This is a genomic window from Erwinia papayae (assembly GCF_058241465.1).
Window position 1 is genome coordinate 230,687 of sequence record NZ_JBZCHT010000002.1, and the last position, 115,343, is coordinate 346,029.

General features: G+C 53.4%; 98 protein-coding genes, 1 tRNA gene, 1 other RNA gene and 8 pseudogenes (2 of these 108 running past the window's edge). 40 read left to right on the forward strand and 68 right to left on the reverse strand.

The window, feature by feature from the left end; all coding sequences use genetic code 11:
- The 6 genes from recC to AC3RPL_RS01090 all read right to left on the reverse strand — a co-directional run.
- Positions 1–3,044: the 5' portion of an exodeoxyribonuclease V subunit gamma gene (gene recC / locus AC3RPL_RS01065; RefSeq protein ID WP_490738658.1), read on the reverse strand. Its footprint begins 334 nt before the window's first position; the window shows 3,044 of its 3,378 coding nt (coding positions 1–3,044); the start codon lies at positions 3,042–3,044; the stop codon falls past the left edge of the window.
- 108 nt (positions 3,045–3,152) lie between these two features.
- Positions 3,153–3,902 (reverse strand): oligogalacturonate-specific porin KdgM family protein, encoded by a 750-nt coding sequence (locus AC3RPL_RS01070; RefSeq protein ID WP_490738659.1) that lies wholly within the window; start codon positions 3,900–3,902, stop codon positions 3,153–3,155.
- Between the two features lie 310 nt (positions 3,903–4,212).
- Positions 4,213–4,518: a prepilin-type N-terminal cleavage/methylation domain-containing protein gene (locus AC3RPL_RS01075; RefSeq protein WP_034938566.1), complete on the reverse strand. Its 306-nt coding sequence runs from the start codon at positions 4,516–4,518 to the stop codon at positions 4,213–4,215.
- Positions 4,511–4,963, reverse strand: a complete 453-nt coding sequence (locus AC3RPL_RS01080; RefSeq protein WP_490738660.1) for a DUF2509 family protein — start codon at positions 4,961–4,963, stop codon at positions 4,511–4,513. The genes AC3RPL_RS01075 and AC3RPL_RS01080 overlap by 8 nt, the downstream gene beginning before the upstream one ends.
- Positions 4,960–5,562 carry a prepilin peptidase-dependent protein gene (locus tag AC3RPL_RS01085; RefSeq protein ID WP_490738661.1) on the reverse strand — a complete coding sequence of 201 codons (603 nt, stop codon included), beginning with the start codon at positions 5,560–5,562 and terminating at the stop codon, positions 4,960–4,962. Before AC3RPL_RS01085 ends, AC3RPL_RS01080 begins: the two co-directional genes overlap by 4 nt.
- A complete protein-coding gene (locus tag AC3RPL_RS01090) occupies positions 5,498–5,947 on the reverse strand; it encodes a prepilin-type N-terminal cleavage/methylation domain-containing protein (protein ID WP_490738662.1) in 450 nt (149 codons plus the stop codon). The genes AC3RPL_RS01085 and AC3RPL_RS01090 overlap by 65 nt, the downstream gene beginning before the upstream one ends.
- Positions 5,948–6,211: 264 nt before the next feature.
- Between AC3RPL_RS01090 and ddpX the strand changes: the two genes are divergently transcribed.
- Positions 6,212–6,775, forward strand: coding sequence for a D-alanyl-D-alanine dipeptidase (ddpX, locus tag AC3RPL_RS01095; RefSeq protein ID WP_034938572.1), 564 nt, complete (start codon positions 6,212–6,214; stop codon positions 6,773–6,775).
- A gap of 47 nt (positions 6,776–6,822) precedes the next feature.
- Here the strand turns inward: ddpX and thyA are convergent, their stop codons facing one another.
- From thyA to rppH, 4 genes are all read right to left on the reverse strand, one after another.
- Entirely contained in the window at positions 6,823–7,617 is a 795-nt protein-coding gene (gene thyA / locus AC3RPL_RS01100) for a thymidylate synthase (RefSeq protein WP_261640910.1), read from the reverse strand.
- Positions 7,614–8,495, reverse strand: coding sequence for a prolipoprotein diacylglyceryl transferase (gene lgt / locus AC3RPL_RS01105; RefSeq protein WP_490738663.1), 882 nt, complete (start codon positions 8,493–8,495; stop codon positions 7,614–7,616). The genes thyA and lgt overlap by 4 nt, the downstream gene beginning before the upstream one ends.
- 173 nt (positions 8,496–8,668) lie before the next feature.
- Positions 8,669–10,915 (reverse strand): phosphoenolpyruvate--protein phosphotransferase, encoded by a 2,247-nt coding sequence (ptsP, locus tag AC3RPL_RS01110; protein WP_490738664.1) that lies wholly within the window; start codon positions 10,913–10,915, stop codon positions 8,669–8,671.
- A 12-nt stretch (positions 10,916–10,927) separates the two neighbouring features.
- Entirely contained in the window at positions 10,928–11,452 is a 525-nt protein-coding gene (gene rppH / locus AC3RPL_RS01115; RefSeq protein WP_034938580.1) for an RNA pyrophosphohydrolase, read from the reverse strand.
- A gap of 686 nt (positions 11,453–12,138) precedes the next feature.
- On the opposite strand from rppH, the gene mutH reads away from it, so the two are divergent.
- The 4 genes and pseudogenes from mutH (at position 12,139) to AC3RPL_RS01135 (ending at position 15,344) form a co-directional block, all read left to right on the forward strand.
- Positions 12,139–12,825, forward strand: coding sequence for a DNA mismatch repair endonuclease MutH (mutH, locus tag AC3RPL_RS01120; RefSeq protein WP_261640913.1), 687 nt, complete (start codon positions 12,139–12,141; stop codon positions 12,823–12,825).
- A 202-nt stretch (positions 12,826–13,027) separates the two neighbouring features.
- Positions 13,028–13,738, forward strand: a pseudogene (locus AC3RPL_RS01125) (TerC family protein).
- Between the two features lie 165 nt (positions 13,739–13,903).
- Complete coding sequence (locus AC3RPL_RS01130) at positions 13,904–14,119, forward strand: YgdI/YgdR family lipoprotein (RefSeq protein WP_034938589.1); 216 nt, start codon at positions 13,904–13,906, stop codon at positions 14,117–14,119.
- Positions 14,120–14,301: 182 nt separating this feature from the next.
- Positions 14,302–15,344 (forward strand): annotated as a pseudogene (locus AC3RPL_RS01135) (NADP(H)-dependent aldo-keto reductase).
- A gap of 70 nt (positions 15,345–15,414) precedes the next feature.
- Here the strand turns inward: AC3RPL_RS01135 and lplT are convergent.
- The 9 genes and pseudogenes from lplT to AC3RPL_RS01180 form a co-directional block, all read right to left on the reverse strand.
- On the reverse strand, positions 15,415–16,614 hold the full coding sequence (gene lplT, locus AC3RPL_RS01140) for a lysophospholipid transporter LplT (protein WP_490738665.1): 1,200 nt from the start codon (positions 16,612–16,614) through the stop codon (positions 15,415–15,417).
- Positions 16,607–18,769, reverse strand: coding sequence for a bifunctional acyl-ACP--phospholipid O-acyltransferase/long-chain-fatty-acid--ACP ligase (gene aas, locus AC3RPL_RS01145; protein WP_490738666.1), 2,163 nt, complete (start codon positions 18,767–18,769; stop codon positions 16,607–16,609). Before aas ends, lplT begins: the two co-directional genes overlap by 8 nt.
- A 93-nt stretch (positions 18,770–18,862) precedes the next feature.
- Positions 18,863–19,012, reverse strand: coding sequence for a hypothetical protein (locus tag AC3RPL_RS01150; RefSeq protein WP_490738667.1), 150 nt, complete (start codon positions 19,010–19,012; stop codon positions 18,863–18,865).
- 5 nt (positions 19,013–19,017) lie between these two features.
- Positions 19,018–20,430, reverse strand: coding sequence for an efflux transporter outer membrane subunit (locus tag AC3RPL_RS01155; protein ID WP_490738668.1), 1,413 nt, complete (start codon positions 20,428–20,430; stop codon positions 19,018–19,020).
- Between the two features lie 6 nt (positions 20,431–20,436).
- Positions 20,437–23,532 carry a multidrug efflux RND transporter permease subunit gene (locus tag AC3RPL_RS01160; RefSeq protein WP_490738669.1) on the reverse strand — a complete coding sequence of 1,032 codons (3,096 nt, stop codon included), beginning with the start codon at positions 23,530–23,532 and terminating at the stop codon, positions 20,437–20,439.
- Positions 23,529–26,729: pseudogene (locus AC3RPL_RS01165) on the reverse strand (efflux RND transporter permease subunit). The gene AC3RPL_RS01160 and the pseudogene AC3RPL_RS01165 overlap by 4 nt, the downstream one beginning before the upstream one ends.
- A complete protein-coding gene (locus AC3RPL_RS01170) occupies positions 26,726–27,967 on the reverse strand; it encodes an MdtA/MuxA family multidrug efflux RND transporter periplasmic adaptor subunit (RefSeq protein ID WP_490738670.1) in 1,242 nt (413 codons plus the stop codon). Before AC3RPL_RS01170 ends, AC3RPL_RS01165 begins: the two are co-directional and overlap by 4 nt.
- 563 nt (positions 27,968–28,530) lie before the next feature.
- A complete protein-coding gene (locus tag AC3RPL_RS01175; RefSeq protein WP_490738671.1) occupies positions 28,531–30,255 on the reverse strand; it encodes a penicillin-binding transpeptidase domain-containing protein in 1,725 nt (574 codons plus the stop codon).
- A gap of 345 nt (positions 30,256–30,600) precedes the next feature.
- Complete coding sequence (locus AC3RPL_RS01180) at positions 30,601–32,874, reverse strand: molybdopterin guanine dinucleotide-containing S/N-oxide reductase (protein ID WP_490738672.1); 2,274 nt, start codon at positions 32,872–32,874, stop codon at positions 30,601–30,603.
- Positions 32,875–33,079: 205 nt separating this feature from the next.
- Between AC3RPL_RS01180 and galR the strand changes: the two genes are divergently transcribed.
- Positions 33,080–34,087: an HTH-type transcriptional regulator GalR gene (gene galR / locus AC3RPL_RS01185; protein ID WP_490738673.1), complete on the forward strand. Its 1,008-nt coding sequence runs from the start codon at positions 33,080–33,082 to the stop codon at positions 34,085–34,087.
- A 1-nt stretch (position 34,088) separates the two neighbouring features.
- Here galR and lysA read toward each other — a convergent pair whose 3' ends face one another.
- Positions 34,089–35,351: a diaminopimelate decarboxylase gene (gene lysA / locus AC3RPL_RS01190; RefSeq protein WP_490738674.1), complete on the reverse strand. Its 1,263-nt coding sequence runs from the start codon at positions 35,349–35,351 to the stop codon at positions 34,089–34,091.
- Positions 35,352–35,466: 115 nt separating this feature from the next.
- Here lysA and AC3RPL_RS01195 point away from each other — a divergent pair, with 115 nt between their 5' ends.
- On the forward strand, positions 35,467–36,387 hold the full coding sequence (locus tag AC3RPL_RS01195) for a LysR family transcriptional regulator (protein WP_490738675.1): 921 nt from the start codon (positions 35,467–35,469) through the stop codon (positions 36,385–36,387).
- Here AC3RPL_RS01195 and AC3RPL_RS01200 read toward each other — a convergent pair.
- Positions 36,384–37,547, reverse strand: coding sequence for an MFS transporter (locus tag AC3RPL_RS01200; protein WP_490738676.1), 1,164 nt, complete (start codon positions 37,545–37,547; stop codon positions 36,384–36,386). The genes AC3RPL_RS01195 and AC3RPL_RS01200 overlap by 4 nt on opposite strands.
- Positions 37,548–38,011: 464 nt before the next feature.
- On the opposite strand from AC3RPL_RS01200, the gene AC3RPL_RS01205 reads away from it, so the two are divergent.
- A complete protein-coding gene (locus tag AC3RPL_RS01205) occupies positions 38,012–38,635 on the forward strand; it encodes a serine protease (protein WP_490738677.1) in 624 nt (207 codons plus the stop codon).
- A 106-nt stretch (positions 38,636–38,741) separates the two neighbouring features.
- Positions 38,742–39,401, forward strand: a complete 660-nt coding sequence (locus AC3RPL_RS01210) for a DUF1345 domain-containing protein (protein ID WP_490738678.1) — start codon at positions 38,742–38,744, stop codon at positions 39,399–39,401.
- 94 nt (positions 39,402–39,495) lie between these two features.
- Here AC3RPL_RS01210 and AC3RPL_RS01215 read toward each other — a convergent pair whose 3' ends face one another.
- Positions 39,496–39,714 (reverse strand): hypothetical protein, encoded by a 219-nt coding sequence (locus AC3RPL_RS01215; RefSeq protein ID WP_379891772.1) that lies wholly within the window; start codon positions 39,712–39,714, stop codon positions 39,496–39,498.
- A gap of 175 nt (positions 39,715–39,889) precedes the next feature.
- On the opposite strand from AC3RPL_RS01215, the pseudogene AC3RPL_RS01220 reads away from it, so the two are divergent.
- Positions 39,890–40,102, forward strand: a pseudogene (locus AC3RPL_RS01220) (tlde1 domain-containing protein); the annotation flags it as partial.
- 470 nt (positions 40,103–40,572) lie between these two features.
- Here AC3RPL_RS01220 and lysS read toward each other — a convergent pair.
- The 5 genes from lysS to xerD form a co-directional block, all read right to left on the reverse strand.
- Positions 40,573–42,093, reverse strand: coding sequence for a lysine--tRNA ligase (gene lysS / locus AC3RPL_RS01225; RefSeq protein WP_490738679.1), 1,521 nt, complete (start codon positions 42,091–42,093; stop codon positions 40,573–40,575).
- 9 nt (positions 42,094–42,102) lie between these two features.
- Positions 42,103–43,201, reverse strand: a protein-coding gene (gene prfB, locus AC3RPL_RS01230) for a peptide chain release factor 2 (protein WP_152542783.1) whose coding sequence is annotated in 2 segments (ribosomal slippage) — positions 42,103–43,125 and positions 43,127–43,201 — 1,098 coding nt in all. Because the reading frame shifts where the segments join, the coding sequence is not laid out codon by codon here.
- A 136-nt stretch (positions 43,202–43,337) separates the two neighbouring features.
- Positions 43,338–45,056 (reverse strand): single-stranded-DNA-specific exonuclease RecJ, encoded by a 1,719-nt coding sequence (gene recJ / locus AC3RPL_RS01235; RefSeq protein WP_490738680.1) that lies wholly within the window; start codon positions 45,054–45,056, stop codon positions 43,338–43,340.
- Positions 45,057–45,061: 5 nt separating this feature from the next.
- Positions 45,062–45,763 (reverse strand): bifunctional protein-disulfide isomerase/oxidoreductase DsbC, encoded by a 702-nt coding sequence (gene dsbC / locus AC3RPL_RS01240; RefSeq protein WP_034938625.1) that lies wholly within the window; start codon positions 45,761–45,763, stop codon positions 45,062–45,064.
- Positions 45,764–45,806: 43 nt separating this feature from the next.
- A complete protein-coding gene (xerD, locus tag AC3RPL_RS01245) occupies positions 45,807–46,700 on the reverse strand; it encodes a site-specific tyrosine recombinase XerD (RefSeq protein ID WP_261640934.1) in 894 nt (297 codons plus the stop codon).
- 99 nt (positions 46,701–46,799) lie between these two features.
- On the opposite strand from xerD, the gene fldB reads away from it, so the two are divergent.
- Complete coding sequence (gene fldB, locus AC3RPL_RS01250; protein ID WP_490738681.1) at positions 46,800–47,288, forward strand: flavodoxin FldB; 489 nt, start codon at positions 46,800–46,802, stop codon at positions 47,286–47,288.
- A 225-nt stretch (positions 47,289–47,513) separates the two neighbouring features.
- Here the strand turns inward: fldB and AC3RPL_RS01255 are convergent, their stop codons facing one another.
- The gene (locus AC3RPL_RS01255; protein WP_490738682.1) at positions 47,514–47,924 is read right to left on the reverse strand and encodes a protein YgfX; all 411 of its coding nucleotides are present in this window, start codon (positions 47,922–47,924) and stop codon (positions 47,514–47,516) included.
- A complete protein-coding gene (gene sdhE, locus AC3RPL_RS01260; protein ID WP_034938641.1) occupies positions 47,905–48,171 on the reverse strand; it encodes an FAD assembly factor SdhE in 267 nt (88 codons plus the stop codon). The genes AC3RPL_RS01255 and sdhE overlap by 20 nt, the downstream gene beginning before the upstream one ends.
- 218 nt (positions 48,172–48,389) lie before the next feature.
- Between sdhE and ygfZ the strand changes: the two genes are divergently transcribed.
- Positions 48,390–49,370 carry a tRNA-modifying protein YgfZ gene (gene ygfZ, locus AC3RPL_RS01265; RefSeq protein ID WP_490738683.1) on the forward strand — a complete coding sequence of 327 codons (981 nt, stop codon included), beginning with the start codon at positions 48,390–48,392 and terminating at the stop codon, positions 49,368–49,370.
- Positions 49,371–49,404: 34 nt separating this feature from the next.
- Here ygfZ and trhA read toward each other — a convergent pair whose 3' ends face one another.
- Both trhA and AC3RPL_RS01275 read right to left on the reverse strand, forming a co-directional pair.
- Positions 49,405–50,058, reverse strand: a complete 654-nt coding sequence (gene trhA / locus AC3RPL_RS01270) for a PAQR family membrane homeostasis protein TrhA (protein ID WP_490738684.1) — start codon at positions 50,056–50,058, stop codon at positions 49,405–49,407.
- 331 nt (positions 50,059–50,389) lie between these two features.
- Positions 50,390–50,632: pseudogene (locus tag AC3RPL_RS01275) on the reverse strand (SDR family oxidoreductase); the annotation flags it as partial.
- Here AC3RPL_RS01275 and AC3RPL_RS01280 point away from each other — a divergent pair.
- Positions 50,579–50,743: pseudogene (locus AC3RPL_RS01280) on the forward strand (type II toxin-antitoxin system HicA family toxin); the annotation flags it as partial. The pseudogenes AC3RPL_RS01275 and AC3RPL_RS01280 overlap by 54 nt on opposite strands.
- Positions 50,740–51,099: a type II toxin-antitoxin system HicB family antitoxin gene (locus AC3RPL_RS01285; RefSeq protein ID WP_490738685.1), complete on the forward strand. Its 360-nt coding sequence runs from the start codon at positions 50,740–50,742 to the stop codon at positions 51,097–51,099. The pseudogene AC3RPL_RS01280 and the gene AC3RPL_RS01285, both read left to right, overlap by 4 nt.
- Before the next feature lie 124 nt (positions 51,100–51,223).
- Here AC3RPL_RS01285 and AC3RPL_RS01290 read toward each other — a convergent pair whose 3' ends face one another.
- From AC3RPL_RS01290 to AC3RPL_RS01300, 3 genes and pseudogenes are all read right to left on the reverse strand, one after another.
- Positions 51,224–51,448 (reverse strand): hypothetical protein, encoded by a 225-nt coding sequence (locus tag AC3RPL_RS01290; protein ID WP_490738686.1) that lies wholly within the window; start codon positions 51,446–51,448, stop codon positions 51,224–51,226.
- Complete coding sequence (locus tag AC3RPL_RS01295) at positions 51,445–51,960, reverse strand: T6SS effector amidase Tae4 family protein (protein WP_490738687.1); 516 nt, start codon at positions 51,958–51,960, stop codon at positions 51,445–51,447. The genes AC3RPL_RS01290 and AC3RPL_RS01295 overlap by 4 nt, the downstream gene beginning before the upstream one ends.
- Before the next feature lie 456 nt (positions 51,961–52,416).
- A pseudogene (locus tag AC3RPL_RS01300) lies at positions 52,417–53,121 on the reverse strand (phage portal protein); the annotation flags it as partial.
- Positions 53,122–53,214: 93 nt separating this feature from the next.
- On the opposite strand from AC3RPL_RS01300, the pseudogene AC3RPL_RS01305 reads away from it, so the two are divergent.
- Positions 53,215–53,462 (forward strand): annotated as a pseudogene (locus AC3RPL_RS01305) (ogr/Delta-like zinc finger family protein).
- A gap of 147 nt (positions 53,463–53,609) precedes the next feature.
- On the opposite strand, the gene gcvP reads toward AC3RPL_RS01305, so the two are convergent.
- The 7 genes from gcvP to AC3RPL_RS01340 all read right to left on the reverse strand — a co-directional run bounded on the left by gcvP (position 53,610) and on the right by AC3RPL_RS01340 (position 63,020).
- The gene (gene gcvP / locus AC3RPL_RS01310) at positions 53,610–56,483 is read right to left on the reverse strand and encodes an aminomethyl-transferring glycine dehydrogenase (protein ID WP_490738688.1); all 2,874 of its coding nucleotides are present in this window, start codon (positions 56,481–56,483) and stop codon (positions 53,610–53,612) included.
- Positions 56,484–56,506: 23 nt separating this feature from the next.
- Positions 56,507–56,893: a glycine cleavage system protein GcvH gene (gcvH, locus tag AC3RPL_RS01315; protein WP_490738689.1), complete on the reverse strand. Its 387-nt coding sequence runs from the start codon at positions 56,891–56,893 to the stop codon at positions 56,507–56,509.
- A gap of 71 nt (positions 56,894–56,964) precedes the next feature.
- Positions 56,965–58,059 carry a glycine cleavage system aminomethyltransferase GcvT gene (gene gcvT / locus AC3RPL_RS01320; RefSeq protein ID WP_490738690.1) on the reverse strand — a complete coding sequence of 365 codons (1,095 nt, stop codon included), beginning with the start codon at positions 58,057–58,059 and terminating at the stop codon, positions 56,965–56,967.
- 632 nt (positions 58,060–58,691) lie between these two features.
- A complete protein-coding gene (gene ubiI / locus AC3RPL_RS01325; RefSeq protein ID WP_490738691.1) occupies positions 58,692–59,894 on the reverse strand; it encodes an FAD-dependent 2-octaprenylphenol hydroxylase in 1,203 nt (400 codons plus the stop codon).
- Positions 59,895–59,907: 13 nt separating this feature from the next.
- Positions 59,908–61,086: a 2-octaprenyl-6-methoxyphenyl hydroxylase gene (ubiH, locus tag AC3RPL_RS01330; protein ID WP_490738692.1), complete on the reverse strand. Its 1,179-nt coding sequence runs from the start codon at positions 61,084–61,086 to the stop codon at positions 59,908–59,910.
- Positions 61,083–62,399, reverse strand: coding sequence for a Xaa-Pro aminopeptidase (pepP, locus tag AC3RPL_RS01335; protein WP_490738693.1), 1,317 nt, complete (start codon positions 62,397–62,399; stop codon positions 61,083–61,085). Before pepP ends, ubiH begins: the two co-directional genes overlap by 4 nt.
- Before the next feature lie 42 nt (positions 62,400–62,441).
- A complete protein-coding gene (locus tag AC3RPL_RS01340) occupies positions 62,442–63,020 on the reverse strand; it encodes a YecA/YgfB family protein (protein ID WP_034938764.1) in 579 nt (192 codons plus the stop codon).
- A 170-nt stretch (positions 63,021–63,190) separates the two neighbouring features.
- Here AC3RPL_RS01340 and zapA point away from each other — a divergent pair, with 170 nt between their 5' ends.
- The 3 genes from zapA to AC3RPL_RS01355 all read left to right on the forward strand — a co-directional run bounded on the left by zapA (position 63,191) and on the right by AC3RPL_RS01355 (position 64,442).
- Entirely contained in the window at positions 63,191–63,520 is a 330-nt protein-coding gene (zapA, locus tag AC3RPL_RS01345) for a cell division protein ZapA (RefSeq protein WP_261640948.1), read from the forward strand.
- A gap of 40 nt (positions 63,521–63,560) precedes the next feature.
- Positions 63,561–63,744, forward strand: a non-coding RNA gene (gene ssrS / locus AC3RPL_RS01350) — 6S RNA.
- A 110-nt stretch (positions 63,745–63,854) separates the two neighbouring features.
- Entirely contained in the window at positions 63,855–64,442 is a 588-nt protein-coding gene (locus tag AC3RPL_RS01355; protein WP_490738694.1) for a 5-formyltetrahydrofolate cyclo-ligase, read from the forward strand.
- Positions 64,443–64,496: 54 nt separating this feature from the next.
- Here the strand turns inward: AC3RPL_RS01355 and serA are convergent, their stop codons facing one another.
- Both serA and rpiA read right to left on the reverse strand, forming a co-directional pair.
- Positions 64,497–65,732, reverse strand: coding sequence for a phosphoglycerate dehydrogenase (gene serA, locus AC3RPL_RS01360; protein WP_034940073.1), 1,236 nt, complete (start codon positions 65,730–65,732; stop codon positions 64,497–64,499).
- A gap of 275 nt (positions 65,733–66,007) precedes the next feature.
- A complete protein-coding gene (rpiA, locus tag AC3RPL_RS01365) occupies positions 66,008–66,667 on the reverse strand; it encodes a ribose-5-phosphate isomerase RpiA (RefSeq protein ID WP_034940075.1) in 660 nt (219 codons plus the stop codon).
- Positions 66,668–66,861: 194 nt separating this feature from the next.
- Here rpiA and AC3RPL_RS01370 point away from each other — a divergent pair, with 194 nt between their 5' ends.
- Positions 66,862–67,758, forward strand: coding sequence for a LysR family transcriptional regulator ArgP (locus AC3RPL_RS01370; RefSeq protein ID WP_034940077.1), 897 nt, complete (start codon positions 66,862–66,864; stop codon positions 67,756–67,758).
- A 27-nt stretch (positions 67,759–67,785) separates the two neighbouring features.
- Here AC3RPL_RS01370 and AC3RPL_RS01375 read toward each other — a convergent pair whose 3' ends face one another.
- The 6 genes from AC3RPL_RS01375 to epd form a co-directional block, all read right to left on the reverse strand.
- Positions 67,786–68,511 (reverse strand): oxidative stress defense protein, encoded by a 726-nt coding sequence (locus AC3RPL_RS01375; protein WP_490738695.1) that lies wholly within the window; start codon positions 68,509–68,511, stop codon positions 67,786–67,788.
- A 154-nt stretch (positions 68,512–68,665) separates the two neighbouring features.
- Positions 68,666–69,280 carry an arginine exporter ArgO gene (argO, locus tag AC3RPL_RS01380; protein ID WP_490738696.1) on the reverse strand — a complete coding sequence of 205 codons (615 nt, stop codon included), beginning with the start codon at positions 69,278–69,280 and terminating at the stop codon, positions 68,666–68,668.
- A 175-nt stretch (positions 69,281–69,455) separates the two neighbouring features.
- Positions 69,456–70,328 carry a small-conductance mechanosensitive channel MscS gene (gene mscS / locus AC3RPL_RS01385; protein WP_490738697.1) on the reverse strand — a complete coding sequence of 291 codons (873 nt, stop codon included), beginning with the start codon at positions 70,326–70,328 and terminating at the stop codon, positions 69,456–69,458.
- A 339-nt stretch (positions 70,329–70,667) separates the two neighbouring features.
- The gene (fbaA, locus tag AC3RPL_RS01390; protein ID WP_034940086.1) at positions 70,668–71,747 is read right to left on the reverse strand and encodes a class II fructose-bisphosphate aldolase; all 1,080 of its coding nucleotides are present in this window, start codon (positions 71,745–71,747) and stop codon (positions 70,668–70,670) included.
- Between the two features lie 93 nt (positions 71,748–71,840).
- On the reverse strand, positions 71,841–73,001 hold the full coding sequence (gene pgk, locus AC3RPL_RS01395; protein ID WP_490738698.1) for a phosphoglycerate kinase: 1,161 nt from the start codon (positions 72,999–73,001) through the stop codon (positions 71,841–71,843).
- Between the two features lie 22 nt (positions 73,002–73,023).
- A complete protein-coding gene (epd, locus tag AC3RPL_RS01400) occupies positions 73,024–74,070 on the reverse strand; it encodes an erythrose-4-phosphate dehydrogenase (RefSeq protein ID WP_490738699.1) in 1,047 nt (348 codons plus the stop codon).
- Between the two features lie 469 nt (positions 74,071–74,539).
- On the opposite strand from epd, the gene AC3RPL_RS01405 reads away from it, so the two are divergent.
- The gene (locus tag AC3RPL_RS01405) at positions 74,540–75,268 is read left to right on the forward strand and encodes a bactofilin family protein (RefSeq protein ID WP_490738700.1); all 729 of its coding nucleotides are present in this window, start codon (positions 74,540–74,542) and stop codon (positions 75,266–75,268) included.
- A gap of 38 nt (positions 75,269–75,306) precedes the next feature.
- Here the strand turns inward: AC3RPL_RS01405 and tkt are convergent, their stop codons facing one another.
- Positions 75,307–77,298, reverse strand: a complete 1,992-nt coding sequence (tkt, locus tag AC3RPL_RS01410) for a transketolase (RefSeq protein ID WP_490738701.1) — start codon at positions 77,296–77,298, stop codon at positions 75,307–75,309.
- 269 nt (positions 77,299–77,567) lie between these two features.
- Between tkt and loiP the strand changes: the two genes are divergently transcribed.
- Positions 77,568–78,317 carry a metalloprotease LoiP gene (loiP, locus tag AC3RPL_RS01415; RefSeq protein ID WP_490738702.1) on the forward strand — a complete coding sequence of 250 codons (750 nt, stop codon included), beginning with the start codon at positions 77,568–77,570 and terminating at the stop codon, positions 78,315–78,317.
- 6 nt (positions 78,318–78,323) lie between these two features.
- Here loiP and speB read toward each other — a convergent pair whose 3' ends face one another.
- Together speB and speA are read right to left on the reverse strand one after the other, a co-directional pair.
- Positions 78,324–79,259 carry an agmatinase gene (gene speB / locus AC3RPL_RS01420; RefSeq protein ID WP_490738703.1) on the reverse strand — a complete coding sequence of 312 codons (936 nt, stop codon included), beginning with the start codon at positions 79,257–79,259 and terminating at the stop codon, positions 78,324–78,326.
- Positions 79,260–79,442: 183 nt separating this feature from the next.
- Positions 79,443–81,419 (reverse strand): biosynthetic arginine decarboxylase, encoded by a 1,977-nt coding sequence (gene speA, locus AC3RPL_RS01425; protein ID WP_490738704.1) that lies wholly within the window; start codon positions 81,417–81,419, stop codon positions 79,443–79,445.
- A 646-nt stretch (positions 81,420–82,065) separates the two neighbouring features.
- Here speA and metK point away from each other — a divergent pair.
- The 8 genes from metK to ruvX all read left to right on the forward strand — a co-directional run bounded on the left by metK (position 82,066) and on the right by ruvX (position 89,368).
- Positions 82,066–83,217, forward strand: coding sequence for a methionine adenosyltransferase (gene metK, locus AC3RPL_RS01430; RefSeq protein WP_490738705.1), 1,152 nt, complete (start codon positions 82,066–82,068; stop codon positions 83,215–83,217).
- Between the two features lie 414 nt (positions 83,218–83,631).
- Complete coding sequence (locus AC3RPL_RS01435) at positions 83,632–85,029, forward strand: sugar porter family MFS transporter (RefSeq protein ID WP_261640962.1); 1,398 nt, start codon at positions 83,632–83,634, stop codon at positions 85,027–85,029.
- Between the two features lie 69 nt (positions 85,030–85,098).
- Positions 85,099–85,614, forward strand: a complete 516-nt coding sequence (locus AC3RPL_RS01440) for a SprT family zinc-dependent metalloprotease (RefSeq protein ID WP_490738824.1) — start codon at positions 85,099–85,101, stop codon at positions 85,612–85,614.
- A 114-nt stretch (positions 85,615–85,728) separates the two neighbouring features.
- On the forward strand, positions 85,729–86,442 hold the full coding sequence (gene endA / locus AC3RPL_RS01445) for a deoxyribonuclease I (RefSeq protein ID WP_490738706.1): 714 nt from the start codon (positions 85,729–85,731) through the stop codon (positions 86,440–86,442).
- Between the two features lie 75 nt (positions 86,443–86,517).
- On the forward strand, positions 86,518–87,249 hold the full coding sequence (gene rsmE / locus AC3RPL_RS01450; RefSeq protein ID WP_490738707.1) for a 16S rRNA (uracil(1498)-N(3))-methyltransferase: 732 nt from the start codon (positions 86,518–86,520) through the stop codon (positions 87,247–87,249).
- A 102-nt stretch (positions 87,250–87,351) separates the two neighbouring features.
- Positions 87,352–88,296: a glutathione synthase gene (gene gshB, locus AC3RPL_RS01455; protein ID WP_490738708.1), complete on the forward strand. Its 945-nt coding sequence runs from the start codon at positions 87,352–87,354 to the stop codon at positions 88,294–88,296.
- 92 nt (positions 88,297–88,388) lie between these two features.
- Positions 88,389–88,952: a YqgE/AlgH family protein gene (locus tag AC3RPL_RS01460; RefSeq protein WP_490738709.1), complete on the forward strand. Its 564-nt coding sequence runs from the start codon at positions 88,389–88,391 to the stop codon at positions 88,950–88,952.
- Positions 88,952–89,368, forward strand: a complete 417-nt coding sequence (gene ruvX / locus AC3RPL_RS01465; protein WP_200871643.1) for a Holliday junction resolvase RuvX — start codon at positions 88,952–88,954, stop codon at positions 89,366–89,368. Before AC3RPL_RS01460 ends, ruvX begins: the two co-directional genes overlap by 1 nt.
- Before the next feature lie 17 nt (positions 89,369–89,385).
- Here ruvX and AC3RPL_RS01470 read toward each other — a convergent pair whose 3' ends face one another.
- On the reverse strand, positions 89,386–90,381 hold the full coding sequence (locus AC3RPL_RS01470) for a type IV pilus twitching motility protein PilT (protein ID WP_490738710.1): 996 nt from the start codon (positions 90,379–90,381) through the stop codon (positions 89,386–89,388).
- A gap of 15 nt (positions 90,382–90,396) precedes the next feature.
- Here AC3RPL_RS01470 and AC3RPL_RS01475 point away from each other — a divergent pair, with 15 nt between their 5' ends.
- From AC3RPL_RS01475 to hemW, 4 genes are read left to right on the forward strand one after another with little or no spacing between them, the layout of a single operon-like run.
- Positions 90,397–91,104, forward strand: coding sequence for a YggS family pyridoxal phosphate-dependent enzyme (locus AC3RPL_RS01475; protein WP_490738825.1), 708 nt, complete (start codon positions 90,397–90,399; stop codon positions 91,102–91,104).
- 8 nt (positions 91,105–91,112) lie between these two features.
- A complete protein-coding gene (locus tag AC3RPL_RS01480; protein ID WP_261640969.1) occupies positions 91,113–91,664 on the forward strand; it encodes a YggT family protein in 552 nt (183 codons plus the stop codon).
- Positions 91,665–91,694: 30 nt separating this feature from the next.
- A complete protein-coding gene (locus AC3RPL_RS01485; RefSeq protein ID WP_367166821.1) occupies positions 91,695–92,288 on the forward strand; it encodes an XTP/dITP diphosphatase in 594 nt (197 codons plus the stop codon).
- Entirely contained in the window at positions 92,281–93,420 is a 1,140-nt protein-coding gene (hemW, locus tag AC3RPL_RS01490) for a radical SAM family heme chaperone HemW (RefSeq protein ID WP_034940138.1), read from the forward strand. Before AC3RPL_RS01485 ends, hemW begins: the two co-directional genes overlap by 8 nt.
- A gap of 483 nt (positions 93,421–93,903) precedes the next feature.
- Here hemW and AC3RPL_RS01495 read toward each other — a convergent pair whose 3' ends face one another.
- The 3 genes from AC3RPL_RS01495 to trmB all read right to left on the reverse strand — a co-directional run bounded on the left by AC3RPL_RS01495 (position 93,904) and on the right by trmB (position 96,030).
- Positions 93,904–94,632: a YggN family protein gene (locus AC3RPL_RS01495; RefSeq protein ID WP_490738711.1), complete on the reverse strand. Its 729-nt coding sequence runs from the start codon at positions 94,630–94,632 to the stop codon at positions 93,904–93,906.
- Positions 94,633–94,984: 352 nt separating this feature from the next.
- Positions 94,985–95,311, reverse strand: a complete 327-nt coding sequence (locus AC3RPL_RS01500; protein WP_034940143.1) for a YggL family protein — start codon at positions 95,309–95,311, stop codon at positions 94,985–94,987.
- Positions 95,311–96,030 carry a tRNA (guanosine(46)-N7)-methyltransferase TrmB gene (trmB, locus tag AC3RPL_RS01505; protein WP_490738712.1) on the reverse strand — a complete coding sequence of 240 codons (720 nt, stop codon included), beginning with the start codon at positions 96,028–96,030 and terminating at the stop codon, positions 95,311–95,313. Before trmB ends, AC3RPL_RS01500 begins: the two co-directional genes overlap by 1 nt.
- Before the next feature lie 150 nt (positions 96,031–96,180).
- On the opposite strand from trmB, the gene mutY reads away from it, so the two are divergent.
- Genes mutY through mltC form a run of 3 tightly spaced genes read left to right on the forward strand, consistent with a single transcriptional unit; the run spans position 96,181 to position 98,675 of the window.
- A complete protein-coding gene (gene mutY, locus AC3RPL_RS01510) occupies positions 96,181–97,272 on the forward strand; it encodes an A/G-specific adenine glycosylase (protein ID WP_490738713.1) in 1,092 nt (363 codons plus the stop codon).
- Entirely contained in the window at positions 97,272–97,544 is a 273-nt protein-coding gene (locus AC3RPL_RS01515; protein ID WP_490738714.1) for an oxidative damage protection protein, read from the forward strand. Before mutY ends, AC3RPL_RS01515 begins: the two co-directional genes overlap by 1 nt.
- Before the next feature lie 51 nt (positions 97,545–97,595).
- Positions 97,596–98,675 (forward strand): membrane-bound lytic murein transglycosylase MltC, encoded by a 1,080-nt coding sequence (mltC, locus tag AC3RPL_RS01520; protein ID WP_034940152.1) that lies wholly within the window; start codon positions 97,596–97,598, stop codon positions 98,673–98,675.
- Between the two features lie 68 nt (positions 98,676–98,743).
- On the opposite strand, the gene AC3RPL_RS01525 is transcribed toward mltC, so the two are convergent.
- Together AC3RPL_RS01525 and AC3RPL_RS01530 are read right to left on the reverse strand one after the other, a co-directional pair.
- Positions 98,744–99,571, reverse strand: coding sequence for a phosphoenolpyruvate hydrolase family protein (locus AC3RPL_RS01525; RefSeq protein ID WP_490738715.1), 828 nt, complete (start codon positions 99,569–99,571; stop codon positions 98,744–98,746).
- Positions 99,572–99,573: 2 nt separating this feature from the next.
- Positions 99,574–100,794, reverse strand: coding sequence for a Tm-1-like ATP-binding domain-containing protein (locus tag AC3RPL_RS01530; protein WP_490738716.1), 1,221 nt, complete (start codon positions 100,792–100,794; stop codon positions 99,574–99,576).
- A 305-nt stretch (positions 100,795–101,099) separates the two neighbouring features.
- Between AC3RPL_RS01530 and AC3RPL_RS01535 the strand changes: the two genes are divergently transcribed.
- Complete coding sequence (locus tag AC3RPL_RS01535; protein ID WP_490738826.1) at positions 101,100–101,711, forward strand: TetR/AcrR family transcriptional regulator; 612 nt, start codon at positions 101,100–101,102, stop codon at positions 101,709–101,711.
- Between the two features lie 38 nt (positions 101,712–101,749).
- On the opposite strand, the gene AC3RPL_RS01540 is transcribed toward AC3RPL_RS01535, so the two are convergent.
- Complete coding sequence (locus AC3RPL_RS01540; RefSeq protein ID WP_490738717.1) at positions 101,750–103,891, reverse strand: ornithine decarboxylase; 2,142 nt, start codon at positions 103,889–103,891, stop codon at positions 101,750–101,752.
- 691 nt (positions 103,892–104,582) lie between these two features.
- On the opposite strand from AC3RPL_RS01540, the gene AC3RPL_RS01545 reads away from it, so the two are divergent.
- Positions 104,583–104,658 (forward strand) — tRNA-Phe (locus tag AC3RPL_RS01545).
- A 219-nt stretch (positions 104,659–104,877) separates the two neighbouring features.
- Here AC3RPL_RS01545 and AC3RPL_RS01550 read toward each other — a convergent pair.
- From AC3RPL_RS01550 to AC3RPL_RS01575, 6 genes are all read right to left on the reverse strand, one after another.
- Positions 104,878–105,420: a site-specific integrase gene (locus AC3RPL_RS01550; protein ID WP_490738718.1), complete on the reverse strand. Its 543-nt coding sequence runs from the start codon at positions 105,418–105,420 to the stop codon at positions 104,878–104,880.
- The gene (locus AC3RPL_RS01555) at positions 105,380–105,739 is read right to left on the reverse strand and encodes a TraI domain-containing protein (protein ID WP_490738719.1); all 360 of its coding nucleotides are present in this window, start codon (positions 105,737–105,739) and stop codon (positions 105,380–105,382) included. The genes AC3RPL_RS01550 and AC3RPL_RS01555 overlap by 41 nt, the downstream gene beginning before the upstream one ends.
- Before the next feature lie 95 nt (positions 105,740–105,834).
- Positions 105,835–106,704: a hypothetical protein gene (locus AC3RPL_RS01560; protein WP_490738720.1), complete on the reverse strand. Its 870-nt coding sequence runs from the start codon at positions 106,702–106,704 to the stop codon at positions 105,835–105,837.
- Positions 106,705–106,754: 50 nt separating this feature from the next.
- Positions 106,755–107,890, reverse strand: a protein-coding gene (locus AC3RPL_RS01565) for an IS3 family transposase (protein ID WP_490738721.1) whose coding sequence is annotated in 2 segments (ribosomal slippage) — positions 106,755–107,644 and positions 107,644–107,890 — 1,137 coding nt in all. Because the reading frame shifts where the segments join, the coding sequence is not laid out codon by codon here.
- Positions 107,891–108,068: 178 nt separating this feature from the next.
- Entirely contained in the window at positions 108,069–108,563 is a 495-nt protein-coding gene (locus AC3RPL_RS01570) for a GNAT family N-acetyltransferase (protein WP_490738722.1), read from the reverse strand.
- A complete protein-coding gene (locus AC3RPL_RS01575; protein WP_490738723.1) occupies positions 108,560–108,853 on the reverse strand; it encodes a type II toxin-antitoxin system TacA family antitoxin in 294 nt (97 codons plus the stop codon). Before AC3RPL_RS01575 ends, AC3RPL_RS01570 begins: the two co-directional genes overlap by 4 nt.
- Positions 108,854–110,144: 1,291 nt before the next feature.
- Here AC3RPL_RS01575 and AC3RPL_RS01580 point away from each other — a divergent pair.
- Positions 110,145–110,543 (forward strand): rhodanese-like domain-containing protein, encoded by a 399-nt coding sequence (locus AC3RPL_RS01580; protein WP_490738724.1) that lies wholly within the window; start codon positions 110,145–110,147, stop codon positions 110,541–110,543.
- A gap of 227 nt (positions 110,544–110,770) precedes the next feature.
- On the opposite strand, the gene AC3RPL_RS01585 is transcribed toward AC3RPL_RS01580, so the two are convergent.
- The 3 genes from AC3RPL_RS01585 to AC3RPL_RS01595 all read right to left on the reverse strand — a co-directional run bounded on the left by AC3RPL_RS01585 (position 110,771) and on the right by AC3RPL_RS01595 (position 113,836).
- Entirely contained in the window at positions 110,771–111,793 is a 1,023-nt protein-coding gene (locus AC3RPL_RS01585; protein WP_490738725.1) for a LysR family transcriptional regulator, read from the reverse strand.
- Between the two features lie 39 nt (positions 111,794–111,832).
- Positions 111,833–112,618 carry an SDR family NAD(P)-dependent oxidoreductase gene (locus tag AC3RPL_RS01590; RefSeq protein WP_490738726.1) on the reverse strand — a complete coding sequence of 262 codons (786 nt, stop codon included), beginning with the start codon at positions 112,616–112,618 and terminating at the stop codon, positions 111,833–111,835.
- Between the two features lie 435 nt (positions 112,619–113,053).
- Positions 113,054–113,836: a DeoR/GlpR family DNA-binding transcription regulator gene (locus tag AC3RPL_RS01595; RefSeq protein WP_034934392.1), complete on the reverse strand. Its 783-nt coding sequence runs from the start codon at positions 113,834–113,836 to the stop codon at positions 113,054–113,056.
- Between the two features lie 307 nt (positions 113,837–114,143).
- Between AC3RPL_RS01595 and gatZ the strand changes: the two genes are divergently transcribed.
- On the forward strand, positions 114,144–115,343 hold the 5' portion of the coding sequence (gene gatZ / locus AC3RPL_RS01600) for a tagatose-bisphosphate aldolase subunit GatZ (protein ID WP_490738727.1). The gene runs 96 nt beyond the window's last position; only the first 1,200 of its 1,296 coding nucleotides appear in the window; it begins with the start codon at positions 114,144–114,146; the stop codon falls past the right edge of the window.

Consider the following 115,343-nt stretch of genomic DNA (forward strand, 5'->3'; position numbering starts at 1 on the left):
GCGGCCTGCTGTTCTGAGAGTGGCGGAAAACGCCACTGGCTCTCTTTACGCCCCAGCATCCTGCTCTCACCCGCTCCGCCACACAGGCAGTAAACCAGATGCTCCAGCCACAGCGTCAGCCCGTCGGTAAAATTCAGGTGTGCTGGCCGCCAGCGTAACAGGCCATCTTCCTGCACGGCCGGTAGCCAGCCATTCAGTTGCAGCCCATCTACCTGAAGATTGATTTCGAGGCTGGCGGCCGCTTTTCGCTGATGACGAATCTTTCCGGCCAGCTCTTCCATCTCGGCCTGTTGCGCCTGCCAGAACAATTCGCCATAGACACCGTAAGGCAGGGCCCCTGAGGCACGTTGCCGGTCGTATAACCATTGTGCAGGTTGCTCATCGAGCAACGCATTCAGCAGCTGATGATTCAACTGATAGCGGCTGAGATTATCCAGCACGAAGGGTTCGGCATCAGGCAGTTCGGGAGGTGACATAGTAAAACTGACGCCCAGACGCTGGCTGAAAAAGGCACGTACCGGATGACGCCAGAATCGCACCAGCTGTTCGAAATTCAGCTCGCTGATTTCCAGTGGCGGGAGAGTCTGCATAAAGGGCGGCTGCGCCACACCGCTGCCGTTTGCCGCAGGCAGCCATTCGGCGGCAAAGCTTTGACAAACGGCCGCTGGCGTGAAATTTTCGGCGGCAAAGGGCATCCGACTGTGCAGATGCTGAAGATGCTGCTCTACCGCCGCCGCGCTGCTGTCCACATCGCGATCCCGGTCATCCGGCAGACAGAAACTCTGGCTGATGTATCCCACCAGCTCACTTACCAGCACCGAAGGGAACCGCTCTGAATTATCCTGGATGCTGCGACCTATATAGCTGATATACAGCTGAAGCTGTGCTGAATTAAGCGCCTCCAGAAACAGATAACGGTCATCATCGCGACGGCTGCGATCGCCTTTTTCCGGCTGTTGGCTCATCAGGTCAAAACCCAGCGGCGGCAGTGTCCGCGGATAAACACCGTCGTTCATTCCCAGCAGGCAAACGATCTTAAAAGGAACAGAGCGCATCGGCATCAGTGTGCAGAAGTTTATCTGACCGGCAAGAAAACGCTGGCTTATCCGTTGCTGGTCAAGTCGCGATGCCAGCTCATCACGCAACAGCGACAGCGGGATCGCCTGAAGATACTGCGCCCCGATACCGTAGCTGATGGCCTGTTGCCACTGCTCTTCGATCAGTGCCAGCGCAGCTTCGGTATCGGCATCGCCAGCGAAAAAGTCATCAAGCAGCTCACGGCAGAGTGGCAACCACTGCTCCAGCGTTCGGGGTTCAGTCAGTCGCTCGCGCCAGCGGCGCAGACGCATCAGCAGCTCTGCCAGGTTCCCGGCCAGCACGGCAATCAGCCCGCTTGACTCGTCATAAGGCAAAATCCCCTGCCACAATCCTGCCTGGCTGTTCATGGCGTACCCCAGCAACATCCGCGACAAGCCAAACTGCCAGGTGTGTTGCCCGTCAGAGGGGAGATCCAGCCCCGACAGCGTGTCATCATCCAGCCCCCAGCGGATGCCGGATTCGCCCACCCATTGCCGGAGCAGCCGCAACCCCTCTTCATCAACAGAGAAACGGCTGGCCAGCGCGGGCACCTCCAGCAGAGCCAGTACTTCTTCTGAAGTAAAGCGACTGTCCGGCAGATTCAGCAGCGAGATAAAGGCCTGTAAGGCTGGATGAGCCTGGCTGGCGCGCCGATCGGAAATGGCAAAAGGCAGCCAGCGGTCCGTCGGGGCGTTGCCAAACACCGCCTGAATAAATGGCGTGTAAGCGTCGATATCGGCCACCATGACGATGATATCGCGTGGGGAGAGTGACGGATTGTTCAGCATCATCTCCAGCAGGCGATCCTGGAGCACTTCCACTTCACGCTGCGGGCTGTGACAGAGATGAATAGTGACAGACTGGTCTTCAGGATCCAGCAGCCGTTTGTTTCTGCTGGTTGCCCACTCTTGCGGATTCAGGCCAATAACCGAGTGATCCGCCAGCTCCAGCAGGTCATGTTGCAAACTTTTCAACAGGTTGGATGGCTCGATATCCACGAATGCATCGATCTCCTGGCTGGTCATTTGCGACAGCAGGTAGAGGTTATCGCGTCCGAGTTTGCCCCAGGACGCCAACAGCGGATTACTCAGTTGCTGCTCACCAGCGTCATTAAACAGCGCTGATGCGTCCGCCTGACGAAACAGTGCACTTTCACCCTGCTGTTGGTAGTGCTTCCTGCGACGGCTTTGCAGCTTCGCCAGAAAAGCATAATCCTGGATGTCTCCCCAGTAATGACGACAGGGGTTAGTGAACAGCAGATGGATATCAATATGTTTGCCCAGCGCCTGCAAAGCCTGCAAATAGACCGGCGGCAGCGCTGAAATACCACAGATAAAAACGCGGTCTGGCAGGTCTGCCGGACGTTCAGCGCTGTTTTCCAGCGCAGCGATGAAACGGGAATAGAGATTAGCCCGATGCCACTCTGGCTGGCCCAGCTGGCGGGTGTAGTCCACCAACGCCGCCCATAACGGTGCCTGCCACCGCTCGGCCTCTCCCAGCTCAAGCCTTTTACCCTTTTCCCAGCTGTTGAGCCACTCAGGTCGGTAGACCAGATACTGATCGAACAGGTCAGCCACACGGGATGAGAGCTGAAACAGTTTGCGCTGGTCTTCATCGTCGGCCAGGTAGTGTCGTAACAGGGCAAATTCATCACGCCTGAGCATCTCAGGCAGAATCGCCATCAGTTTCCAGCTCATGGCGGATTTATTGAAGGCACTCTCTTTGGGAATATCCGGCAGGACACGCACAAACATATCCCAGATAAAGGTAGCGGGCAGCGGAAAAGCGATATTGGCAGCAATTCCAAACTGTTCTGCCAGCGCAATTTGCAACCACTGCGCCATGCCGGGGCTTTGCACCAGCACCACCTCCTGCTGGAAGGGGTCCCGCAGAGGCTGGTTCTCAATTTGCCAGGCCGCCAGCAATTTCAGCAAATCCAGCTGATTTGAGTGGTAAACGGTAAACATCTCTGCTCCTGCATCCGGGGCCAGACTTTGAGCGGATACTTTACCCCGTCCGGTAATCATTGCAACTTTACCGGACGGCGTGCTTACCGTTAACGCTTCAGGCGAGGTTTATTTGAAGGTATAGGTTACCCCCAGTCTCAGGCGCAGCTGGCGTTCACTGGTATAAGCACTTCGGCCTATATCAGCAAAGGTGATATAAGGCCCCCACTCTCTCTGCGCGCCCATTGCATAATTAAATTGCAGTTCCTGCTCATAATTATCGTTGTGATTAGCAAACAGTTTGTCATCCCCGTGCATGTAGATAATTTTGTAGGTGGTGGTCAAATCATCCCAACGATAGCGGAAATAAGCATCAAAGCGGTTTACCGTTCTGTGTTTATCCAGACTACAAAAATCGTGGCCTGCGTCGCCGCACTGGCTGTCGTGAGCATAATCACTTAATTCCAGACGGTACAGCCCACCAATCGACCAGCTGTCATTAATTTTATACCAGGGTGCCACACCAAATTTCCATTCCGTTCTGGACGAGCTGAACTCTGGCTGAATAAAGGGAGACCATGACCAGTTTCCCCAGCTGTAGGTTTTAAGCAGCGTCATTTCGACAACATTAAGCACCACGTCGTTGTAATATTTATCTTTTGGACTGGGGCCACCGGTTTTAAATTTTGTCTCCACATTGAATGCCCAGTTATCTGGCAGGCTGGCACCCAGCGCTAATTTATCGTAGTGCGTCCTGTCACGCAGGCGGTAGCCATGCCGGTAATCAACCGTGACATCTTTGACCGCCTCAGCGCCTGCCTGAGGGAGAAAAATGGCGAATAATGAGAGAGAGAGTAAAAGCTTCTTTGCTATTTTCATATTATTTTCATCCATGAAAAGAGTGATCAATGACAATTTTCCCTGGACGCCAGGTTAATCAACCTGGCATCGTTGCTTTCTGTTTATCTCCGACAGAAAACCTTTATCCCGAAAAAAACTAATCGATGATAAACGGCTAAACCTTCGCGGTTTCGCCACGCTGTTTTAATTTTGGCAGCGAGAGAAAGATTACGCACTTTTACCTCGCAGAAAAAACAATCCCGGTTTTTACAAAATGGGCTGAATCAGCTGAAATAATTTTTTATCACAGGAAAATCGTAATTTATTCACATCTTACAAATTAAAAACATTATTCGGTTAACAGCTCACAGCGCAGCTGGGACAATTCCGCCTGCTGGCCGCCATGACTCACCGCGCTGGCCGTCATCATCGTGCACCCCTGCACAGGCTCCTGCTTCAGGGTGGTCTGCCAGTCAGGGGACTGATAACCCTCAAAACGTAGCCATGCCTGCCGCCAGGCCTCTCTCTGCTGCTGCTGTAGCTGAAAACCGCTGCCCAGCATCCGCTGATAATGCAACAACGCCGTGAAGCTGAGGGTGAACAACAGTAATGCCACCAGCGTCTCTGGCAAACTGAAACCGCGCTGCTTATTCATCCGGTTGACATCTCTTTTCTTCCGTCAGTGGACAGAAATCCAGCCAGCCATGCGGTACGGCTTGCAGATAGCCGTTTTCACTTCGTTGCACCCACTGCCAGAATGCAATGGTGTTGCTGCCACTGTCTGCACGCAGCAGGGCGGGTTGCGGTTGCGGTTGCGGTTGCGGTTGCGGTTGCGGTTGCTGTTGCAGCAGGCAGGCACGCCAGCCTGAAGATCCCCTCACTTTACACTGCCAACCCATCTGGTCCCCCCACTGCTGCTGCATTCCCCAGTTCAGTGCTGATACAGCCTCGCTGGATTGCTGATACCCGATACGCTCACCGGCCAGCAGGCTCAGCGAATCCTCCATTTGATGCCGGGTAGCATGAAGTAATGCCGCAGACATCAGCAGCAGGATAATCACCATGATCATTGCCCCGCTTCCCTGCTCAGCGCGATTCACAGATTATTCGCTGTCAGCCAGCTTTCCAGCATCAGTGGGGAATGCGGCGCTGCCAGCGCATAGCCGCCCAACCTGATGCGGATCTGAGCCCCAGTGCGCGACACCTGAAATTCGGTAATCGTCACGGTGGCAGGATCGTTGAGCTTTTCCCATCCGCTGCTGCTGCATTCCGTCACCCCGCGCTGCATTTCCAGGTTCCCCTGCCGCAGTCGATAACCGTAATAATCGCTTCTGTCATTTTCCACTCCCTCCCATTTGCCATTGCTGTTTTCATCCCAGCGCAGCAACAGACAGCTTCCCTGCTGCCCGAGGGTTAACCCTGCCGCGCCACACTCTCCCCGACAATAGCCCGCCCGCCGCACCGATTTTTCCAGAGTTGCCATCATCAGCCGAAGCTCTTCATGAAGTTGCACCATCAGCAACATGCGCAGATCCGCCAGCTGTAATTGCGGCAAAAACCGCGCAGCCCCGATCAGTAATACAGCGCTGATTGCCAGAGCAATCAGCATTTCCGGCAGGGTAAATCCCCCGGTTTTATGGGCAGACGTCCTGGCAGATGCGGACTCTTGCGCGTGACGAGACGATAATGTGTCGCTCACCGGCCGCATTGCTGATGACGATCCTGCCCGGTTTTGCCATATTGCTGCGACCATAGAATCCCATTCCTTCTGTCAAAGAGTGCAGCCTGATTTCCGGCCATGGCAGAACCAGCACCCGTCTGCGTGGCGAACAGTCCTCAGCCGACGGCCCGCTGCCAATGCACCACACGGCTGCGGAACGTTGCCATAACAGTTGCGGCTGATTATGCCAGTTTGCCTCGTTGCGTAACCGCAACAGAAAATGTTGGATCTGTCTGGCGCTGGTATTAAGGCGCTGTCGTTGCTGCCATTCCTGCCAGCCACACACCGCCGTCAGCGTCAGGGTGCCGGCAATCACCATCACCACCAGCAGTTCGATTAATGTAAATCCCTTTATCTTTTGCATGGCTGAAGGATGAAATGTCCCGCGCAGTGCGTCCAGTGCGGAAGACGCCCATTGCGCGGCGGCTTACAGACAAATACGGTAAAACAGAAAACAGGCAAAATCGTTGCGGCACAGGCCGCAAAATCTGCATACTGTCGCAGGGCCATAAGCGGGGCTAACCTTTTCAGTCCCCCCTTTTGGCACAGTCATGCTGATTTCCCCATCGCTTCCCCGGAAGGAATGCCCACCCGGCTGGGCAAAATAAAACGAGAGACAGGGTTTGTTATGACCGACGAATGCAATCTGATAAATCTGGCAGAAGCCTTTCCACAGCTGATTATCGATATGAAATATGCCACCGCAGACAATATCTGCGGCCAACCTGTCTATTGTGAAGATCGTTGCCTGCTGCATCCTGATGCCGCTACTGCGCTGGAGAAAAGTATCGCGATTGCGGCGCTGGCAGGGTTTTCTTTGCTTATTTATGATGCTTACCGGCCACAGCAGGCACAGCACAGCCTGTGGCAGGCCTGCCCCGATCCCCGCTGGGTTGCAGAAGTGTCACTGGGTTCGAACCATAGCCGGGGGGTTGCTGTTGACCTCACGCTGACAGACGCTGAAGGAAGGGTACTGGATATGGGAGCCGGATTTGATGATATGCATGAGCGCTCACATCCTTATTATCCGGGATTATCCCAGGAGGCACATCGCAACAGACTGTTGCTGAATGCCATCATGTTCGGCGGCGGTTTTCGCGGGATTGCCACCGAATGGTGGCATTTTGAACTACCCGATGCACAAACCTATCCCCTGCTGAGGGATCGCTTTGCCTGTTTTTCAACTTTCTGAGCGGCGACATCTTCTCAGCAGCGGCAACCTCGCCGCTGCTGACTGACTCATACCGCTACCGGTGCTTTAATCGCCGGATGGGGATCGTAGCCTTCGATCTCAAAATCCTCAAAGCGGTAGTCAAACAGTGAAGCGGGTTTACGTTTAATGGTCAGTACCGGCAGTGGACGTGGCTCACGGCTCAGTTGCAGCCGGGTCTGCTCCAGATGGTTGTTGTACAGATGCGTATCACCGCCCGTCCAGACAAAATCCCCCACCTGCAAATCACACTGCTGGGCCATCATATGTACCAACAGTGCATAGCTGGCGATATTAAACGGCAGGCCAAGAAAAATATCACATGAGCGCTGATAGAGCTGGCAGGAAAGTTTGCCGTCCGCAACATAGAACTGGAAGAAAGCATGGCAGGGAGCCAACGCCATTTGGTCCAGTTCGCCAACGTTCCAGGCAGAGACAATAATACGTCGTGAGTCCGGGTCGCTTTTCAGTTGCTGTACCACCTGGCTCAGCTGATCGATTTGCCGCCCATCGGCAGCGCCCCAGCTGCGCCACTGTTTACCATAAACCGGCCCCAGGTCGCCCTTTTCATCCGCCCATTCGTCCCAGATGGTTACCTTGTTATCTCGCAGATAAGCGGTATTGGTATCGCCATTCAGAAACCACAGCAGTTCATGAATGATTGAGCGCAGATGGCACTTCTTGGTGGTCACCAGGGGGAAACCTTCCTGCAAATTGAAACGCATCTGATGACCAAATATTGACAGAGTGCCGGTGCCGGTACGGTCATTTTTTGGCGTGCCCTCAGTCAGCACTTTTTGCATTAATTCCAGATATTGTTTCATTTTTCCTCACCCGGTTGCAGCGCACCACGACGCCGATAAGCCCAAATCATCATCACCACACCGGCAAAAATCATTGGCGTGGAGAGGATCTGTCCCATGCTGATAGCATTGTCGAACAGGCCCAGCTGCGCATCCGGCTGGCGGAAAAACTCGACGATAAAACGGAACAGACCGTAGCCAATCAGGAACAGCCCGGAAACGGCACCCATCGGACGACGTTGACGAATAAACAGGTTCAGAATGACAAACAGTACCACCCCTTCCAGCAGCAGCTCGTAGACCTGCGAGGGATGCCGCGGCAACACGCCGTAAGTGGATAACAGTGACTGCCATTCCGGATGGGTCGCCACCAGCGCAACATCTTCACTGCGCGAACCCGGAAACAGCATCGCCCAGGGGAGATCCGGTGCAACACGCCCCCACAGCTCGCCGTTAATAAAATTCCCCAGTCGGCCTGCGCCCAGACCAAAGGGAATTAACGGTGCAATAAAGTCAGAAACCTGGAAGAAATTGCGTCTGGTACGGCGGGCAAACCACAGCATCACCACAATGACGCCAATCAGTCCACCGTGGAAGGACATGCCACCGTCCCAGACTTTGAACAAATACAGGGGGTTATCAAGAAACAGCGGCAGATTATAAAACAGCACATAGCCGATACGCCCACCGAGAAAAACGCCGAGGAAACCGGCATAGAGCAGATTTTCAACCTCCTCTCTTTTCCAGCCGCTGCCGGGTTTGTTGGCACGACGTACTGCCAGCCACATCGCAAAAATAAAACCGACCAGATACATCAGGCCATACCAGTGCAGGGAGACAGGTCCGACAGAGAAAATTACCGGATCAAATTGGGGGAAAGCCAGATAGCCGTTAGTCATCTTTCACCATTCAAATTATCGCTCCTGACCGCAGGCGGCGAAGCAGATCAACCGTGTGCACACGGCGCTAAAACGAGGCGCGCATCATATCACAGCCTGAAATGACCGGACCTCGCTTAACTGTAAACTTTATTAAGCTATCAACCGTCATCCGGATTTTTCTGCCGCTGGCGCTAGCGACCGCCTCTGATCAGGCCACCCAGTCCGCGCCGCTCCATAAATGCCGCCACCTGATGACGCACCTCGGTCGCCAGCTGCGCCTGTAAACCGGCTTCTGCCAGCTTTTGCGCTTCTTCATAATCCAGATGGTGCAGCAGGTATTTTACCCGCGCCACGTTACGACCATTCATACTCAGGTGGTGATATCCCAGACCGATCAACAGCGGAACGCAGGCCGGATCGCCCGCCATTTCGCCGCACAGGCACAACTCAATCCCGGCCCTTTTAACCTCATCAGCGATGGTTTTCAGCGCTCTGAGCATCGCCGGATGCAGACTGTCATACAGGTTAGCAACCCGGGTGTTGTTTCGGTCCACCGCCAGCAGGTACTGGGTGAGATCGTTTGTGCCGACAGAAACAAAATCGACGCGATCGGCAAGATGGCCGATCATAAAAATCATTGATGGTACTTCAATCATCACCCCAATTCGCGGTCGGGGGATGGCATATCCCAGCATCTCTTCCACTTCACGCGCCGCACGTTCAATCAGGCGGATCGCTTCATCAATTTCATCAATGCTGGTGATCATCGGCAGCAGAATGCTGAGGTTATCGCTGGCCACGTTGGCCCGTAACATCGCCCGCACCTGCACCAGGAAGATTTCCGGCTGATCGAGCGTCAGGCGAATACCACGCCAGCCCAGGCAGGGATTTTCTTCGCTGATCGGCATATAGGGCAGCTGTTTATCCGCACCAATATCCAGCGTGCGCAGGGTCACGGGTTTATCAAGAAACAGTTGCAGCATCCCCTGATACTGCGCCACCTGCTCTTCTTCCGACGGAAAGCCGTTTTGCAGCATAAAAGGTATTTCAGTGCGATACAGGCCAACGCCATCCACTCTGTTTCCCAGCGCTTTTTCATGCTCAGCACTCAATCCGGCATTAAGCATAACACTGACAGGCTGACCACTTTTCAACGCGGCGGGACGCTCCACCACATCTTCCGCCAGCTTGCTCAGCTCATGTTCTTCGCTGATCAGCCGCTGATACTCCTGCACCAGCACCGGTTCCGGATCGACCAGCAACTCCCCGCGATAACCGTCGACAATCAGCAGCCGTCCGTTCAGCAGTTCAGGCTGCGCATCCACCCCCATCACCGTCGGGATACCCATCGCCCGCACCATAATCGCCGCGTGAGAGTTGGCAGCACCGTCTCTGACCACCACGCCAGCCAGACGGTCATGAGGCAGCTCGGCCAGGGTGGTGGCGGTCAGCTCATCCGCTACCAGCACAAACTGCTCAGGCCAGCTGTTAGTGCTCTGCATACTGTCGTCGAGGTGGAACAGCAGGCGCTGACCGAGAACGCGTAAATCACCGGAGCGCTCGCGCAGATAGCTGTCCTGAAGGCTGGCGAACTGTGCAGCGAACTTTTCGATAACCTTCTTTACCGCCCACTCCGCCACCGACCCGTTGTCGATTTCCGCGTAGAGATCTTTTTTCAGCCGGTTATCGCTTAACAGGTGAGAATAGAGATCGAAGATTGCCGCACTCTCTTTCTGCACGCTGGCCGTAAAACGTTTGCTGTAACGGCGAAACTCACCCGCCGCCTCATCCATTGCCAGTGAAAGCCTTTCGCGCTCACGCACCGTGTCCAGAGTGGAAGCAGCAAAAACGTTATCCAGCGAAGGCTGGGTGCTGTCCAGCCATCCGGTCGCCACCGCCACGCCGGGCGCGGCGGCCAGCGCCCGGATACGAGTCTGCCGGTACTGACCGAATAAGGCATTGAGCTGCGACTGGGAGAGAATGGTCGCCATCTGGGTGGCTAAGGTGACAAGAAATGATTCTTCACTCTCGTCAAACTGCCGGTGTTCGCGCTGTTGCACCACCAGCACACCCAGCAGCTGGCGTCGGCTGATAATAGGCACGCCCAGTAAAGAGCGGAAGCGCTCCTCTTTCACGGAAGGAACATATTTGAAACTGGGGTGACTTTGCGCATCCGCAAGGTTAATCGGTTCTGCCAAACGTCCCACCAGGCCAACGATGCCCTCATCAAAAGCCAGCGCAACGGTGCGACCACGTGGCTTTTTCAGCCCCCGGGTCGCCATCAGGTAATAGCAGCGGCGATCGTGGTCAGCAAGATAAACCGAGCACACCTCGGTTTCCATCGCCAGACAAATCTCATTGACCAGAATATCAAGTGATTCCGTTAGCCGGGGGGCCCCGGCCACTTTTTCAACTATTTCGCGCAGCTGTGTGAGCATAATGGGTCTGGCTTAACCTCGCTTTCGACGGTAGAAGGCATTTCGCTGTCCGGCACTCTCCTGCAATGGCATTACCACCCCGGCGAACTCCTTCATTACCCGACGGTAAACGTCGCGTTTGAAAGAGACAACCTGACGAACCGGATACCAGAAGCTGACCCAGCGCCAGCCATCGAATTCCGGCGTGCTGCTGGTTTGCATGTTGATATCCGCGTCATTGCACAATAATTGCAGAAGAAACCACTTCTGTTTCTGGCCGATACAAACCGGCTTTGTGTCCCAACGCACCAAACGTTTTGGCAATTTGTAGCGTAACCAGTTGCGGGTAGAGGCAAGAATGCGTACATCTTTACGATGTAAGCCGACTTCTTCGAAAAGTTCTCGATACATCGCCTGTTCTGCTGTTTCTCCGGGATTGATGCCACCCTGAGGAAACTGCCAGGAGTGCTGACCATAGCGTCTGGCCCACAATACTTGTCCCTGCCTGTTACAAATTACGATACCAACATTCGGGCGGTAGCCATCATCATCGATCACGGGACTACCTCAAACTAAAAACTCGGATGTTCTGATTGTTTCATACTCCTTACAGGTGGTAAACCACTGGTTTAGCCGTCTGTAACGCGCCACAGCAGGGATAACTTAAGATTTCAGGCAAAGTTATAAACAGAAATTCCATTTTATGGCGATCTTATTCACCTTTTCTGTGGGTAACTTTGTGCAGAACTTTGTTAACCCATGGGGAAAACTTTTTAGCCCAACGTTGACAGGATGGCACAGGACAGTCTTAAGCTGTTATTTAGCAGGGAATTATCCGAATTATTCACCTTTAATCACCGCGTTCATCATCCTGTCACAGTTACCGAAATCCGTACTGGTGAAAGATCGAACATTAAAAATGTTATCCACAGATAATGCCGTTAAGATGAGCAATAAAACGGTTAAAAAGGGTTTTAAGCCGTCAGTCAAGGCTGTAAATTGAAACAGTATTCTCGTTAACGACAAGTTATCCCATTTTTCTGTGGATAACAGGGTGTAAGATCCTGTTCATTGTCGGTGACAACTCTGGCATAACCCGATCCGGAGAGGGAGAAAGTCCCCAGGTAGCAAATAAAAAAACATGATTAATCATGCTATTATTCGACTTTTACACAATCTGCGCTATGGGATAGCCCATAACCGACAAGAGTGGTGTTTTTTTAGACGGCAACAGTGAGTGATTAATGAGCCTGACTTTCAGTCCCGTTTCGCCTCCGGAAAATGAAGCCCAGCTTCTGGAGCGCGCACAATGCCTATCCGGCCTGACGCTAAGAGAACTGGCGCAGAGGGCCTGTCTTACCCTTCCCCCCGACCTGCGCCGGGACAAAGGCTGGGTAGGCACCCTGCTGGAGCGTCATCTGGGGGCCACGGCGGGCAGTAAACCGGAGCAGGATTTTGCCGGAATCGGCGTGGAGCTGAAAACTATCCCGATTGATGCGCAGGGACGCCCTCTGGAGACAACCTTCGTCTGCGTGGCCCCGCTGACCGGCAACAGCGGTGTGGTATGGCAGACCAGTCATGTGCGTCACAAGCTGGCAAGGGTGCTTTGGATCCCGGTGGAAGGCGATCGTGGCATTCCGCTCGGCGAACGCCGGGTAGGGTCGCCGCTGCTGTGGAGCCCGAATCAGCAGGAAGAGATGCAGCTGCAACAGGACTGGGAAGAGTTAATGGATATGATCGTGTTGGGTCAGGTCGAGCGGATTACCGCACGCCATGGCGAAGTGTTGCAAATTCGTCCCAAAGCCGCGAACAACAAAGCCCTTACCGAAGGGATTGGTGAAAATGGCCAGCCGATTATGACGCTGCCACGCGGTTTTTATCTGAAGAAAACCTTTACCGCCCCCCTGCTGGCGCGCCATTTTCTGCTGTAACGCGGCTCTGCGCCGGCCTGAACTCCCCTGATGAACAGCCAGCAGCCGCGACGCTGAAAGCCGTGTGGCGGTGAGTCCACCATTTGCAGAGCCGCGCAGGCAAACGGCCGGCAACCAGACGGAAGTGTAACGCGCATATAGCTTATGTACGCCGGGTTGAGTATCCTCTCCGTTTAACTTTCGTTTAGGATGTTACCTTTGTATGTTTGAGTGGATTGCCGATCCAAATGCCTGGCTGGCACTGGGTACGCTAACAATTCTGGAGATCGTTCTCGGAATTGATAATATTATTTTTCTCTCTCTGGTGGTGGCAAAACTGCCTGAACATCAGCAAAATACGGCACGTCGCCTCGGCCTGACAGGGGCAATGCTGATGCGTCTTGCTCTGCTGGCCTCTATCGCCTAGGTGATCCGCCTGACCACTCCCCTGTTTACCCTGATGGATCACAGCTTCTCCGCACGCGATCTAATTCTGCTGTCAGGCGGCCTGTTTCTGTTATGGAAATCCAGTCAGGAGATCCACGAAACGATAGAAGGGAGCGAGGGGGAGCATAAAACCCATGTCCACTCGTTTGCCGGTGCCATCGTACAAATTATGCTGCTGGATATCATTTTCAGCCTTGATTCGGTGATCACGGCGGTAGGCCTGTCCGATCATCTGATTATTATGATGGCCGCCGTGGTGATTGCGGTACTGATCATGATGCTTGCGGCCCGCGGCATCGGTGAATTTGTCGAGCGCCACCCGTCGGTAAAAATGCTGGCGCTGGCCTTCCTGATCCTGGTCGGTTTTACCCTGATTCTGGAAAGCTTCAATATTCATATTTCTAAAGGCTATATCTATTTCGCCATGTTCTTCTCGATGGCAGTTGAGTGCCTGAATTTATTAAGAAATAAAAAAAATCCTGCCTGACTCCCACTGGCCGGTCATCCGGCCAGTAGTGATTTCTGAAATATCACTTTACGAAAAAAGTCAATAGTACCCCATGCTTACAGCGCATTTTCGGAGTGTTGAGATTAACGAATTGTGCTAAATGCGTTATTAATAAATAACAGTAACAGGCAATGGGAGCTGAGTATGAAGTGGATGTCTGGCGCGGTGGCGTTGGTGCTGGTTATGCTGGTCAGTGGATGCAGCAGTGATTATGTGATGGCGACGAAAGACGGCAAAATGATCATGACCCAGGGTAAACCAGAAATTGATAAAGAAACCGGTCTGGTGAAATACACCGATAATACCGGCCATATTTTACAAATTAACGGCGATGAAGTGTCATCCATTGTCGAACGCTGAAATCTGTTCTGCCACCCGCAGCGCACATTCGGGTGGCACGACCGCACTCACCGATCAATCCCCCCTTCCCCCTGTTGCTCCCGGCAGTTATAGTCAAATGCCTGATCGGCCCCACCTCACTGCATGATGGGGTGAGCTTCAGGTTCCAGACCTTTTAATAATGAAAAAAAGGAAGCCGGCAAATGCACTATCACCGTATCCCCCACAGCACCCTTGAAGTCAGCAGTCTGGGGCTGGGCACCATGACTTTTGGTGAGCAGAACAGCGAAGCCGATGCCCATGCTCAGTTAGATTTAGCGCTTCGTTCAGGGATTAACCTGATTGATACTGCCGAAATGTATCCGGGGTCCCCCCACGACCTGAAACGCAGGGCCTGACCGAAAAATACATCGGTAGCTGGCTGAAGGCGCGCGGTAATCGTGAAAAGATTATCCTGGCCTCAAAAGTGGCCGGACCGTCTCGCGGGGCGGACGCCTCTATCCGCCCCGGCCAGGCGCTGGATCGTAAAAATATTCGCGAAGCACTGGAAGCCAGCCTGAAGCGGCTGAATACCGACTACCTCGACCTCTATCAGCTGCACTGGCCTCAGAGACAGAGCAACTGCTTCGGTAAACTGAACTATGAGTACAACGACAACAGCGTTCCCGTGACCCTGCTGGAGACGCTGGAAGCCCTGAATGAACAGGTGCGGGCCGGTAAGATCCGCTACATCGGCGTTTCCAACGAGACGCCGTGGGGCGTGATGCGCTATCTGCAACTGGCAGAAAAACACGAGCTGCCGCGCATCGTTTCCATCCAGAACCCCTACAGCCTGCTGAAACGCAGTTTTGAAGTGGGTCTGGCAGAAATCAGTCAGTTTGAAGGTGTGGAACTGTTGGCCTACTCCAGCCTGGCGTTCGGTACGTTGAGCGGAAAATATCTGAATGGCGCCAGACCGGCAGGCGCACGTAACACGCTGTTCAGCCGCTTTACCCGCTACAGCGGTGAGCAGGCTCAGCTGGCGATTGAGGAGTACGTGGCGCTGGCGAAACAGCACGGCCTTGATCCGTCGCAGATGGCGCTGGCATTCGTTCGTCAGCAACCCTTTGTCGCCAGTACGTTGCTGGGTGCCACCACAACCGAGCAGTTACAGATCAATATCGACAGCTACAACCTGACGCTGGACAATGAGGTATTACAGCAGCTGGAAGCAATCCATCGCCGCTATACCTTCCCGGCCCCCTGAAACCCTGCGGACTGTTTTCGCAGGCAGATAAGCAAGCCGGAGGCGATCCTGGGATCGCTTCCGGCTTTTTTTAACGCCGGATCCGCTGTCGCTGCCAGCGCCACAGCATGGCAATCGCCAGGGCAAAAAACAGCCCAAAGCCCGCCCCGGTTGCCACCACCGAGGCCCCCAGGCTGATCGCCAGCGAGTAGCCGCCCAGCATCAGCAGCATTGCCGTGTTTTCCCCCAGATTCTGAACGGCGATGGCATTGCCTGCCCCAACGCTCTCTTTGCCATGCAGCTGAAGCAACGCATTCAGCGGCACCACAAAAAAGCCCCCCAGTGCCCCCGTGGCAACCAACAGCCCGTAAACGCCAGCCGCAGTATGTTGCAGAGAGAAACAGACCACCGCCACGCCAATCAGCACACCCGCTGGCATACAGCGACTGACGGTTTTAATCGTCACCAGCCTGGCGGCCAGAACTGCACCCAAAACGATGCCGATGGCGACCATCGCATTGAGAATTGAGGGGGTTTTATTATCAGTAATGCCCAGCGCCACCGGCACCCACAGCACCAGCAATAATCGAAGGGTCGCACCGGCCCCCCAGAACAGGCTGGTGCCAAGCAGCGAAAGACGGGTTTCGCCGTTACGCCAGAGCACCCGGCAGGCATGGAAAAAACTGGCAGACATCTTTGCAGGTCGCCAGGTCTGGCCGGGCCGGGCCGCTGCCAGCTTCGGGATCAGCAGGTTAGCCGCCACCGCCAGCCCATAAGCCAGCGCGCAGGCTACCAGCGCTGCCAGCAGATTCCAGTCCGCCAGAATGCCACCGGCGACGGAGCCGGTGAGGATCGCGGCGATGGTTGAGGATTCCATCATGCCATTAGCTTTCACCAGCCGCTCGCCGTCGGTTAACTCCCCCAGAATGCCGTATTTCGCCGGGGAATAGGCTGCCGCTCCCACGCCGACCAGTCCGTAGCCGAGAAACGGATTGAATCCGCAGCAGATAACCAGCGCCCCCAACAGCTTCAGCCCGTTGGCGAACAGCATCACCCGCCCTTTGGCAAAGCTGTCGGCAACCTGGCCGACAAAAGGGGCGAGAAGGATGTAGGTTGCCACAAACACCATTTGCAGCACCGGCTGGCTCCAGTCCGGATACAGCTGCTGTTTCAGCACCGCCAGAGTGGCAAACAACAGAGCATTATCACCAAAAGCTGACAGGAACTGGGCGCTCATCACCGCCATCATTCCCCGCGACAGCAGACTTTCACTACCGGGTGCATTACGCATCGTTCTGGCTCTCCGGCTGTTCAGCCATATTTTTCAGTCTGACAAAATCGGGCTTGCCACTGCCCAGTAACGGCAGCTGTTTCAGCCAGCGAATATCTCGTGGTACGGCCAGCTCCGGGCTGCCCAGTTCACGAGCCACCCGCTGTAACGCATCGCGAGCCAGCTCGCGATCGGTGGTGAACAACACCAGTGCTTCCCCGCGTTGTCCATCCGGCTTCACCGAGGCGGCGTGTTGTTTATCCGGCGAGGCCTTCAGGGCAAGTTGCTCAACGGTTTCCAGCGACACCATCTCACCCGCAATTTTAGCAAAACGCTTTATCCTTCCCTGAATCTGGCAAAAACCGTGCTGGTCAAAGCTGACAATATCGCCGGTATCGTACCAGCCTGCGTCCATCCGACCTTCGCCGTTGTCCGCCTGCGGCGCTTCCAGCACGCCGGGATTTTCCACCCGCAGATAGCCTTTCATGATATTCGGGCCACAGAGCTGCAACAGCCCACCCTGCTCAATGCCCGGCACCGAAATCAGGCGGCAATCCATCCCCGGCAGAATACGCCCCACGGTGTTATTTTTTGCCGCCATCGGCACATTGATTGCCACTACAGGCGCGCACTCGGTTACGCCATACCCTTCGAGGATGCGGATACCAAATTTCTCCATCCATATTTCGCGGGTCGCCTGCTGAAGCTTTTCAGCCCCGGCCACCACGTAACGCAGGCGAAAAAAATCATAAGGACTGGCAAAACGGGCATAGTTGGCAAGAAACATGGAGGTGCCAAACAGCACCGTGCAGTTCCGGTCGTAGACCAGCTCCGGCACAATGCGGTAATGCAGCGGGCTGGGATAGAGAAACACCGGCGCCCCGGTGAAAAGCGGCGTGAACAGCCCCACGGTCAGGCCAAAAGCGTGAAACAACGGCAGTGCTGACATAAAACGATCGCGTGAGGTGAAATCAGCCACCGTACGGATCTGCTCGACGTTAGCCAGCAGGCTTTTATGCGAATGCACCACCCCTTTGGGATTGCCTTCCGAGCCGGAAGTAAACAGCACCATAGCCGCGTCTTCCGGCTGCTGCGGGACGGCGGCGCGCCCCGGGAAGACCAGCATGCTGAGCACCCACAGCTTGTCCTGCAAGGTAACCGTTTCTTTTAAATCTTCGAGGTAAACCCATTTCACCTCGCTGACGCCTTCCGGCAGGTGCCAGAGCTTGCCCTTGTCGAGGAACTGGCGAGACGTGAAGATCGTTTTCACCCCGGCAGCCTTCACCGCGCTGCAAAGACCGTTAACGCCTGCGGTATAGTTGAGCATCGCCGGTATGCGCCCGCGCATTGAGGCACCCAGAATCGCCGCCGCCGTCACCGTGGCATTGGGCAGCAACAGCCCGATATACTCGCCAGGCGCGGTGTAACGTTCAAGAATGCGCCCAACCCCCAGCGATTTTTTCAACAGTACGCTGTAGCTGTCGGCGGAAAAATTCACGTCTTCAATACAGGGTTTGCACCAGCCATAGCGGGTGCGGGCGGCCAGAAATGCCTGATACAGCGTCTGCCGTGGGCGCACCGCCATCCGCGCTTCCATCATAATATGGTGCAGATGCTCCCCGGCCAGCCTGCGCCGCTCGCGCGCGGTTTTGGCATCGGGCATTGGTATGGTGGTGGCGGGCAGCAGCGTCAGGCTGATGCGGGGAAATAAACGGCGTTTGAACACCCCGGCGAGGCGGCCAAAGGGAGAAAACTCCGCCCCGTCAATCCGCAGAGGGACAACCGTGGCCTGAGATTTGGCGGCGACAAAGCCCGCGCCATCATAGATTTTCATCAGTGAGCCGGTGACGGTAATACGGCCTTCCGGAAAAATCACCACCGGGCGGCCCTGACCGATCATTTTCACCAGATATTTAACCGACATCGGTTTGGTCGGATCCAGCGGCACAAAATCAATCAGCTTACGTACCTGGCGCATATACCACTGCTCACTGATCGACGAGTAAACGGCGAAAACTGGCTTAACCGGCAGAAAAACCGCCAGCAGCACCCCATCCAGAAAAGAGGTGTGGTTCGGTACAATCAGCACTTTTTCCCGTGACAGCCCCGACAGGTCGCCATACAGGCGGGTGCGAAAAAACAGCCTGAACACCAGGCGCAGAAAGGAAAAAAACATGCCAACTCCCTGAGCTTAAAAAAGTTGGCTACAACGATGCAGGATAGCGGCAGATAACTCAATGCCGGGCCTGGAAAAATGTGCCGGAAAACGTCAGAAGCTGCTGATACCCCCCGTTTGCAGCAGAGAGGTGAAGCCCCGGCCCTGCAACAGACGCCGCGCCCTCTGCTGCTCAGGGGCTTCATCAATGACACCATCGTACGGCGTGCATATCCCCGGCGCAGCCAACAGGCCATTCATCATCCGCTTTACTGCGACAGCGTGCTGGCCTGCCAGCCACCGCCCAGTGCGGCAATCAGCTGCACGCTGGCTACCCACTGCGTACTTTGCAGCGACAGCAGGCTTTGCTGCGCACTGAGGCTGGTGTTTTCCGTGGTTGCCACGTCAAGGTAATCAATCATACCGGCCTGATACTGATTGAACGTCACCCTGGCGGACTCTTTCGCCGCGTCGGTCGCCCGTTGCTGCGCCAGCATCTCCGCTTCCAGGGTGTGCAGCTCAACCAGGTAGTTTTCCACCTCCTGGAAACCGGTCAGTACCGCCTGGAGATAGCTGGCTACGTCCGCATCATAGCTGGCTCTGGCCTGCTCCACTTTCGACGACGTGCCGCCAAAGTCCAGCAGCGTCCCGCTCAGCTCAGGTCCCAGCGACCAGACACGGTTCGGCAACGAAATCAGATTGCGGAAGGCCGAGCTGGAATAACCGCCGCTGGCACTCAATGTCAGGTCAGGGAAATAACCGGCAATCGCCACGCCCACCGCTGCATTGGCGGCCGCCACATTGCGCTCCGCATAAGCGATATCCGGGCGACGTTGCAGCAGTTCAGAAGGTAGCGACTGCGGCACGGCGGGCAGCGTGGCGCTCAGTTTCGCCACGGGCAGACTGAACTCAGCCGGGGTTTTACCGGTCAGCATGGCGATGGCATGTTCGGTCTGCGCCCGCTGCCAGCTAAGGTCCAGTGCCGATGCCCGGGCGCTCTCCAGCTGTGCCTGCGCCTGAGCCAGGGTGGCACGAGACTCGCTACCGGCCTGGTATTTGTTGTTAATGATATTCAGGTAGCGCTGATAGGCATCAACGCTCTGCTGATACAGGGCTATCTGCTGATCCATAATCCGCAGTTTAAAGTAATCCTGCGCCAGCTCAGACTGCGCACTAAGGGTGATATTCGCCAGCTCTGCCGCGCTGGCCTGCGCGCTGGCTTTGTTCTCTTCCAGCGTACGTCGGAGCTTACCCCAAAGGTCCAGCTCCCAACTGGCGCTGGCCTGCAGGGTGTGGCTGTTACTGGTGGTGCGTTGTCCGGTGATGGCACTGGCCGCCGTGCCACTGCGCGTCGAGGAGGCGCTGTACGTCGCGCTGGGGAACAGATCGGAACGTGACTCACCCACCAGCGCTTTGGCCTGACGGTACTGCGCTTCGTACTGCGCGACGTTCTGGTTAGAAACGGCTACCTGACGCAGCAGCGAGGAGAGCGTTTCATCGTGATAGACCGCCCACCACTCGCCTTTATTCTGCCCGTCCTGCGGCTCGGCCTGACGCCAGCCCTTAGCCTCTTTGTACTGAGCGGGCACGCCTGCCGACGGACGATGGTAGTCAGGTCCGACGGCGCAACCGCTCAGTAACAGCGCCAGTAAAACAGGGGTGAGTGTGTTTGTTTTTTTCATCATCGTTTAATGGCTACGCAGTCTGGCCCACTGCCGTCTGGTGGCACGGCTGGCGCGATCAAGATAGAGGTACACCACCGGGGTGGTGAACAGGGTTAACAGCTGGCTCAGCGCCAGGCCACCGGCAATCGCCAGCCCCAGCGGACTGCGCAAATCGGCATCCCCTCCGCTACCCAGCGCCAGCGGTAGCGCGCCGAAGAATGCCGCCAGGGTGGTCATCATAATCGGCCGGAAGCGCATCAGGCAGGCCTGAACAATCGCCTGCTCCGGCGTCATGCCCTGCTGCCGCTCGGCGGCCAGCGCAAAGTCGATCATCATAATGGCATTCTTCTTGACGATACCGATCAGCAGCAGAATGCCGATCAGGGCGATCACCGTCAGTTGCGTTCCGGTCAGCAACAGCAACAGCAACGCGCCGACGCCCGCAGACGGCAGCGTGGAGAGAATGGTCAATGGGTGGATATAGCTTTCGTACAACATGCCCAGCACGATATAGACCGCCGCCAGCGCCGCCAGGATCAGCCACGGCATTGATGCGGCCAGCGCGGCGTAAGCTTTGGCTGTTCCCTGGAATCCCGCCTGGATGGTATCCGGCAGGGCAATTTTCGCCATCGCGGTTTTAATCAGCGCGGTGGCCTGCTCCAGCGAGACGCCGTCCGCCAGGTTAAACGCCAGGGTGCTGGTCGCGGCCTGCCCCTGATGCGCCACCGACAGTGGCGCATTACCGCCGCTGAAAGAGGCAAACGCCGACAGCGGGATGCGCTCACCGGAATCATTCACCACAAACAGCTTATTGAGCATCTCCGGGTCGCGGGTGTAAGCATCCTGCAATGACATCACCACATGATACTGGTTCAGCGTTTTATAGAGCGTCGCCACCTGCCGCTGAGCGAAGGCGTTATTCAGCATGGTGTCGATCATACTGACATTCACCCCCAGCCGGATGGCACGATCGCGGTCGATATTAATCATCACCTCCTGCCCGCCGGTCTCGGAGTCAGAATCGACGTTGGTCAGCTGAGGAATGGCTTCCAGCGCGGCTTTAACCTTTGGCGTCCAGATGCGCAGCGTATCCAGATCGTCAGCATGCAGGCTGTACTGATAGCTGGCATTGGCACTGCGTCCGCCCATATGCAGATCCTGCGCGGCCATTAAGAACAGCTCCACGCCGGGAATATTCGCCGTTTTACCGCTCAGCCGGTTAGCCACTTGCGTCGCCGTGGCATCGCGCTTGTCAAAATCTTTCAGATGGACAAAAAAGTTGGCGCTGTTGCGCGATCCAAACATGCCGCTGCCCATTGAGGCCATCACCCCGTCCACCGCCGGGTCCTGCTGGATCATCTGGCTGAACTGCTTCAGCTTCGGTTCCATCGCCTGGAATGAGATGTTCTGATCAGCCCGCACCGCTCCCATCAGCAGCCCGGTATCCTGATTGGGGAAGAAACCTTTCTGCACCACCGAATAGAGGAACAGGTTGAGAATAACCGTCAGGATCAAACTCAGCAGCGTCAGCCGCTGATGGCGCATGACCCAGTTCAGCCCGCGTGAGTAAGCCGCCAGCAGGCGGTTCAGCCCGTTTTCGATCCACTGATAGAGCGGATGAGGCCGCCTGGAGACGCTGGGCTTCGGCTTCAGCAGTCGGGCGCAGAGCATCGGTGTCAGGCTGAGGGAGACCAGCATCGAGATAATCAGCGAGACGGTCAGCGTCACCGCAAATTCACGAAACAACCGCCCCACAATACTGCCCATCAGCAGGATCGGGATAAACACCGCCACCAGTGACAGGGTCATTGAGAGCACGGTAAAGCTGACTTCATGCGCGCCCTTTATTGAGGCCCGCAGCGGGCTGAGTCCCTCTTCGATATAGCGGGTAATATTTTCCAGCACCACGATGGCATCATCCACCACGAAGCCGGTGGCAATAATCAGTGCCATCAGCGACAGGTTGTCCAGACTGTAGTCCAGCAGATACATCACCGCACAGGTGCCAATCAGTGATACCGGTAACGCCAGCGCCGGGATCAACACCGCCTGTAAATTGCGCAGGAAGACAAACACCACTCCAATCACCAGCAGCATGGCGATCAGCAGGGTTTCTTCGGTGTCATACAGCGAAGCGCGCACGGTGGGCGAGCGATCGACCACGATTTGCAGCTGGACATCGGCGGGGAGATCTTTTTCCAGCTCCGGCAGCTGCGCTTTAATGGCGTCGATGGTGTCCAGCATATTGGCACCGGCCTGGCGTTTTACGCCAATCATCACCGAGGGCGTGCCGTTGTAGTAACCGACGTTGTACTTGTCCTCCACCGAGTCATAGACGGTCGCCACATCGCTGAGGTGAATGGCTTTGCCACTTTGATAGCTGACCACCAGATTGCGATACTGGCTGGCCTGCTCGAGCTGGCCGTTGCTGTCCACCACCCATGACTGCCTCCCGCCCTGTAAAATCCCCTTCGGCAGATTAGTGGTGCTGTTGGCAATCGCCTCGCGCACCTTGTCCAGTGAGACGCCAAAATGGCTCAGCATCTGCGGTTGCAGATCGATCCTCACCGCCGGTAAGGCGCTGCCCATCAGCAACACATCCCCCACCCCTTTTACCTGGGCGATTTTCTGGTCAATCTTGCTGTCGGCCAGGTCGTACAGATAACCTTTTGAGCGGGTTTTGGAAGTCAGCGCCAGCATCACAATCGGCGCGTCGGAAGGATTCGCCTTGCGGTAAGTGGGTAGCGAAGCCATGCTGCTCGGCAGCAGGCTGCGGGCTGCGTTAATCGCCGCCTGCACATCGCGCGCCGCCCCGTTGATGTCGCGGTCGAGATCAAACTGCAAAATAATGTTGCTCGATCCCTGCGAACTGCTGGAGGTCATCTCGGTGATCCCGGCGATCTGCCCCAGTGAACGCTCCAGCGGCGTCGCCACCGTTGCCGCCATGGTTTCCGGGCTGGCTCCAGCCAGGCTGGCGCTGACCATAATGGTGGGAAAATCCACCTGCGGCAGCGGCGCAACGGGCAACAGACGGTAGCCCAGCGCCCCCAGCAGCAACAGAGCCAGGGTCAGCAGCAGCGTGGCGACCGGCCGGAAGATAAACAGACGGGTGATATTCATGCGCGAGACCTGCGCATCCAGCGACGGCCACGTTCTGCCTGACGGTCAAACCACAGATAGATAACCGGCGTGGAGAACAGCGTCAGCACCTGGCTGAAAATCAGCCCGCCGACAATCACCAATCCCAGCGGCTGGCGCAGCTCGGCACCTGAACCAGACGCCAGCATCAGCGGCAGCGCGCCCAGCAATGCCGCCATAGTGGTCATCAGAATCGGCCTGAAACGTAGCAGGCAGGCCTGATGGATAGCCTCTCTGGGGCTGAGCCGCTGCGTTTTCTCCGCCTCCAACGCAAAGTCGATCATCATAATCGCGTTCTTTTTAACGATACCGATCAGCAAAATCACCCCAATCAGCGCAATCAGGCTGAATTCACTGCCCGCCAGCAGCAGGGTGAGCAACGCCCCCACCGCCGCCGACGGCAGCGTCGAGAGGATCGTCACCGGGTGGATAAAGCTCTCATACAGAATGCCCAGCACCACATACATGGTCATCAGCGCAGCGAGAATTAACCACAGCGTGTTGCTGGTGGCGCTCTGGAACGCCTCGGTTTCGCCCTGATAGCGCAGGGTGATACTGGACGGCATGTTCAGGCTTTGTCGCGTTTCGGCAATCGCCTGCTGCGCGTCTTCCAGTGAGTAGCCGTCGCTGAGATTGAAAGAAAGCGTTACCGCCGGGAACTGGTTCAGACGCATATGCACCAGAGAACCAATACGCTGGTGGATGGTGGCGATGGAAGTCAGCCTCACCATGCGGGTCGTGGACGTGCTGCCCGTGGTGCTGGTTGAGCTGCTGCTGGCGGACGAGGATGAGGAAGATGAAGACGTTGATGTCGAGGTCGCCGTCGAAGAAGAAGTGGTGCCGGATGTCGACGAGGTCGCCAGCCAGATATCGCCAAACGACGCCGGCGACTGCTGGAATTTGGGGGCCACTTCCAACACCACCCGGTACTGATTCGCCTAGGTAAAGATGGTGGAAATTAACCGCTGACCAAATGCGTTATAGAGCGCGGTATCCACATCGGAAGCCGTAATGCCATACCGCGCCGCCGCATCGCGGTTCAGCTCGACATACGCCACCTGCCCCTGGTCCTGAAGATTGCTGACCACCGAGCTGAACTCCGGGCGCTTTTGCAGCGCCGCCACCAGCTGCGGCGACCATGTAGCCAGTTTTTCACTGTCGGCATCGTCCAGTGAGAACTGATACTGGTCCGGCGTCACCTGATCGTTCACCGTTAAATCCTGCGCGGCCTGCAAATGCAGCTGGATGCCCGGCACGTTTTTTGTCGCCTGGCTCAGTTCGGCAATGATTTTGTCAGCGCGCTGGTCGCGTTGATCAAAGGATTTAAGATTAATTTGCAGGCGACCGCTGTTCAGGCTGGAATTAGTACCATCGATACCGATAGTGGATGACAGACTGTCCACCGCCGGATTTTTCAGCACGATCTCAGCCAGCTGCTGCTGACGCCTCGCCATTTCACTGAACGACACGTCCTGCGACGCGATAGTGACGCCCTGAATCAGGCCGGTGTCCTGGCTCGGGAAGAAACCTTTCGGGATAAACAGATACAGCACGGCGGTCAACACCAGCGTCGCCAGCGCCACCAGCAGGGTTAATGGCTGATGGTTAAGCACCACGGTGAGCAGGCGGTCATAACCGGCAATCAGCTTATCGAAGAACTGGCCGCCCTTGCGGTAAAAGCGGCTCTGACGCTCCTCCGGAATATGACGCAGCAGATACGCACACAGCATCGGGGTCAGCGTCAGTGAAACCAGCATCGATACCAGAATCGACACCGCCAGGGTGATGGCAAACTCGCGGAACAGGCGGCCCACCACGTCGCCCATAAACAGCAGAGGGATCAGCACCGCAATCAGCGAAAAGGTCAGCGAGATAATGGTGAAACCGATCTGCGCTGACCCTTTCAGCGCCGCCTCCATTGGCGTTTCGCCCTGCTCCAGCCGTCGGGAGATGTTCTCCACCACCACGATGGCATCGTCAATAACAAAGCCGGTGGCGATAGTCAGCGCCATCAGCGACAGATTATTCAGGCTGAACCCGGCGAGATACATCACCCCGAAGGTTCCCACCAGCGACAGCGGCACCGCCACACTTGGGATCAGCGTCGCGGCGACGTTGCGCAGGAACAGGAAGGTCACCATCACCACCAGCGCAATCGACAGCATCAGTTCAAACTGCACATCACTGATTGAAGCGCGAATGGTCTGGGTGCGGTCAGAAAGGATCTGTACTTTAACCCCATCAGGCAGCGCGGCCTGCAACGTCGGCAGCTGCGCCTTGATGCCGTCAACAACCGAGATAACATTGGCACCGGGCTGGCGCTGCACGCTGATAATGATCGCCGGACTGTTGTTAGCCCACGCCGACTGATACGTATTCTCCGGTGCCTGCTCAATATGGGCAATGTCACGCAGACGCAGCGCCGCGCCGTTTTTATAAGTGAGGATCAGGTTGCCATACTCTTCGGCGGTGCGCAGCTGGTCGTTGGCGTCAATGGTCACCGAATGGTATTTACCATCAAAACCGCCTTTCGAACCGTTAACGTTGCTGTTGCCGATGAGCGTATTGATATCTTCCAGCGTCAGTCCACGCGCCGCCAGCGCTTTCGGATCGGCCTGAATGCGGATAGCGGGCTGATGTCCTCCCGCCAGCGTCACCATGCCGACGCCGGAAATCTGCGACAGCTTCAGCGCAATGCGGGTATTGACCAGATCCTGAACTCTGGTCAACGGCAACGTTGAAGAGGTCGCCGCCAGGGTAATCACCGCCGTGTCCGCCGGATTCACCTTTTTATAGGTCGGCGGATTGGGCAGGTCGCTGGGCAGCAGGTTATTGGCAGCGTTGATGGCCGCCTGGACCTCCTGCTCGGCCACGTCCAGCGACAAATCCAGCGAGAATTTCAGCGTAATCACCGACGAGCCGCTGGCGCTGCTTGACGCCATCTGGCTCAGGCCCGACATCTGCCCCAGCTGACGTTCCAGCGGCGCAGTCACTGACGAGGCCATCACATCCGGACTGGCTCCGGGATAGAGCGTGGTGACCTGAATAGTAGGATAGTCCACCTGCGGCAGCGCCGAGGTGGAGAGGAAGCGGTAGGCAAAGATGCCGGAGATCAGCACGCCGATCATCAGCAATATGGTAGCGACCGGACGCGCGATAAAAATGCGGGAAGGATTCATTGCGCTGTTGCGCTCCCGCTGGCGGCCTTGCTCTCTTCTGTGCCGATCACCGACACCGTACTGCCATCGCTGAGCCGGTCAATGCCTTCGGTCACCACCTGTTCACCGGCCGTCACCCCTTCGGTAATCGCCTGGCGGGTTTCGTCCAGCACCGGTCCGGTTTTCACTGCCCGGCGGGTGACGGTATAGTCTTTGTTGATCACATAGACAAAGCTGCCATCGCTGCTCAGTTGCAGCGCCTGCGCCGGGATCACCGTCGCCTGTTTCAGCGTGCCGGTTTGCAGCCGCAGGTTGACGAACTGATTGGGATAGAGCGCTTCATCCTGATTAGCAAACAGCGCCTTCAGCTCTACCGTGCCGGTGCTGGTATCAATCTGGTTGCTGATAAACTGCACCTTACCGTCTGCCAGTTGTTTACTGCCATCCTGATCGAAGGCGGTGGCAGGCAGACTCTGACCGTTATGCAGCGCAGCAATCAGGGTCGGAATATTGCTTTGCGGCACGCTGAAAGTGACGGCAGCAGGCTGCGTCTGGGTAACGGTAACAATGCCGGTGGTATCGCTGGAGTTGACCATATTTCCTGCATCCACCAGCCGCAAACCGACGCGACCACTGATGGGCGAGGTGATCCGGGCAAAATCGATATTCAGCTTCGCTGCGTCGATCTGCGCCTGGTCGGCCTTCACTGCGCCGCTGTACTGTCCGACCGTGGCTATCTGGCTGTCCAGATCCTGGCGGGATAAGGAGTCCTGGGCATAAAGTTTGCGGTAGCGTGCCAGCGTCAGCTCAGCGCTTTTCAGCAGCGCCTGATTCTGGTTCAGACTGCCCTGATACTGCGCGAGGGTCGCCTGATAGCTGCGTGGATCAATCTGCGCCAGCAGCTGACCTTCCTGAACTTTTTGCCCCTCGGTGAAGTAAACCTTCATCAGCTGACCATCCACCCGGCTGGTGACGGTGACGGAAGCGTTCGGGATAACCGTACCCAGCGCCGTCAGATACACCGGCACATCCGCCGTGGTCACCACACCAGCGTGAACCGCCGCAGGCCCACCAAACATCATCCCGCCCGGGCCGCCCGGCGGAGGTCCACCCGCTGGCGGTGCACCATGTACACCCGCTTTACCCACTGAACCATGAGGCCAGAAGCGCCAGATGAGTGCCGCGACAAGGAGGATCAAAATCAGGATCAGGATTTTTTTACGCAGAGAAGGTGAGATTTTCCTGGATGTTGGGGTCATGGGAATCTGCTGATCAAGTGAAACAAAAAATTCAAGGCAACATTTCGCTACCGCCCAAAAAAAGTCAGGCCAGTAAACAACTGGCCTGAGGATATTATGATTGTAGAGGGTGATTAATTTCCATCCTCTTAACGTAAGAATTTCGTAATCAACCGCTTATAATTTTTATTTCCCGCCATCAGCCGACGGATTCGCCGTGTAACTTGCTGGTTTTATTGCCTGAATCAGAGAGTCATGATCCTGTCTTCCCGATTTGCAGAATAAATGCAGTAAATAAGAATTTGTCAGTAACCTGAAAGTCAGACGGGAAAAACCAGACGTGATTGCCAGAATGGCCTGTGATGAGGCAAAAAAAACCCACGCATCCGCGTGGGTTGGTGCAATTTAACAGGGTGTAAATCTGCCGGGAGCAGATTGCTTTCTCACCAATCAATACCTCTGGGACAATCATCCTCGCAGCTGTGCTCCCGACCTGCCAGCAGCAAAACGCAACGGAGTTAGCGAAAATGCTACCAGCTGTAAAACCTTTGCGGCTTTGTTTACCGACCTTTGCAGAGCGTAACTCAGGTGCCACTGTGGGTGCTGTAAAGTGCATCTGGCGCCACGTTCATATGTTTCAACACCGGACCGATAATGTTGCCAAATACCGGCGCGGCAACCGATCCCCCGAAGTGGTCGCCCGCAGTTGGGTGGTTAATCGTAATCACCAGCGCCACCTGCGGATTGCTGGCCGGTGCCACGCCAGCGGTATAGTTGATATAGCCACCATCATATTTACCGCTGCTGCCCATTTTCTCTGCCGTACCGGTTTTGATCGCCAGACGGTAACCCGGCACCGCCGCACGCACCCCACTACCGCCGGGTAGTGCATCGCTCTTCATCATATGAACCACTGAGCGAACGATATCCTCATCGGCCACCCGCGTGCCCATTACCGGCGGCGTCACTTTGGTGATCGACAGCGGACGATAGACGCCGAAAGAGCCAAGGGTGGCGTATTCACGGGCGATTTGCAGTGGCGTGACCCGCAGGCCATAGCCAAACGAGAAAGTGGCGCGTTCGATATCGGCCCAACGCTCACGGTGAAGCGGAAAATAGCCCACGCTTTCTCCGGTCAGTCCCAGGCCAGTTGGCTTACCCAGTCCAAACGAGCGGTATGTATTGACCAGCACTTCAGCAGGCATCGCCAGCGCAATGTGCGATACGCCAATATCGCTGGATTTTTGCAAAATACCGGTCATCGTCAGGCGAGGCCAGTGGCCCACATCACGGATCAGGTGACCATTGACGCGATACGGCGTGGTATCCAGCACCGAGTCAGGGCGTACCAGCTTGCGGACCAGACCTTCCATCACCACCAGCGGCTTCACTGTTGAGCCCGGCTCATAGCTGTCGTTGATCGCGGCGTTGCGCATCTGTGTGGGCGAGACATCACCAAAATTATTGGGGTTAAATGACGGATAAGAAGCCATGCCGAGGATTTCACCGGTATCAATCTTAATCAGGACCGCAGCCCCGGAGTCAGCTTTGTTCAGCAACACGCCGTCACGCAGTTTGCTGTAGAGGGTGTATTGATCAAATTTATCAATGCTGAGCTGCACCGTGGGGGGCTGGCGTGGCGGCTCATAGTTGATCATCGCCACAATGTTGCCATTGGCGTCCTGGCGATATTTTTCTTCGCCCGGTGTTCCCTGAAGCACCTTATCAAAACCCTTTTCCAGCCCGGTCAGGCCGCTGTTTTCGGCCCCAACGATACCGATAAGCGGGGCGGTCGCCTCACTCATCGGATAAAAGCGGCTGTCGTCATACACGGTGGTAATCCCGACCAGATGCAGCTTTGCAATGTCCTTGGCGATCCCCAGCTCAATTTTGTGGCCGAGATAGAGGAAGCGTCGGGTGGGACTGGCGTTAATCTGGCGGGCAATATCCTCTGGCCGCTGGTCCAGCGCATTCGCCAGATACTGCCATTTTGCGCTGGTAAAATCCGGATGTGCTTCCAGCACGCGCTGCGGATCGGCAATGATATCGCGCGAAGGTACGCTCAGCGCCAGCGCCTCGCCGTTGCGATCCAGCAGCGTCCCCCGGTTAGTGGGGATCGCCACCGTGCGCAGTGAACGCTCATCCGCCTCTTTCTCCAGCATCGGATGGTTGATCAGCTGAAGATCGCCGACCCGCGCCAGCAGTAAAACCAGGCAGGTCAGCACACCAAAGCAGATCAGGCGGAAGCGGAGAGGGTTAAAAGGCGCTTTCGCCTGGTCTTTAGCCAACAGTTTCTTTAAGCGGGGCATGGATTCTTTCACGGCTGATCGGGATAACTGATTGTGGGTTATATAAAAAATGCCGCGAGGATAACAGGGAAACTGTGTTTCAGCCTGTGATTGCCAGGCCTTTGACCGGCAGAGAACGCGGGGATTTCAGTTAGAATTCATTTTATTACCGCACTCAGGCAGTATGCAGATAAAAAAAACCTGCGCATCGGCGCAGGTCGGTGAAATAAAGCATGAAGACTTTTTGATGTTCACCCATCAATACCTCTGGGATCAGCACTGTAGCAATACGGCTGAGCCGGCAGCCAGCCCTCATTCGCAACAGTTATCCGCAAAATGTAACCAGCTATGAGATTGTTATCTTTATCATTCAGCTGTCGCGGCGCGTTTAATCTCCACCAGGCAGCTCATGGCGTTAGGGCCCTGGGTCAGCGACGAGGTACCGATATCCAGCGTCAGCACATTCGGATTACCGGCCCGGTCGTAAGGTTGCCAGGCCTTGCCAAAGCCGGGATCGAACCAGGCACCGGTGGCGATCAACACCACGCCCGGACTGACGCCATCCGTCAATCGCACTCCGGCCAGCATCCTGCCACGGTCGTTACTGACGTCGATTACTTCACCGTCCGCAATCCCACGTGGCCCGGCATCCTGCGGATGCATCCACAGGGTTTCGTGACCGGCGGTTTTCGCCGCCTGCACCGTTGGCGTGGCATCCATCTGACTGTGCAGACGGTCGCCAGGCTGAATGGAAATCATATGCAACGGGAAGCGCTGGCTTAACCCTGCACCCAGCCACTCTCTCGGCGGCTGCCACTGCGGGTGTGGCGCGAAATCATCGAGCTGATAATCGGCAATCGTCTTGCTGAACAGCTCAATTTTGCCGCTGGCAGTCTTGATTGGATTGGCAATGGGATCGTCACGAAACGCCTCCATAAAGACAAAAGGTTTGCCGCCGGATGGCACCTCTACATGGCCTTCCTGCCAGAAGATATGGAAATCAGGCCAGTCAATCCCCTTCTCCTGATGCGCCCGGGCGCACTGCTGATAGAGGTATTCTATCCACTGCGCCTCGTTGCGCTGTTCGGTGAAGGTATCGCGGTAACCCAGTCTTTCTGCCAGATCGGCAAAAATATCAAAATCGTTGCGCGCCTGATGCTGCGGTTTAATCGCCTGATGCATCGCCAGCACAAAGCGATCGCGCGAGGAGCCGCCAATATCGTTACGTTCAAGCGTGGTGGTCACCGGCAGCACGATGTCGGCCATCTGCGCCGCCGGGGTCCAGACGATATCCTGTACAATCACTGTATCCGGCCGCTGCCAGCCTTCCACCAGGCGGTTCAGCTGCTGATGGTGATGGAAAGGATTACCGCCCGCCCAGTGGATCAGGTGGATTTCCGGGTAAGTATGGCTCTGCCCCTGAAAACGGTAAGGCTCATTGGGATGCAACAGCATATCGCTGATGCGGGCCACCGGGATCGCCCGATCGGCAATCGGATTGACGCCGGTTGACATCAGCGGGGCCGGGCCTTCAACGCGCGGATTACCGACGCTGTTCATCGAACCATGACCAAAGGAGAAGCCCGCCCCCGGCAACCCTGGCTGCCCCAGCATCGAGGAGAGCGCAATCATCATCCAGTAAGGCTGCTCGCCACGATGAGCGCGCTGCACGGAATAAGAGCAGGTGATAAAGCTGCGTTTTCCGCTCAACTGCGCAGCCAGCAGTCTGATGCGCGCGGCCGGAATGCCGGTAATCTCAGTGGCCCACTCCGGCGTTTTGGGTGTGCTGTCCGTCTCGCCCAGCAGGTAGCTGCGCAGCTGTGGCCAGCCGACGCAGTGTGAAGCGAGAAAAGCGTTATCCACAGCGCCAGAGCGTTCAATTTCGTAGCCCAGCGCCAGCATCAGCGCCACGTCGGTGTTGGGGCGGATCGGAATCCACTCGGCATTGACAAAGGCCGGGCAGTCATCGCGCATCGGGCTGATATTAATCACCGGCGTGCCTTTTGCCGCCAGTTCCAGCAGCGCCGGTTTCAGGCTGTGCTGCCCCGCTCCGCCGGAAGCCACCTGGCTGTTTTTCAGCGCCAGTCCGCCAAAGGCGACAAAAATGTCGCAATGCTCCACCACCTGCGGCCAGTCGGTGACACGCCCGGTCAGCGGCATATAGGTGCCGATAATGTAGGGCAGGAAAAACTGCGCCGCTCCCCAGCTGTAGTTACCAAGCTGGTCGACACCGCCGCCGCCGGTAAAATAGAAACGGCGGATCAGCGTGCGGGCATGGTTAACACGCCCCGCAGAAGACCAGCCGTAAGACCCCGAAAAAATGCCGGTGGGGCCGTAACGGTCACGCACCCGGCGATTCTCCTCCGCCACCAGATCCAGCGCGGTTTCCCAATCCACGGCGACAAAATCCTCCCGCCCACGCAGGGTGCGATCACTTTTCTCGCGGGATTTGAGCCATGAACGACGAACCATTGGCTGGCGGATGCGCTTGTCGGAATAGACCAGTTCCGGGATGGTATTCAGCATCGGTGACGGATCCTGGTCAGCGAAGAACGGCTCACAGCGGATAAGCTTGCCATCTTCGACAACGGCGGTGAAGGCGCCCCAGTGGGCGAGGTGCGGCACTTTTATTATGGTCATCAGGCGTTCCGGCAGGCTTTTCGGCGTTATTTAACCGCAGAATAACATTATTCAGCGCCGGTTTTGAATCGCCACCCGGCGGATAATCTTTGCGCGGCTTTTATCAGGCTTTGCGACGCCGCTGACATTCTGTCTGCTTGAAGTGACAGGAGAATTCCGCAACACTGAGCGGATGTAAACGTTTACCCAGGAAGGCTTACGATTTATGGGCACGATTAAGGATGTTGCCAGGCTGGCTGGCGTTTCCGTCGCCACGGTTTCCCGAGTCATAAACAATTCACCGAAAGCCAGTGAAAGTTCACGGCAGGCGGTGAACAGCGCGATGGTGCAGTTACAGTATCATCCGAATGCCAACGCCCGTGCGCTGGCGCAGCAGTCAACCAAAACGATGGGGCTGGTGGTCGGTGATGTTTCCGATCCCTTCTTCGGTGCGCTGGTCAAGGCGGTGGAGCAGGTCGCCTATGAGACCGGCAATTTTTTACTGATTGGCAATGGTTACCATATTGAGCAAAAAGAGCGTCAGGCGATTGAGCAGTTGATCCGCCATCGTTGTGGCGCGCTGGTGGTCCACGCCAAAAAGATCCCGGATAACGAGCTGTTACCGCTGATGGCACAAATCCCCGGCATGGTCCTGATCAACCGGGCGCTGCCGGGCTATGAAAAACGCTGTATTGCTCTGGATGATCGCTACGGTGCCTGGCTGGCAACCCGCCACCTGATTCAGCAGGGGCACCAGAATATTGCCTTTATCTGCTCGAACCATCCTATTTCTGACGCCGAAGATCGGCTTCAGGGCTATTACGACGCGCTGCGTGAACACCATCTGCCCTGTAATGATCGGCTGGTGGCGCAGGGTGAACCGGATGAAGTGGGCGGCGAACAGGCGATGACAGAGCTGCTCGGACGCGGTAAACCCTTTACCGCCGTCGCCTGCTATAACGATTCGATGGCCGCCGGTGCGCTGGCGGTACTGAGTGACAACGGGGTGCGGGTGCCGGAAGAGATGTCGCTGATTGGCTTTGATGACGTACTGGTTTCACGCTATGTCCGGCCACGTCTGACCACCATTCGCTACCCGATTGTGACCATGGCGCAGCAGGCCGCCGCGCTGGCACTGGCCTTAGCCAATAACCAGCCGTTACCGGAAGTGACCAATATCTTCAGCCCGACGCTGGTGCGTCGCCACTCGGTGGGTGCGCCGGGCCAGAGCTGAGTTATGCCAGCTGCTGTTCCAGCGCCAGCAAATCCTCTATCGTCTGGGCGCGGCGGATAAGACGCGACTGACCGTTTTCAAACAGCACTTCCGGCAGCAGCGGGCGGCTGTTGTAATTTGAAGACATAGAGGCACCGTAGGCACCGGTATCGTGAAACACCAGGTAATCGCCCACCTGCACATCCGGCAGCGAGCGCGTCTCTACCTGCCCCCCTTCCAGCTGCGTAAAGACATCGCCGGATTCGCACAGCGGCCCGGCCACCACGCTTTCCACGGTGCGTTGTTCATCAAGCTGATGCCCTTCTCCCGCCATCGCGGAGATATGGTGGTAGCTGCCATACATCGCAGGCCGCATCAGGTCATTAAACCCGGCATCCACCAGCACGAAGTGACGGCTGCCCATCTGCTTAACGGCACGAACCTGAGAAACCAGCACGCCGGACTCCGCCACCAGGAAACGACCTGGCTCGATTTCCAGCTTCACCGGATGGCCCAGATGCTGTTCAATGCGTTTACGCGCCGCATCCCACAGGCTGAAATAATGATCGGTATTGATCGCCTCTTCGCCCGGACGGTAAGGAATCGACAGCCCGCCGCCAGCGGAGATGGCATGCAAATCCTGACCGAAACTGACCACCTGATGCACCATCGCATCGCAGACCTGCTCCAGGTGACCATAGTCCACGCCGGATCCGATATGCATGTGAATGCCAACAAGCTTCAGCTGATGGCGTTGCAGCGCGGCCAGCGACAGCGGCAGATCCTCAGGCCAGATACCGTGTTTGCTGTTTTCGCCGCCGGTATTGGTTTTCTGGCTGTGTCCGTGACCGAAACCCGGGTTGATACGCAACCAGACCGGATGTCCCGGAGAGACCTCGCCCAGTTGTTCAAGCATATCCACCGACCCGGCATTGACCGGAATTTTTAGTTCAGCCACCCGCGCCAGCGTCGGCACGTCAAGCACATCGGCGGTGAACACGATGTCATCGCCACCGGGCTGGAATCCGGCGACCAGCGCACGCTCAATTTCTCCGAGGGACACCGAATCCACTCTCACCCCGGCAGCCTGCATCAGCCGCAGAATATGAATATTGGAACAGGCTTTCTGCGCAAAGCGCACCACGTCAAACTGCTGTAACTGTGCGATGCGCGCGCGAATGATATCAGCATCATAGACCCACAGCGGTCCCCCTGACTTTTGCGCCAGTGGCAGAAGGTTATCGCGGTTGAGTGCAGTTTCCGTGTTACTGAGCAGACGTGGCATAAAATTTCTCCTGAGGGTAAAGGCCTATTACGCCACAGCAAGGCAATGATTAAAAATATCTGTTTTAAGGCACTCTATTCATCCATGATATAGCTTTGATTTTCAGGAGCGGGCAATGACGGGCATTACGCTGCGCCATGTTGAGATTTTCCACGCGGTGGTCACCACCGGTAACCTGACGGAGGCGGCAGCGCTGCTGCATACCTCGCAGCCGACGGTGAGTCGCGAACTGGCAAGATTTGAAAAACTCAGCGGGCTGAAGCTGTTTGACCGGGTGCGCGGTCGCCTGCAACCCACGGTCCAGGGATTGCGGCTGTTTGAAGAGGTTCAGCGTTCATGGTACGGACTGGACCGCATTATCAGCGCCGCCGAAGGACTGCGCCAGTTTCGCCAGGGTGAGCTTTCCCTCGCCTGCCTGCCGGTGTTTTCCCAGTCGCTGCTGCCGCTGCTCTGCCAGCCTTTTTTACAACGCTACCCGGAGGTCAGTCTGAACATTATTGCGCAGGAGTCGCCGCTGCTGGAGGAGTGGCTCTCCGCCCAGCGCTATGATCTGGGGTTGACCGAAACCGGTCAGACGCCTGCCGGTACTGAACGCACCGAACTCTTCACCGCAATGGAAGTCTGTGTCCTGCCCCCCGGAGATGAACTGGCGCAAAAAAACTGCCTGACACCCCAGGATTTCAGTGGCAGAAACTACATCAGCCTGTCACGCACCGACAGCTATCGTCAGCTACTGGATAAACTGTTCAACGAGCAGGGAGTGGAGCGGAGGATGGTGATGGAAACCCACAGCGCGGCATCGGTCTGTTCGATGGTCAGAGCCGGAGTCGGCGTGTCGGTAGTCAATCCGCTGACCGCGATGGAGTATGCGGGCAGCTGCGTGACCATCAGACGCTTCAGCGCCGAAATCCCCTTTACCGTCAGTCTGATCAGACCGCGCCACCGCCCCTCTTCTGCACTGACGGATGCCTTCTGCGCCCATCTGCAACAGCATATCAGCCTGTTTACTCAGCGACTGGCGGCGCTGTTGGATTAAGCCCGGGCGGTTTGCGGTCGCCCGCCTGAACGACGAAAGGTAATCAGAGATACCAGCAGGCCAGCCACTGCCAGCCCGGCGGCCACTACCGGCACCACCGTCAGTCCAAAGCCAGAGCCGATTACCGCGCCGCCAGCCCAGGCACCAAAGGCATTGCCAACGTTGAAAGCGGATATATTCAGCGTCGAAACCAGATTGGGCGCGTCCTTACCGTGGCGTACCACGTTAATCTGCAAGCCGGGCACAATGGCAAAGGTCGCCATCGCCCAGAGAAACAGGGTGATTTCCGCCAGCCACACCGCATGGCTGGTCCAGCTGAACACCAGCGAGAACAGCGCAATCAGCGAAAAGCTGAGGATCAGGCTGAATGACACTTTCCAGTCGGCCAGCCTGCCGCCAGGAATATTACCCACCGTCAGACCTGCGCCAATCAGAAACAGCGTCCAGCTGACGCCGCGATTGCTGATGCCGGTCACCTGCAACAACAGCGGCGCAATGTAGCTGAACAGCGCAAACATCGCCGCAGCAAAACAGACGGTCATCAGCAGCGACAGCCACAATTTTCCGTTAGCCAGTGCGCCAATCTCACTGGCGAGATGCACCGGTTTTTCGTCCCGATTGCCAGGCAGACTGAACAGCAGGGAAATAAAGGCCAGCAGGCCGATAGCCGATACGCCCCAGAAAGTGGCGCGCCAGCCGAGAAGCTGACCAAACCAGGTCCCCAACGGTACACCCAGTACGTTCGCCAGCGTCAGTCCGGTAAACATCAGCGCCACCGCTGAAGCCTGTTTACCCGGCGCGACCAGGCTGGCCGCCACCACTGAGCCAATTCCGAAGAAGGCACCATGGCAGAGCGCGGTAATTACTCTTGCCAGCATCAGCAGGTTATAGCTGTAGGCCAACGCACAAAGAATGTTACCGACAATAAAAATTGCCATCAGCAGAATCAGCGTACTTTTACGCGGCAACTTTGCGGTCAGTAAGGTCATTATCGGCGCGCCAATCGCCACCCCCAGCGCATAGCCGCTAATCAACCAGCCGGCAGAGGGGATCGATACCGTTAAATCGGCGGCCACTTCCGGTAGCAATCCCATGATGACAAATTCCGTGGTGCCAATGGCAAAGGCACTCAACGCCAGCGCCAGTAAGGAAACGGGCATGTTTCTATCTCCAGATATTCTTCAGGTTTTACCACCAGTCATTCCCGGTAGTAAAAGAGCTCGGACTCCGCTCTAATAGTGACTAAAATTGATCTACATCACAAATATCATTTAGCTTAAGTATGATGGATGCTTACATACCGTTAACATTAAGCATCCGTAACGGCTCTGGCGGCCCTGAGCAGGGGGTCCGTGCGCTGAAAAGTACGTTGCTGTTGCATAACAGGTCCAGTCAGAGCCTGATTTATCAGCCTGACTGTTAATGAATTTTTATCAGTAAAACTCAGATCGTTCTTAGTTTTGTCGTTCAGCAGCGACAAACAATTGTCATTTGACGCAGAATGCATCAGGCTTTGTGTTAAGTAAAAAAGATTAAAGCTTCTTGAGCGTTTGCCGATACCTCGATGACGGATTACCGGGCGTTTGATGTGACGTGCTTGATCAATTCTTTTCGAGGACTAAAAATGCGATGCGCAATAAGCCTGCTATCTCTGATACTGGCCGGGTGCTCAGTTGGGCATTATGAGTACAGCCGCGAAGCGGAAAAACGGGTCGATATGACCGTTACCGGTATTCCAACCGTGTTGGGCATTGGTACATTAGGCACCACCATTCCCCTGACGTCTGAATACAGCCTGACCGCTGCCCATGTGGCAAAATATTCGCTTTATCGGGTCAAAGCCAGACACCCACTGTGCGACCTGGCGGTGGTCTATCACCCCAATCCCAACATCCAGCCGCCACATTTTCGTAACGGACATATTGGCGACAAAATCAACATGTATGGCTACAGCTTTATTTCCGCCATGCCGGTGGCCTCTACCGGCACCAGTCTGATTAATACCGGGCTGCAAAATGACTGGAATAAGCTGGGATGTGTGGTGGTGGCCTCCGATGCGGTGGTGGTGAAAGGGATGTCCGGTGGCGCGGTGTACAACGCATCTGATGACTCCATCGCTGGCGTTATTGTGGGTTATTCTGACCGCATTAATGACTTAAAAACCGGCAAGGCACTGTATAAAAACGTCTCGCTGTATGTCCCTTATGCCAGCTTTAAACAGTGGCTGGATACCGCCATCAAGTCATGATTGCCGGGAAGCCTGTTCGTTCAGCGAAAAAAGCAGAACGTCCGGGCGTTTTCCCGGTCACCGTCTACAGTTGACTGATTGAGCATTCACTTAGAAACGCCACATCATGTCCAGTTCTCTGACCACCCACCTGTTTGCCCGGCTGCGCCTGATTTTCGCTATTGCTGCCGGTCTGGTTTGTTACTTTGTCCTGCCTGCGCAATCAGGGCAATTGCAACGTTTGCTGATAAGTTGGAATGTGCTGGCGTGGATCTATCTGGCGCTAATCTGGTTTCGTATGTTGCGTACTGATGCCGATAAGATCAGGCATATCGCCAGCGTCCAGGATCAAAGTGCCGCGCTGGTGCTGACGCTGGTGATCGTGGCCTGTGTGACCAGTATTGTGGCGATCCTTAGCGAGCTGCCGACGCTGAAACACCTCACCGGTTCGGCGCGCACACTGCATCTGCTGCTGACGGTACTGACCCTGATTGCCTCATGGGCATTACTGCCCAGCGCCTTTGCCATGCACTATGCTCACCAGCACTATCTGCATCGTAGCGACAGCGTCAGCCCATTTATTTTCCCGGAAAAAAACGCCAGGCCAGGATACTGGGATTTTCTTTACTTCTCTTTTACCATCGCCGTGGCAGCGCAAACCGCCGATGTGGCAACAGGCACCACAGAGATACGCAAACTGACGCTACTGCAATCAGTCATCTCATTTATTTTCAATCTGGCCGTTCTGGGACTGTCGGTGAATGTCGGAGCCGGTTTGCTGAACTGATACCCGCTGCCGACCGCTAAGAGAAGAGCAAGCCTGGCCTCGGATCACCGTGACGGGGTCAGAGGCGCAGGCAGATGAGCTTTGGAGACCTTGCTTATTGTTGATTCTGTTGCTTAGCCGCCTCTTTCTGTTTTTTACTCGCCATATGATGCCCCACCGCACAACCCGCCGCCGCCCCGGCGACGCCATGATGTTTGATATGACCCGCCACGCCGCCTACCGCGGCCCCTTTCAGGCAGCCTTTCGCGTCGGCCTGAGAACTGACCGCCATAAGAAGACCGGCAGTGATAACGATTATGGAAAACTTGCGCATCAACTTTACTCCCTGAGAATGAAAACAGCCTGATTAGCCAGACTGTGAGTTGTGATAATCCTGAGCATAGTTGAAGCGGACATTGATCAGGTGCTGCCCGCATAAACCTTAAAACTGTCTTACCGGCTGTTACGATTTCACTGGGGTTGATGGTTCAGGGCCTGGAGATCATACGTGGGTTGAAGGAGTCCGACGGGGGAATTTTCGACTGCATCCGGGTGTGGTTTCGGAAGGTTGTATAACTCTTAAAAATAATTCAGATTTTGCCTTCTTTCGTGGGTGCCTTATGAGGACAGCGCTGGTGAATGTAACTTGCATGAGAAGACTGAAAGCACGTGGTTACATTGAGGTAAAAAGTTATGGCTATGGTGAAGATTGTCCGGCGTAGCGCTAAGACAGTTCTGTTTATCTTGCTGTTCTGTCTCTTTGCCCAGCTGATTGACTCTTCAAAGTTTATTAGCCCGGGAGCAGCTAACAGCTTTTCTTGCTGGTTGCATGGCAGTGCAAGTCAGGAAAATTTCGACGATTTATGGTTTTTTTCTCTGATGTACTGCTCACCCTGCTGGCTACGGCTGTGGCTTATGACATAGTTCTGGTGCTATATCGCAAGGCGATAAAACGCTGGGCGTGGCGGGTGCAGCAGCACTGAATGTTTGATGCAATTACGCGAGGCCCGGCCTGATTCATGAGGGTGCGCCCCCTCATTATGCTGTGCTGCAAAGTTTGCCAGCGCAGACAGCGACTGGCATCGCTCAGCGCTGACAGAAGGTTGTGATGGCAGATATAACTTTTTTCTGATCCCGATCAGCAAAAAAAAAAGGGGCGAATAATTTCGCCCCGATACTGAATGCAGAGAGATTACTTACTGCCGGGCCGTAAAGCCGGGAACAGGATCACATCACGAATCGTGTGGCTGTTGGTAAACAGCATCACCATCCTGTCGATACCAATGCCCAGACCCGCAGTGGGTGGCAAACCATGCTCCAGCGCGGTGACGTAGTCTTCATCGTAGAACATCGCCTCATCATCACCCGCGTCTTTGGCATTCACCTGCTGAAGGAAACGTTCTGCCTGATCCTGCGCATCGTTCAGCTCTGAGAAACCGTTGCCGATTTCACGTCCACCAATAAAGAACTCAAAGCGGTCAGTGATTTCCGGGTTGAGATCGTTGCGCCGCGCCAGCGGTGATACCTCTGCCGGATATTCGGTGATAAAAGTTGGCTGGATCAGATGGCTTTCCGCCGTCTCTTCAAAGATTTCCGTCACCACGCGTCCCAGTCCCCAGCTTTTCTCGACTTTGATGCCCAGCGACTGTGCAATCGCCGTCGCTTTTTCCATATCATCAAGATCGGCAAGGTCGGTTTCTGGCCGGTACTTCAGGATCGCCTCTTTCATGGTCAGCTTTGCAAAGGGCTTACCGAAGTCAAACTCCTCTTCACCATAAGGCACCACGGTGCTGCCCAGCACCTCCTGCGCCAGCGTACGGAACAGGCTCTCGGTCAGCTCGATCAAATCCCTGTAATCCGCATACGCCATGTAGAGTTCCATCATGGTGAACTCAGGATTATGGCGTGGGGAAATACCTTCATTGCGGAAGTTACGGTTGATTTCAAATACGCGTTCAAAACCACCAACCACCAGTCGCTTCAGATACAGCTCTGGCGCGATACGCAGGTACATATCAATATCCAGCGCGTTATGATGGGTGATAAACGGTCGGGCTGATGCGCCACCGGGGATCACCTGCATCATCGGTGTTTCCACTTCCATAAAATCACGGCCAACCATAAAGTTGCGGATACCTGCCATAATTTTCGAACGGACTTTAAAGGTGTTGCGCGAATCGTCGTTGGCAATCAGATCGAGATAACGCTGACGGTAACGGGTTTCCTGATCGGCCAGTCCGTGGAATTTGTCCGGCAGCGGGCGTAAAGCCTTGGTCAGCAGACGCAGTTCATGGCAGTGAATCGACAGCTCGCCGGTTTTGGTTTTAAACAGCTTACCGCGCGCACCGACGATATCGCCAAGATCCCATTTTTTAAACTGCTCGTTGTAGATACCTTCTGCCAGGTCATCACGAGAGACATACAGCTGAATGCGGCCACCCACGTCCTGCAAGGTAACAAACGAAGCTTTGCCCATGATGCGGCGAGTCATCATACGACCGGCGACGCTCACCTCAATACCAAGCGCCTCCAGTTCTTCGTTTTCTTTGTAGTCATAAGCCGCATGAAGCTGCTCTGACAAGGTGTCACGACGGAAATCATTCGGAAATGCCACGCCATTTTCACGCAGCGCACTGAGCTTTTCACGACGCGTTTTCAGTTCATTATTCAGTTCCAGTGCGGCGTCAGCACTCTGCGGTTGTTGTTCAGACATGTCAGTTCCTTATAGTCCTGCTTTCAGACTTGCTTCAATAAATCGGTCCAGATCGCCATCCAGCACCGCCTGAGTATTGCGGGTTTCCACGCCGGTGCGCAAATCCTTGATACGGGAGTCATCCAGTACATAAGAGCGGATCTGACTGCCCCAGCCAATGTCGGATTTGTTATCTTCCAGCGCCTGTTTCTCAGCATTTTTCTTTTGCATTTCCAGCTCGTACAGCTTCGCTTTCATCTGCTTCATTGCCTGGTCTTTGTTCTTATGCTGAGAACGGTCATTCTGGCACTGCGTGACGGTATTGGTGGGAATATGGGTGATACGCACCGCAGATTCTGTCCGGTTTACGTGCTGACCACCGGCACCCGAGGCGCGATAGACGTCGATACGCAGGTCAGCCGGGTTGATTTCAATATCAATATCGTCATCCACTTCCGGATAAATAAACGCAGAGCTGAACGAGGTGTGGCGGCGACCACCGGAATCAAATGGACTTTTACGTACCAGGCGATGTACGCCGGTTTCCGTACGTAACCAGCCAAAGGCATAGTCGCCCATAATGCGCAAGGTGGCCGATTTGGTGCCGGCAACGTCACCTTCAGATTCTTCAATGATTTCAGTTTTGAAGCCTTTCGCTTCGGCCCAGCGCAGATACATCCGCACCAGCATACTGGCCCAGTCCTGGGCTTCGGTGCCGCCGGAACCGGCCTGGATGTCGATATAGCAATCCGCACTGTCGTACTGACCGGAGAACATGCGGCGGAACTCCAGCTCTGCCAGTTTCTTCTCCAGCGTATCCAGCTCTGCCACGGCTTCGTTGAAGGTATCTTCATCTTCGGCTTCCACCGCCAGGTCCAGCAGGCCGGAAACGTCTTCCAGCCCCTGACTCATCTGATCCAGTGTCGCAACAATGGCTTCCAGCGAGGAACGCTCTTTGCCCAGCGCCTGCGCGCGCTCAGGCTCATTCCACACGTCCGGCTGTTCCAGCTCGGCGTTAACTTCTTCTAGACGCTCTTTCTTCGCATCGTAGTCAAAGATAACCCCTGAGAACGCCGCTGCGCTCAGAGAGATCCTGAATTCGGTTTTTTACCGGGTTAATTTCAAACATGTTTTCAGTCTTCTACAATCTGCAATGTAATGGCGTAGTTTACCCGAATTCACGGGGGGTTTGTAGCGTTGAAAAGCGTGATTCGCGGGCTTAATCAGACTGTTGTTGACGGTCGCGCGCGCTCATCCAGCCCCTTTTACAACGGCCATATTCGTTCAATAATCAGCTGCACGCTGCGATTGCCGCGAAACTCGTTGATATCAAGTTTATAGGCCAGCGTGACCTGTCTGACGCTGGGATCAGGCCACTGGGTGGTATCAATATTAAAAGCGATACCGTCGATCAACGGACCGCCGCCGAGAGGTTCCAGCATTACCTTCAGGTGTCGTTCTCCCACCAGACGCTGTTGAATAAGCTTAAATTTGCCGTCGAACTGCGGCTCCGGAAAGGCCTGTCCCCACGGCCCGGCACCGCGCAGCAATTCAGCCGTCGGCAGGGTCAGCTCCTGTGCCAGCAGCTCGCCATCCGACCAGACCACCCCCTGCAACGCTTCCGCATCCAGTAATTCACCCACCAGTTCGCCAAATTGCTGACGGAAGGTTTCAAACTTTGCTTCTTCCAGCGTCAGGCCTGCGGCCATTGCGTGACCGCCAAATTTGAGCATCAGCCCCGGATTCAGGCTATCCAGCCGCTCCAGCGCATCACGCATATGCAACCCGGCAATCGAGCGGCCTGAACCTTTCAGGGTGCCATCGCCGGAAGGGGCAAAGGCAATGACCGGTCGGTGAAAACGCTCTTTCAGCCTTGATGCCAGAATGCCAACCACCCCCTGATGCCACTCCGGATGATACATAGCAATACCTGTCGGCAGTGCCTCGCTGCTGCGTTCAAGTCTGTCACACAGCGCCAGCGCTTCCGCCTGCATCCCCTGCTCTATCTCTTTGCGCGTCTGATTTAACGCATCCAGTTCTGCCGCCAGCATTCGGGCCTGAGCCAGGTCTTCACTGAGCAGCAGTGCCACGCCGATGGACATATCATCAAGTCGCCCCGCCGCATTCAACCTGGGGCCCAATGCAAAGCCAAGATCGTTTGCCGCAAGTTGGCGAGCGTCTCGCCCGGCGATTTCCAGCAAGGCCCGGATCCCCACCCGGCACTTACCGGCGCGAATGCGGTTTAGTCCCTGCCAGACCAGAATGCGATTATTGGCATCAAGCGGCACCACATCGGCAACGGTGCCCAGTGCCACCAGATCAAGTAGCTCAGCCAGATTCGGCAATGTTTCGACACCGCTTTGTCGCAATCTGGCGCGCAAAGCCAGCATCAGGTAAAAGGCCACCCCCACACCGGCCAGCGTTCGGGAAGGAAAGCCGCAGCCATCGAGGTTTGGATTAACGATAGCCTCTGCCTCGGGCAGCGTTTCGCCCGGCAGATGGTGGTCGGTGATCACTACCGCGATGCCTTTTTCATGCGCCAGACTGACGCCAGCATGAGAAGAAATACCATTATCCACGGTGACTATCAGCTGTGCGCCGCGGGCAGCGGCCTGCTCCACCACTTCCGGACTCAGACCATAGCCATCATCAAAGCGATTGGGCACCAGATACTTAACGTTACATCCCCCCATGCTGCGCAGCGCCAGTACCGTCAGGGCGGTACTGGTTGCGCCGTCAGCATCGAAATCCCCAACAATCATGATGCACAGGTTGTCGACAATCGCCTGATGAAGAATCGTTGCTGCCTGCTCAATGCCATCGAGAGAATGGAAGGCATGAAGATACTTTGCGCCACGCTCCAGTTCGGTTGCCTGCTTAACGCCGCGATACAGGTAGAGACGCCGCAGCAAAGGATGAAGATCGTCCGGCAGGAGACAGCCTTCCGCCGCCTCCCGGCGACGGAGTTCAGTTTTGCTGTTCACTGCGCTCAGCCACCCTTCTGGCTGTCAAGCATTTGCTTCATTTCCTGTGGTCCCTGGTAGCCCGGAACCATCATGCCGTTCTGCAACAGGATAGCCGGTGTCCCCTGAATGCCATAAAGCACGCCCAGTTGGTATTGTTTAGCAAGATCGATTTTGCAGTCGGCAGGTGAAACGGCTTCGCCTTTCATGGCGGCATCGAAGGCTTTTTTACGATCGGCCACGCACCAGATCGATTTCATATCTTTTGCTACCTGACCGTTCATCCCTTCACGCGGAAAAGCAAGGTAGCGGACGGTGATACCCAGCGCATTGTAGTCAGCCATCTGCGCGTGCAGCTTGTGACAATAGCCACAGGTGATGTCGGTAAAGACGGTGATCACATGTTGTTCTTTTGGCGCTTTATAGATGATCATCTCATCGCGCAGTGCTTCAACTTTCTTCTCCAGCAGTTTATTGGTTACATTGACCGGCTGGCCCGCGCTGACGTCATACAGCGGTCCCTGAATGAATTGTTTTCCATCGTCGGTGATATATAACACGCCGCTTTCTGACAGCACGGTTTTCATACCGGGCAGTGTGGAAGGCTGGATTTCAATCTGTTGCAGGCCCAGTTTTGTCAACGACTGGCGGATGGCCGCATCGTCAGCATGGGCAAAACCGGTAAATGCGGTTATCAGCAGTGAAAGTAAAAGGTGACGCTTGTTCATTTAATGTCCTTAAAGCCTCATTGTCGGGCTGTTTACCTTCGCGCTAAGCGCGGGGATGATGCTGTTGATGTAACTGACGCAGCCGCTCTGTGGCGACATGCGTGTAGATCTGGGTGGTCGACAAATCACTGTGTCCCAGCAGCATCTGTACGACACGCAGATCCGCGCCGTGGTTCAACAGATGAGTGGCAAATGCATGGCGTAGCACGTGGGGTGAGAGTTTCTCGCTGTCGATCCCCGCCAGTGTGGCGTAATGTTTAATCCGATGCCAGAAAGTTTGTCGGGTCATTTGTTGCGCACGGTTACTGGGAAACAGCACATCCAGAGCCTGACCGTTAAGCAACCACGGGCGACCATACTCAATATACTGCTCCAGCCAGTGCACGGCTTCTTCCCCCAGAGGGACCAGCCGCTCTTTATTGCCTTTGCCAATTACCCGCACCACGCCCTGACGCAGACTGAGATTATTCAACGTCAGGCTGACCAGCTCCGTGACGCGCAGACCGGTGGCATACAACAGCTCCAGCATGGCTTTATCACGCAGTTCTACCGGCTGTTCAGTTCCCGGAGCCTGAAGCAGACGCTCAATCTGAGCTTCGCTGAGATCTTTCGGCAGCCGCTGCGGCAGCTTTGGTGAGGCCAGAATGGCACTGGGGTCGTCTTCACGCAGTTTTTCACGATAGAGGTACTGAAACAGGCGACGCATGGCGCTGAGCAGGCGCGCTGAGCTGGTGGCTTTATATCCCCCCTCGACCCGTTCAGCCAGAAAAGCCTGTAACTGGGCTGAATCCACCCGCAGCAGGTCCGAATCATGGTGGGCCAGCCACTCCGCCAGCGAGGTTAAATCCAGCCGGTAGGAGGCCAGGGTATTCTCCGCCAGATTTCGCTCTGACCATATAGCGTCAAGAAACTGTTCTATCCGATCGTTATCCTGCACCTTTTCCCCTTACTTTCTGCGCTGACGGCGGCAACACTGCCGGGGTGCAATTCTGATATAATCCGCCCCATTGCACCACGAACATTGAGTTAATCAGAAATGAATATTGGTCTTTTTTACGGTTCAAGCACTTGCTACACCGAAATGGCGGCAGAGAAAATCCGCGATTTTATCGGTGAAGATCTTGTTACCCTGCACAACCTGAAAGACGATGCCCCGGAACTGATGGAACAGTATGACATGTTAATCCTCGGCATCCCCACCTGGGATTTTGGTGAGTTACAGGAAGACTGGGAAGCTGTCTGGCATAAACTGCCCACGCTTAATTTACGCGGTAAAGTTGTGGCGCTGTATGGCATGGGCGATCAGGCCGATTACAGCGAGTGGTTCCTGGATGCGCTGGGCATGTTGCATGACATTCTGGCTCCCCTTGCGGTGCAATTTGTTGGCCTGTGGCCAAACGAGGGTTACCAGTTTACCAGCAAAAAACCGCTGACAGCAGATGGCCGCCATTTCGTTGGCCTCGCGCTGGACGACGTCAATCAGTATGACGCTACCGATGAGCGCATTGCGCAGTGGTGTGAATAGATCCTGACAGAGATGGCAGCCCTGCTTTAATCCGTCAGGCAAACCACCAGGCTGGCGGTTTGCCTGACGCAACAATCCTTTCACGGCCTGATCGAATCTCAATCTGCAACTCGCAGGCTTAAAGACTCTGCGCTGCCTCCCCCTGTCCCTGCCCCTGAAAAGTGCGGTTAAGATAAGACTGGCTCTCTGGAGCGCAGTTAAACCAGTAATTGAGGATTACGCCCGTTATTTATGGCCTGGCGCGCCACATATCAAATGTTTGCGCAAATCCCGCCACTCCTCGGCAGACATGCTGTCAGCAACCAGCCACAACTTTTCCTGTTCACCTTTTGCCGAACGCAGTGGTATCAGGATTGCCTGACGGGTTATCCACGGACGTCCGCTGATTTGCCAGCGCCGCTGTCGCCACTGAAACTGTCTTCCCTCAAACAGGGCAATCTCACCTTCCCTGCTGCCGATTCGCCGCTGGCTGCGTACGCATTCAAACACCACCAGCGTCAACAACAGCATCCACACCACCGTGTAACTGGCGGGCCAGGGGGCAAGCAGTAAGGCGATGATCACCATGCCATGCAGCAGCAACGAAACCCACTGCGCACGCCAGGAGACCCGCAGGTCAGAGTGCCACAGGGCCACGTTGCTTGTTTCGCTGCTGAATCAGTTGCACCATGCGCTTCAGTTCTGCATCAGGCGGTTCGCCGTGGTTCATCAACCAGTTGAACAGATCCGGATCGTCACTTTCCAGCAGTCGAACGAAAACCTGTTTATCGCTGTCACTCAATGAATCATATTCGTACTCAAAAAACGGCATGATGGAGATATCCAGTTCACGCATGCCGCGACGGCAGGCCCAGTGAACACGGGCTTTATTATTAATGTCCATTTTATCATCGTCAGTCAGTCAAACATGGCCGTCAGTGTATCGCGTTTTGCACGGGATGTTGATGCAGCAATTTTTAGCTTACGAGCCGTTTCGCAAAGCAGCTGCATTTGTTACAGGGATATCACGCGTTTTGTGCGTCGTTTCCAGGAAACTGGTTGCAAAGCCGGTCGGCTCTTCTAACATGACCGGCAGAGCTTATCTTCATTCAGGAATACATCATGCCGACTTTATCTTTTCCGCCTCGTCAACCTGCGGCTTCATCGCGCCTGCCATTGACGTTGATTTCACTGGAAGAGTGGGCGCTGGTTCAGGTAACCGGCGCAGACTGCATCAGCTATCTTCAGGGGCAGGTGACGCTGGATGTCGCTGCGCTGTCTGCCAGTCAACATCTTCCTGCCGCGCATTGCGATGCCAAAGGTAAAATGTGGAGCAATCTGCGTCTTTTTCATCGTGGTGAAGGGCTGGCCTATCTGTTACGACGCAGTCTGCGCGATGCGCAGATTACAGAGCTGAAAAAATATGCTGTGTTCTCAAAAATCAGTATCAGCGCCGATGACGACGCGACTTTGCTGGGCGTGGCGGGTTTGCAGGCGCGGGCTGCGTTAGCCGGCTGTTTTGACCAGTTACCCGATGCTGAAAACCCTGTGGTGCAGCAGGGTGAAACCACCCTGCTGTGGTTTGCTCTGCCTGCCGAGCGCTTTATGGTGGTAACCAGCCATGATATCGCGCTGACGTTGCAGGATGCGCTGAAAGGCCAGGCGCAGCTCGCCGACAGCGCACAATGGCTTGCGCTCGATATCGAAGCCGGTTTCCCGGTAATTGACGATGTCAGCAGCAGCCAGTTTATTCCACAGGCGACCAATCTTCAGGCGCTGGACGCCATCAGTTTTAAAAAAGGGTGTTACAGCGGTCAGGAGATGGTTGCCAGGGCGAAATTTCGCGGTGCAAACAAGCGCGCCCTCTACTGGCTGGCGGGTACAGCAACGCATCTTCCGGCGGCTAACGACGGGCTGGAGCTGAAGCTGGGTGACAACTGGCGTCGTACCGGAACCGTTCTCACTGCCTGCCGCCTGGATGACGGTACAGTGTGGATTCAGGTGGTGTTGAATAACGATCTTGAGCCTGACAGTGAGTTACGTGTGCAGGGTGATGAAACGGGCAAGCTGACCATTCAACCGCTGCCCTATGCATTAAGCTGAGCAACCTGACCAGGGGCCATCCGGCCCCTGTTATTCAGGAAACGTAGAGATAAATCGCCAGAAAATGGCAGAGGCTTCCCCCCAGCACAAAGCCGTGCCAGATTGCGTGGTTGTAAGGGATTTTTTTCGCCACGTAGAAGATAACCCCCAGCGAATAGATAACGCCGCCCAGCGCCAGCAGCCAGACGCCGCCCGGCGAAAGCTTTAACGTCAGCTGATAAATGACGATCAACGACAGCCATCCCATCAGCAGATAAGTGGTGACCGACAGCGCCTCAAAGCGCTGCACGAACATTAATTTGAACACTACGCCAATCAGCGCCAGGCTCCAGATGACCACCATCAGGGCATGTGCCAGCGGCGACTTCAGTCCAACCAGCAAAAATGGGGTGTAGGTGCCCGCAATCAGCAGGTAGATGGCGCAGTGATCCAGCTTTTTAAGCCAGTATTTTGCCCGCTGAAAGGGGATAGCATGGTAAAGAGTGGAAGCCAGAAACAGCAGGATCATGCTGCCGCCATACAGGCTGTAGCTGGCAATCGCCATGATGCCTGCCTGGGTGTCAATGGCATGGTTCAGCAGCAAGACCAGTCCGACAATCCCCAGAATACAGCCGATACCGTGGCTGATACTGTTAGCCACTTCTTCGGCCAGCGAATAGCCGTGTGCCAGTAACGCTTTATTGGCCATAACACTTACTCCCTGGAATGAAACGGGCTTGCTGATACCGGGTAATATCAGCGCTCAGTACTGTTAATATCGGCCAGTACGCCCGAAAATTGAGCAGGTTCAGCGTATCTGAGAATAATTTCAGAGTACACATGTAAGCTAAAATAAACTGTGAATGGCTGTAACAGCAGCAAATCCGCGAGTTTTCACTAACCTGCACAAAATAATCATCACAAGGCGGCGGAGAAGACTTACTGACAGCAGATCGAGCGTCTGGAAAATGATTTCATTGCCGTCCCTGCGGGGCGGACAACTTTGTGACGCAGTAGCTAAGTTAGCGGTGTTTGTCAGGCTAACGCCCACCGGCCGCATCTGTAAACGTACCGGTAACATAAGAGGCGTCGTCACTGATCAGCCAGCCAATCACCCGGGCAATTTCTTCTGGCTGTCCTCCCCGCCGCATTGGAATGGTCGATGCCACACGATCCACCCTTCTAGGTTCCCCTCCGTCTGCATGCATTTCGGTATAGATAAAACCCGGCCGGCGCTGGGAGGGGACGTTAAGGAGGGGCGCGGTTCCCGCTGTAAGTTTATCCTTAACGGCAGTATCGCTAACTTTCATCGTCCCCATCCTTCACCAGATACGGGCAAAGGTGCAATAGTTAACCTGCGTGACTGGCTTGAAAACACAGGAGTTAAGCCATGAGCAAACCATCAACACCCAATACTATCGATATCGCCGGACAACCGGCCATTATCAACTATGTGCCGGATCTGGGAGCGTTTCGCGGTAAGTTTCTGGGGCTGACCGGCTATTGTGATTTTGTATCGGACAGTATTCAGGGGCTGAAAAAGGAAGGTGAAATTTCGCTGCGTGAATATCTGGAGGATTGCAGCGCTTCGGGGATCGAACCCTATGCCCGTCAGGAGAAGGTTAAAACTTTCACGTTACGTTATCCGGAATCATTTGGTGAGCGACTTAATCAGGCTGCGGCGGAGCATGAAACCTCAGTTAATGCCTTCATTATTGAGACGCTGAATGAACGTATGAAACACGCCTGATCCCTCTACAGAAAAGATCTGAAAGCGCAGTGATGGGCGGCAAAATATCGTCAGTTGCCGCCCGGTGAGCAGCTGGCGATCATGACTGAATTACTGAGCGATCATGACAGCCCGGAACTGTAGTCTATTGCCGGGTCAGCCTTCTGGCTACCATCCAGCCAACCATCGCACCAAGAATGGCCAGTACAAGCGTACCAATGAAGAAGATTTCAAAGTTTGCAGACATCTGATCTTCGCCATGTATGGGGCCAACAAATGTTTGACTGATAAACGGCATCAGCAGGTACATTAAACCCGCGCCACATATCGACCCGGCCAGCGTGGAGAGCGTTATTTTGAGTATTCTCATATCATTTTCCAGAACCAGATTTCCTTAGCATTAGCAAAACTCGACCAGAGTCCGTCTATGCTCAGACCCCACTGGATACGAAAGTAACTGAGTTTCGTTGTCAGCCGGTCACCGTTCCACAGATCGATGTGGTCTCCGCTGCGGTTAAGAAGACTTTCATTTCCCCGTCGCCAGTAGTCCTTAAAGAAGATGATCCCGTGCTGATTTTTGAGCACCTTCTCAAAATTATCAACACTGACTTTCACCATCGGGAAAACGCCCGATATGTTGGCGCTTCTCAGGGCGTTAGCCAGTTCTTCAGCACGCAATACATGCCCTTCGCTTTTAGGGTGCAGCCAACAGAACTGTACCCGCAACTTAGTCACGTCATACCCACACCGCGCCAGTGCTGTGCCAATGCGTATTGCACACTGATCATCAAAAGCTTTATGCCCGTCCTCCCTACGACAAGGATTTTCATCACCCTTAACTTCGGGGTGGGCATTCCATAACGCTGAAAAAGTCATACTCATATGCAGTCCTTTACAAGAGAAAATGTCACTATAATTACAAAAATTCAGCTATGCCAGACTCATTAAAATTGCTGCACAAATTTGCACAATTTTTCTGATGCTGTTTATGCCCTTTCCGCCCTGTGGCGGAGCGGTCTTGCCCTGGAACGGCAAATGCACAAAAAACGGAACGAATGTCGCGCGCAGGTGACGGGGGAACAGCCCACGCGACGGAGGGTCGGGAGGTAATGCCTTTAATTGCCATTCTCCGGCCTTTTTCGCCTTCTCAGCGCACTTTCTCCCTACTTGATGTTCGCCGGGTCGATTGCAGATTGCGTCTGCCAGAATGGTGCTCATGCGTTCTGAGTGGGGAGTGTTAAAGGTTGTGCGGAGTGGTGATCAGGTGGTGGCCGATCATGCGACGATTGAAAATTACTGAAGGAGAACCGCCACAGGATGCGCGGCGGGTGCATCGGGTTACTCGTCTTTGAGCAGGGCGTAAGGAGTGAAACGGATCACTTCCTGTCCCAGCCAGTCATTGATATTCTTCAGTGCTTCCATAACCGGCATCAGTTCATTGATGGCAAAGACGCGCGCGGCTTTTTCAACGTCGCCAAACGATCCTTTCTCACCAGGCATAGCACCCATCAGTTGCGGCGGCACGCGGTGGGCGGCAAGAATATCGTCACGCGTAACAGATTTGATATTCAGAAACTCATCTTTTGCAGAGATCTGACTGAACGGTATCAGCTATACACCATCCTTACCACCGCCCGGCGCATTGATCCGCACGTTTTTGAATGCGCTTTTTCCTCTGGCCTCTGACAGATTTTTTTGCACCACCTTTATACTTTCCTGGTCAACCTGCGCCGCACCGACGTAGAGTATGCAGCCAGCATGTGAGCCATTATCGTAATAGAGTTTGCGGAACTTATCGGCGGAGTGTGACAGGCTGGCGGAAAGCAGCGCGCCTATATATTCCGGCATCCCGTAGATCTCCTGGTGAAAATCAGGATTCATTACGTGGCAGACCTCACCCGCTTTAAACATGTACTCATCCTTCCACTGACGGATAAAATAAGTGTACAGATCGCTGCCGCGGCCTGTGTATTTCGCAGGAACATGGCGCAACGTCAGCGGCCCATTCAGGCGATTACGGCGGCACTCCAGATAGCAGTTGCCATCCGGCTGGAACTGGAGGCAAAAATCTCTGACTGGATAGCGGAAACTGAATAGAATGTCATGGAGTTCAACTCCCACAGGGGAGCCATCATTATGTTCAGATGTCCATTTTGCGGCGCTATGGCCCGCACCCGTACCAGCCGTAAAATAACCGATATGACCATCCGGCAGTATCATCAGTGCCAGAATCTGGAATGCAGCCGTTCATTCACCACGCTTAAGAGCGTGGAACGGGAAGTAAAAAAGCGAGCTGGCACCGCGCCGTGCCGCCTGACTTTATCCCCCGCGATGCCTTCCCGGCTTCACACTATGGCAGGGAACAGTTAGATCTGATGCTTTAAAGCAAAAGCCCCATCCAGCGGGGCTTTTTTTATCGATATGCTCACGGTGTGGACACCGTAAGAACTAAATCCTTTTAGTTCAGTTAGTTAAATATCATTATCAGACACGCCATGTGCCCCTCTTATGTGCAGTCAACATCCGCCGGACTATTCGTATTCGCTCATCGGGACGCAGGAACAGAACAGATTACGGTCACCGTAAACATCATCAAGACGTTTCACCGCGGGCCAGTATTTATTTTCGCTGCCTGCCGGGAAGACCGCCAGCTCCCGGCTGTAGGGATGCGACCAGTCGCTGACGATTTCCATTTGCGTGTGGGGAGCATTGACCAGTGGGTTATCGTCCGCTGGCCATTCGCCTGCCGCTACCCGATCGATTTCCATCCGGATAGCCAGCATCGCATCGATAAAGCGATCCAGCTCGATTTTGCTCTCTGATTCAGTCGGCTCAACCATCAGCGTACCCGCCACCGGGAAGGACATGGTTGGCGCGTGGAAACCATAATCTATCAGCCGCTTGGCAATATCCATTTCGCTGATGCCGGTCTGCTCTTTCAGCGGGCGAATGTCCAGAATGCACTCATGCGCCACGCGACCATCACGACCGGTGTAAAGAATGGGATAAGCAGACTGTAAACGCGTGGCGATATAGTTGGCATTCAGGATCGCCACCGAGCTGGCCTGTTTCAGACCTTCCGCCCCCATCATGCGGATGTACATCCAGCTGATGGGTAAAATGGAAGCACTGCCAAAAGGTGCGGCGGAAACCGCGCCCTGTTGCGTCAGCACCCCATCAATCTGCACCACGCTGTGCCCCGGCACAAAGGGCGCCAGGTGCGCTTTCACGCCGATTGGCCCCATACCGGGACCGCCGCCGCCATGCGGGATACAGAAGGTTTTATGCAGGTTAAGGTGGGATACATCCGCGCCGATGTAACCCGGCGTGGTAATTCCCACCTGGGCATTCATATTTGCGCCATCCAGATAAACCTGACCGCCAAACTGATGAACAATCTGGCAAACCTCGCGGATGGTTTCTTCATACACGCCGTGGGTGGACGGGTAGGTCACCATAATGCAGGAGAGCGCTTCACCACTCTGCTCCGCCTTGATGCGCAGGTCATGCAGGTCGATATTTCCCTGTCGGTCACAGGCGACCACCACCACTGACATCCCTGCCATCTGGGCGGATGCCGGATTGGTGCCATGCGCAGAGCTGGGGATCAGGCAGATATGACGTCCGCCTTCATTGCGGCTTTCATGATAGCGGCGGATTGCCAGCAGGCCAGCGTATTCACCCTGTGCGCCTGAGTTTGGCTGCATGCAGAGCGCATCATAGCCGGTCAGCTGGACCAGCCACTGCGACAGCTGACCAATCATTTGCAGATAGCCACCGGCCTGTTCTGCCGGACAGAATGGATGCAGTTCTGAAAACTCCGGCCAGGTGATGGGGATCATTTCCGCAGCGGCATTGAGTTTCATGGTGCAGGATCCCAGCGGGATCATCGCCTGGTTGAGTGCCAGATCTTTGCGCTCCAGGCTGTGCATGTAGCGCATCATTTCCGTTTCGCTGTGATGACGATTGAACACCGGGTGCGTCAGAATGGCATCGTGTCGTAGCAGGTTTGCCGGGATCGACTGGCTGTCGGCGGCAACCGCAGCATCAAGTTGTTCAATATCCAGCCCGTGGTTTTCTCCCAACAGAACTGAGAACAGCGCAGCCACATCTTCACGCAGGGTGGTTTCATCCAGCGTGATGCCAACAGCCTGATGAATATCGGTGCGCAGATTGATACCGAAACTCAGTGCGCGGTCCAGTACGGCGGCTTTGTCGCTTACCTCGACGGTCAGGGTATCAAACCAACTCTGATGACGCAGCGTCAGACCGGCTTTCAGCAGGCCGGCAGCCAGAATATCGGTCAGACGATGAATACGTGACGCAATACGCTTCAGCCCCTGCGGACCGTGGAATACGGCATACAGGCTGGCAATGTTGGCCAGCAGCACCTGAGAGGTACAGATATTTGAATTCGCTTTCTCGCGGCGAATATGTTGCTCACGCGTCTGCATTGCCATCCGCAGGGCGGTGTTGCCTGCCGCATCGCGGGAAACACCAATAATACGCCCGGGCATTGAGCGTTTATGCTCGTCGCGTGCAGCGAAGAATGCCGCGTGTGGCCCGCCGTATCCCATTGGGACGCCAAAACGCTGAGCGGAGCCGAAAACAATATCCGCGCCCTGTCTGGCTGGAGCCTGCAACAGCACCAGCGACATCAAATCGGCCGCGACCGCCACAACCACTTTTCGTGCTTTCAGTTCGGCAATCAGGCTGGTGTAATTCTGTACTTCTCCGGTGGTGCCGACCTGCTGCAACAGCACGCCAAACACCTCCTGGTGATCGAGGACTTTTTCTGCCTTGTCCACCAGCAGCTCAAAACCAAAAGTTTCAGCACGGGTGCGCACCACGTCAAGCGTCTGAGGGTGAACGTCATCCGCGACAAAAAAACGTCCGGCATTTTTCAGCTTACTGACGCGCTTCGCCATCGCCATCGCTTCTGCCGCTGCGGTCGCTTCATCCAGCAGTGACGCTGACGCGATGTCCAGCCCGGTGAGATCCAACGTCAGTTGTTGAAAATTGAGCAGAGCTTCCAGACGTCCCTGCGACACTTCAGGCTGATAAGGGGTATAGGCCGTGTACCAGCCCGGATTTTCCAGCATATTGCGCAAAATAACCGGTGGTGTCAGTACCGGCGTATACCCCATGCCGATGTAGGATTTGTAGCGCTGGTTCTGACTGGCTATCGCCTTCAACTCTGCCAGCGCCTGATGTTCAGTCAGGGCGTCACCAATCGCCGGTGGGCCTGGCAGTTGAATATCCGCCGGCACAATCGAGGCGATTAGCCCGGAAAGAGAATGGGCACCGATAGCATTTAACATCGCCTCCTGCTGCTGCGAAGAGGGGCCGATATGGCGCTCAGTAAACGCACCGGTGTGTTCTAACTGGCTGAGAGTCTGGGTCATTGCTAACAAATCCTGATTACGGGTTATTCGTCAATGCTGGCTTTATAGGCATCCGCATCCAGCAGTGAATCCAGTTCGGATTCATCGCTGGCTTTAATACGGAACAGCCAGCCGTCTTCATAAGGCGCGCTGTTGACCCGTTCCGGTTCTCCGTCCAGCACGTCGTTTACCGCCACCACTTCACCGCTAATCGGGGCGTAAATATCTGACGCAGCTTTCACTGATTCTGCCACTGCGCAGTCATCGCCCTGGCTCCAACTGCTGCCCACGTCAGGCAGGTCGACGAACACCATGTCGCCCAACAGTTCCTGTGCGTGTTCCGTGATCCCCACGGTGTAGGTCCCGTCTGCTTCTTTACGCACCCATTCGTGGCTGTCACGATATTTCAATTCACCTGGCACATTGCTCATCGCCCACTCTCCTGAACGTTATTATTTAAAGGCATACGCTCTGACAGCGCATGGCCTGGCTTGCAAGTCTGTTATACGACCGGTTTACCGGCACGCACGAAAATTGGTTTGGTTACGCGAACGGGCATTTCACGGTTGCGGATCTGTACAATGGCGGTTTCGCCAATACCCGCCGGAACGCGAGCCAGCGCAATGCTGTACCCCAGGGTTGGCGAGAAAGAGCCACTGGTAATGACGCCTTGCTGAAGATTGCCCTGCGCATCGGTGAAGCGCACCGGCAGTTCATTCCGCAGTACGCCTTTTTCAGTCATCATCAGACCGACCAGTTGTTCAGTGCCTTTTTCACGCTGCGCGGTAAGCGCTTCACGGCCGATAAAGTCACGCTCCTGTGGCTGCCATGCCACCGTCCAGCCCATATTGGCAGCCAGCGGAGAAACCCCTTCATCCATCTCCTGACCGTACAGATTCATCCCGGCTTCAAGGCGCAACGTGTCGCGCGCTCCGAGCCCGGCAGGTTTCACGCCTGCCGCCACCAGCTTTTGCCAGAATTCAGCCGCCTGCTGGTTTGGCAGGGCAATTTCATAACCCGCTTCACCGGTATATCCCGTGGTAGCAATAAACAGGTCGCCGGTCTCTACACCAAAGAAAGGTTTCATTCCGGCCACGGCCTGACATTGTGTCTCGTCAAACAGGCTTTGTGCTTTAGCCTGGGCATTCGGCCCCTGCACGGCAATCAGCGACAGATCGTCCCGCTCGTGAATCTGAACGCCATAAGGTTCAGCATGTTCACTAATCCACGCCAGATCCTTCTCACGGGTAGCTGAGTTGACCACCAGGCGAAAAAATTCTTCGTTGATAAAGTAAACAATCAGATCGTCAATGACGCCAGCGGAAGCATTGAGCATGGCGGTGTAGAGGGCCTTACCCGGTTGGGTCAGTTTGGCAACATCGTTGGCAAGAAGGTAACGCAGAAAGTCGCGGGTACGCGGCCCATGCAAATCGACGATGGTCATGTGCGAGACGTCAAACATCCCGGCATCAGTGCGTACCGCGTGGTGTTCATCGATCTGTGAGCCATAGTGCAGTGGCATCATCCAGCCATGAAAGTCCACCATACGTGCGCCTGCAACCTGGTGTTGTTCAAACAAGGGAGTCTGCTGAGTCATATCGATTCCTGTTCTGATTATTGACGCCTGCACGGCTGGCGCGGCGCAAACGTTACCCTGGGACTGAAGTTACCATCGAATACGGTGATTAACCATAAGTTAAACAGGGTCGAATCATTATGGTGCAACAGAAGGGAAAGATAATTAATCGGAGTTTTTAACTTAAAATATAAATAATCACATTTTTAAATTCTGATTTAGTAGTCTTATTGCAGTTTAAAAGTAGTGAAAAGGTATCTGACAGCTAAAATGACAGCGCGATAAAATCATCTTTGCATGAGGAAATATAATGCGAACAGGGTGGTGAAATTAGAATTTTTCAAATGATGTACCAAAACAGGGCATCACGTTATTCAGGCCTTCAACAGGCAGATGCTGATGATGTTGTCAGATAAGAATAACGGCGAGATGAGGGGGAGATTATACCGTCTGGATAATGCGGTTATTGCCTCCTGGCAGGCAAACCGGCGGGCAGCAGAGGAAGGTAGTTAACGTTGACGGTAAGATGGTGATTGCCGGTCAGGCCATTAGCCCATGTCATCGCTGGAGAAAAGGAATGAACGGAACAGTGAAATATTTTCCGTTCATTTCCGCTGGTTGCAGGATGGGCATAAATGCTGGAGCAATGAAGATTAATGCAGCCATTCCGGCAGGTCGTTAAGCCCCATCGCCTGCTTCAGCAAACGAGGTTTCACCCCCGGAAGTTTGTCGGCCAGGCTGAGTCCAACGTCACGAAGCAGTTTCTTTGCCGGATGGTTGCCATCAAACAGCTCGCGGAAGCCCTGCATTCCAGCCAGCATCATCGCCGCGCTGTATTTGCGGCGACGCTCATACCGACGCAGATAAAGGTGCTGACCAATGTCTTTGCCCTGCTGATGCAGACGTTTCAGTTCACCAACCAGTTCTGCTGCATCCATAAAACCAAGATTCACTCCCTGCCCTGCCAGTGGGTGAATGGTATGTGCGGCATCACCCACCAGCGCCAGACGATGAGTGGCGAAACTGCGGGCAAAGCGTGCCATCAGGGGAAAGGTTTCCCGCTCACTTTCCAGCGTACACAAACCGAGACGCAGATCGGAAAGCACCGACAGTTGCTGGTTGAATACCTCTGCCGGCATTGACTGAAGCCGCGCGGCTTCCTGAGGCGGCAGTGACCAGACGATGGAACAGAGATGCGGGTCGCTGAGCGGCAGAAAAGCCAGAATGCCTTCACCGTGGAAAACCTGACGTGCAACCGCACCATGTGGCTGTCGGGTGCGTATGTTTGCCACCAGCGCATGGTGTTCATAGTCATGAAATGTCAGCGGAATATCCGCCTTGTTGCGCAGCCATGAGTTTGCACCGTCAGCGGCCACCAGAAGCCTGGCTCCAATCATGGTGCCGTCATTCAACGTCACAAAGGCTTCGTTATCGCCAAAAGCCACCTGTTGCAGTTGTGCGCCCGGGATCAGAGTGATATCACGCTGCTCACTGGCTTTCGTCCATAATGCCTGCTGAATGACCGTATTTTCGATAATGTGTCCAAGGTGAGGCAGGCCCTGCTGTTGATCATCAAATGTAATGTCACCAAAGCTGTCCCGATCCCAGACCTCCATAGCGTGATACGCGCTGGCCCGGCAGGCGACAATCTGATTCCAGACGTCCATATGCTGTAAAAAACGCTCACTCGCCGCATTGATCGCTGACACCCGTAATGTCGGTGCATCACTGGCCGTCAGCACCGGGGGAGTTTCACGCTCCAGAACGGCCACTTTCATGCCGCTGCCCTGCAAACCGCAGGCAACGGCCAGACCGACCATACCACCACCCGCCACGATCACATCATACGTTTGCATCTCTGCTCTCTCCTTAACGCTTTACCCAGCCTAACGTACGCCTGGCAAGCAAATTACGCACCAGCGGCAGGGAATCCATCGCCATCAGGCCCAGATTGCGCCCCGCAACCAACGGCGTGTAGTTATTGGCAAACAGTCTGGCCAGGCTGTCTGTAATGCCAATGGTTGTTGCCGCATCTGTCCGACGCCGCTGCTGATACTGCTGAAGGGTGGCATAGCTGCCAGTATCCTGCCCGTGACGAAATGCACCGGCCACCGTTTCTGCCAGCGACATGACATCGCGCAGACCCAGATTAAATCCCTGTCCGGCGATAGGATGCAGCGTTTGTGCCGCATTACCTACCAGCGCCAGACGATGAGAAACATGCTGTGTCGCTCTCTGAAGCTGTAACGGGTAGCTGTGGCGCTGTCCCACCTGGGTGATGTGCCCAAGTCGCCAGCCAAAGGCTTGTTGTAATTCATCACGAAATTGTTGCTCACTCCAGCCATCAACCTGCGCCTGAGATGAGAGCGAATGGCACCAGACCAGAGAACTTCGCCCACCTGACATCGGTAACAGCGCCAGAGGGCCATACCGGGTGAAACGCTCATAAGCCCGCCCACGGTGAGGCTGTGCCGTGGAAACATTGGCGATTACCGCGATCTGCTGATAATCCTCAGCCTGCCACTGAATCCCACAGGAGGCAGCCACCGGAGAGCGCGAGCCATCTGCGGCGACCAGCAGCTGCGCATTAATCACATCCCCATTGTCCAGGGTGACGCTGACCTGCTGCTGACTGCGCACCACGGCTGTTACTTTCGCCGGACAGCACAAGCGAACACCCGGTGCTTTTTTCAGCATCGCAAACAGATGCTGCCCAACATCATGTAACTCCACCACCTGCCCCAATGCAGCAATGCCATAGTCCTGCGCCGCGATGGAAACAAAGCTGGCATGACCACGATCACTGACATGCACATCAGTGATTGGCGTCGCGCACCTTTTTAGGACCGGCCAGAGATTAATCGCCGCCAGTTGCTGACAGGTCCCGTCGGCCAGCGCTATTGCCCGTCCATCGAAGCCTGGATGCGTTCGGCTTGCCGGAGCGGTTGCCTCCACCAGCGTGACTGTCACTTTACCCTGGGTAAGACGAGAAATGGCCAGCGCCAACGTGGCACCGGCCATTCCTCCGCCTGCAATCACTATGCTCATGATGCCTTTGCTGCCGCCATCAGTGCTTCAATCTCATCCGCATCTTTGACCACGCTGTCAGTCAGGTTCTCATTGCCCTCAGCAGTGATGACAATGTCATCCTCCACGCGAACACCAATTCCACGATACTCCACAGGAACATCCGCATCCGGCGCAATATAAAGACCCGGCTCAACCGTAATCACCATGCCCGATTCGAGAATTCTGTCGCGGTCATTGCCGTAAAATCCGACGTCATGCACATCCAGCCCAAGCCAGTGACTGAGCCCATGCATATAAAATTCGCGGTGCGCCTGTTCGGCAATTAACGTTTCCACGTCACCTTTCATCACGCCAAGTTCCACCAGCCCGGTGACCATGATGCGCACCACCTGCTCGTTCACTTCACGGATGCTGGTTCCCGGACGAAACAGTTCCAGTGCTTTATTCAAAGATGACAGCACAATGTCGTAGATCGCCCGCTGTGGCGCAGAAAACTGACCATTTACCGGGAAGGTTCGGGTGATATCCCCGGCATAGCCCTGAAGCTCACACCCGGCATCAATCAGCACCAGGTCGCCGTCGCGCAGCTGACACTCATTCTCGGTGTAGTGGAGAATACAGGCGTTTTCACCCGATCCCACAATGGTATTGTAAGAAGGAAATCTGGCCCCATGACGATTGAATTCATGATGAATTTCCCCTTCAAGTTGGTACTCATACATTCCTGGTCTGCACTGCTGCATCGCACGGGTATGAGCCAGGGCGCTGATACGTCCGGCTTCACGCAAAATCCTCAGCTCTTCCGGCGATTTAAACAGACGCATTTCATGAACCCATGGTCGCCAGTCGGTCAGCGTGGCGGGAGCGATAAGATTTTGCCGGGATCCTCGCCGCAATTTTTCCAGGGCTGCGAACAGCAAATCATCGGCCTGCGTGTAAAGACCCTGCGCGTGATAAACCACGTCAAGGCCGTTCAGCAACTGAGGCAGCTGCTCGCTGATATCGTCAAAGGGCAGCGCCCGGTCGACGGAAAGTTTCTCCGGTGCGGCGTCCTGCCCAAGCCGGCGGCCAAACCAAATCTCTGCATTCAAATCACGCACCCGATTAAACAACACGCTGTGATTGTGATTTTCACTGCTTTTGATCAGCACCAGTACCGCTTCGGGTTCGTTAAAACCGGTGAAGTACCAGAAGTCACTGTTCTGACGATAGGGATATTCACTGTCGTTGCTGCGGGTCACTTCTGGGGCGGCAAAAATAATCGCGGCGCTGGCCGGGACCATTTTTGCCAACAGCGCCTGGCGACGTTGTACGAACTCTTGCTGTGTCATCAACTTCTCCTGAATGCAGTCCATATAATGGCTAAGACCAGCTTAATGCAGAGTATTTTTTTTCACTTCCGGCTTCGGCGCGCTGGTGCGGCTGAAGGTTTCATGGCACAACAGAGCCGCTACCCGAACATATTCAATCACCTCTTCCAGTGACTGTTCCAGTTCATCCTGGTCTTCATCTTCATCATAACCCAGCTGGGCGATGGTACGCAGATCGTCAATCGCCTCTCCGGTTTCACCTTTCACCTGAGCCAGCTTAGGCTGTGATACGCCCAGCCCCAGCAGAAAATGGTTTACCCAGCCAGCGAGGGCGTCCGCACGGTCAAACACGGTAATATCTTCATCTTCAGGCAGATAAAGCTGAAACATAAAACCATCATCTTCCAGCGTATCACTCACCGTCTGATGCAAATGTTGTAGCGGCTGCATCAGTGACTGCGAGAAGGCCATGCCTTCATTAGTCAAATCATGAACCAGCGTTTGCCAGCTGCTGTCGCTGTTGCCGCCGCAGATGAGTCCGCTAATCAGACCGTGCATTTCAGCAGGCGTCATTGCCACACCCTGCTGCGTAAGTGCTGAAGCCAGCGCATCGTAGCCTGGCATTGTGTTTGTTAGTGACATACGTTTTGGTCGTCGTTGGCTGATGAAGTTCATGTTATGCTACCACCAGGTGCCTCAAGGATTCCAGAAAGGGGTTGTTTCTTCCCAGCGTGGTAGTTATAGTCCTCACCCTCCCAACCTGTTGAGTGGCAAGGGAGATTGACGGCGAAATAATCAGTCAGGATGGTTTCATGTCTGCTCAACCCGTAGATATTCAAATTTTTGGCCGTTCTTTAAGAGTGAATTGCCCGCCTGAACAGCAAGATGCGCTGAACATGGCTGCCGAAGACCTCAATCAGCGGTTGCAAGATTTAAAAGTTCGCACTAGAGTCACAAATACCGAGCAGCTGGTGTTCATTGCTGCATTAAATATTTGTCATGAGCTGGCGCAGGAAAAAAGTAAAACCCGCGATTACGCCAGCAACATGGAACAACGTATCCGGATGCTGCAACAGACCATTGAACAGGCATTGCTTGAGCAGGGTCGCATTACAGAACGTACCGGTACCCAATTCGAATAACACGTCAGCGTTTACTGTGTTACAGTGGCGGTGATACAAAATTTCTCTGAGATGTTTGCAAGCGGGCCAGTCCCCTGAGCCGATATTTCATACCAACAGAGTGTGGCGCTCTGTGACCTGTGTGCATGCCCGGCCTGTCCGGGAAGCCTGATGGTTGCGACGACATACTCACCTTGAACCAAGGGTTCAAGGGTTACAGCCTGCGGCGGCATCTCGGAGATTCCCTTCCTGGTTACAATGGCTCATACCTGACCAGTTCTGCTCAACGGTGAGCAGATATAACTTCATCCAACGGCAGTAAATCCTTAAAACATCCTCTGATACGGTAACGCTGATGACTCTCGTTTTATCCGATCGCCAGAATATCCGTAATCACATTCGCCAGTTGCGGCGTGGGTTAAGCTCAGTTCAGCAACAGCAGGCCGCAGAGCAGGTCGCTGAGAGAGCGACAGATTTCGCTGCCGTTCGCCAGGCGAGGAAAATCGCGCTGTTTCTCTCTTTTGATGGCGAGCTTAATACTTACCCCCTGATTGAGCGATTATGGCAACGCCAGCAGGAAGTTTACCTGCCTGTTCTTCATCCTTTCTCCGCCGGTCAGTTGCTGTTTATTCGTTACCAATCCACCACACCTCTGATACGTAACCGTCTGAATATTCCTGAGCCAGTGCTGGACATTCGTAACCTGGTCACACTGAATGAGCTGGATGTGGTGATGGTGCCTTTGGTGGCATTTGATACCCATGGACAGCGCCTGGGCATGGGCGGCGGCTTTTATGACCGGACCCTACAGAACTGGCAACAGCATGGCTTTCTGCCTGTCGGGCTGGCCCATGATTGTCAGCAGGTGGAGCAGCTACCGGTAGCAGAGTGGGATGTGCCTTTACCGGTGATGATTACCCCCTCAAAAATCTGGCACTGGTAAAAGAGCATAAAAAAGGGCGAACCTGCGTCGCCCTTTTACACTCTGAAGCCAGACTCAGTAAAGCAGTCGGGCGCGAATCGTTCCGGGAATAGATTTCATCAGCTGAAGTGCCGTATTCGCCACATCCTGCGGCGCATCAATATCAATGACCACATAGCCCATCGATGGGGTGGTTTGCAGATACTGTGCGGAGATGTTAATGCCCTGTCCGGCAAAAATATTGTTGATGGCAGTCAGCACGCCAGGGCGGTTCTCATGAATATGCAGCAGACGACTCTGGTCGCCGTGCATAGGTAATGAAACTTCCGGGAAGTTAACCGCTGACAGCGTTGAGCCGTTATCGGAATATTTTGCCAACTTACCGGCAACTTCAATACCTATATTTTCCTGAGCTTCCTGGGTGGACCCACCAATGTGCGGCGTCAGGATCACGTTATCAAATTCACACAGCGGTGAATTGAACGGGTCGCTGTTAGTCGCAGGCTCTTCAGGGAAAACGTCGATAGCCGCGCCGGCCAGGTGTTTATCAGCCAGCACTTTGCACAAGGCAGGAATATCGACCACCGTACCGCGCGAAGCGTTGATCAACAGTGAACCCGGCTTCATCATCGCCAGCTCCTGCGCTCCCATCATGTTCTGCGTCGAGAGGGTTTCCGGCACATGCAGGCTGACCACATCACTCATGTTTAACAGATCGGACAGATGCGTTACCTGAGTCGCATTGCCTAACGGCAATTTGTTCTCAATGTCATAAAAGTAAACATGCATCCCCAGGCTTTCCGCCAGCACACCAAGTTGCATACCAATATGACCATAGCCGATGATGCCCAGCTTTTTACCACGCGCCTCAAACGACCCTACCGCCAGTTTGTTCCACACGCCACGATGGGCTTTGGCATTGGCTGCCGGTACACCGCGCAGCATCAATAACAGCTCACCGATAACCAGTTCTGCTACCGATCGGGTATTGGAGAAAGGTGCGTTAAAAACCGGGATCCCGCGTTTCTCTGCCGCAGCAAGATCTACCTGGTTGGTGCCGATACAGAAACACCCCACCGCAACCAGCTTTTCTGCCGCCGCGAAAATCTCTTCGCTCAGATGAGTGCGCGAGCGGATACCGATAAAATGCGCGTCACGGATCGACTCTTTTAATGTTTCGCTATCCAGTGCGCCTTTATGAAATTCGATGTTGGTATAGCCAGATGCCCGCAGATTATCTACTGCGCTCTGGTGCACGCCCTCCACCAACAGGAATTTAATCTTGTCTTTCTCCAGTGATACTTTTGCCATTTCCCGATCCTATTTAGCAGACTTCAGATGTGGCTGATATAGTTAAGCCTTATGTCAAAATATCAAAATTTACGCCGCAGCAATACAAACGATTGCCTGCCAGACATCAGGTGAGAGCTTTGGGCCTGCAAAAATCGACAGATAATCAGGACGTGGCAAACATCCTTAGCAGGAACACCCTCCCGGACGTTATTTTGTGACATAAGTCACCAAATCTCAGCCACAAAAGAAAAGATGTTTTTTTGCAGAAATTAAGCGCTGTCAGGCCAGCAAGATCATTTTACAATGGTTTTCACGCCCGATGCTGTGCCAACCAGCGCAACATCTGCCCCACGAGCAGCGAACAGACCGACGGTCACCACGCCAGCAAGTGCGTTAATCGATTTTTCCAGCGCAACAGCATCCAGAATCTGCAAATTGTGTACATCAAGAATAATATTGCCGTTGTCGGTTACCACATGCTGACGATACTCTGGCAGCCCTCCCAGTTTCACCAGTTCTCGCGCAATATAGCTGCGGGCCATAGGAATAACTTCCACCGGCAGCGGAAATTTACCCAGAACGTCCACCTGTTTGGATTGATCAACAATACAGACAAATTTATCAGCCACCGCCGCGATGATTTTTTCACGGGTCAGCGCTGCGCCGCCGCCTTTGATCATCTGCATCTGACCATTAATTTCATCTGCGCCATCAACATAGACCGACAGTGCATCTACTTCGTTGAAATCAAAAACCTGAATCCCCAGGCTTTTCAGCTTAAGGGTTGACGCCTCTGAGCTGGAAACGGCCCCCTCAATCTGATGTCGCATGGTGGCAAGCGCATCAATAAAATGCGAGGCGGTTGACCCTGTTCCCACCCCAACCACGGTGCCGGGTTTAACATAGTCCAGCGCCGCCCAGCCAACGGCTTTTTTCAGTTCATCCTGCGTCATGATATTTTTACAATCCGTGCGGCTTTAGAGAGGCGACAGTATAAAGCAACCCCACCCCTGTCATGCAGCATTTGTTGACGCTTTGCGGTCGGGCCCACAAAGCGTTGCTCTGATAAGTTCATGTTGTACAGCCCAAAGTGAGTAATCTGTGGCATAGTGCTGGTTCCACACCTGAAAGAGAGTTGAAGCAACTAATGAAACGCCCGGATTATCGAACGCTTCAGGCGCTGGATGCAGTGATCCGTGAACGTGGTTTTGAACGTGCCGCACAAAAGCTGTGTATCACCCAGTCAGCCGTTTCTCAGCGTATCAAGCAGCTTGAAAATATGTTTGGCCAGCCGCTGCTGGTACGCACCGTTCCACCTCGTCCGACGGAACAGGGACAAAAGTTGCTGGCTTTACTGCATCAGGTTGAGCTACTGGAAGAAGAGTGGCTGGGGGATGAAAATGGCGGCACCACGCCCCTGCTGCTGTCACTGGCGGTCAACGCCGACAGTCTTGCTACCTGGTTACTGCCTGCGCTGAAAACGGTACTGACCGACTCACCGGTGCGACTTAACCTCCAGGTTGAGGATGAAAGTCGTACCCAGGAGAGACTGCGTCGCGGAGAAGTGGTAGGTGCTGTCAGTATCCAGCCGCAACCGTTACCCAGTTGCCTGGTCGATCAGCTTGGCGCGCTGGACTATCTGTTTGTCGGCTCGAAAGAGTTTGCCGCACGTTATTTCCCAAACGGCGTGACCCGTTCAGCGCTGCTGAAAGCACCGGCAGTTGCTTTCGACCATCTTGATGATATGCATCAGGCTTTTTTACAGCAGAATTTCGATCTGTCTCCTGGCAGCGTACCCTGCCATATCGTCAATTCCTCCGAAGCATTCGTGCAGCTGGCACGTCAGGGTACAACCTGCTGTATGATCCCACACCTGCAAATTGAACGTGAGCTGGCCGAAGGTGAACTGATAGATCTGACGCCGGGACTGTTACAACGCAGGATGCTCTACTGGCATCGTTTTGCTCCGGAAAGCCGTCTGATGCGTAAGGTGACCGATGCTTTGATCGCCCACGGACATCGCGTACTGCGCCAGGCACCCTGAGGTGCCTGCCCGTGAAACACTGCGGTTTTACTGATTACGTTGCAACTCGAAAACAACATCTACCTGATCGTCGAAATGAATACTCTGCTGCTCATAGGTTTGTGCAGCAGACGTCATTGGCGCGGCATCTGCTGTTTTAAACATGCGGGTCAGCGGCACAGGCTGGTAGTTGGCAACCCGGTAGCGAATACTCCACACCGGGCCAAGCTTTGCATTAAAGCCTTTTGCCAGCACCCCGGCCTGATGAATAGCGTTATCGATTGCGCCCTGACGGGCCTGATCCCGATAGCGGTCCGGTTCAGCCACGCCCAGCTCAACAGAACGGATTTCATTCAGACCTGATTGCAGCGCACCATCCAGCAATTCATTCAGCTTATCAAGCTGACGCAATGTTACCTGAACCTGACGCACAGCACGGTAGCCTTTTAACTGCGCTTTACCATCTTTAAGATAGTCATACTCTGGCTGAGTGCGCAGATTGGCGGCATTAATATCTTTTTTCTCGATGCCATTCTTAGCCAGAAAATCGAAATATTGTGCCACACGGGCATCAGCCTGTTTCTTTGCCGTCGCCGCTTCGGCGGAAGAAACACTGACTTCTATTGCCAGAGTAGCGATATCCGGGGTGGCATCCACGCTGGCCTGGCCAGAAGTAACGACATGTGGGCCATTTGGCAGCTCATCTGCCAGTGCGGCGACGGGTACGTTTGCTAATCCAATAACGGCGGCCAGGGCCAGATTAGTGAGCTTCACTCGGTTCCTCCATGGGAGCTTGATTGAATTAAGGACAAAAGCTGGTATCGCCCGAAGGCCTTTCACCAGCAGATTGTTCCACTTTAAAACAATAATTTGGCATATTGAGTGCCTGTGAGTCTGCCAGGCTATGACCGCTATTTTCACACCGAGTTCACTGACATAAATCCAGCGCCAGCCTGACGGCGATCCACCACATCACCGCTCCGACCAGAAAATTTATCAGTCGCTGGACAGGGGCTCTGTTCAGCAAAGGTGACAGCCAGCCTGCCAGTAGCGCCAGACTAAAAAACCACAGCAGCGACGCACTGACTGAACCAAATGCAAACCAACCGCGTGTCGTAACCGGCAGTTGTCCCCCAATGCTGCCCAGTACGACAAAAGTATCAATATATACATGTGGATTAAGCCAGGTGACCGCTATCACCGTAGCGATAATACGCCCACGCCCCGCCAGCTCTTGCTGCCCGGAGGTAACCATCACCCCACTATTGAACGCGCGACGCATCGCCCCCCAGCCATACCATAACAGGAAGCCAACGCCTGCTAAGGTGACGAATGTCAGCAGCAGAGGAGACTGCATCAGCACGGCACTTCCACCAAAAATCCCGGCGCAGATTAATATCACATCACTCAGGGTGCACAGGCCTGCCGTCATCAGATGATAATGCCGACGCATTCCCTGGTTCATGACGAACATATTCTGCGGCCCCAGCGGCAGGATCAATGCAGCGCCAAACATCATTCCTTCCAGATAAACAGACAGCATCAAAACTTCTCCACTCTCAACAATTGCGCTGAGTGTAATGAAGCAAAATTATTAGCAGAAACAAAAATAACTTATTATTAATTAGTTTTTCTTATAACTAAAGCAACAAAAAAAGGCGGCATTGCAGCCACCTTTGAGTTATTAATTAATCATGCATGAAGTTCATGCCAACGTCTTATTCCTGAACGGCTTCTGGCGACCTGGCAGATTTGTCATGGTGCAAATGTACATCCATCTGCGGATAGGGAATGCCAATGTTATTTGCGTCCAGCGCACGCTTGAAATTCTTCATCAGATCCCAGTATACATTCTGCAAATCACCTGCATTACTCCAGCAGCGTACGACAAAATTGACCGAAGAAGCCGCCAGCTCGTTCAGACCAACCTGCACGCCCATCTCTTTCAGCACGCGTGGTTCAGCATCAACCACGCCCTGCAACAGGCTGATGACCTGATCAACATCCGCGTCATAGGCCACACCAATGATAAATTCGTTGCGGCGTACCGGCTCACGGGAATAATTCACGATATTTCCGGCAATAATTTTACCGTTGGGCACCACCACAATCTTGCCATCGGCTGATTTCAGCGTGGTGGAAAAAATCTGTACGTTGAGCACCGTCCCCATGATGCCGATATCAATAAAGTCACCGGTGCGAAAAGGTCGGAAAGTCACCAGCAACACGCCTGCGGCGAGGTTGGACAACGACCCCTGCAAAGCCAGCCCGACGGCCAGACCCGCAGCACCCAGCACCGCAATCACCGAAGCAGTCTGCACCCCAATCCTGCCAAGCGCAGCGATAAGGGTAAACGCTATCAATCCATAGCGCACAAGTGCGGAGAGAAAGTCGGCGACGGTGGCATCAATATGCCGGGCAATCAGCAGTTTATTCAGGGCATTCGAAATAATACGCGCCACGATCATCCCAAAAATGATGATGGCTATGGCCGCCACGATATTGACGGCATAGCTGAGTAGTAGCGCCTGATTGCGAACCAGCCAGCCCCCCGCGTTGTTAATGCTGTCGACTACATTAAGATCTTCCATTTACCTTTCCTGTTATTGACGAGGATTTGTAACCCGTGATTCATTGCCAGCCAGGCTGACATCCCAGTCCCTAATCGTAACCAAAAATGGCGCATCCTGCCAAATTTCCAGTAAAATTAATAATTTGTTACCGTGCATGACTGATAATTATCACCAGATGAGACAGCATTAGTTTTCATAGCAGACAGCACGCTGATTGAAAGTAATGTCTGACGATTCTGCAGAAGATGGAGAATTAAGCTGTTTTTCAGACAAAAAAACACCCTGTGAGCAGGAACTCACAGGGTGTCAATGACGCGGCTATCAGGCCGTCAGACCAGGCCTGAAACGCAAAGAAGATTACAGAACGTCTACCGCATTCAGTTCTTTAAATGCCTGCTCCAGACGGGTGATCATTGAGGTCTGAGCAGAACGCAACCATACACGCGGGTCGTAATACTTTTTGTTTGGCTTGTCCGCGCCTTCCGGGTTGCCCAACTGAGCTTGCAGATAGCCTTCGTTCTTTTTGTAATATTGCAGGATGCCGTCCCAGGTCGCCCATTGGGTATCGGTATCGATGTTCATCTTGATCACGCCATAGCTGATAGATTCTTCAATTTCCGCAGCAGAAGAGCCGGAGCCGCCGTGGAATACGAAGTCCAGCGAGTTGTGTGGCAGGTTGTGTTTCTTGCTCACATACTCCTGAGAGTCGCGCAGAATGGTGGGAGTCAGCTTAACGTTGCCTGGTTTGTAAACACCATGCACGTTACCAAAAGAGGCTGCAATGGTGAAACGTGGGCTGATCGCATTCAGTTTTTCATAGGCGTAGTCAACGTCTTCCGGCTGAGTATACAGCGCTGAAGCATCCATGTGGCTGTTATCAACGCCATCTTCTTCACCACCGGTGCAACCCAGTTCGATTTCCAGCGTCATATTGATTTTTGCCATACGGGCCAGATACTTGCTGCTGATCTCGATATTCTCTTCCAGAGACTCTTCTGACAGGTCAATCATGTGGGAAGAGAACAGCGGCTTGCCGGTTTTGGCGAAGTGCGCTTCACCTGCTTCCAACAGACCATCAATCCACGGCAGCAGTTTCTTCGCGCAGTGGTCGGTATGCAAGATAACCGGTACGCCGTAATGCTCAGCCATCTGATGAACGTGGTGCGCACCAGAAATTGCACCAAGGATTGCAGCAGCCTGAGGTTTGTCAGATTTAATTCCTTTACCGGCAATAAATGCTGCACCACCGTTAGAAAACTGGATGATGACCGGCGCTTTCACTTTCGCAGCAGTTTCCAGGACAGCGTTGATAGAATCGGTTCCCACGCAGTTCACTGCCGGCAATGCAAATTTATTCTCTTTCGCAACTTTGAAGATTTTTTGCACGTCATCACCGGTGACAACGCCTGGTTTTACGAAATCAAAAATTTTAGACATGTTTTTTGTCCTGTTTCGTCGGTCGTAGTAATGGATTTGGTGCCTGAAAATCAGGCAAATTTTCTATGGCGGAAGTCACCCTCCGCCTCAAAATTATTGTTTTGCACGCTCTTCGAGCATCGCGACTGCTGGCAGTTTCTTACCTTCAACAAACTCCAGGAAAGCACCACCGCCGGTAGAGATGTAAGAGATCTTATCTTCAATACCAAACAGATCGATCGCTGCAAGCGTATCACCGCCACCGGCGATAGAGAATGCGTCACTGTCTGCAATGGCTTTTGCGACAATCTCAGTGCCTTTACGGAAGTTAGGGAATTCAAACACTCCAACGGGGCCGTTCCACAGGATAGTTTTGGCTTCTTTCAGCAATTTAGCCATTGCCAGAGCGGTTTCATCGCCAAAGTCCATGATCTCTTCGTTATCACTGACTTCGGAGACTTTTTTCACCGTGGAGGGCGCAGTTTCAGAGAATTCTGTGCCTACGCGGGAGTCAGTTGGCACTGGAATTTTGAATTCATCGCGCAGTTTTTTCGCAGCTTCAACGAAATCTGGCTCATACAGCGATTTGCCGACATTGTTATCGATAGCAACGAAAGTGTTAGCAATACCGCCGCCGACAATCACTGTGTCAGCGATTTTCACCAGCGAATTCAGTACGTCAAATTTAGTGGAAACCTTGGAACCACCCACCACGGCTACCATCGGACGAGCAGGTGTTTTCAGTGCTTTACCCAGCGCGTCCAGTTCATCGGCCAGCAGGGGGCCCGCGCAGGCGATCGGCGCAAATTTACCCACGCCGTGGGTGGAAGCCTGCGCACGGTGAGCCGTACCAAATGCATCCATCACATAGATATCGCAGAGAGCCGCATATTTTTTCGCGAGGGTTTCGTCGTCTTTCTTTTCGCCTTTGTTGAAGCGAACGTTTTCCAGAACCACCAGCTCACCGGCTGCAACCTCAACGCCTTCCAGATAATCCTTCGCCAGACGCACAGGCGCGGACAATTTATCTTTCAGATAATTAACGACGGGCAGAAGGGAGAACTCTTCGTTATATTCACCTTCAGTCGGACGTCCCAGATGGGAGGTAACCATTACTTTTGCACCCTGTTTCAGGGCGGCTTCGATGGTCGGCAGCGAAGCACGGATACGCGCATCTGACGTAACCTTCCCTTCTTTCACCGGTACGTTTAAATCGGAGCGAATCAGTACACGTTTCCCGGCAAGATCCAGTTCGGTCATCTTAATTACAGACATGGTGAGTCCTCTCGTTGATTCTCTAAATTTTAAAGGCGCAACCCGCGCCCTGGCTGAAGCCGCTTGCGGCCATCGCTAACGTGGTGTCAAGCATCCGGTTAGCAAAGCCCCATTCATTGTCGCACCAGACCAGTGTTTTGATCAGATGCTGACCGCTGACCCGCGTTTGCGTGCCGTCCACAATGGCACTGTGCGGATCGTGGTTAAAATCTATGGAGACTAACGGTAATTCCGTGTAGTCAACTATACCACTAAATGCTCCCTCTGCGGCATTAAGCAGCAACGCGTTGACCTCTGCGGCATTTACCGCTGCTCTCACACTCACGCTCAGGTCAATTGCCGTCACGTTTATCGTCGGGACACGCACGGCAATGGCTTCAAAACAGTCGCTGAATTTCGGAAAAATACGCGAAATGCCAGCGGCAAGACGGGTATCAACCGGAATGATTGACTGACTGGCCGCTCGGGTTCGCCGCAAATCGGTATGGTAGGCATCAATGACCTGCTGATCGTGCATGGCAGAGTGAATGGTGGTGACCGTGCCTGACTCAATACCGAAAGCGTCATCCAGTAGTTTGATAACAGGAATTATGCAGTTAGTCGTGCAGGAGGCATTGGAAACGATTCTGTCGTCAGGCCTGAGGGCCTGTTGATTCACGCCGTAAACCACTGTGGCATCAAGATCGTGACCACCCGGATGTGAAAACAGGACTTTTTTTGCCCCGGCAGCAAGATGTGCCTCGCCGTCGGCGCGGCTGCCGTACACGCCGGTGCAGTCCAGCACCACATCCACATTCAGCTCATGCCACGGAAGGCTGCTAATCTCTGCCCGGTGCAGCAGGCGAATGCAATCCTCACCCACCCACAGAGAATCACTTTGCTGGCGAACAGGCCAGGCGAAACGGCCATGACTGGTGTCGTATTTCAGTAAATGCGCCATACCGGCAGCTTCAGCCAACTCATTAATGGCTACGACAGTGATTTCGTCATGGCGTCCTGTTTCATAAAGCGCACGCAGCACATTACGTCCAATACGACCAAAACCATTTATGGCAATGCGAACCGTCATATCACCCCTGCATCAGAATTCGGTACAAAACTGGAGCGTTAGCCTGAGGCAGACGTTTACGCTTGTACAGAGAATTCTTACGCACTCATCAAGACTTTTAAGCTAACTTTCAGCAATGATAACAATAACTGAAACGGTTCAGCTACAATAGAGATTATCAGGAATAATTGGAATGGATACCTGTCGCAATAAGCTAAAAATCTGACCAGGATCACATTTAGTAATCTCACAGTTTAAAATCTTAACCACGATCCTGGGCTGCGGAGTAAAGTAAATGACGCTAAATGTAACCAGTGTGTCGCCGGATGTTAGTATTAACGAGGCTGGTTACCGCACACTGGCCACGTCACAATCGTGGCGACTCAGTAATCGCTCCAGGGAAGGAGTGCCGGGTTAAGAAATATCCGATCGCCATTGCGGTGATTGCTGCCCTCCTCTCTCCTTCCTCTGGTATTAACCGCACCGGAATATGAATTACAACCTGCTTTGGTTTGTCTGGCTAATCTGGCTCCTGGTACTGATTACATTCAGCCTGGGCTGGGAAACCTCACTGGAACTGATCCGCCAGTTCAAAGGCTTGTTGTTCGGGCTGGCTTCGACCATTGTTGCCGGAGCAACATTCAGGAATTTATTGTTTAATAAGGAAATAACGATGTTTAAACGCAAAGACAACATAATCATCCCACCGCAATCCTCCCTTCCTCCCTCATCAGCAGCTGACGCAATGCCTGAGAGTGAAATCATGGAGCATGAGGAAACGGTTTCTGCCGTCACCGTACACAATAAATCAGATACCACCACTATCCCGGAAACCTGTCTGATTGTGGGGGAAATCAATGCAATCGGTGACATCCATATTAATGGTACGGTCAATGGTGTTATCAATTCTGAAAAAACCGTCTTTGTGCAGAAAAATGGTCGGGTGGATGGAGAGGTCTATGCAAATCGCATCGAAATCAGCGGCGAGCTGAAAGGAGTTTGTCGCAGCCATGAGCTGGCAGTGAATGCGAACGGGCATCTGGACGGCACTATCGAGTGCGAGTCGCTTTCGGTAAACCAGAACGGACGCTTCTATGGTCATTCCAAACCCTATCAGCAGGAGCCAAAGGAAGAGGAAAAAGCATCGGTACAGAAAATTACGGAACCCATGTTTCCGCTAAGTCAGGATTTTCACCTGCGGGAACAGACTGTGGGGTAAAAGAGGAAAGGTTCGCCCGCAAGGGCGAACCTCAGATATCAGAGCAGGCCTTTGGCCATGGCGACCACATTATCCACGGTGAAACCAAACACTTTAAACAGCTCACCTGCCGGTGCGGACTCACCAAAGGTGGTCATACCGATGATTGCACCATTCAGACCGGTGTATTTGTACCAGTAATCGGCAATCCCAGCTTCAATTGCCACCCTTGCGCTGACCGCTTTCGGCAGGACAGATTCGCGGTAAGCCGCATCCTGCTTATCAAAAGCATCAGTCGATGGCATGGAAACCACCCGAACCTTACGACCTTCCGCGCTCAGCTTTTCATATGCGCCAACGGCAAGTTCAACTTCCGAACCTGTCGCAATCAGGATCACCTCTGGCTGACCTTCGCACTCTTTCAGCACGTAACCGCCTCGCGCCACATTCGCCAGTTGCTGTGCGTCGCGTGGCTGCTGTGCCAGATTCTGACGGGAGAAGATCAGGGCTGTAGGCCCGTCCTGACGCTCAATGGCATATTTCCACGCCACCGCAGACTCCACCTGATCACAAGGACGCCACAGGCTCATACCCGGCGTCACGCGCAGACTGGCCATTTGCTCGACCGGCTGATGGGTGGGACCATCTTCACCCAGGCCAATAGAATCATGGGTGTAGACCATCACCTGACGAATCTTCATCAGTGCCGCCATGCGCACCGCATTACGGGCGTATTCCACGAACATCAGGAAGGTAGCGGTATAGGGCAGGAAACCACCGTGCAGCGTAATGCCATTGGCGATAGCCGTCATGCCAAATTCACGCACGCCATAGTGGATGTAATTACCCGCAGCATCTTCGTTGATGGCTTTTGAACCGGACCACAAGGTCAGGTTGCTGGGTGCCAGATCGGCAGAACCGCCGAGATATTCAGGCAGCAGCTTGCCGAAAGCTTCCAGAGCGTTCTGAGATGCTTTGCGGCTGGCGATGCTTGAAGGATTAGCCTGCAACTGCTCGATAAATTTCTGTGATTCTGACTGCCAGTTCTCCGGCAGCGCGCCACTCATGCGGCGTTTATACTCTGCGGCCAGCTCCGGGAAAGCCCGGGCGTAAGCAGCAAATTTCTCGTTCCAGGCAGCTTCTTTCGCCTGACCGGCTTCTTTTGCATCCCATTGGGCATAAATGTCCTGCGGGATTTCAAAGGGCGCGTGGCTCCAGCCCAGCTGTTTACGAGTCAGTGCGATTTCATCATCACCCAGCGGCGCGCCGTGTGAATCGTGAGTTCCTGCTTTATTTGGCGAACCGAAACCAATCACGGTTTTGCACATCAGCAGCGAAGGTTTACCACTGACCGACTGCGCTTGTTCAATTGCCTGTTTGATTGAATCAGCATCATGACCATCCACGCCACGGACCACATGCCAGCCGTACGATTCGAAGCGCTGTGCCGTATCGTCGCTGAACCAGCCCTCGACGTGACCGTCAATTGAGATGCCATTATCGTCGTAGAAAGCAACCAGTTTACCGAGTTTCAGCGTTCCGGCCAGCGAGCAGACTTCGTGGGAAATCCCTTCCATCATGCAGCCATCACCCATAAACACGTAAGTGTGATGATCGACAATATCGTGGCCCGGACGGTTAAACTGCGCTGCCAGGGTGCGTTCGGCAATTGCCATCCCTACAGCGTTAGCAATCCCCTGCCCCAACGGGCCAGTGGTGGTTTCCACGCCAGCGGTATAACCATATTCAGGGTGACCTGGAGTTTTGGAATGCAGCTGACGGAAATTAGCCATCTCAGACATCGGCAGATCATAACCGCTAAGATGCAACAGGCTGTAAATCAGCATCGATCCATGGCCGTTAGACAGCACAAAGCGGTCACGATCGGACCATTGCGGGTTGGCCGGATTGTGGTTGAGGAAATCGCGCCACAACACTTCAGCGATATCCGCCATTCCCATTGGCGCACCCGGGTGGCCTGATTTCGCTTTCTGTACCGCATCCATACTTAACGCGCGAATGGCATTGGCAAGCTCTTTACGAGAAGACATTTTCTACTCCAGGTCGGGTTAAACGCCTCTACACCTTAGCCTTTTTAATCAATACGTTAGGTGGAGAGGTTGTAAAGTCGACCCTCAATGTACATGAAAAACAGGGGCCATGTACATGGAGAAAAGTGCAAAAAAACAGGCGTCTGGTTGCATTTTTCAGACCTCAGAGCTATGCATTCATTGTTAACAGATTAACATGTTGTTGTTTTCTCTCTGCCTTTTAAGGCAGGTATTTGTTTTTATTACCTTGTTATCTAATGGATGGATAGATGAAACTGATTAAATCATTAACCGCACTGACCGTAGCGACGGTTCTTTCTGGCTGCCAGAATATTAACAGCACCGCGCTGATGCAATCCGGCAGTCAGGCATTTCAGGCCGCTTCGCTGAACGATGAGCAGGTTAAAGAGCTGAGCGTAAAGTCCTGTGAGCAAATGGACAGCAAAGCACAGCCAGCACCTGCCAACAGCGTATACAGTCAGCGCCTGGCTAAGATTGCCGCCGCGCTGGGTGACAACATTAATGGTACACCGGCTAACTATAAGGTTTACCTGACCAAAGAGGTGAACGCCTGGGCGATGGCCAATGGCTGTATTCGTGTTTACAGCGGGCTGATGGACCTGATGAACGATAACGAAGTGGAAGGCGTGCTGGGTCATGAAATGGGGCATGTGGCGCTGGGCCATACCCGGCGGGCAATGCAGGTGGCATACGGTACAACGGCGTTGCGCTCCGCTGCATCCTCGCTCGGCGGCGTGACGGCGACCCTCTCACAGTCACAGCTGGGAGAACTGGGCGAAAAACTGGTTAACGCACAGTTCTCTCAGAAGCAGGAAGTGCAGGCGGATGACTACTCGTTTGATTTGCTGAAAAAACGCGGTATCAGTCCACTCGGTCTGGAAACCAGCTTCGAAAAGCTGGCTAAGATGGAAAACGGCACTAACAGCATGTTCGATTCCCATCCTTCTTCACAGTCCCGGGCACAACATATCAAGGACCGGATCGCAGCAGGCAAATAAGCCTGTTCAGCCCTGCTGGCCTGCGCCTTTGTTCACTGCCTGAACGTACAACATATCCAGTGCCAGCGTGGCTGCCGCCAGTGAGGTCAAATCGGACTGATCGTAACCAGGCGCCACTTCAACCAGATCCATGCCAACAATGTTCAGCCCCTGCAAACCCCGCAGCAGTTTGGTGGCTTTGTCGGTGGTTAAGCCACCAATCACCGGCGTGCCCGTGCCTGGCGCATGTGCCGGATCAAGACAGTCGATATCAAATGTCAGGTATACCGGCAGAGAACCTACGGTTTTTTTCACTTCAGCGATAAGGTCATCAACGCTACGATCGTTCACCTGCGCGGCATCGATGACGTTGAATCCCAGCGAGGGATCAAACTCAGTACGGATACCAATCTGCACCGAATGTTCAGGAGAGATCAGCCCTTCCTTCGGCGCGGTCCAGAACATGGTGCCGTGATCAAACGTTGGACCGTTTGAGTAGGTGTCGGTATGCGCATCAAAATGAACCAGCGCCATTTTGCCAAAATGTTTTGCATGGGCACGTAACAGCGGCAGCGTCACGTAGTGATCGCCACCAAAAGTCAGCATCCGCTTACCCTTTTCCAGCAGCTGTTCTGCATGTGCCTGTAATTTGTCACTCAGGTCCTGCGAATCGCCAAAGGCATAGACCAGATCGCCACAATCGATCACCTTCAGATGTTGGCGCAGGTCAAATTTCCACGGCCAGCGGCAGCCTTCCCACGCCAGGTTAGTGGAAATCTGTCGAATAGCGCCGGGGCCAAGACGGCTGCCCGGACGGCCCGATGTGGCCGCATCGAAAGGAACGCCGGTGATCACCCATTCAGCATCACTGTCATAAGGCTGAAAATTAACCGGAAAACGCATAAAACCAAAAGCGTTCGAAACCAAAGAGTTATCGTACTGGTTGCCCAGGGTGTTATTCATAGCAGCGCCTCTTTTGCTGTCAGCCAGCCTGATGCCGGCTGTACGATTAAAAAAAATCCCCGCCGCGTCGTTAAGCCCGACGAGGAAGGGATAGGATTGTGGACTGCCTTAAACTGTTTCAGCATCGGGCGAGGTGACTAATAAACAGAGATGAGTCTCGCCCGACGCTGACGGTGCGGTCGACTATTCATCTTCCAGATAGGTATAGCCATACAGGCCCGATTCAAACTCCGCCATAAACTGCGCACGAAGATCCTCGTCGAGATCGCTCTGTTTGACCTGATTGCGGAAATGCGTCAGCAGCTCTTTCGGATCAAGCTGGACATATTCCAGCATGTCGGCAACGGTATCGCCTTCATCAGAGAGCTGAACTTCCACATTGCCATCAGCAAAAGCAAAGACATCAACCGCTTCCGTGTCGCCAAACAGATTGTGCATATTACCCAGAATTTCCTGGTATGCCCCCACCATAAAGAAACCTAACATCGGGGGATTATCCACATCGTACTGCGGCATCGGCATAGTGGTCGCAATGCCATCGCCGTCCACATAGTGATCGATGGTGCCGTCAGAATCACAGGTAATATCCAGCAGCACCGCCCGACGCTCCGGCGATTTGTTCAGACCTTCAAGCGGCAGAACCGGGAACAGCTGATCGATGCCCCATGCATCAGGCATTGACTGGAAGAGCGAGAAGTTGACGTAAATTTTATCCGCCATACGTTCCTGCAATTCGTCAATAATTGGCCGGTGGGCACGGTTACTTGGATCAAGGTGCTGTTGAATATAGTGGCAAATGCTCAGGTAGAGCTGTTCGGCCCACGCACGCTGCGTCAAATCGTAGGTTCCCTGCGAATAACCGGTGTGGATATCGAAAAGGTCCATCTGACTGTCGTGCAGCCATTCCCGCAGCGAGCGACGGTTGTTCGGCTGATGCATCTCCTGCCAGGTATCCCACATGCTGACAATCGGGCGCGGGGAGTCCTCAGACGGGGCTACCGGCGTGCTGAATTCATTCCGCTCAACCCCGATAATGTTGGAAACCAGCACGGTGTGATGCGCGGTAACTGCCCGACCCGACTCGGTGATCACCGTCGGATGCGGCAGATTGTGTTCATCACAGGCATCACCAATGGCCCAGATAACGTTATTGGCGTATTCGTTCAGACCGTAATTTACCGAGCAGTCTGACTGTGAACGTGTACCTTCGTAGTCAACACCCAGCCCGCCGCCCACGTCAAAGCACTGAATATTGACGCCCAGTTTAGCCAGCTCAACATAAAAGCGCGCCGATTCGCGCACCCCGGTGGCGATGTCGCGAATGTTTGCCATTTGCGAACCAAGATGAAAATGCAGCAATTGCAGACTTTCCATACGTCCGGCATCGCGCATGATATCCACCAGCTGCAATACCTGCGATGCTGACAGACCAAATTTCGATTTTTCACCGCCGCTGGACTGCCATTTACCGGAGCCTTGCGAAGCGAGACGTGCACGGATCCCCAGTCGCGGGATGACGTTCAGCCGCTCGGCTTCTTCCAGCACCAGCTTCACTTCGGTCATTTTTTCCAGCACCAGATAGACCTTATGGCCCATCTTCTCGCCAATTAACGCCAGACGAATGTACTCACGGTCTTTGTAGCCGTTACAGACAATAACAGACCGGGTCATACCGGCATGGGCCAGCACCGCCATCAGTTCCGCTTTCGAGCCGGCTTCCAGCCCCAGAGGTTCACCGGAATTAATCAGCGATTCAATCACGCGCTTGTGCTGATTAACCTTAATCGGGTAAACCAGAAAGTAGTCGCCGCGATAACCGTATGATTCACGGGCACGTCTGAACGCAGCATTAATGGAACGCAGGCGATGTTGCAGGATTTGTGGGAAGCAAAAGAGTGCAGGCAACCGCTGCCCCTCAGCTTCGCGCTCTTTAACCAGCCTGGCGAGATCGACACGCGCTTCCGGCACATCAGGATCGGGGCAGACGCTGATATGACCCAGTTCATTGACGTCATAATAGTTATTACCCCACCAGGCGATATTGTAGGTGCGCAGCATTTTACTGGCATCCCGATCGCTCATGGCCACCTCCTGCATGGAGCGGAGTCCCCCCTGTTCGCCTGCTGACGAACTTTTGATTGTCTTGATGTCGTCAGACATTGCGAGCCTCAACTTTCAATGATGTGGAACAGTCGACTACTATTGCAGGGAAAAACTGTAACAACAAGCCAACAGCACGGCTAAAATTCAGCAGAATAAACTGAAAGGCGGCGTTAAACAGTTTCAGAAGTATAACATCAAACACGTCGCACTCCGGATAACGGCTCAGAGAACCAGTAGCTAATTGCTCTCAGATGATATGAACAGCCTGAAAGCGTCCGTAGCGAAGAGTTTCGCCGCTACAGGTGTCGGGAAAATGAATCACCGCAGCATAGTACTGGCAAAGTTCGCTTAAAAAGAAGGTATTTCACGGAGAAAGCCACCGGGAGTAAAGCAGCAGAGCCTTATACAGTTGGTCTGATGGTATTGCAAAATCAAATCGTGCGTACCCGCGCCGTTGCCAGCAAAATTTGCCGCTTTTACCGGGGAAAGAAACATGCTTTCAATAAAAAAATACTGGCAATCCGCCAGGCGACTACCCTAAAATAGCCGTCCAGATGTTAATCCATCTAAACTGGTTAACTTCCAGGCGTCTTAAGTTATCTACTGTTGATGGCTTTGCCTGAGGGGGCGCTGAAAACAGTCACCCGTTTCTGTCTGAGCGCTGTGTAGTCGATTTCAACCCGTTTCAGTAAGGTAAAGAATAATGGCCAAACACCTGTTTACTTCCGAGTCCGTCTCAGAAGGACATCCTGATAAAATCGCCGACCAGATTTCCGATGCCGTGCTCGACGCCATTCTTGAGCAGGATCCAAAAGCCCGTGTCGCCTGCGAAACCTATGTCAAAACTGGCATGGTGCTGGTCGGTGGCGAAATTACCACCAGCGCATGGGTCGATATTGAAGAGATCACCCGCAATACCGTGCGTGAAATCGGGTATGTCCATTCCGATATGGGCTTTGATGCCAACTCCTGTGCCGTACTGAATGCAATTGGTAAACAGTCCCCGGATATCAATCAGGGTGTTGATCGCGACGATCCTCTCGAACAGGGCGCGGGCGATCAGGGCCTGATGTTTGGCTATGCCACCAACGAAACCGACGTGCTGATGCCAGCGCCGGTGACCTATGCCCACCGTCTGGTACAGCGTCAGTCAGAAGTGCGTAAAAATGGTACGCTGCCGTGGCTGCGCCCGGATGCCAAAAGCCAGATCACCTTTCAGTATGACGACGGCAAAATTGTCGGTATCGACGCGGTAGTGCTGTCCACTCAGCACGCAGAGGATATTTCTCAGAAAGATTTGCAGGAAGCGGTGATGGAAGAAATCATCAAACCGGTTCTGCCCGCAGAGTGGATTAACGCCGGCACCAAATATCACATCAACCCAACGGGTCGCTTTGTTATCGGTGGTCCGATGGGGGATTGTGGTCTGACCGGTCGCAAGATTATCGTTGATACTTATGGCGGTATGGCGCGTCACGGCGGCGGGGCTTTCTCGGGTAAAGATCCATCGAAAGTTGACCGTTCAGCCGCTTATGCTGCCCGCTACGTCGCGAAGAATATTGTGGCGGCCGGTCTGGCCGACCGCTGTGAAATTCAGGTTTCCTACGCCATCGGCGTAGCCGAACCGACGTCAATCATGGTGGAAACCTTCGGTACGGAAAAAGTGCCCACCGAGCAACTGACCCTGCTGGTGCGTGAATTCTTTGACCTGCGTCCCTACGGACTGATCCAGATGCTGGATCTGCTGCACCCCATTTACCGTGAAACTGCGGCTTACGGTCACTTTGGTCGCGAACACTTCCCGTGGGAAAAAACCGACAAAGCCGCATCGCTTCGTGAGGCTGCCGGTCTGTAACCGTCTTCATTTCGCTTCTCAAGGGCACCTTTCTGGTGCCCTTTTTGTTGTCCGCAAAAGCGGCTTGCGTGTAACTGAAGCCCTTATTAAATCGCGGTATCACTCAATAATGTTAACGATTACAGTAAGAAACATTTTATTTCTCTGATAATTAAGAATTTCCAACCTTAACAGCTATCATCAGAATGCGCTATTTTCAGCGCTGTCTGATAGAGAGACACCAGAAAAGCAAGAGAAACTATTTAGTGCTATGACTAACTGGTTATAAAGCGTAAGCGCGTGTGAAAATTCCATTTTCAAGAAAGATCCTGTGTGTAACCGATTACACCATTGTGATCTACAGCACAGTCTTACCTTCCGGGGTTTTCTAACATTCATAACAACAATAAGCAGTACCACTAATATGGAGGCTTCATGCCTGTTAATAAGAAATCAAGCAGAACATCGAATAAGGCCATGACCTTTTTCGTCTGCTTCCTTGCCGCTCTGGCCGGACTGTTGTTTGGCCTGGATATCGGCGTGATTGCAGGGGCATTACCTTTTATTGCGAAAGACTTTAATGTCACCGCTCATCAGCAGGAGTGGATTGTCAGCTCAATGATGTTTGGTGCGGCCGTCGGCGCGATTGGCAGCGGCTGGATGTCTTCACGGCTTGGGCGTAAAAAGAGCCTGATGATCGGTGCTGTGCTGTTTGTCATCGGTTCGTTATGGTCGGCGCTCTCTCCGAACCCGGAAATGCTGATCCTCGCCCGTATTCTGCTGGGCCTGGCGGTTGGCGTGGCATCTTACACGGCACCTCTGTACCTTTCAGAAATTGCGCCTGAAAAAATTCGCGGCAGCATGATTTCGCTCTACCAGTTAATGATCACCATCGGCATCCTCGGTGCTTATCTCTCTGACACCGCTTTCAGCTTTACCGGTGAGTGGCGCTGGATGCTGGGCGTGATCACCATTCCTGCGATCCTTCTTCTGGTGGGCGTTTTCTTCCTGCCTAACAGCCCTCGCTGGCTGGCGGCGAAAGGCGACTTCCGTACCGCACAGCGGGTTCTGGATCGGCTGCGTGATACCAGCGAACAGGCAAAACGCGAACTGGATGAAATTCGTGAAAGCCTGAAGATCAAACAGTCCGGCTGGAGCCTGTTTAAAGACAACAGCAATTTCCGTCGTGCGGTATACCTGGGCATCCTTTTGCAGGTGATGCAGCAGTTCACCGGCATGAATGTGATCATGTACTACGCGCCAAAAATTTTCGAAATTGCCGGTTTCACTAATACCACCGAACAGATGTGGGGAACGGTAATTGTTGGTCTGATCAACGTGCTGGCGACCTTTATTGCTATCGGCCTGGTAGACCGCTGGGGACGTAAACCTACGCTAATTCTGGGCTTCCTGGTGATGGCGCTTGGCATGGGGATTCTGGGAACCATGTTGCACATGGGCATCCACTCAGCTGGCGCACAGTACTTTGCCGTCGCCATGCTGCTGATGTTCATTGTCGGCTTCGCGATGAGTGCGGGTCCGTTAATTTGGGTACTCTGTTCTGAAATTCAGCCGCTGAAAGGCCGCGACTTCGGCATCACTGTTTCCACAGCAACCAACTGGATTGCTAACATGATTGTCGGCGCGACCTTCCTGACGATGCTGAACTCCCTGGGCAATGCCAACACCTTCTGGGTCTACGCGGCGCTGAACCTGTTCTTCATCGTGCTGACGGTTTGCCTGATCCCGGAAACCAAAAACGTTTCTCTGGAACATATTGAACGTAACCTGTTAAGCGGCAAAAGGCTGCGCGATATTGGTCAACGAGACTAAGCATTACTGGCTGGGGAAACCCGGCCAGATTCATTGTATTCCCGCCCACCGCATCGTATTCTCTGCCTGATGAAACCTTTACGACTCCCGATAGCCCTGCAACAGGCAGTGATGCGCTCACTGCGTGAAAAACTGCATACTGCAAACCAGCGCCTGGCGCGCGATAACCCCGAACCCAAACTGGTTTATCAGCAGCGAGGAACAACCGCAGGCACGGCCTGGCTACAGCAGTGGGAAATCCGCCTCAATCCGGTCTTGCTGATGGAAAATCAGCAGGCTTTTATCGATGAAGTGGTGCCACATGAGCTGGCTCATCTGCTGGTGTGGAAGCATTTTGGTCGTGTCGCACCGCACGGGAAAGAGTGGAAATGGATGATGGAAAACGTTCTGGGCGTCGCAGCGCAACGCACTCATCAGTTTGAGATAAGTTCGGTAAGTCGTCGTTCTTTTCCTTATCGTTGTGGTTGCCAGCAGCATCAGCTGACCATCAGACGTCATAATCGGGTGGTGCGCGGCGAGAGCGAATACCGCTGTGTGCACTGTGGTGAACGCCTGTTCGCCGGGAATTTCCCAACGCAGGAATAATGAAAACCCTGACCAAAAAAAGCACGCTGCCCTCTGATTTGTTGCAGCTCATTTCATGTCTTCGCCAACATCTGTTACTCTCGCATCCCCGCACAAATGACAGATATTTGAACTATGTTTCGTAAAATAATCAGCCTGTTCGCTTTCTCGCTACTGTTGCCCGCTTCATTTTCTAATGCCCTCACCACAGGCAATTTTCACCAGAACAGCTTTGCTCAGGCGAAGGCGTATGCGGCTGAAATCAATGCCGATGCACCGGGCACCTTCTATTGCGGCTGTAAAATAAGCTGGAAAGGAAAAAAAGGCGTACCGGACCTCGCCTCATGCGGCTATCAGGTAAGAAAAAACAGCAACCGTGCCAACCGCATCGAGTGGGAACACGTGGTCCCGGCCTGGACGTTTGGTCATCAGCGTCAGTGCTGGCAACAGGGCGGCAGAAAGGCCTGTGCTAAAGACGCGGGCTACCGTCAGATTGAATCCGACCTGCACAATCTTCAGCCTGCCATCGGTGAAGTGAACGGTGACCGTGGCAACTTTATGTATAACCAGTGGAACGGTGGCGAACGGCAGTACGGCCAGTGTGAAATGAAGATCGATTTTAAAAACCAACAGGCAGAGCCACCTGCACGAGCCAGAGGCGCGATTGCCCGTACCTGGTTTTATATGCGCGACCGCTACCAAATCAGTATGTCCCGCCAGCAGACACAGTTGATGACCGCGTGGGATAAGCAATATCCGGTCAGCGCATGGGAGTGCGAACGTGACACGCGCATTGCCCGTGTTCAGGGCAACCATAATCCCTATATACAGCAGGCTTGCCAGCGGTAAAATCACTGTCCTAAACTGAATATCAACTTTTGGCCATGCCAGCGTGGGTGGCCAGTTACTTTTATCAGGATCCTCATGCGCATACCCCGCATCTTTCATCCCGAGCCACTGACCGTCGGCAGTGAAATTGCGCTTAGCGAAGACGCCACAAATCACGTGGGTCGCGTTCTGCGGATGACCGCCAGACAGCCTCTGGAATTGTTTGATGGCAGTAATCTGACTTTTGCTGCCGAAATTGTGCAGGCAGACAAAAAAAACGTCCGCGCTTTCATTACAGAAAGCCGTAGCGACAACCGTGAATCCCCATTGCACCTGCATTTAGGTCAGGTTATGTCTCGCGGTGAGAAAATGGAGTTCACTATTCAGAAGGCTGTCGAACTGGGGGTAAACACCATTACCCCCTTGTTTTCTGAACGCTGTGGCGTAAAGCTGGATGAAGAGAGACTGGCAAAAAAAATTCAGCAGTGGCAAAAAATTGTCATAGCCGCCTGCGAACAGTGCGGCAGAAACAGCATTCCCCTGGTACGCACCGCAATGACGCTTGCAGCATGGTGTGCTGAAGAAGAGTCCGGTTTGAAACTGAATCTGCACCCGAGAGCCAGTCAGAGCATTAATACGCTCCCACAGCCGGTTGAGCGTGTGCGATTATTGATTGGTCCTGAAGGCGGTCTGACTGCCGACGAAATCAGCATGACGTCTGAGTTTGGTTTTACCGATATTTTACTGGGCCCGCGCGTATTAAGAACCGAAACCACCGCGCTAACCGCTATTACCGCATTGCAGGTTCGCTTCGGCGATTTAGGCTAAGCCAGAAATGAGCAAACCGAAAAGCGTCACAGCCGGTCTGAAATTGCAGAACTCATCCTGCGTTAACGGCAGCAATCTCAGACAGCACACTGGAGAAACAGAATGATAAAGCTTGGCATTGTGATGGACCCGATTAACTCCATCAATATCAAAAAAGACAGCAGCTTCGCCATGCTTCTGGAAGCACAGCGTCGGGGTTATGAAATTCATTACATGGAAATGCAGGATCTCTATCTGCGGGGTGGTGAAGCCCGTGCACACACCCGCCCGCTGAGAGTGCAGCAGAATCCGGAAAAATGGTTTGAATTTGGTAGTGAGCAGGATATTGCTCTGGCCGAGCTCAACGTGGTGCTGATGCGAAAGGATCCGCCTTTTGACACTGAGTTTATCTACGCTACCTATATTCTTGAACGTGCCGAAGAGAAAGGAACGTTGATCGTTAACAAACCGCAAAGCCTGCGTGACTGTAATGAGAAACTGTTTACCGCCTGGTTTGCTGAACTGACTCCGGACACGCTGGTCACCCGCAGCGCAGCGCAGATTCGGGCCTTCTGGCAGGAGCACGGGGATATTATCCTTAAACCTCTCGACGGCATGGGTGGCGCTTCAATTTTCCGTATCGGCAAAGAAGATCCGAATCTGTCGGTAATTATTGAGACCCTGACCGAACACGGCAGCTTTTACTGCATGGCACAAAACTATCTGCCGGCGATCAAAGACGGCGATAAGCGAGTGCTGGTGGTGGACGGCGAACCGGTGCCTTACTGCCTGGCGCGTATTCCCAAATCGGGGGAAACCCGTGGCAACCTGGCTGCAGGTGGCCGTGGTGAGGCCCGTCCATTGAGTGACAGCGACTGGGAAATTGCCCGGCGCGTTGGCCCAACGCTGAAAGCGAAAGGGTTGATTTTTGTTGGTCTGGACATCATTGGCGATAAGCTGACTGAAATTAACGTTACCAGCCCGACCTGCATTCGGGAGATTGAAGCGGCATTCCCGGTTTCCATCACCGCTATGCTGATGGATGCCATCGAAACACGTCTTGCCTGAGATGCTGAACGGGGCCGTAAGGTCCCGCTTACAGCTCTCCATTCAGGCTTTCATCTGATATTAAGCGGTTAACACGGAAACAGAATCTTGATATGAATTTACAGCATCATTTTTTGATTGCCATGCCAACGCTACAGGACCCGCTATTTAAACGCTCGGTGGTTTATATCTGTGAGCATAACGAAGACGGCGCCATAGGACTGATTGTCAACAAGCCAATGGAAAATCTGAACGTGGATGGCATCCTGAAAAAATTAAAGATTGCACCGACGCCGCGCGATCCGGAAAACAAACTGGATAAACCGGTTTTTGCCGGTGGGCCGCTGGCGGAAGATCGTGGCTTTATCCTGCATTCAGCCCAGAGCACCTTTGCTTCCAGCATCCGGGTTTCTGATAACACGGTAATCACCACCTCGCGTGATGTACTGGAAACGCTCGGCACACCGAAGCAGCCTGAGAACGTCCTTGTTGCCCTTGGCTACTGCGCATGGGAGAAAGATCAGCTGGAAAATGAACTGCTGGAAAATGCCTGGCTGACCACGCCGGCCAACAGCAATATTCTGTTTAAAACACCGATTGCCGAGCGCTGGCGAGAAGCAGCAAAAAGCATTGGCGTCGATATTCACAGTATCACCAGCGATGCAGGACATGCCTGATGAGTCATATGACGCTGTTAGCCTTTGACTATGGCACCAAAAGTATTGGCGTGGCGATTGGTCAGCAGCTGACCGGCACCGCCCGCCCACTGGCGGCGCTGAAAGCACAGGATGGCATCCCCGACTGGAATAAAATTGAGGCGCTGTTAAAAGAGTGGCAGCCAGACCGTGTGGTCGTCGGGTTACCGCTGAATATGGACGGAAGCGAACAACCGCTAACCGCACGGGCACGTAAGTTCGCCAACCGTCTGCACGGACGTTTTGGCGTACAGATATCCCTGCACGATGAGCGTTTAAGCACGGTGGAAGCGCGTGCCGACCTTTTCTCCCGTGGTGGTTTTCGCGCACTGAACAAAGGCAGCGTTGACTCTCTTTCGGCCGTGGTTATTCTGGAAAGCTGGTTCGAAAACACCTGACCTTAAGCTGCTCTATGCTAAGCCACCAGCCCTGACTTTCTCCTTTCGGCAAGACTCTGTTCAAAGGATTGCATTCCGAATGGTAATCCCGTCTGGAGCACGCCAGCCAGCTGATGCGTTTTACCTTCACGGATTAAACTGGCCACGGCTGGCGTATTCACCAGGATTTCAAACAGCGCCACCCTGCCTGATTTGATCCCCGGCACCAACCGCTGAGCAATTACCGCCTTCAGGCTGCCAGCCAGCTGCGTGCGGATCAGGTTCTTCTCCGCACCGGGAAACACGTCCACCAGCCGCTCAACCGCCTGTGCTGCGCCCCTGGTGTGCAGCGTCGCCAGCACCAGGTGCCCGGTTTCTGCGGCAGTGAGCGCCTGCTGGATGGTATCGATATCCCGCAACTCTCCCAACAGGATCACATCAGGATCTTCGCGCAACGACGCCCGCAACCCCTCACTGAACGAGCGGCAGTGCAGACCAATCTCCCGTTGCTGAACCAGTGAGCGCTCGCTGTGGTAAATAAATTCGATGGGATCTTCCAGCGAAAGAATATGCTTTTCCTGCTGCTGGTTGATTGCCCCTGCCAGCGCGGCCAGCGTGGTGGACTTACCACTGCCTGTTGCTCCCGTCACCAGTACCAGACCATCGTGCAGTTGTAGCAACTGGCTCACCACCGCAGGTAGCCGGAGCTGTTCAGGTTGAGGACAGTGGCGGCTGATAACACGCAGCGCCAGAGAAAGCCCCAGCCGCTGACGAAACAGATTCGCCCGCAGCCGTATACCACCGGGAAACGTCAGGGCAAAATCAATCTGCCCATCCAGGGCAAACTGCTTATGCTGCACGGTATCCAGCCAGCACTCCACAGCGTTTGACAGCATCTCATCACTGACCGGCGGCGTATCGGGAATTTTCTGCAATCGCCCATCAAGCCGCCAGAATGGCACATGGCCACTGCAAAGGTGCAGATCCCCCGCGTTATGCTTTACACTAAGGGCCACTATGTCCTCAATATCCATAATTTTTCCCTGACTATGACCTCGATTGAGCACAACTTACAGCAAGTCCGCGACAGAATCCTCGCGGCAGCAAAGCTTTGCGGCCGCGATCCGGCAGAAATTACGCTGCTTGCAGTGAGCAAAACAAAACCTGCGAGCGCAGTCGCAGAAGCAGCGCTTGCCGGGCAGTGCTGCTTTGGCGAAAACTACGTACAGGAAGGCGTTGATAAAATTGCGCAGCTCAAAAACCACAGGCTGGTCTGGCACTTTATTGGCCCATTGCAATCCAATAAGACCAGGTTGGTTGCTGAGCATTTTGACTGGTGTCATACCGTCGACAGAGTGAAAATTGCCACCCGGCTCAGTGAACAGCGGCCTGACGATGCCACACCACTTAACGTGCTGATTCAGGTAAACATCAGTGACGAACAGAGCAAATCTGGCATTATGCTGGAGGCATTACCTGAACTGGCAAAAGAGATTGACCGATTGCCGCATTTAACGCTGCGTGGGCTGATGGCTATCCCCGCGCCTGAGACAGACTATCAGCGTCAACTGACAATCTGTCAGCAGATGGCCGATGCGTTCAGCGAACTGAAAAAAGTCTTTCCGTCCGTTGATACGCTGTCTTTGGGGATGAGCGATGACATGGAAGCCGCGATTGCAGCAGGCAGTACAATGGTGCGAATAGGCACCGCTATTTTTGGTGCCCGAGATTACGGCACCACTCACAACAATTATTGAGGGAACCCATGCTGACGTTGACCTTTCTCGTTTCAACGGTAATTAACCTGTATGTAAAAGTGCTGCTGCTGCGCATCTGGATGCAGTGGGCAAGATGTGATTTCTACAATCCCTTTTCACAATTTGTGGTTAAGGTTACCCAGCCGGTGGTCAAGCCGCTACGCCGGGTCATTCCTTCCATTGGCCCGCTGGACACCGCCTCGCTTTTACTGGCTTATGTACTGAGCGTACTGCTGTTTACGGTAATGTTCGCCCTGCAAAGCCAGGTGATGATTTTTGACCCGGTCTTCCTCTATTTCGGACTGGTATCATTGGTGAAAGCGGCCGGGGTGCTGGTGTTCTGGGCCATCATTGTCCGCTCACTGCTGAGCTGGGTAAGTCAGGGGCGCAACCCGGTAGACTATGTGCTGATCCAACTGACTGAACCTCTGATGGCCCCCATCCGCCGGATCATCCCGGCAATGGGTGGCATCGATTTCTCCGCAATGGCGGTGATTCTGATCCTCTATATGCTGAACTATCTTGGAATGGACTTTATTCCTGGCTGGTCACAGCTGTAATTCTGTCGCTGTAAAGAGTGCAAACCTGATATGCAAAAAGTTGTGCTTGCCACCGGTAATACCGGCAAAGTGCGTGAACTGGCTGATTTACTCACCTCCTTTGGTTTCGACATTGTTGCCCAAAGCAGCCTCGGCGTGGAATCTGCCGAAGAAACCGGTCTGACTTTTATCGAAAACGCGATCCTCAAAGCGCGCCATGCGTCAGCAGTCACCGGCCTACCGGCGATTGCTGATGATTCCGGACTGGCAGTGGATGCGCTGGCTGGCGCGCCAGGCATATACTCCGCGCGCTATGCCGGAGAAGATGCCAGCGATCGGCAGAATCTTGAAAAACTGTTGCAGGCGCTGGCTGCCGTTCCCGATGGTCAGCGTCAGGCAGAGTTTCACTGCGTGCTGGTTTTTCTCCGCCATGCGAATGACCCGACACCACTGGTGTGCCACGGTAGCTGGCGGGGAGAAATTGCCCGCACTGCCGCGGGTGAAGGCGGATTTGGCTACGATCCGATTTTTTACCTTCAGGAACTGGGCAAAACCGCCGCCGAACTGAGCAAAGATGAAAAACGCGCCATTTCCCATCGCGGCAAAGCGCTGGCACTGCTGCTGGATGCAATGAGTCATGCATAATCTGCCGCCACTGAGCCTGTATATCCATATCCCCTGGTGCGTACAAAAATGCCCTTACTGCGATTTCAATTCGCACGCACTGAAGGGAGAAGTGCCGCATGAAGAGTATGTACAGCACCTGCTGGCGGATCTGGATGCAGACCTTCCTTTGACCTCGGGTCGCACCGTAAGCACGATTTTTATCGGTGGCGGAACGCCAAGCCTGCTGAGCAGTGAAGCAATGCAGGGGTTACTGGATGGGGTTCGATCGCGCCTGCCACTATCGCCGCAGGCAGAGATCACCATGGAAGCCAATCCGGGCACCGTTGAAGCCGATCGTTTCAGTGCTTATCAGCGCGCCGGGATTAATCGCATCTCGATTGGCGTACAGAGTTTCAGTGAGCCAAAGCTGCTGCGGCTCGGGCGCATCCACGGCCCGGATGAGGCAAAACGTGCAGCGAATCTGGCAAAGGGGCTGGGGCTTCGTAGCTTTAACCTGGATCTGATGCATGGGCTGCCCGACCAGTCGCTGGAAGAAGCGCTTGACGATCTGCGCCAGGCCATTGCGCTGGAGCCTCCCCATCTTTCCTGGTATCAGTTGACCATCGAGCCAAACACTCTGTTTGCCTCGCGACCTCCGTTGCTGCCGGACGATGATGCGCTGTGGGATATTTTCGAGCAGGGACACCAGTTGCTGACGGCTGCGGGCTACCAGCAATATGAAACTTCAGCCTATGCCCGACCGGGATATCGTTGCGAACATAACCTCAACTACTGGCGTTTTGGCGACTATCTGGGTATCGGCTGTGGCGCGCATGGCAAGCTCACCCAGCCCGATGGCCGGATTATCCGTACCAGTAAAACCCGCCATCCACGGGGCTTTATGGCGGGAAACTATCTTGACCGTCAGTATCAGGTGGCTGATAACGAAAAACCCTTCGAATTTTTTATGAACCGTTTTCGGCTGCTGGAAGCCGCTCCCAGGGAAGAATTCCGACGTTACACAGGTTCAGACGAGAGTGTCATCCGTCAACAGCTGGATGAGGCACTAAGCAAAGGCTTCCTGACGGAAACAGCAGAAAACTGGCAGGTGACGGAGAAGGGAAAACTGTTTCTCAATTCACTCCTTGAGCTGTTCCTGGCGGAAGAATAGTGCGGCGGTCAGAAGGCCAGGTTGATTGTCTGGCAGGCTTACAGGGCCGGGCGCAAACTAACATTTTTTAAGCAAACTTCTGACGGTAAAGAAATATAATTATTGTCTTTGCCGCTCTCATAACCGCCTGATCTTTAGAGCCTGGCCCACCAGGCGTTATTGTCGCAGCCCCAGTCTGGACATCAACAGTGCGCAGAAACCGGAACGTACATGGAGTACGTTTTAATGATTAATAAAGCGTGCTGGTGGGAGTATTCGCCATCAGCATATTTTAAGATTATTCTTTAATATTCTATGGCGACAAACTGTCTGTTGAAATGCATGAGTGTGAAACAATGACCAGGCTGCCACCCTTTCCTGTCAGGTGGTGTCAGCCAAATAAAATGATTAACAGTGACCAGTCAGCTCAACTGTTTCAAAAAATCCATCCAGCGCAGTCTGCCAGAAAAAACTTATCTGCCGGTATTCGGGATGAACCTGAAGTCATCCCTGGTGGCTCTGATTTAATCCCGCAAACAATGCCTGGCGCTGTTGTTCCAGCCGGGTGACCCGATTGCATACCTCATGACCAAAGTTCTGGAAATCCTGCTCCTGATTGCTCCATTCGGCCTGAATTGACTGTTGCAAACCGCCCAGATTGCCCATTAATGCCTGAAGAGGATTACCACCGTTACCGGTCTGCTTATTGCTCATTTCATTAAGGCTGTCCTGCACCACGCCACCCATGGTGCTTTGCACCAGCCTCTCGCCATCCTGACGTACCTGCTCAATGGCCTGATGGTGGAATGTCAAACCGTCGCTACGGTGTTCAATGATGCGGTTCATCTGCTGTTTCAGCTGCGTATCCAGACTGACCAGACGCTGGCGTACTTTGCTGTCAGCCCCCAGCTTTTCCACCACCACTTTATCCAGCGCGATGCGGCCTCTTTCAAGACGCTGGCGGCCTCCCTGATCAATCCAGGGCAGATCGCGTCTTAGTGCAGCCTGATACTCTGTCGCTTTCTGACGGGTGGCATTATCCACCGTGACGGGCTGTCCGTTTCGTTGTATATCGCCAGCGGGCGTAATCACCAGATTGCCACTGGCCCCTACCACCTGCACCGCCTGTGGCGAGATCACTATGTCATCCTGGGGTTTAACGCTGCACTGATAATCCGCCTGCGCCGAACCTGCTGCCAGTAACAATGCGCCAACCATCATCGCTTTATGCATTTTGCCATCTCCTGAGAAGAAAAATTATGGCCGGCTTACTGATGCATCATCGTCTTAAAAAGCATCCTGCCGGAATGTCTCTCGTCATACTTTATTGTCGCGCTGAAGTTAAACCGTTCAGCCCATGATAACCTCAGGCAGTTAAAGGGCTGAACGATTGTCATTATTACAAAAACGTCGCAGGGATACTCTCATAGCCTGCCCCGGCAGGCGTTATTGTCGAGCCAGTCCGGACACGGACAATGCGCAGAAACCGGAACCTACACGGAGTACGTGAGGATTTTGAGCATTGACCAGGTTCAAAATGGCACTCCCGATGGGCCAGGCTTTTAAACTCCGCCGCTTTTGGCGCTCAGCCCCACCAGACGTCAAAAAGCTCAGTTACCTGAATATTGTTCAACTGACGATCGGACAACCACTTACGCACCAGCTCCCGGTGCTCTTCAGTACATTTTCCGGTCTGTTGCAGGCAAATCAGCCCTTCCCATTGCAGATAACCGCTGCCGTCAAAAGCCAGGCCATTCGGGTCAATCACCTCGTTAATCAGCGCGTCAAGGGTAGTATCAATCGTCTCTTCGCTGGTTCCCTCAGGAAACGCAAAGCCGATGGAGAAACCCAGTTCCTGGAATTCAGCGATATGCATTTTTTTACGCAAACGACGACTGCGTTGGATAGCCATTATTTAATCCTCTCAAACATCAGATCCCACACACCGTGGCCCAGACGCTGGCCACGTTGCTCAAATTTGGTCAGCGGACGCGATGCCGGTCGCGGCACATAATCCCGCGTTTCCGACTGGTTTTTGTAACCCGCAATATCATTCATTACCGACAGCATATGTTCGGCATACGCCTCCCAGTCGGTTGCCATATGAAATACCCCGCCCAGCTTCAGTTTACGCAGCACCAGCTCGGCAAACGGCAGTTGTACAATACGCCGCTTATTGTGACGCGCTTTATGCCAGGGATCGGGGAAAAACAGCTGCACCATGCGCAGTGAGTTATCCGGAATCATGTGGTTAAGCACGTCCACCGCATCGTGGCACATCACGCGCAGATTCTCCACGCCAGCCTCTTCTGCCGCACTGAGACAGGCACCGACGCCCGGTGAATGCACCTCAATGCCCAGAAAATTCTGCTGCGGATTAGCCTGCGCCATGCTTACCAGCGAGGCTCCCATCCCAAAACCTATCTCCAGCACTACCGGCGCGTCGCGGCCAAAAAGGGTTGGCAGATCAACAGGCTCTGACTGATATTCCACTCCCTTCACCGGCCAGAAATGGTCCAGCGCATGTTGCTGGCCTTTGGTCAGACGGCCCTGACGACGCACAAAGCTACGAATACGGCGTAACGGACGACCGTTTTCATCAAACTCCGGTGAAATGACATCATTCTTCATTTTTTTGCCTGTTGGTCAGCACTATGCGGAAAACGGGCATTATGCAAAGTTACAGCAGTTAAGCAAGCCCCGGAAACTTCCGGTTTACAGCTTAGTTGCTCTGTGCTGGAATCCCAGCCTGATTTTCAATTATCCGGGGTTTTATCTGAAATGATGCAGGCGCAGCAGTTTGCAAGCCAGGTTCTTGACTGGTATCAGCGCTTTGGTCGCAAAAGTCTGCCCTGGCAGCTGGAAAAAACACCCTATAAGGTCTGGCTCTCCGAAGTGATGCTGCAACAGACCCAGGTGGCGACGGTGATCCCCTATTTCGAACGGTTTATGGCCCGTTTCCCCACCATCAGCGATCTGGCTACTGCCCCGCTGGATGAAGTGCTGCATTTGTGGACCGGGCTTGGCTACTATGCCCGTGCCCGCAATTTACACAAAGCCGCCGTGCAGGTAGCAGAGAAACATCAGGGTATCTTTCCCGAAAACTATGACGATGTGGCGGCGCTGCCCGGCGTGGGACGCTCCACCGCCGGGGCCATCCTCTCTCTGTCACTGGGACAACATTTTCCGATCCTCGATGGCAACGTTAAACGGGTGCTGGCACGCTGTTATGCAGTGGCTGGCTGGCCCGGCAGGAAAGAGGTGGAAAAACGCCTGTGGCAGATCAGCGAGCAGGTCACCCCAGCCGCCGGTGTCAGCCAGTTTAATCAGGCGATGATGGACCTGGGGGCGATAGTTTGCACCCGTTCAAAGCCGAAGTGTGGTATTTGTCCGTTAAGCAACGGCTGCATCGCCCATGCCAACAGCAACTGGGCAGAGTACCCTGGAAAAAAACCGAAGCAGACATTGCCGGAACGCACCGGCTGGATGTTGATGATGCAGGATGGTGACAACGTCTGGCTGGAGCAACGTCCCCCTGTCGGCCTGTGGGGCGGCCTGTTTTGCTTTCCACAATTCAGCAATCGGGAGGAACTGGTGCAGTGGCTTGCAACCAGGCATATCGACAGCAAAGCACTGCAACAAGAAGTGGCCTTTCGCCACACCTTCAGCCATTTTCATCTGGACATTGTCCCAATGCACTTACGGCTTGCAGGCGCAGGAGCAGCAATGGATGAAGGTGCAGGTCTCTGGTATAACTTAGCGCAGCCCCCCTCCGTCGGGCTGGCAGCCCCGGTGGAACGCCTGCTAAAACAACTACGGCAGCCGCAACAAAATGCGCTGAATCTGCCTGTGACAGAAGAAGAGGAAGAGTAATGAGCAGAACCATTTTTTGCACGTTCCTGCAACGTGATGCTGAAGGACAGGATTTCCAGTTGTATCCGGGCGAACTGGGAAAACGCATTTATAATGAAATCTCTAAAGAAGCCTGGTCGCAGTGGATGAGCAAACAAACCATGCTGATTAACGAGAAAAAACTCAGCATGATGAACCCGGAAGATCGCAAACAACTGGAACAGGAGATGGTGAAGTTTCTGTTTGAAGGTCACGAGATTCATATTGAAGGTTACACCCCGCCAGAAGAATAATCGTCAGGCCTCCGCGTCGGGGCCCTCTCAATACAGGCGAAGCACGACACAATGAATAAAAAGCTGATTAGTTTACTGGTCATCGCACCCTTGTTGATCTCCTGTTCTGGCAATAAAAAACCCACGTTCAATGAAGACTGGGTCAAGGATACCAACGGATTTGACATTCTGATGGGGCAGTTTGCCCATAATATTGAGAATATCTGGGGCATTAATGAAGTACTGATTGCCGGTCCCAAAGATTACGTTAAATACAGCGATCAGTATTACACTCGCAGCCATATTAACTTCGACGCCGGTACTATCACCATTGAGACTATCGCCGGCACCAACCCCGTTGCCAGTCTGCGCCAGGCCATTATCACCACCCTGCTGATTGGTGACGATCCCGGTAATGTCGATCTCTATTCTGATGCCAACGACATTGAAATCGGCAAAGAGCCGCTACTTTATGGCCAGGTCCTCGACAATACCGGACAACCGATTCGCTGGCAGGGACGTGCAGGCAGCTTTGCTGACTATCTGCTCCAGAACAAACTGCAACGACGTAATTCGGGCCTGCACGTTATCTGGTCGGTTACCATCCCAATGGTGCCAAACCATCTGGATAAACGTGCACACAAGTATCTGCCAATGGTGCGGGAAGCCGCCGCAAAATATGGCGTCGATCAATCGCTAATCCTCGCAATTATGCAGATTGAGTCCAGCTTTAACCCCTACGCCGTCAGCCATGCCGATGCGCTGGGTCTGATGCAGGTGGTGCAGCACACGGCCGGTGTCGATGTCTTCCGTATGAAAGGTAAATGGGGCAAGCCAAGCCGCAGTTATCTGCTCGACCCGGAAAATAATATCGATGCGGGCACGGCCTATCTTTCTCTGTTGCAGGACAGCTATCTGTCAGGAATTGTGAATCCAACCTCACGACGTTATGCGGTGATCACCGCCTACAACGGTGGGGCGGGCAGCGTACTGAGAGTCTTTTCCAGCGACAAGAATCGTGCTTTTGCCACTATCAATAACCTGTCGCCTTCAGAGGTATACCAGACGCTGACCACTAACCACCCATCCGCAGAGTCACGTCGATATCTGTATAAGGTCAGCAGTGCTCAGAAAAGCTACCACCGTTACTGAAGCCAACAAAAAAAGGCGGATCCTGCGATCCGCCTGACGATAACGAGCTTCCCTGGTGAGGGTATGTACTAACGCTTTATATTTTTAAACTGTCTGGTGGTTTCTGTCAGTGCGATCTCGGTGGGTAAACGCTCCATCGAACTTGCACCATAAAAACCGTCGCATTGCGGGCAGTTATCGAGAATATATTGCGCGTCTTCCGGACTGGAAATCGGTCCTCCGTGACACAGCACAATCACATCCTTACGCACTTCCTTTGCCGCCTCTGCCCACTGATTAATAAGCGACACACAATTCGCTAAATTAAGCGCGGTTCCGGCTCCAATTTTTCCGCCGGTGGTCAGCCCCATATGTGGCACGATAATATCAGCGCCAGCCTGCGTCATGGCGACAGCATCGGCAGTACTGAAAACGTAAGGTGTGGTCAGCATATCTTTTGCCGCTGCCATGCGGATCATCTCCACCTCCAGCCCGTATCCCATGCCGGTTTCTTCCAGATTAGCGCGGAAATTACCATCAATCAGGCCAACCGTCGGGAAGTTTTGTACGCCGGAAAACCCCATTGCCTTCAGAGAGTCGAGAAAGGTATCAAACTGACAGAAAGGATCGGTGCCATTGACTCCGGCCAGCACCGGCGTGTTTTTTACCACCGGCAGTACTTCTTTCGCCATCTCCACGACGATGTCATTGGCATTGCCATAGGCGAGCAGTCCGGCCAGTGAACCGCGTCCGGCCATACGATAACGACCGGAATTGTAGATGACGATTAAATCGATACCGCCTGCTTCCTCACATTTAGCGGACAGGCCAGTCCCGGCGCCACCTCCGATGATTGGTTCACGGCGCTCAATCATTCCTTTGAATTTATTCAGTATTTCCGTACGGGTAAAAATCACGTTCAGAACTCCTTCTCTGCAAGCTGACGAAAATGTTGCGCTGCCGCCTGGGCAAACTCAGGGGCATTGATGTGGTAAGGCAGACGGACAATTTTACGCCGTGCGCTCGGTTGTAGCTGTGCTTCCAGGGTGGCGATAAAAGCCTGATTAGCCTCTGGTGACCAGAATGGTTGTCCGGGAGCATCCAGCGCAGAGAAGCCGCCTTCGGGGATAAGAAACACGATATTTCCTTCACAACGATTCAGCTTAGCGGCTATCCACTCCGCCATCTGCACATTCTCTTCCGGCGTGGTGCGCATCAGCGTTACCTGAGGATTATGCTGATAAAACACTCTTCCGGCATATTTCTGCGGCACGCTGGCAGGATCAGCAAAATTCACCATATCAAGAGCGCCACAGGACAAAACAGCGGGGATTCTGTTTTTCTCCATCGCATCAAAACGGGTTTCATCACAGGCCAGCACGCCACCAAAAAGCAAATCGCACACTTCTGTGGTGGTGAGATCCAGTAAGCCATTGAGCATCCTGCTCTCCACCAGCTTCTCCATCGCCCTGCCCCCGCTGCCGGTAGCATGAAACACCACACAATCGTAATGCCTGCTCAGTCTCTCACTGACCATCTGGATGCAGGGCGTGGTAACACCAAACATCGTCAGCCCCAGCGCCGGTTTCTCTTCAATATCGCTCTCCACAGCGAACAACACCGCACCGGCAATCTGATGAGCAGCATTGGCCAGTACCTGGCGAGAGATGCGGTTCAGACCGGAAACATCGGTTACCGAATAGAGCATATTGATATCACTGGCCCCGACATAAGCCGCAACATCCCCGGAGGCCATGGTTGAAACCATGACTTTAGGCACACCGATGGGCAACGCCTGCATGCCAGGTGTAATCAGCGCGGTGCCACAGGAACCACCCAGCCCAATGACCCCAATCAGGTCCGGACGGCGACTGAGAAAAATCTTAAATGCCAGGGCCATTGCCTCAATAGCTTTACCCCGCTCTTCAGAGAACACCGCATCGCGCCCCTGAGGGTGAAAATCAGCAATCATTTCGGGGGGGAAATCTGCCTGGGAAGGCGGGCTAACTAATTGAGTTGACAGGTCAACCGTTAAAACTTCAGCGCCTGTTCTGGCGATGCATTCGCTGAGGTAAAACAGTTCTTTTCCTTTAGTATCCGCGGTCGCAACAGCATAAATATAGCCGGTATCTGTGTTCATAGTCGTAACAACACCCTGTTATCAGACGTAATAAAGACTTGATTAAAATACAATAAAGATGCAAATAACGTCAGGGCAGTTTACAACCCTGAGTTATGAGATAACAGTATCACCTCCATCAATGATAAATCAATTGAATGGAATATGCGTCTCACAGGGATGTTAGCTATGCTAATTGACAACTGTTCTGATGGTCCGACAGTTGAGAGCAGATGCTGTCACCTGTCTGTATTAATTAATTGATTAACATTAAATTTTACCGTTTAAATGAGGTTATTGTGAAGCAAAGGGATCCCGCTGAGGCTATGCCGTTAACCGCCACACGCGCCAAAACACGTCGCTTACTGATTGCAACCGCAATGAAAATGTTCGACAGCGGCGCGTTCCCATCCATCACCGAAGTTGCCACGGAGGCTAAGCTATCCCGTGCAACCGCCTATCGCTATTTTCCTACTCAGAGCGCACTGGTTTCTGCCATTGTGACTGAAACACTCAGTCCGATTAAAAGCTGGCGTCCTACCTGTAAGGAAGCATCAGAGCGCATCGACGAACTGCTGAGTTTCGCCTTTCCGCGAATGCTGGAGCATGAAGGAACACTGCGGGCAGCGCTGCATCTTTCACTGACACAGTGGGCACAGTCACGCTCCTCAGGCCACAACGAAAAAGAACGTCTGGTAAGAGGTAACAGGAAAGCGTTACTGCAACACGTCGTTGAGCCACTGAAAAGTGAGCTGCCACCGGAAATGATGGAACGGGTGATTAAGTCGCTGTCACTGGTGTATGGCTCTGAGATTTTCCTGGTGATGAAGGATATCTGGGGATCGGATAATCAGCAGTTGCAGGACATCGGCAAATGGATAGCCAAAGCGATTGTCCGCCAGGCCAGAGAAGACTGCCGGGAAATGGCAGCCAGTTGAACAGATGCGGGGGACGCGGTTAAGGTCCCCCGGCAACACTACTTAATCATATAGCCAAACAGCCGCTTCACGCCTTCAGCATCCGCCTCCGCGTAAACCCCCTGCAATTCCGGCGAGAAACCTGGCAGCAGGTTAAGCCCCTCTTCCAGCGCGAGAAAATAGCGTTGGACGGCTCCGCCCCAGACTTCTCCCGGCACCACACAGAGCACGCCCGGAGGATAAGGCAGCGCGCCTTCGGCAGCAATCCGCCCCTGCGCTTTGGCAATCGGCACCAGTTCAACGTTGCCACGGATAAACTCCATATTGGCATCCTGCGGGTTCATCACCACTTCAGGCAGGCTCTGCTGACGGAACATCGCTTTTTGCAGATCCTTCACGCCATAGCTGACATAGAGCTGATGCATTTCCAGACAGAGACGGCGTAAGGTATAACCCGCGTAGCGTGCGGCGTTCTTAGGGTAAATGGTGGGCAGTACATTGCTCAGCAACGCATCCTCCTGCATATGTTGCTCAAACTGCGCCAGCTTCGCCACCAGATAGGCCATTTTCTCGCTGCTTTCTGCCGGGGTCAGCAGAAACAGAATCGAGTTCAGATCGCACTTTTCTGGCACCACACCATTCTCACGCAGATAGTTGGCGAGAATGGTTGCCGGTACGCCGAAATCAGCATACTGCCCGCTGGCAGCGTCAATGCCAGGCGTGGTCAGCAGCAGTTTGCAGGGATCGACCAGATACTGGTCCTGCTGGTAACCTGCAAAACCATGCCAGGCCGCATCCGGCTCAAAGCTAAAGTAACGCGGATCGGTAGCAATCACTTCGGTCGGCGTCTCCAGCCAACTTTTGCCATCAACCTGGTCGGGAATAAACGGTTTGATCATCGAGCACTTTTCGAGGATCGCCTTACGTGTGGCAATGCCTAAGGTGACACATTCATGCCATAAACGGCGTCCGGCCTCGCCCTGATGCATCCGGGCATTGACGTCCAGCGCCGCGAACAGCGGATAAAACGGGCTGGTTGACGCATGTAGCATAAAGGCATTATTCAGGCGTTTATGGCTACAAAAACGCTGCTGCCCCCGGATATGGTTATCTTTTTTGTGGATCTGCGAGGTCTGGGAAAAACCCGCCTGCTGCTTATGTACCGACTGGGTAACAAAAATACCGGGATCGTTTTCATTCAGCTCCAGCAGTAGAGGAGAGCAGGCCTGCATCACCGGAATAAACTGCTCATACCCCACCCACGCGGAGTCAAACAGAATGTAGTCACACAGATGGCCGATGCTGTCCAACACCTTACGGGCGTTATAAACCGTGCCGTCATAGGTTCCCAGCTGGATAACCGCCAGCCGAAATGGGCGCGCATCTGCGGCACGTTCCGGTGCCGCCTTTCTGATGAGCTGGCGCACATACTCTTCATCAAAACAGTGCGCATCAATGCCGCCAATAAAGCCAAACGGATTACGTGCTGTTTCCAGATAAACCGGCGTTGCGCCAGCCTGAATCAGCGCGCCGTGATGATTAGACTTATGATTGTTGCGGTCAAACAGCACCAGATCGCCACGCGTCAGCAACGCGTTGGTCACCACCTTATTGGCACTGGAGGTGCCGTTGAGCACAAAATAGGTTTTGTCGGCATTAAACACCTTTGCCGCAAATTTCTGCGCGTGCTTGGCTGAACCTTCGTGAATGAGCAAATCACCCAGTTTGACATCGGCATTACACATATCGGCGCGGAAAATATTCTCACCGAAGAAATCATAAAACTGACGTCCGGCCGGATGTTTTTTAAAGAAAGCCCCGCCCTGATGCCCCGGACAGGCAAAGGTACTGTTATCCATCGCCACATATTTGGTCAGCGTGTTAAAGAACGGTGGCAACAGACCCGCCTGATAAGCGGAAGCTGCCGCTTCAAGACGGATGGCATCATCTGCTGCGCCGGTCAGCAGACCGGTCACCTCAGGCAGATCTTTCGCCTGGTCCGGTGAATCAACGGAGATAAACACCGGCAGATTAAAACCGGTATGTCGCAGCAGCGACAGCATTCCGCTGCGCGAATCCGCCACGGAGACGACCACCGCCGCCACATCAGTAAAATCAGTTTTTTCCAGCGTAATGACCTCACGGCCAGTCTGGAGGTGGATAGCCACGGTGGTGCTGGCTGCAATTTTTAAAGGTGTCATAACACAAATCCTCAGGCGTCAAGGATGAGTGGGTGCCAGAGGCACAGCAATAGGCAAAGGCATTGGCCCTCGCCCGGCGAAAGGTGTCAGGGTGGCTCAGGGCTTGTAAGGTTCAGCCCGCACCAATAGACATCAGTAAAATCAGATTACCCTGCTTTTACTCATAGCCATAAGTCAGGCCAGTGAACGGCTCACCGCATGGTGAGAGATTTTTTCAACAAAAGGCCACAATTGCATCGGCAACTTTGCAACCTGATGTGACGGTGATGGCGGCTGTGTGACAGCAGTGTGACTTGCATGGCAGCAACCCCGGATTGCAGTTAAGACGGCGGGCGTCAGAAAGTGCGCAATAATGGCACTTTTCCGGGGCAGGTTCAAGACGGACTGGAAATCAGCCGGGTTGAAAGCTGAATGATAATCATTTGATTTATATGACGATAAAAGTGCCTTTCAGCTAATTATGATTATCTTTTCGCGGAAAGATACAAATCGGTAGCAATTGGACGCCAGTAAACCCGATAAGCGGGTGAAATAACCACCAGCGCCGATAACGAACCCGTTTGAAAATGAGAGGAAGGTGTAACTGGATTGCCTGTTTTAGCACCTGTTGATGGAAAAGAATGCAATCGCACCTGTTTTTGCAATAAAGCCGTTGACGCCTTTCAGACACCAGGGTTTAATGCGCTCCGTTGCCCGGATAGCTCAGTCGGTAGAGCAGGGGATTGAAAATCCCCGTGTCCTTGGTTCGATTCCGAGTCCGGGCACCACTATTCAAAGCCGGTTGGTCAGATTTGCAAGATGCAATCCTGACGGACACGAAGGGGAGCCAGTAAAAACACGACGTAACGCTGTTACTTGTTGTTGAAAACAGGCTCTTGAGAAACAGACTTGTTCGCGCAAGTCTTTTTTTGCGTCTGGTATTTGCAAGAAATCTTTTCAATGTCAAATAATGTAAGTATTTGACGCCATTCCTGAAGCCTTCCTCACTACATCAATTCGGTTTCCAGTATATCCCGCAGACTATCAACACTTTCATCAATGTATTCCAGTGTTGATGTGATGCTAACATGACCCAGCAGTTTCTTCACCGCGTATAAATTACGTTCGGGTGATTTCATCATGTGCGTTGCCACCGTATGGCGGAACCGGTGCGGTGTGATTGTAAACTTACATTCCCAGGATAGGCGCCGGAAGAACGCTCTCAGCGGGTACTCGTTCATCACCTCCGGGTACTTACTTTTTCTCATCAAGTCGAACCAGCCCACATTGAATACCTGATCACCCGACTCCATCCCAGCCTCACCGGCTTTTCTCACCAGTTCCTCCAGCGACGGATACAACGATGAGACAATCGGAACCCGATGTTCACGATGGTTTTTTGCTCCCTCAATGTTCAGGTCAATCCACCGTTCATCAAGATTGATATCGCCCAGCATAGCCGCATAAACCACCACAGCATTCCAGGCCGCGCTTTGCGCCGCCTGTTCTTCAGGCGGAGCGCCAGTAGCTTTTCGACAATCGTGCCGCATACGACACCGTTTCCAGCATATAGTCAGCCATCCCTCCGGGGCGGGCATACGGGCCACTTTCCGTAAGAGGAAATTGCTGCATCAGCGCCATGCAATGCTCCAGCGGAGCAAGGTAATACTGTCGATACATTTCTTTCGGCAGGGACGAATAATCCCAGAGCGATTGCAGCCACTGCTGACGGCGGGTTGTCGCCAGCAGTTCACTGGCAGTCATGGGCAGAAAGTAGCCTGGAGGCAAAGAGGGTTTTATCGCCTTAACGGTCAGCGGAGCATCCGGGCGTAAACGCCCCGGACGGAGAAAAGATTTCAGATTCAACATAGCGGAAACCTGTTAAGTGGAAATTCCGCTACGTTAAACGCTGGTTCTCATTGGGCAATCAACAACTCACAATTCGATTTCGAATTTTTAACCTGTCAGGCCAGCACGCTTCTGGCAAGATCAACAAGGTTCATTTTCCTGTTAGCTTCATTTTTACTGTTTATCAGTTTCAGGAAATAGTCGTGTTCAAAAATAATTTCCCTTTTGCATACCGTTTCCTGTTTTGAGTTCGCAATATTGAACTCAATACTTTCAGACAACGTATGTTGATCAACATGGCGACGATGTCTGATGAAACTAAAACTCAAACCGCAGAATTTTTTATCGTCCTTAATGTCAATTTGCCCATTGGCATTCCAGGTTAAATCTGATCGTCTGGTTAAGAGTTCTTCGATAAATTTTGCATCGAAAAATATCCGTCCTCTCAACCGCTTAGCCTGCATCATGTATGCAAATACCCAGGGTATATTCTGCCGTGTTGCTCCCCTGTAGCGCCAGCCTTCAGCCGCACGGTATTCTTCAAGCATCTGTTTCGCCAGGGCAAATGAAATCCTCATTCCAGTTCCCTTTTCTAACAGGTAAATAACCCGGTCAAATTGCTCAATTAAGGTTTGTTTTATCAATACAGCAAGTTCACTACCCGCCGCTCGCCGATCATCTTTCGTTAGATGCTTATTCTTGCTGGCATATGGGCACCACTCATATTCTTCCTTATCAACACGACCTTTCAACGGTACAGCCACGGCACCGGCAGTCGGGAAGAAGTGCTTCCCATACGGCGCATCACGCTCAAGCATTCCGATAATCTGGATCGGGTTGTCACAAGCCGGGCAAACCGCAAACCATCCCTGGTGACCATTAATTGGCTGATACCAGGGAGCCTGCTTTTTCGTAACCTGATCAAAGTTCTCCTGGGTAATCTTGTGAACCTGCTGTGTATCAAGGGAAATTTTGAATACATCCATTGTTATGCCTCATGATGGACTGCCCCCACGACAGTAGACAGATTCTGTCCTCACGATGAGGCCTGTTCGAAGGCCTCTGGACTGACGCCGCTGAGGTGACTGTGGCGCCGGGCCCTGTTGTAGAACACTTCAATGTAATCGAAGATATCCGCCCGGGCCAGATCCCGGGTTTTATAGATACGTTTTCTGATCCGTTCTTTTTTCAGCGAACTGAAGAACGATTCGGCCACCGCATTATCCCAGCTGTTGCCACGACGGCTCATACTCGGTGCCAGATTATTGGCCCGGCAGAAACGCGGCCAGTCGTCGCTGCCGTACTGACTTCCCTGATCCGAATGTACGATGACCTCGCTATCGGGCTTTCGCCGCCACACGGCCATCATCAGAGCGTCCAGCGCCAGTTCACGTGAGAGTGTGGGCTTCATCGACCAGCCCACCACATTACGGGCGAAGAGATCGATAACCACCGCCAGATACAGCCAGCCCTGCCAGGTGCGGATATAAGTAATATCAGTGACCCAGACCTGATTGGCCCGGACAACAGTAAACTGCCGCTGCACGCGATTAGGGGCAACCACTGAGGGTCGGCCAGCGATACGACGCGGCGCTTTATAGCCGCGTACGGCTTTAATCCGGTTCAGTTGCATAATACGACCCACCCGGTTTTTGCCGCAGGTTTCACCAATTTCATTCAGATCGCCATGAACCCGACGATAGCCATATACGCCACCGCTCAGGTAATATGAATCGCGGATGAGCGTCAGCAGACGCTGGTTATCTTTATCCCGCGCAGAGACCGGATTATGCAGCCACGCATAAAACCCAGCCCGGGCAACGCACAACACCCGACACATCGTCATGACACCCCATACAGTGCGGTGCTCATTGATAAAGCGGTACTTCAGTCGGGCTCCCTTGCAAAGTACCGCGCGGCCTTTTTCAGAATGTCCCGTTCTTCCTCAGTGCGCTTCAGCTGTGCCCTGAGCTTCAGGATCTCACTTTTGGCTTCCAGTAAATCCCGGGCATGCTGTTCGCTGTTATCAGGCTTCATAGCCCGTAGCCACTTGTAGAGGCTGTGCGCAGAAACGCCCAGACGGTCGGATACTTCGGCAACGGAATAACCGCGCTCCATTATCTGACGGACGGCTTCTTCCTTAAATTCAGGTGTAAATCGTGGTATACCCATACGCTCCTCCTATGCTCAAACTATAGGGCAGGATCGTCTACCGGGCTGGGGTCAGTCCAACTGGCTGGTTGTTTAGACTACAACAATAATGCCGTTCCAGTGTCCTGCCGCTAAAAGTGTAAACATCCCGCCAAACCTCACCATTCATTTTTTGATATTCACCTTCACAACATCAATTTCAAATTGATAAACTCCCCACCAAGTCCCCCAACGTCACCATCAACATCATCGGATCCATTGGTGACGGCTCAAACCCCACCCGCAGATAAAAATCTCGCGCTTCATCAGACAGCGCATGAACCAGCATCCCGCGAATGCCGATAGTATCCGCCACCTGAATCACCCGCAGCCCTGCATCACGTATCAAAGCACGGCCAACTCCCTGACCATGTAATGATTTATCCACCGCCAGACGGCCCAGTACCACTACTGGGATCGGCTCAGGCATATTGCGGCGAAAGCGTCCTGGAGCGACATTCGTTGCTACAGCACTGGAGGCTAATGAGTAATACGCCAGCACTTTTGAGTCATCGCAACTGACGAAAGTTCGTGATGCACCAGTCACCTGATTTTTCATCGCCCGCTGTTGTAGCCAGTTATCCATAGACTCCACGCCGCAACAGAATGAGGAAAGTATATGTTGGACGTGTAGTGGCTCAGGGGCGGAGATCATTTTTTCTGCTCCCAGGGAGCAGGTGTTTGCATGGTTTTGCGCAGTGCGGCATTCGGCGAAGGAATCTGATCCAAGCGGGCGAAGAATTCCTGATAAGCATCAGGATCGGCCATGATAATACGTTGCTCAATCAGTGCTTCTTCTGCGGCAGCACGGGCTGCCTCTAACACAAAGTCAGTACGGTTTTTCCCTCTGGCCTTTGCTGCGCGATCGATAAGGTCGCGTTCGGCGGGTTTGATGCGTAAATTCAATGTTTCGCGTTTAACAGAAACGCTGTTCGTCGCTGGCATGATGTTATCCTCCGGCCTACTATCTGGACATTAATCATACAGCAACCGTAACGCTAATGTCATTACGATTTATCGATATCACAGGGAAGCGAACCAAAGGAACAGACCGGGAATTTTTTATCATTTGTGACCCATCATTCTAATCTGTTTATAAAAATACGGGTCACTTCACGGGTCTTGACAACAGACACGGTTAAAATTTATGTTAAATTTCAAACAAATAGAAAGCTAAATGATTCCGAGTCCGGCAACACTATTTAGTTTCATGATGTCCCTGTACGTCCTGAAACGTTAAAAATCAGCAAGTAAAAAAACCTGATGGTACTGAAAAGTTCCATCAGGTTTTTTTGCATTCAGAGTTTTGGTTGGCCTGTTGGTTCTGCAAACCCTGAAGCTCCCCGCCATGCCTCTCACCGACACCACCGTCTGTAATGCCAGACGCAACGACAAACCTTAAAAACTCAGCGACGCACAAAGGTTGTACCTGCTGTGCTGATTAAATCCATCAGCCCTAAGCTCTGGCAACTCAAGTACCGCTTTGACGGCAAAGAGTAAAAGCTGACGTTTCGCGCTTACCCGAACGTTATGTAAGTATCCCTTTAAAACAACCAATCCGCTTTGAGTAATCTTCCGCCGTGCTTATTATGCTTCAGTGAGCAGAAGCGTCATATTTGCCTTCGAAGATTATCAAAACCCAATTCAAATTTGATGCAATCACGACTTCATTGTAAAAAAGGGCTGACGCTCATTACGGAAAAAATTGATTCGCACAAAGCTGATGAATTTCTGTGATCTAAAAAACAGTGTTTTTATATGCTGTGTTTATCACCTCAATGGCTTCATTATCCGAAATACATCAGGTAACTGCTGAATCTGCCTGGCAAGGCCGTAAAAACTCCTTTTGATGATAGTATCAATCATATTATCCCACTCATTAGCCTTCAGGCTTTCGTATAATCATTGCTGCATTAACCCGGCATGATTAATCAGGACATCAACACCACCGCAAGCCTCAACAGCAGCCTGGAGCAATCCTTAACATGAACTTTAGTCGCATTGCTGTGATAGCCGTTCCGGTCAGTTGTCTGTGGCTGATACTCAGTATCTGAATCAGGTATCAGGCACGAAAAACTGACACATATTTCCCATCAAAAGCCACGCTAAATGCCTGACTGCCAGAGTGAGTCAGGATTCATGGCAGCCAGTATGCTGGCGAAGCAGAGCCATCGTGTTATTGTGGCCGCAGCGTTACTGATTCTTGACGAAAATACTTATAAAAAATGAGGATATTATGTCTGCGATTGAACAATTAGCCTATTACCAAAAGAAACTCGCTTACGAAACAGACTCATGGGATCTCTACCTGGCGATGAAAAATGGCGAAAACGTGGTAATCGTGGACGGACGCGCAAAAGAGGCTTATCTGCGTGAACACATTCCCGGTGCCATTAATCTTCCACACAAGGAAATGTGTTTTAACACCACCGCCGGGCTGGATAAATCGAAAGTGTATATCTGTTATTGCGATGGTATCGGCTGTAATGCCTCGACCAAAACCGCGCTCAAATTATTGACCCTGGGCTATCAAGTAAAAGAGCTGCTGGGCGGTCTGGACTGGTGGAAGCGCGATGGTTACAGCACTGAAGGGAGTGAAGGCAGAGAGGGAACGCCGGTAGCCTGCAGCTGTTGATAACACCTGCAAATAATCTGTATCTGACGCCGGAACCCGAAAGGTCGTGAAAAACATACCATGCCAGTAGTCTGTCTGAATCTTTACAGGTTACTGGCAACGGTGAACACCCACAGACCATCGCTACCGACAAAGGTTCGTGATACGCCAGTGGGCTGACTTTTCGGCATACTCTCTGGACATTGAAAATCCTGCAAGCGTAATTTATCAGCATCCCACGTAGCTATTCACAGCCGATCAAGATATGCCGAACGCAGAACCTCTGTCAGCTCTTTAAGCCCCTGGGGTATCTGTCGGTGTCCTGGATAGTAAATGTGCATGGCAGGTTCAACCGGTGACCAGTCAGGAAGGACGATAATCAGTTCCCCTCGCTTTATATAATCAGCAACTCGTTCTTCAAGACAATATGTAATACCGACATCCCTCAATGCCAGTTCAATACCCAGCGTTGTCTCGTTAACGCAAACCTGTCCGGGCACATCAACCACACGATGCTCGTCACCTTTAGCAAAATCCCATCGATAAATAACACCCTGACCAGTGCGGATCTGAATGCAGGAATGACATTGCAGATCTTCAGGAATAACAGGAGCCTTTTTCTGATAAAGATAGCGCGGTGAGGCGACGGCAACCCATCGGAGTTCCGGTCCCAGCCTTACAGCAACAAAGTCCTCCGGCACAGTCCCGCCGAATCTGACCCCAGCGTCAAAGCCACCGGATACGATATCCACCATTTTATCGTCGACGGCAATTTCGACTTCAACTTCAGGATATTTTTCCAGATAGATGGGCAGCAGACGGGCAAAGAGCAGTCTGGCACCATCACTCAACACGTTGATTCTGAGACGTCCCACGGGACGATCGCGCATCCGGTTGATCTCATCCAACGCACCACCTATTTCATTGAAACCAATCTCAAGGCGTTTCGCCAGACTGGTGCCAGCTTCCGTAGGGGCTACCATTCGACTTGTTCGATTCAGCAACCTCACACCAAGCCTGGCCTCAAGATTTCTCACCGAGTGGCTAAGGGCTGAGGTGGTAATGCCGAGCTCAACGGCCGCCAGAGTGAAGCTCCGTAATCTTTCAACAGTCCGAAATGCATTCAAATCGGCAAGATCACCCCTTGATAACTTTGCTACAGGTCTTACAGGCATATCATTGTCCATCACCGTTAAATTAAACAGACGAATTGGGAGGATCGGTTCGTCTCGGGCATAACACCATCCCCGGTGTGTAATACCACTGCCCATCTGTATTGGCTGTCATCCTGCACTCCTGTGCTGACGAAGTTAATCAACTGGCCGGGTCAATTCTGCGTGACGCGCAGCCTTAACTGTTTCGGGCGTGATACGATTTTCCTGCACCTGTTGCACTGTTTTTTCATCTCCACCAACGACATGGTCGATATTATTCATAAGAGCCGTGTAACCTTGTAGTGCAACCAGAGTCTTATCATTTTTAGGAGACAACCCTATCCGGGTTTTGCCCATTCCGGCGTTTGCGTGAAACTCGCTGTCAGTCGCCCCGGGGAGAAGAGCTGTAACGGTAATACCTGAATCTTTAAGTTCTTCCCGCAGGGATTCAGCAAATGAAAAACCAAAAGCTTTAGAAGGACCATATACCGTTTCAAAGGGTGTAGGAAGAGTGGCGGAAACGGATGAAACCACCAGAATTTTACCATTACCATCAGGAACCATATGCTGAACGACTCTTTTCGCCATATGCACGGTGCCCCGTATATTTATGTCCAGCACTCTGAATTCATCTTCCAGACTGTTATCTTTGAATGCACCACCAATTGCCACGCCGACATTCAATACCGCGACATTAACAGGTCTTTTCAGACCAATTGTAAATTGCCAGAAGTTCTCAACGCCTTCGTAAGTCGCGGCGTCGGCCTGATAAGGATAAGCTTCGACGCCCAGCAGGCTTATTGCTTTAGCCGCATCGAAAATTCTATTGCCTGACCCTGAAATAGCAACGTCGAATCCATTTATGGCAAACTGTCTGGCGAGTTCATAACCAATTCCTGATGATGCGCCGGTGATGAGTGCAAGTTGACGAGTTTCAGACATATTTCCTCCGGAGAAAATTAAGCGCATAAATTAATTATTCAGGTTTTAACCATACAAGATTATTAATCACAGATGGATGAACTTCCCTCAATGCAGCATTGAAAAAAATAAAACCTTGAGCACGCGATATAATTAACCCATTGCAATAAAAGCTCTCAGGGGATATTTTTTGATATTTCTTTTCAGCCAGAAATAAATCACCATAGCCTTTTATTTATTTGAAAAAAGAAATCTCACGCTGTGTATCTTGTGTTGCAGAGGGATAATAAAAATACATATTGCAATTAAGCAATGAGATATTTTAAGCAACTCACAGATGTGTTTAGCGATGGAATTTTCAGGGTACACATTCATTTCCCGCGCTCACCCGCCAGGCAAGGTGAGCACTTTTCAACGCCTGAATTTATATCTACCTTTTTTATCACTGAAAGCCCCTTACGCCAGGATAATTTTTTTACCCTTCGCTTTAAGGGCGACAAGCATCTCTTCTGGTGCACGGTTATCAGTGATAACGGTGTCGATTTTTTCCAGCGCCAGAACCTGATTGAACCCTTTTCGGCCAAACTTTGTCGAATCTGTGACCACAATCACCTGCTTTGCCGCCGATGCCATCACACCGCTTATGGCATAGCCTTCGTTAAAAGTGGTGATGCCGTTTTCAGCATCAAGCCCGTCGGCGCCAACGAACATCAGACTGGCTGATACCCCACGCAGAGCCTGCTCAGCAATGCTGCCATGCAGGGACACCGTTTTGTGCCTGACGGTCCCGCCGCACACCACTAATGTGATATCTCTGTTTTCAGCGAGGATAGCGGCGGCGGGCAGGCTGTTGGTGATAACCGTAATATTCTTTGTGGCGACCAACTCTTCCGCCAGCAGTTTAGTGGTGCTGCCGCTGTCCAGAATCACCGTGTCTCCCTCTTTCACCAGCTTTGCCGCCTCTGTGGCAATGCGCCTTTTAGGGTCGGCAGCAAGCTTGTAGCGATCGTTAAGGCTGACTTCGGGATTTTCCGCAACGGTTTCGTGAGCTGCGGGTGACTCGACACGGGCAGCTCCACCGTGAAAACGCGTGAGTAATCCACGTTCTTCCAGAAGGCGCAGGTCTGCACGTACAGTCACTTCGGTTACCCCCAGGCTGGACGAGATGTCATTCACCAGCTGGCTACCCGTACTGTTGACCATTTCGACTATTTTATTTCTTCGTTCAAAGGTGTTCATAAACACTCCTGTTGCGGATCTGCAAATCCTAAAACGAAAGAATAAGAAAGTAAAACAATAATGAGCGTAATGTGACCAGGCCAACATCGCCCGATCGATGACACTGAGCAATATATGCTTATAATTATGTTTTATAAGACATTTTTAAAAACAACGATCGACAGAATCACACAGCAAAGAAAGAAACAAAACGAAAACATAAAAAAGATAACGCAAATAAATAGATCAGGATCACATAACAAAAAGAAAGAAATTGTACTAATCACGAAAAATAACGATTGTTTATTACATACATTCGGAGGGCGTGATGAAGAAAATTATTGATCAACATAAATCGGGTCAGGACTGCGGTATCTGTTCAGTGTGTTCTGCTCATCCTCTGGTCATTGAAGCCGCACTCAGGCTGGACCTTAACAGTGAGCGACAGGTTTTAATTGAAGCTACCTCTAACCAGGTCAATCAGTACGGCGGCTATACCGGCATGAAGCCCGACGCGTTTCATCGCTATGTGCTGTCTGTCGCCAGGGGCGTGGGCTTTCCTGAGAGCCGCCTTATCTTTGGTGGCGACCATCTCGGTTCAAACTGCTGGCAAAATGAAAACGCAGAAACCGCAATGGAGAAATCACGGGTACTGATTGCGGAATATGTGAAGGCAGGCTTCAGCAAAATACATCTCGATACCTCAATGTCATGCGCAGGCGATCCGGTTCCGCTTCCTCCCGCCACTGTCGCTGAACGCGCAGCCGAGCTGTGCCGCGTAGCGGAAGAAACCGCCACTGCTGAGCAGAGAGCACAGCTGACCTATGTCATTGGGACCGAAGTGCCGGTGCCCGGCGGTGAAGCAGCGGCCATTCATGAAGTCCATGTCACCCGCCCGGAAGATGCGGCCCACACGCTGGAAGTCCATTATCAGGCATTTCGTGCAGCCGGTCTGGAAGAGGCTATTGCGCGCATTATTGCGCTGGTTGTCCAGCCTGGCGTGGAGTTCGACCACAGCAGCGTTATTCATTATCAGCCGGAAGCTGCCCGTGAGCTCAGCACCTTTATTGAATCCACCCCGGTGGTCTATGAGGCGCATTCAACGGATTACCAGACCCGCGGTGCATATCGCGCACTGGTCAGAGATCACTTTGCCATTCTGAAAGTCGGTCCGGCACTCACTTTTGCCCTGCGTGAAGCGATCTTTGCTCTGGCTGAAATTGAAAAAGCGCTGGTCGCACCTGAAAAACAGAGCCAGATTCTGGCAGTAATCGATCAGGTGATGCTTGATGAACCCGGCTACTGGAAAAAGTATTACCGTCCGGCCTTTTCTCAGTCGCTGGTCGATATTCACTACAGTCTGTCCGATCGTATTCGTTATTACTGGCCTAACAGCCGTATCAGCAGCGCATTTGAATCTCTGGTGGCTAACCTCAGTATCACCGATATTCCTCTCGGACTACTCAGTCAGTATCTTCCCAGACAGTTTCAGCGAGTGCTGAGTGGATCCCTGCGCCCGGACCCGCAT

Excerpts from the sequence above, each read along its gene's own strand:
- AC3RPL_RS01195 (WP_490738675.1), top strand. The coding sequence starts at position 35,467 with ATGACGGGCATTACGCTGCGCCATGTTGAGATTTTCCACGCGGTGGTC.
- pepP (WP_490738693.1), bottom strand. The coding sequence starts at position 62,399 with ATGACACAGCAAGAGTTCGTACAACGTCGCCAGGCGCTGTTGGCAAAA.
- AC3RPL_RS01070 (WP_490738659.1), bottom strand. The coding sequence starts at position 3,902 with ATGAAAATAGCAAAGAAGCTTTTACTCTCTCTCTCATTATTCGCCATT.
- mscS (WP_490738697.1), bottom strand. The coding sequence starts at position 70,328 with ATGGAAGATCTTAATGTAGTCGACAGCATTAACAACGCGGGGGGCTGG.
- AC3RPL_RS01290 (WP_490738686.1), bottom strand. The coding sequence starts at position 51,448 with ATGAGAATACTCAAAATAACGCTCTCCACGCTGGCCGGGTCGATATGT.
- AC3RPL_RS01595 (WP_034934392.1), bottom strand. The coding sequence starts at position 113,836 with ATGAACACCTTTGAACGAAGAAATAAAATAGTCGAAATGGTCAACAGT.
- AC3RPL_RS01150 (WP_490738667.1), bottom strand. The coding sequence starts at position 19,012 with ATGATGAATGGCCTGTTGGCTGCGCCGGGGATATGCACGCCGTACGAT.
- ubiI (WP_490738691.1), bottom strand. The coding sequence starts at position 59,894 with ATGCAAACGTATGATGTGATCGTGGCGGGTGGTGGTATGGTCGGTCTG.
- AC3RPL_RS01475 (WP_490738825.1), top strand. The coding sequence starts at position 90,397 with ATGACCTCGATTGAGCACAACTTACAGCAAGTCCGCGACAGAATCCTC.
- hemW (WP_034940138.1), top strand. The coding sequence starts at position 92,281 with ATGCATAATCTGCCGCCACTGAGCCTGTATATCCATATCCCCTGGTGC.
- AC3RPL_RS01160 (WP_490738669.1), bottom strand. The coding sequence starts at position 23,532 with ATGAATATCACCCGTCTGTTTATCTTCCGGCCGGTCGCCACGCTGCTG.
- AC3RPL_RS01560 (WP_490738720.1), bottom strand. The coding sequence starts at position 106,704 with ATGGATGTATTCAAAATTTCCCTTGATACACAGCAGGTTCACAAGATT.
- trhA (WP_490738684.1), bottom strand. The coding sequence starts at position 50,058 with ATGGCCAATAAAGCGTTACTGGCACACGGCTATTCGCTGGCCGAAGAA.
- fbaA (WP_034940086.1), bottom strand. The coding sequence starts at position 71,747 with ATGTCTAAAATTTTTGATTTCGTAAAACCAGGCGTTGTCACCGGTGAT.
- trmB (WP_490738712.1), bottom strand. The coding sequence starts at position 96,030 with ATGAAGAATGATGTCATTTCACCGGAGTTTGATGAAAACGGTCGTCCG.
- AC3RPL_RS01405 (WP_490738700.1), top strand. The coding sequence starts at position 74,540 with ATGAATTACAACCTGCTTTGGTTTGTCTGGCTAATCTGGCTCCTGGTA.
- ptsP (WP_490738664.1), bottom strand. The coding sequence starts at position 10,915 with ATGCTCACACAGCTGCGCGAAATAGTTGAAAAAGTGGCCGGGGCCCCC.
- gshB (WP_490738708.1), top strand. The coding sequence starts at position 87,352 with ATGATAAAGCTTGGCATTGTGATGGACCCGATTAACTCCATCAATATC.
- galR (WP_490738673.1), top strand. The coding sequence starts at position 33,080 with ATGGGCACGATTAAGGATGTTGCCAGGCTGGCTGGCGTTTCCGTCGCC.
- ruvX (WP_200871643.1), top strand. The coding sequence starts at position 88,952 with ATGAGTCATATGACGCTGTTAGCCTTTGACTATGGCACCAAAAGTATT.
- gcvH (WP_490738689.1), bottom strand. The coding sequence starts at position 56,893 with ATGAGCAATGTGCCAGGTGAATTGAAATATCGTGACAGCCACGAATGG.
- fldB (WP_490738681.1), top strand. The coding sequence starts at position 46,800 with ATGAATATTGGTCTTTTTTACGGTTCAAGCACTTGCTACACCGAAATG.
- AC3RPL_RS01205 (WP_490738677.1), top strand. The coding sequence starts at position 38,012 with ATGCGATGCGCAATAAGCCTGCTATCTCTGATACTGGCCGGGTGCTCA.
- speB (WP_490738703.1), bottom strand. The coding sequence starts at position 79,259 with ATGAATAACACCCTGGGCAACCAGTACGATAACTCTTTGGTTTCGAAC.
- AC3RPL_RS01575 (WP_490738723.1), bottom strand. The coding sequence starts at position 108,853 with ATGCCAGCGACGAACAGCGTTTCTGTTAAACGCGAAACATTGAATTTA.
- AC3RPL_RS01175 (WP_490738671.1), bottom strand. The coding sequence starts at position 30,255 with ATGCCCCGCTTAAAGAAACTGTTGGCTAAAGACCAGGCGAAAGCGCCT.
- AC3RPL_RS01590 (WP_490738726.1), bottom strand. The coding sequence starts at position 112,618 with ATGTCTGAAACTCGTCAACTTGCACTCATCACCGGCGCATCATCAGGA.
- AC3RPL_RS01495 (WP_490738711.1), bottom strand. The coding sequence starts at position 94,632 with ATGCATAAAGCGATGATGGTTGGCGCATTGTTACTGGCAGCAGGTTCG.
- mutH (WP_261640913.1), top strand. The coding sequence starts at position 12,139 with ATGAGCCTGACTTTCAGTCCCGTTTCGCCTCCGGAAAATGAAGCCCAG.
- AC3RPL_RS01440 (WP_490738824.1), top strand. The coding sequence starts at position 85,099 with ATGAAACCTTTACGACTCCCGATAGCCCTGCAACAGGCAGTGATGCGC.
- AC3RPL_RS01460 (WP_490738709.1), top strand. The coding sequence starts at position 88,389 with ATGAATTTACAGCATCATTTTTTGATTGCCATGCCAACGCTACAGGAC.
- gcvP (WP_490738688.1), bottom strand. The coding sequence starts at position 56,483 with ATGACCCAGACTCTCAGCCAGTTAGAACACACCGGTGCGTTTACTGAG.
- thyA (WP_261640910.1), bottom strand. The coding sequence starts at position 7,617 with ATGAAACAATATCTGGAATTAATGCAAAAAGTGCTGACTGAGGGCACG.
- endA (WP_490738706.1), top strand. The coding sequence starts at position 85,729 with ATGTTTCGTAAAATAATCAGCCTGTTCGCTTTCTCGCTACTGTTGCCC.
- AC3RPL_RS01480 (WP_261640969.1), top strand. The coding sequence starts at position 91,113 with ATGCTGACGTTGACCTTTCTCGTTTCAACGGTAATTAACCTGTATGTA.
- AC3RPL_RS01170 (WP_490738670.1), bottom strand. The coding sequence starts at position 27,967 with ATGACCCCAACATCCAGGAAAATCTCACCTTCTCTGCGTAAAAAAATC.
- AC3RPL_RS01200 (WP_490738676.1), bottom strand. The coding sequence starts at position 37,547 with ATGCCCGTTTCCTTACTGGCGCTGGCGTTGAGTGCCTTTGCCATTGGC.
- AC3RPL_RS01210 (WP_490738678.1), top strand. The coding sequence starts at position 38,742 with ATGTCCAGTTCTCTGACCACCCACCTGTTTGCCCGGCTGCGCCTGATT.
- argO (WP_490738696.1), bottom strand. The coding sequence starts at position 69,280 with ATGCTGTCTGTTTATCTGGAAGGAATGATGTTTGGCGCTGCATTGATC.
- AC3RPL_RS01530 (WP_490738716.1), bottom strand. The coding sequence starts at position 100,794 with ATGAACACAGATACCGGCTATATTTATGCTGTTGCGACCGCGGATACT.
- gcvT (WP_490738690.1), bottom strand. The coding sequence starts at position 58,059 with ATGACTCAGCAGACTCCCTTGTTTGAACAACACCAGGTTGCAGGCGCA.
- lysA (WP_490738674.1), bottom strand. The coding sequence starts at position 35,351 with ATGCCACGTCTGCTCAGTAACACGGAAACTGCACTCAACCGCGATAAC.
- AC3RPL_RS01535 (WP_490738826.1), top strand. The coding sequence starts at position 101,100 with ATGCCGTTAACCGCCACACGCGCCAAAACACGTCGCTTACTGATTGCA.
- AC3RPL_RS01485 (WP_367166821.1), top strand. The coding sequence starts at position 91,695 with ATGCAAAAAGTTGTGCTTGCCACCGGTAATACCGGCAAAGTGCGTGAA.
- AC3RPL_RS01340 (WP_034938764.1), bottom strand. The coding sequence starts at position 63,020 with ATGTCACTAACAAACACAATGCCAGGCTACGATGCGCTGGCTTCAGCA.
- loiP (WP_490738702.1), top strand. The coding sequence starts at position 77,568 with ATGAAACTGATTAAATCATTAACCGCACTGACCGTAGCGACGGTTCTT.
- AC3RPL_RS01355 (WP_490738694.1), top strand. The coding sequence starts at position 63,855 with ATGACTCTCGTTTTATCCGATCGCCAGAATATCCGTAATCACATTCGC.
- AC3RPL_RS01295 (WP_490738687.1), bottom strand. The coding sequence starts at position 51,960 with ATGAGTATGACTTTTTCAGCGTTATGGAATGCCCACCCCGAAGTTAAG.
- lplT (WP_490738665.1), bottom strand. The coding sequence starts at position 16,614 with ATGCGTAATGCACCCGGTAGTGAAAGTCTGCTGTCGCGGGGAATGATG.
- AC3RPL_RS01470 (WP_490738710.1), bottom strand. The coding sequence starts at position 90,381 with ATGGATATTGAGGACATAGTGGCCCTTAGTGTAAAGCATAACGCGGGG.
- ubiH (WP_490738692.1), bottom strand. The coding sequence starts at position 61,086 with ATGAGCATAGTGATTGCAGGCGGAGGAATGGCCGGTGCCACGTTGGCG.
- dsbC (WP_034938625.1), bottom strand. The coding sequence starts at position 45,763 with ATGAACAAGCGTCACCTTTTACTTTCACTGCTGATAACCGCATTTACC.
- ddpX (WP_034938572.1), top strand. The coding sequence starts at position 6,212 with ATGACCGACGAATGCAATCTGATAAATCTGGCAGAAGCCTTTCCACAG.
- AC3RPL_RS01515 (WP_490738714.1), top strand. The coding sequence starts at position 97,272 with ATGAGCAGAACCATTTTTTGCACGTTCCTGCAACGTGATGCTGAAGGA.
- AC3RPL_RS01585 (WP_490738725.1), bottom strand. The coding sequence starts at position 111,793 with ATGGGCAGTGGTATTACACACCGGGGATGGTGTTATGCCCGAGACGAA.
- AC3RPL_RS01130 (WP_034938589.1), top strand. The coding sequence starts at position 13,904 with ATGAAGTGGATGTCTGGCGCGGTGGCGTTGGTGCTGGTTATGCTGGTC.
- lysS (WP_490738679.1), bottom strand. The coding sequence starts at position 42,093 with ATGTCTGAACAACAACCGCAGAGTGCTGACGCCGCACTGGAACTGAAT.
- AC3RPL_RS01075 (WP_034938566.1), bottom strand. The coding sequence starts at position 4,518 with ATGAATAAGCAGCGCGGTTTCAGTTTGCCAGAGACGCTGGTGGCATTA.
- AC3RPL_RS01155 (WP_490738668.1), bottom strand. The coding sequence starts at position 20,430 with ATGAAAAAAACAAACACACTCACCCCTGTTTTACTGGCGCTGTTACTG.
- tkt (WP_490738701.1), bottom strand. The coding sequence starts at position 77,298 with ATGTCTTCTCGTAAAGAGCTTGCCAATGCCATTCGCGCGTTAAGTATG.
- AC3RPL_RS01435 (WP_261640962.1), top strand. The coding sequence starts at position 83,632 with ATGCCTGTTAATAAGAAATCAAGCAGAACATCGAATAAGGCCATGACC.
- AC3RPL_RS01370 (WP_034940077.1), top strand. The coding sequence starts at position 66,862 with ATGAAACGCCCGGATTATCGAACGCTTCAGGCGCTGGATGCAGTGATC.
- AC3RPL_RS01550 (WP_490738718.1), bottom strand. The coding sequence starts at position 105,420 with ATGCGGCACGATTGTCGAAAAGCTACTGGCGCTCCGCCTGAAGAACAG.
- ygfZ (WP_490738683.1), top strand. The coding sequence starts at position 48,390 with ATGCCGACTTTATCTTTTCCGCCTCGTCAACCTGCGGCTTCATCGCGC.
- mutY (WP_490738713.1), top strand. The coding sequence starts at position 96,181 with ATGATGCAGGCGCAGCAGTTTGCAAGCCAGGTTCTTGACTGGTATCAG.
- AC3RPL_RS01570 (WP_490738722.1), bottom strand. The coding sequence starts at position 108,563 with ATGATCTCCGCCCCTGAGCCACTACACGTCCAACATATACTTTCCTCA.
- AC3RPL_RS01555 (WP_490738719.1), bottom strand. The coding sequence starts at position 105,739 with ATGTTGAATCTGAAATCTTTTCTCCGTCCGGGGCGTTTACGCCCGGAT.
- AC3RPL_RS01580 (WP_490738724.1), top strand. The coding sequence starts at position 110,145 with ATGTCTGCGATTGAACAATTAGCCTATTACCAAAAGAAACTCGCTTAC.
- zapA (WP_261640948.1), top strand. The coding sequence starts at position 63,191 with ATGTCTGCTCAACCCGTAGATATTCAAATTTTTGGCCGTTCTTTAAGA.
- AC3RPL_RS01215 (WP_379891772.1), bottom strand. The coding sequence starts at position 39,714 with ATGCGCAAGTTTTCCATAATCGTTATCACTGCCGGTCTTCTTATGGCG.
- AC3RPL_RS01285 (WP_490738685.1), top strand. The coding sequence starts at position 50,740 with ATGAGCAAACCATCAACACCCAATACTATCGATATCGCCGGACAACCG.
- AC3RPL_RS01180 (WP_490738672.1), bottom strand. The coding sequence starts at position 32,874 with ATGACCATAATAAAAGTGCCGCACCTCGCCCACTGGGGCGCCTTCACC.
- AC3RPL_RS01090 (WP_490738662.1), bottom strand. The coding sequence starts at position 5,947 with ATGCAAAAGATAAAGGGATTTACATTAATCGAACTGCTGGTGGTGATG.
- metK (WP_490738705.1), top strand. The coding sequence starts at position 82,066 with ATGGCCAAACACCTGTTTACTTCCGAGTCCGTCTCAGAAGGACATCCT.
- speA (WP_490738704.1), bottom strand. The coding sequence starts at position 81,419 with ATGTCTGACGACATCAAGACAATCAAAAGTTCGTCAGCAGGCGAACAG.
- rsmE (WP_490738707.1), top strand. The coding sequence starts at position 86,518 with ATGCGCATACCCCGCATCTTTCATCCCGAGCCACTGACCGTCGGCAGT.
- AC3RPL_RS01540 (WP_490738717.1), bottom strand. The coding sequence starts at position 103,891 with ATGACACCTTTAAAAATTGCAGCCAGCACCACCGTGGCTATCCACCTC.
- mltC (WP_034940152.1), top strand. The coding sequence starts at position 97,596 with ATGAATAAAAAGCTGATTAGTTTACTGGTCATCGCACCCTTGTTGATC.
- pgk (WP_490738698.1), bottom strand. The coding sequence starts at position 73,001 with ATGTCTGTAATTAAGATGACCGAACTGGATCTTGCCGGGAAACGTGTA.
- epd (WP_490738699.1), bottom strand. The coding sequence starts at position 74,070 with ATGACGGTTCGCATTGCCATAAATGGTTTTGGTCGTATTGGACGTAAT.
- rpiA (WP_034940075.1), bottom strand. The coding sequence starts at position 66,667 with ATGACGCAGGATGAACTGAAAAAAGCCGTTGGCTGGGCGGCGCTGGAC.
- sdhE (WP_034938641.1), bottom strand. The coding sequence starts at position 48,171 with ATGGACATTAATAATAAAGCCCGTGTTCACTGGGCCTGCCGTCGCGGC.
- serA (WP_034940073.1), bottom strand. The coding sequence starts at position 65,732 with ATGGCAAAAGTATCACTGGAGAAAGACAAGATTAAATTCCTGTTGGTG.
- AC3RPL_RS01500 (WP_034940143.1), bottom strand. The coding sequence starts at position 95,311 with ATGGCTATCCAACGCAGTCGTCGTTTGCGTAAAAAAATGCATATCGCT.
- aas (WP_490738666.1), bottom strand. The coding sequence starts at position 18,769 with ATGTTTTTTTCCTTTCTGCGCCTGGTGTTCAGGCTGTTTTTTCGCACC.
- lgt (WP_490738663.1), bottom strand. The coding sequence starts at position 8,495 with ATGACTAACGGCTATCTGGCTTTCCCCCAATTTGATCCGGTAATTTTC.